Origin of the sequence: Streptomyces sp. NPDC094147, assembly GCF_044764265.1 — a bacterium.
In the GTDB taxonomy this organism is placed as follows: domain Bacteria; phylum Actinomycetota; class Actinomycetes; order Streptomycetales; family Streptomycetaceae; genus Streptomyces.
Window position 1 is genome coordinate 1 of record NZ_JBIWHT010000024.1, and the last position, 100,547, is coordinate 100,547.

The following is a 100,547-nucleotide window of genomic DNA, read 5'->3' on the forward strand; positions in this document are numbered from 1 at the left end:
CGAATCCGGCCTCGTCCTCGAAGACGATGTGGGCCCCGAGCGCCGCCGCGGTGCTTCCACCTGCGGCCACACGTCCTTCTTCCACAACTGCACTGCATCCTCGTCCCGCTCGAGTGCCCGCCTGGCCGGACACTGCCAGGACCAGCCGTGCCGGTGCAGCAAACGCCAGGTCCCCGCGACGGAACAGGAGACACGGAACCGTCTGCCGATCACGGCCCGGACCCGCTCCAAAGTCCACCGCTGGTCCTCCCAGCCGTGCGCGGCCGGCCCGCGGGCCAACTCGCTCTCGAGCAGCTCGAACTGCACATCAGACAGCTTGGGCAGTTTCGCCGGACCAGAAGACTTCAGGCCCGCCATCCCGCCCTCACGCCAGGCCCGCCGCCACCGCTCCACCGACCGCTCGCTGACCCGAAGGTCTTTGGCGATCACAGCGGTTCTCTCACCCTGGGCAAACCGTTTCCCGGCGCACAGCCGGATCTCCTCACGGACAGCCTGCCGCTCAGCGGTCAGACCCCCACCCTGCGCATACCGCATATCAACGGCATACCGCAGGGATCACCCACCGTCACCCCCGACACCAACCCGAAAACCTCAGTAGTGCTGGAAGAGTACTTCCGGATTGTTCGGCGAGGGGCCGTCCAGCAGCGGACTGTGGATCCCCTTCAGCGTCTGGTCGAAGAACGCCGTCACGTATTCGCGGGTGATCACCAACCCGCGTTCCGGGGAGAGGGGCCCCGTCGGGAACCCGGCCTGCTCCTGAAGCACGTCCAGGTCGGAGAAGCTGAAGTGGTCGGCGCCGGCGACCGTCAGCCACTTCTTGTAGCCGCCGAGGGCGGCCCAGGCCCGCCCCACGATGCCGTCGCCGCTGCCGGGCGTGTGGCCGTCGCTACCCAGCATGAGGAAGGGCCGGTTGATCTGGCCGGGCATCGGGACCGGGTGGAAGGTGCCGTCCATGTTCACTCCGGCCCGTACCCGCGGGTCGGCGATCATCGTGGCGGCCGCCGCCGCTCCGCCGAGGGAGTGTCCGGCCATGCCGATCTCGTGCTTGTCGATGAGGTGTGCCAGGCGCCACGCGGTGTTGCCGTGCGTCAACTGGTCGATCACGAAGGACACGTCCCGCCCGCGGCTGACAGCTTCGGCGTCGAAGTCGATCGTTTCCGGGTGGTCGCAGATCGCGCACGGCGGCGTCTGGCCGTTCGCCAGCGTCTCGCCGCTGTCCTCATAGGTGTGGCCGACGAGCGCGACGACGTAGCCGTGACTGGCCAGGTCGGTCGCGAGCGAGGTGAGCATCATGCGCGGGTTCTCGGACGCGGCTGAGAGGACCACCAGCGGATGCTTGCCGCGTTGCGGCCGCGCGCCGTCGAAGGCGTGAGTGGTGACGCTGGAAAGGGTCTGCGGGGTGACGCCGGTGCTCGCCGGCAACTTCCGGCGCTCGGTGATTCCGGCTGCCTCGGCGACGGTCATGTAAGGGGCCGGGGTCCCGGTCCCGGGGACGGCGGGGTAGACCAACGTGACGGTCAGTTGGCGGGGGCCGGACGACGGCACCCACGGGTCGAGGCGGCTCGTGTCGGTGAGGTGGATGATCTCCTCGCCGGCGGCGTAGGGGCCGGTCGGCGCGGGGAGCGTGCCGTGGAAGGTCCGCGTGGGCGCGGTGGCCGCGGCCGGTGCGGTGTCGAACGCGTGCGTGGCCACCGGTGTGGCCGACGGTGTGGTCGTGGCGGCGAACCCGGTGCCGGTTCCGGTGACGAGGGCGGCGAGCGCCAGCGCCGCGACAGCGCTGATACGGCGATTGCGTTTCATGGGATCGACGCTAGGTTCCGCAGCTCCGTATCGAATCAGCCCATAGATGGGTGTCGTTCGTAGCCCCCGCGAGGTACCGGAGTCATCCGCCGGGACTATGTCGTGCGGCGCGGGGTTCCCTTCGCCGGCATCGTCGAGCGCCACCTTCGTCTTGGCCTACGACGAACACGACGCCAAGCCCTACCGCTGGACCTACGACGGCAGCCCACTCAAAGCCGCATGAACCCCCGAAGGACCAACGCGGCGCTGCACTAGGCCGCGTATCGAGTCGTGATCGATCTGTGGGACTTCCCGCAGTGCATGACGTGTTCTGGTTAGGTCGTCTTCCGTGACGCGGGAGCAACTGACGGATGCGGACTGGGAGTTCGTCGAGCCGTACCTGCCGATGGCCACATTCCACTCACCAGGGGATCGACAATCCCCTGGCACGATCGTGTCCCCAGTGCCTCCGAGGCCGCTCCAGCGGGATGCCATGGGCCACCCTCAGCCGCCTCGGGCGCCCCAGTCGCCCACCTCCCCGCGTGCACAACCAGTGCACATCCACGCGGGAACTCCCCGGAAAACGCAGGTCGACGAGGGAAGCCCGGCGGAACGCATCGTGGCCCTGACCAGGGCAAAATCCCTGGTCAGAGCCACAAAGACAGACGAGTCGGGCTGTACGCCGGGGACAGTGCGGTCCCTGCAGGCTCGGCCTGTCACATCCAGGCACGTAGGCTGCGTTCGCCGACGATCACCCAATGCGGCCGACGTACGTTACATCCGGCCTCGCGTCCGGGGCCGGCGGTCAGTTGACCTCACGGTCCAGACCGGACCAGTACGGCTCACGCAGCTTGAACTTCTGGATCTTGCCGGTGGCGGTGCGCGGGATGGCGTCGCGGAACTCGACACTTGTCGGCGCCTTGTAGCCGGCCATCCGCTCCTTGCAGTGCGCGATGATGTCCGCCTCCTGGGCCGTCGCCCCTTCGGCCAGGACCACCAGGGCTTTGATCGTCTCGCCCCACTTCTCGTCGGGCACGCCGATCACGGCGACCTCGGCGACCGCCGGGTGGCTGAAGATCGTGTCCTCGACCTCGATCGACGACACGTTCTCCCCGCCGGTGATGATCACGTCCTTCTTCCGGTCGGAGATCGTCAGATACCCGTCCGCCGCGTCGATGGTGCCGCCGTCACCGGTGTGGAACCAGCCGTCCTCCAATACCGCCGCCGTCTCCTCCGGCTTGTCCCAATACCCCTCCAGCACGACGTTCGAGCGGGCGAGGACCTCACCGGAGGCAGCCACCTCCAACTTGACGCCGAGCGCCGGGAGTCCGGCCCGCGACAGCCTGCGGGCCCGCTCCTCGGCCGGCAGGCCCGCATCGGCGGGCCGGGTCCGGTTGAAGGTGAGGAGGGGGGAGGTCTCGGTGAGGCCGTAGATCTGGGTGAACTCCCAGCCCAGCTCCTCTCCCATCCGCTGGATCGTCCTGGTCGGCGGCGGCGCCCCCGCGCAGACCACCCGGACGCGGTCGCGGCCCGGGATCTCGCCCTCCCAACTCGCCGCCGCGTCAAGGACCGCGTTCCACACCGCGGGCGCCCCGCACATCAGCGTCACCCCGTGCTCGTCGACCCGGCGCAGGATCTCCGCGCCGTCGACCTTGCGCAGCACCACCTGCTTGACCCCGAGTCCGGCCATCACGTACGGCATGCCCCAGCCGTTGCAGTGGAACATCGGCAACGTGTGCATGTACACATCGCGCTCCCACACCCGGGTGTGCAGCCCGAAGGTCAGGCCGTTGACCCAGATATTGCGGTGCGTCAGCTGGACGCCCTTGGGGCGGGCGGTGGTCCCCGAGGTGTAGTTGATCGTCGCGGTGGCATCCTCGTCCGGCCTGGACCACGGGCGCGGCTCGACCCCGAACCGCATCAGCTCCGTCTCGGTCTGCTCACCCAGTACGAACCGGTGGCGCGCCTTCACGCCCGACAGCGCGTCGTCCAGCTCCGGGTCCACGAGCAGCACCGAGGCCCCGCTCTGCCGCACCAGGTACGCGACCTCCTCGGGCTTGAGGCGGAAGTTGACCGGCACACAGATCCGGCCGCTCATCGGCACCGCGAACAGCAGCTCCAGCATCCGCGTCGAGTTGTGGCTGACCACCGCCACCCGCTCGCCCTCGCCCACCCCCAGCGCGTCAAACCCCGCCTGCCACGCCCGGACCCGCTCACCCAGTCGCCCGTACGTCAACTCAGGTACCGGCGGGCCGGGTTGGTCCGGCTCGTCGACCACCCCCGGACTGGAGGAAAACCCCAGCTCCGCCCGGTCAAGGAAGTCCGCGATGGTCATCGGAATCCGCATGCACTCACTCCCGCATCCGCAACAAGGACCTGACATCCCGAGCACTACCCGGTAAGGGCCCACAGTCGTGCGTAAACGATCAGCTGTCCAGCCGCAATCGAAAACGAATGGCAGTTGATTTTGGCGTCTTCAAGACGTCGTCGGCGCGCCCGATGTACGTGATCAGCCCTCGGCGTCGCGCGAGCCGATGTCGCCGGTGCGGTAGTAGCCGCCGGCCATCGACTCGGCGGTGCGCTCGGGGTCGCCGTGGTAGCCGGTCATCAGGCCCACCGGGTCGGCCGACAAGGTCGAGGGTGATCTCGCCCTCCGCGCCACCGGCTTGCCGGCCAGCGGGTCGAGCAGCTCCACGCGGAAGCCGGGGCAGGGTCGCCCCATCGAGCCCGCCTTGAGCAACTGGCCTGGTGTGTTGGCGACTTGGACGGCGGTCTCGGTCTGCCCGAAGCCGTCCCGGATGACCACGCCCCCACTCGCGGCGCACGGTCTCGATGACCTCGGGGTTGAGCGGCTCGCCCGCCGCGACCACTTCGCGCGGCGGGGTGCGCAGCGCGCCGAGGTCCGCCTGGATGAGCATCCGCCACACCGTCGGCGGTGCGCAGAAGCTGGTGACATGCGCCGCGTCCATCTCGGCCATCAGGCGGGCCGCGTCGAAGCGTGTGTAGGTGAAGATGAAGACGGTGGCCTCGGCGTTCCACGGCGCGAACAGGTTCGACCAGGCGTGCTTGGCCCAGCCCGGCGAGGAGGTGTTGAGGTGGACGTCGCCGGGCCTGAGGCCGATCCAGTACATCGTCGACAAGTGCCCCACGGGGTACGACACATGGGTGTGCTCGACCAGCTTGGGGGCGGGCCGTGGTGCCGGAGGTGAAGTACAGCATCAGCGGGTCGTCGGCGCGGGTGATGCCGTCCGGCTCGAAGGGCCCGGCGGCGGTGTGCGAGTCCTCGTAGGCGAGCCAGCCCTCGGCGCGTGCCCCGACCGCGATCCGGGTGTAGTCGCCCGGCATCTCGGCGAACTTCGGCGCGTCCGCGGTTCGCACGATCACGTGCCGCACCCGGCCGCGCGCCACGCGGTCGCGCAGGTCGGCGGGGCCGAGCAGCGGGGTGGCGGGGATGACGACGGCGCGCAGCTTCATCGCTCAGCGGCACGGCCACCGCCGCACTGCGCGGCCCGGTCAGCTCCGCGGGCAGCGGGCTCGGCGGCAAGTCGGTGGCGCTTGCCCGGCCCTGCGCGGTCACCAACTACCGGGAGTCGCGGCACATTTCACACGAGTACGACGCGGCGGTCACCGCCGAGGGCCTGCGCTCGGTGGTCGCGGTGCCGGTGGTCGTGCGCAGGCGGGTACGCGGGGTGCTGTACGCGGCGCTGCGCGAGGCCCTGCCGATCGGCGACCGGCTGTTCGGTGCGGCGGTCGAGGCGGCGCGCGATGTCGAACAGGCCCTGGCCGTACGGGACGAGGCCGAGCGGCTGCTCACCGCGGCCGGTGAGCGGGCCGCGGACACCGGCTCCGGTGCCTGGGAGGAGGTCAGGCAGACGCACGGGGAACTGCGCGCGCCGGCCCCGCGGGTCGCCGATCCGGAGCTGCGCGCGGCGCTGCTCGGCGTGTGCGGCCGCCTGGCCGGGGCGGCCGGGCCGCGCGCCGGGCGGGCGGTGGCGCTGACCCCGCGCGACCTGGACGTCCTCGCGTGTGTGGCGTCCGGCACGACGAACGCGGCCGCCGGGGAACGCCTCGGCCTGCCCCCCGAGACGGTGAAGGGCGATCTCCGCTCGGCCATGCGGAAGCTGGGTGCGCACACCCGCCTCGAAGCGGTCGTGGCGGCCCGCCGGGCGGGGCTGCTGCCGTGAGCTTCAGGCCTTGGCGAGTTGGCGGAGGGCGTCGTGCGCGGCCGGGTCGTCGGGCAGGTAGGCCAGGAAGTGGTGGCCGGGCTCGTCGACCGCCGCGAGCTTGACGGAGCGCAGCCGCAGATCGCCCGCGACCGGATGCCGGAAGCGCTTGACGGCCGGGCGGAAGGCCGCCGTCTCCCGCTGCTCCAGCCAGCGCGCGGCACACGGGTCCGCGCTGATCTCCTCGATGATCTCGGCATACCGGGGATCGTCCGGGTGGTGGGCGGCCCGCGCCCTGAACTGCCCGAGCAGGGAACGGGCTTCGGGCTCCCAGTCGGCGAGCAGCGTGCGGCACGGCGGCCAGCGGAACACCAGCCAGAGCATGTTGCGCCGCTTGGCCGGGAGCCGTGCGAGATCGGTGAGGAGCGCGGCGTACGAGGCGTTCCAGGCGAGCAGGTCCCAGTGCGGGTCGATGACCATCGCCGGATGCGGCAGCATCGCGTCGACCAGGGAGCGCAGGTTGGGCGAGACCCAGCTCGCCGGTGCGGTGCGCGGCGGAGCGTCCTCCGCGAAGGACAGCACGTGCGCGGTCTCGGCCGGATCGAGGCGCAGCGCCCGCGCCACCGCCCGCAGCACCTGCTCCGAGGTACGCACCCGCCCCTGCTCAAGCCACGCGTACCAGGAGGTGCTGATCCCGGCGGACTCGGCGACCTCCGCGCGGCGCAGGCCGGGGGTGCGGCGGCGGGGCGCGGCGGGCAGCCCAAGGTCGGCCGGGGCGAGGCGCTCGCGGCGCGAGCGCAGGAACGCGCCGAGTTCCGCGCGGGGCTGTGGTGAGTGCGTCACGGTGTGAGTGATGGTAATCGGCTGACCGGACACGGACCTCAATCCCCCTGCTGAGCTGGGCACATGACCACTTCACCGATGGACACCCGCCACCGTGCGCGGCTGCTCGGCGCCGCCGGGTTCGTCAGCAACTTCGACCGCTTCTCGATCGCGCCGATGCTGGTGCTGATCGGCTCCGCCTTCGGTGTGCCGCTCGGCACGGCCGCGCTCGCCGCGAGCGCGTACACCCTCTGCTACGGGCTGGCCCAGCCGGTCTGGGGCGTGGCGAGCGACCGGTTCGGCCGGGTGCGGGTAATGCGCTGGTCGCTCGCGGCGGCGGCCGCCGGAGCGCTCGCCTCGGCGCTGGCGCCGGGGGCCGCGGCCCTGATCGGAGCGCGCGCGGTCACCGGGGCCTGTTTCGCGGCCGCCATCGCGGGCTCGCTGACGTACGTGGGTGACACGGTGGCGCCGTCCGGGCGGCAGCGGGCACTGGGCGGCCTGATGACGGCGTTCGCGCTCGGGACGGCACTGGCCACCGTGGTCGCCGGGGCGCTGGCCCACTGGGTGAGCTGGCGCCTCGTGTTCGCCCTGCCGGGCCTGCTCGCCGGATATCTGGCGCTCGCCCTGCGCCGACTGCCCGAGCCGGTGCGCGCACCCCGCGAGGGCGGCGCGCTGCGCACCGTGCTGCGCTCGCGCTGGCAGTGGTACGTGATGGGGGTGGCGCTCCTCGAAGGGGGCGTGCTGCTCGGCTGTTTCACCTATCTGCCGCCCGCCCTCGAATCGCTCGGCGCGGCACCGGCGACCGCGGGCGCGGTGGCGGCGCTGTACGGGATCGCGGCGATGGGCGGGGCCCAGCTGGTGCGGCGCCTCGCCGGCCGCCTCGGCCCGGTCGCGCTGATCGTGGCGGGCGGGATCCAGCTGACCCTGGCGTACGCCGTGGCCGCGCTGCACCCGTCCCTGGCGACGCTGATGCTGACCGCGCTGCTGCTGGGCGGCGGCTGGGCGTTCCTGCACTCCACGGTGCAGGCGTGGGCGACCCTGCTGGTCCCGGGCGCCCGCGCCACGGGGATCGCCTTCTTCGGGGTCGCCCTGTACCTGGGCAGCGCACTGGGCACGGGACTTGGCGCCCAGGCGGCCCAACTGGGCGCATTCCAGGGCCTGTTCGGGGCCGCTGCCGTACTCTCCGTACCGCTGACCGCACTCGCGGCGTACGGTCGCGGCCGCTACGGGGCGGACGGCCCGCCCCGCCGGGAGGGCTCCCGGCGGACGGCGGACCCGCGCCCGTCCGACCCCCGTACGGACGGGGCCCCGCGGCGGGGGTGAGGCGGCGGGTGTCCGGGGGGGGCTTGCACCCCGGGTGTCCGGTGGCTCGCGCCACCGGCCCCAACTCACCGGCACACAGGGCTACTTGTCGGCAGTCAGCACACCCGCCGCACCCCAGCTGTCCTTCGGGACCTCGTGGATCCACACCTGCACGCTCTCGGCCGGAATCTTGTACGCGTCGACGAACGCGTCCGTCACCCGCTTGACCAGCTCGCGCTTGAGCTCGACATCGCGGGGACCCTGCTGAATGGTGACGACGGGCATGACCGACTCCTCTGCCAGCGGCGGCTTCCCGGCCTTTCCGGGTCGCTCACCGGCGTGACCTCAGTCCATCGGATCCGTACCGCCCGACCAAGAGGCAGACCTCGACCGCAGCGATCAGCTTTCGTGATCGTCGCTGGTCAGAGCCGTTGAACACGCTCTCAGGAGCAGATCGGCCGTGTCCGTCGGGCGTTCGGCGTCCACCGCGAGGCCGGTCGGCAGGGCGAGGCTGGGGGCGCGGAACGGGCGGAAGGCGACCCGGGGGCTGTGCAAGACGCGGGCGTGGGCCGCGTACACCACGGTCCACAGCGGGCCGAGTCCGATCGTGGCCAGGGTGTCCTGGAGGGAGCCGCTGACCGGGCCCGGTACGGGCTCGAAGCCCGCCGCGTGGCAGGCGCCGACGACCAGGTCCACGAGAGCGGGGTTGTTGCGGCGGGCGGTGATGCACAGCGGCAGGCCCGCCAGGTCGGGCAGGGCTATCTCGTCCTGGCGGGCCAGCGGATGCGTGGCGGGGACGGCCGCGACCAGGGGTTCTTCCCACAGCGGCACGATGCGCAGGCCCGGCGCGGGCTGCCGGGAGCGGACGAAGGCGGCGTCGAGCCGGCCGTCGGCGACCCGCGCCAGGCGGTCGCTGGTGGACGCGGAGACCAGCTCGACCGCGGTGTCCGGGGCGAGCCGGGCGAACGCGGCGAGCACCCGGTCGAGGTGGTCGCCGAGTCCGGTGCTGGTACCGAGCCGCAGCGTGGCGCGTTCCCGGACCGCGGTCCGGGCCCGTTCGGCGGCGGCCAGCACCGTGCGCGCCTCCGGCAGCAGCCGCTCCCCCGCCGCGGTGAGCCGCACGTGCCGCGGCGAGCGGTCGAAGAGGTCGGCCCCCAACTCCCGCTCCAGGCGCCGCACTTGCTGGCTGACCGCCGACTGGACGATGTGCAGCCGCTCGGCGGCCCGCCCGAAGTGCAGTTCTTCGGCGACGGTGACGAAGTAGCTGAGCTGCCGCAGTTCCATGCGGCGACTGTATCCAGGGGCCACTCGCGAGCGGCCTGGCCGTGGTCCTGGGCGCGCGGGGGACGGGTGGGGTTGAATGTCGGCCATGGTGTCGACCGACCGCTTTCTCGCCTTCGCGGCGATGTCCCTGCTGGTGATCGTGATCCCCGGGCCGAGCGTGCTGTTCGTGATCGGCCGCGCCCTCGCGCACGGCCGCAGGACCGCGCTCGCGACCGTCCTCGGCAATGTCGTGGGCTCGTACGGGCTGGTGTGCGCGGTGGCGCTCGGCATCGGTGCGCTGGTGGAGCGTTCGGCGGCCGTGTTCATGGTGGTGAAACTGGCGGGCGCCGCGTATCTCGTCCTGCTCGGGGTGCAGGCGTACCGGCACCGCAAGGACATGCGGCTGGGGGTGGCCGCCATCGGCGAGACTGCGGCCGCGGTCCGGCCGGCCCACGGCGACCTGCGGACCGTCGCGGACGGCATCCTGGTGGGCGTCACCAACCCCAAGGGCATCGTCTTCTTCGCGGCGGTGCTGCCGCAGTTCGTGGACCACTCGGCCGGGCACCTGCCCGCCCAGATGCTGCTGCTCGGCCTGGCCCCCATCACCATCGGCCTGGTCACGGACACCCTGTGGGGCCTGGGCGCCTCGGCGGCCCGCGGCTGGTTCGCGCGCTCCGAGCGGCGCCTGTCGATGATCGGCGGCGCGGGCGGCTTCGCGATGATCGGTCTCGGCGTGACGGTCGCGGCGACGGGCCGGGCGGACTAGGCGGGCGGATGGATCACTGCGGGTGCCGCCACCCGGTGGGGTGAACGCGGCGCACGGGCCGCCGCCACCCGCCCGGCCGGCCCCTCCGCGCCGACCTGCGCCAAGCGCGCGTCAAAATCGCGCGCGCCGGGGTCAACGCCGCGTCATGGTGTGACGCCACGCCCCCGGTGCGGGCATAGCTTCGGAAGGTACGGCCGCATCACGCGCACGGCATCAGAACTCCCGCACCGGAGGACACCATGCTCAGCCTCACCATCGAGGACGCCGACCCCGAAGAACGCCGCCCGGCAGGGCCGCTGTACGTGCCGGTTCGGCTCGGCTCTGCCGGAGGACACCAACTGCGCTTCCTGCGCGACGAGTTCGGCGTGCGCACCGCCGTCGGATTCACCAGCCCGGACCGGCTGAACGCCGTCCTGGGCGGCGACCAGTCCTGGATCCGGCTCGCCGAGCCCGCCCTGAGGGCGCTCTCGGCCCCGCTCGGGGTGACCCGTGTGACGGTCGACCCGCTGCTCTCGCCACCGCCCGCGCCCCGGCGGCACGGCCACGCCGTATCCGGATGCGCCCGCCGGGACCACGCCCTGAGCCACTAGTCGGCCCACCGGCTGCCCTAGCCCGCGAACTCCCCGAACCGCACGTCGTACGAGGTGGCCGACGTCATGTCGGCGAGCAGTCGCGCGCCCTCCTCGGCCACCTCGGCGCGCCGCGCCCTGCCGAGCTCGCCGAACGGCTGGACGGTGAGGACGGCGGCCCCGCCCTTCGGCTCCTCGATGCGCCAGATTCCGGCGAGGAAGCCGTCGAGGAGCAGCGTGCGGTGGGCCTGGTTGCCGTTCGAGTTGCGGCCGCGGTACTCGGCCGGGATCACCCGGGCGCGGTCGGCGTGCGACAGCAGCAGGTTGTCGAACTCGGGGAGGAAGCGCGGCGGCGCCGGAACGCTCTCGTCCGGCCTGGCCGCGTCCGGCAGATCGAAGAGCTCGACGCCGTTCTCGTCCTGGAAGACGGCGAGTTGGGACCGCAGGCGTTCGAAGGCCGCGCCGAGCCGGGTGAGCCCGGACCAGGTCTGCATGTCCTTGACGGAGGCCGGGCCGAAGGCGGCCAGGTAACGCAGTACGGTCTCGTCGGGTGCGGGCGCGGGCCCGGGTGTGCGGCCGAGCCAGTGCTCGACGGTGGTGAGCGCGACCTGCCCGCTGCGGCCCCACAGTCCGCGCGGGGTGACCTGCACCAGGGGGAGCACACAGCGGGCGGCCACGGACAGCGCGAACGGATCGGCGTCCGGCCACTCCTTGAGGAGCACCTCGCGGAGCTCCTTCATGGTGTACGGCCGCTCCTCGACGAGCGTGCGCGCGATGGTACCCAGCCGGTCCAGGTCGACACCGGCGAGCCCCGCGCGGAAGTTGTTCAGCTCCCGGTCCCGTGCGGCCTGCACCAGCGGGCGCAGGGTGAGGGCGTCGTCCGCCGTGTGCGTGTGGATGGTGGACCGCATGGTGACGATCCGCACCACGTCACGCGCCTCCATCAGCTTGGAGAGCGCCTCCGGCCGGAACCCGGCGAGGCGCGACCAGAGCGCGAAGTACGGCGGCTTCACGTTCTGCGCCTGGAGCCCGAGCAGATGCGCGACGGCTTCCCTGGGCGAGAGCGAGTCACTGCGCCGCAGCAGGAGCTGCCGGTCGAGCGTGGCGCGATTCAGGGCACGGGCCGAGAGCACGGGGTGAGCGTGCCTGGGGCGCCGCGGGCTGGTCGTGGTACCGGTCTTCGAGGGCATGGGGTGCACGCTACCGAGCGCCCCCCGGGACCGCGTGATCAGTGTTCGCCCTTACGCACCCCGGCCCGGCCAACGCCCCGCCCCCATGTGCCCGCGGAATCAGGCGAGTTGAGTGCTGGGGTGACCGGTCACGGTGTCGCCGGCCACCCCGTGGGGGTCAGGCGGCTCGGCGGATCCGGGCGGCCTTGCGGGCCTCGGCGAGCTCGCGGGATTCGCCCGCGCGGCGCGAGGTGCCGGTGCGGCCGGACTGGCCTCGGGCGGTGCCGCGGCCGCGGAAGGGGGCCTGGCCGCGCTGGGGGCGGTCCGCCGGCGGCGCGGACGGGCCGATGGGGATGCCGGAGGGGGCCTTGGCGCCGGTGATGCGGCTCAGTTCCGCCTCGCCGGAGCGGACCTGGGTGATGGTCGGAGTGATCCCGGCGGCCATCATCAGGCGGCTCATCTCGCGGCGCTGGTTGGGCAGGACCAGGGTGACGACACTGCCGGACTCACCCGCGCGGGCGGTGCGGCCGCCGCGGTGCAGGTAGTCCTTGTGGTCGGTCGGCGGGTCGACGTTCACCACGAGGTCGAGGTTGTCGACGTGGATGCCGCGCGCCGCGACGTTCGTGGCCACCAGGACCGAGACGGCGCCGGTCTTGAACTGGGCGAGGGTGCGGGTGCGCTGCGGCTGGGACTTCCCGCCGTGCAGCGCGGCGGCCCGCACACCGCTCTGGAGCAGGTGCTTGGTGAGCTGGTCGACGGCGTGCTTGGTGTCCAGGAACATGATCACCCGGCCGTCGCGGGCCGCGATCTCGGTGGTCGTGGCGTACTTGTCGGCGCTCTGCACGTGCAGTACGTGGTGTTCCATCGTGGTGACCGCACCGGCCGAGGGGTCGACGGAGTGGACCACCGGGTCGTGCAGGTAGCGCCGGACCAGGAGGTCCACATTGCGGTCGAGCGTGGCCGAGAACAGCATCCGCTGGCCGTCCGGGCGCACCTGGTCGAGCAGCTCGGTGACCTGCGGCATGAAGCCCATGTCGGCCATCTGGTCGGCCTCGTCGAGGACGGTGATGGCGACCCGGTCCAGGCGGCAGTCGCGGCGCTCGATCAGGTCCTTGAGGCGGCCCGGCGTGGCGACGACGACCTCGGCGCCGGAGCGCAGCGCGCCGGCCTGGCGGCCGATCGACATGCCGCCGACGACGGTGGCCATCCGCAGCTTCAGTGCGCGGGCGTACGGGGTGAGGGCGTCGGTGACCTGCTGGGCCAGCTCGCGGGTGGGCACCAGGATCAGGGCGAGCGGCTGCTTGGAGTCGGCGCGTCGTCCCGCGGTGCGGGCCAGCAGGGCGAGGCCGAAGGCGAGGGTCTTGCCGGAGCCGGTGCGGCCGCGGCCCAGGACGTCGCGGCCCGCGAGGGAGTTCGGCAGGGTGGCCGCCTGGATGGGGAACGGCTCGTTCATGCCGAGGCCCGCGAGCAGGTCGAGCACCTCGGTGGGCAGGTCGAGCTCGCCGAAGCCCGCGACCGGGGGCAGCGCGGGGGTGATGGTGACGGGCAGGGCGAACTCGCCCTGCGGTGCGGCGGGCCTGCGGGCGCCGCCGGAGCGGCCGGAGCCCTGCGGGCGGAAACGGGCCCCGCGGTCGGCGCCGGTGGAGCCGCCCTTGCGGGAGCCGGAGTAGCGGTCGTTCGTGCGAGCTGAACGGTTCAAGGAGAACCTTCCTCGATATGGCACGTATCGAGGGACTCCCGGCGAAATTGTGCGGCCGGGACATCGCAAGAACGAGCCGAAAACAGAAGTCGAATTCTGATCCGGCCGCACTGGGGCGCGGAAATTCCCCGCCCAGTGTCGGAATGCCGGGCAGCCGCCGCCGCGGAGGGCGGACGGGCCGGATCAGGACAGCGGGCTGAGCCGCGCCGGGCCGGGGCCTGGGCGGTTCGTCCGCTGGGTGGCGGGACGCGGGGCGGTGCCCGGTGTCCCGCGGGCCGTGAAAGGACGCCGTCGCGGTGGGACGGCGGGCCCGGTGAAACAGCAACGAGCTGGGGCCCGCACCGCAAGGTGCGAGCCCCAGCCGCGTTCAGAAAACGCCTCAGCGTCAGGCAGGCGTGATGTTCTCGGCCTGCGGGCCCTTCTGGCCCTGCGTGACGTCGAAGTTCACCTTCTGGCCTTCCTGAAGCTCACGGAAGCCAGAGGAGGCGATGTTCGAGTAGTGGGCGAAGACGTCCGGGCCGCCACCCTCCTGCTCGATGAAGCCGAAGCCCTTTTCCGCGTTGAACCACTTCACGGTGCCAGTAGCCATGTCATATCTCCTTCGGGGCAATGCCCGGGGGTCCGCACTGTGCTGACCCCGTTGTTACTGTGATGATTGCCCCGTCCGGAAAAAGCACCGGAAATACAAAAGCGCCCGACGGCATAAAACCGTCAAGGCACTTGAAGTCTTTGGGAACCACAACTGCAACTGGGGCCAACCGTAGCACGGATCTGCCGGGTTGGCACGGCAAATACTACTATTTCGCCCGCCTCGCCAAAAAGCCTTGCCGTACGGTGCGTAAATTTCTGTGGTCGCGGTGACAAATATTTCCTCCGACGCTGCCCGGCGGGCCCGCAACAGGGCGTCGAGGCCGACCAGTTGGACGGCCTCGCGCTTGATCCTCGGCGGGCTCAGACCTTCGGGAAGCTGAACACGTACCCCTGCTGCCCGAGCCACGGAAGCAGTTCCTTCAGGGCCGCGACCGTCTGGGCGCGGTCGCCGCCGCCGTCGTGGAAGAGCACGATCGGGCCGTTCTTGAGTTCCTGCTTCACCGTCTGCACGATCTGCGCGGTGCCGGGCTGCTTCCAGTCCTTGGTGTCGACGTTCCAGCCGAGCGGCCGCATCCCGTGGGTGGCGGCGATGTGGCGGTTGTCGGGGGTGAAGGCGCCGCCGGGGGCGCGGAAGTACTGGACCTTGGCGCCGCCCGCCGCGTCCTCGATCATCTTCTGGGCGTCGAGCACCTGCGCGCTCTGGTAGGGCACGGGCTTCTTGTTCATCTGCTCGTCGTGGCTGACCGTGTGGTCGCAGAGCCGGTGGCCGTCCGCGACGACCTGCTTGACCAGGCCGGGGTTGGCCTGGGCCTGCGGGCCGATCATGCAGAAGGTGGCCTTGACGCCGTACTGCTTCAGGACGGCGAGGATCTTCGGCGTCCAGACCGGGCTCGGCCCGTCGTCGATGGTGATCGAGACGGACTTGCCGCCGCTCTCCGTGGCGTGGTCTATCGACTCGGCTATCGCGCCGGCGGGGGGCACGGCGGGCCCGGTGGAATCGGCGGAGCCGTCCGTTCCGTCCGGTGCGCTGTCGTCGCCGCTCACGCCGTGGGATCCCGCCGGCTTGTCGTCGGACTCGCCCGGGGCCTTGGAGGAGTGGGCGAGGGCCGGGCCGGGGCCCTCGGAGGAGGTGTCGTGGCCGAGGAACACGACGGCTGCCACGCCGCCGGTCAGTACAGCGGCCGTAGCTGCGGCCATCACGATGCGGCGTGTGTGGGCAGTCAGACGCGCCATGGTTTTCCCCATCCCCTCGGTACATGCCGGTACGGCAGCGGAGCTTCACCGGTCCGCCACGATCGCACGATCGCGCTCGAATCCCGAAATGTGAACTCTCCGGCCGGGTATGGACGGAAAATACCCGATTCCGGGCAACTCCATTGATGTGCAAGGAGGTTGACGCGACCTCAGTGGTGTGAGGGGTTCGGTTCGGCTGCCGCGCGCCGGGACTTTGGTCCCTAACGCGCAGGCAAAGACCCCGCCAAGGGGGTTCCCGGTTCCCGCTCCGAGCAGGCGATTCGCCACAGGACCATGGACCCGGGCCGGAACGGGACGGGACGAGACGCTCGTCACTCCGGCGCGGGAAGCCCCCGCTCCCCCGTCCCGGCCGGTCAGAACTCGTCGACGGTGTGCGGGAGTTCCGGGGTGCGCAGCGCCGCGTCGAGGGCCGCCGCCGCGCCCGGGGTGTGCTCGGTGACCAGACCCGCGAGAACCAGGCGGCGGGCCTCGGTGCCGCCGAGGTAGCAGGCGGCCAGCTCGCGCACGTCGAGGCCGAGGTCGGGCGCGGCCGCCGTCGGCTCGTACGTGCACCCGTGCGCGGAGACCGTCAGGCGGAAGCGGCCCGCGTTGGCCGGGATGCGGTCGTCGCGGACCTCCAGGACGAGGGAGGCCTCGGCCGCCCAGGAGCGTGCGGTGAGCGCGGCGCGTACGTCCACGAGGCGGATCCACAGCGCCGGGAACTCGGCCACGGCCTTCACCTGGTCGCGGTCGGCGGCGAAGAGCAGCAGCGGGTCGTCCGGCGCGATGCCCCAGGCGCGGACGGTGCCGGTGAGGTCGATGCCCGCGAGGTAGTTCCACAGCGCGGCCTCGCCCGCCGGGGTGTCGGCCTCCAGCTCGGCGACCTGGACGGTGCCGGGCTTGGCCGGGTCGTCCTCGCGGCGGGTGCGGTAGACGGCGTACCCGGCGAGCGGTTCGTCGACGGCGCCGAGGCCGACGATGCGGGGCGGGCCGAGTTCCTCGTCGTCCTCGTCGGTCTCGGGCAGCCACTCGCCGCGCCAGCGTCCGGTGTCGCGCGCGATCCGGCCGGCCCGGCGGGTGCGGGTCGCCTCGTAGTAGGGGCCGAGTTCGGCGGGCGCGTCGTCGGGGTCGATCAGGCGCAGGGGGCGCCGGTCCGGGTCGATGCGCAGGGCGAGCGGACGGGTCGAGTTGATCTCGACGGAGGTGCCGTGGGTGCCCGCGCCGAAACCGAAGCGGCCGTAGATGGCGGCCTCGGAGGCCCAGAGCGCGACGATGGGCCGGGCGTGCTCGGCGCAGCGCCGGAACAGTTCGGCGATCATGCCGGAGAGCACGCCGCGGCGGCGGTGGGTGGGGGCGACGGACACGAACGTCAGCCCCGGGCAAGGGAGTTCACCGCCCGGAATGGACAGCGTGAAGCGGTGGGCGACGAGAAAACCGACGAGCGCGTCGCCGTCGTACGCTCCGACCCGGTCGCAGCGCAGCACCATCGCGCGGTGGTACTCGCGCTTCTCCCTCTCGTCCGGCCGGTCGTGGAAGACGAGCCACCAGAGCTCCAGGGCGCGGTCGACGTCGGACTCGGGCACGTCACGGAACTGGAGCTCGCTCATGCGGCGACCCTAACCCGGCCGAAACGGGAGTTCACTCGGATATCGGCCGGATCGGGGAGCCTTGGGGCCTCACCCGCCCGGCTGCTCCACGGCTCCGGCCGCCGCTGGTTGCACGGCTCGGGGCCGTGCCGGCTCCGGGGTGCCGGCCGCCCGGCCCGCCACCGGGACCGTGACCGTGCCCGCCGCCAGGAACAGGGCGCCGAGCGCCACCCAGCCCGCCACGCCTCCCCCGGTGACCAGGACCGCGACAAGCAGCGGGCCGCCCGCCCTGGCGAGGTCCGCCCCGAGGCCCCAAGCGCCCAGGTACTCACCCTGCCGCTCCGGCGCGGCAAGTCCGTACGAGATCCCCCAGCCGCTGGCCGAGGAGAGCAGCTCACCCGCCGTGAGCAGGGCGACCCCCACGGCGAGGACGGCGATCGCGGCGACCGGCGTCAGGGCCGCGGTCGTCGCGGTCACGGCGCACGCGGCGAGCAGCGCCAGGCCCGCCCGGCGGCCGGCCACCGCGGCCCCCGCGACGGTGTCGCTGCCGCGGGCCGCGCGTACCTGGAGCAGGATCGCCAGCGCGGTGTTGAGCAGCATGAGTCCGGCGATCGACCAGCGCGGCGCCTCGGTGCGCTGCGAAATCCACAGCGGCAACCCGATGTTGAGGACATCGGCGTTGACGTAGAGAAGCCCGGAGAGTGCGGCCAGGAACAGGAACCGGCCGTTACGCAGCACGCCGCGCCGGCCCGGACCGGGCGCGCCGCCGACCCGTTTCCCTTCCGGCATCCGAAGCAGCACGCCCGCGACCACCATGTACGAGAGGCAGTTGCCGAGGACGAGGCCGTTGTACCCGGCGCGCGAGTCGACAGCGAGCGCCGCGCCGGCACCCAGACTGCCCAGCGAGAAGCCGATATTGAGCATGACCCGGCTGTACGCGCTGACCGCGACCAGGGCCGTGGCGTCGGCGAGCTGGGCGAGGTAGGCGTTCTTGACCGGCCTGGCGGCGCTTTCGGCCAGGGAGATCACGCAGACGACGGCGAGGAAGCCCGCGAAGGAGCCGACGAACAGATAGCCCGCGAAGGCCACGGCACGGACCAGGACGGTCGCCAGGTAGACGCGGCGGTGGCCGAGCCGGTCGCCGAGCCGTCCGGCCGGGACGGCCACGGCCGGGCCGAGCAGCGCGGCCACCGTGAGCCCGAGGCCGACCTGGGCCGCGCCGAGGCCGACGACGCGGGTGAAGAAGATGATGGCGCCGGTGTGGAAGAGGCCGTTGCCGATCCAGTCGACCAGCGTGGTGACGGCGTAGGCGCGCAGCGGACCGCGGGGCGGCAGCAGTGCTGCCGCCCCGGTGGAAGTGGAGGACATGCCCCCTACTCAACGGCCTTGGGCGAAGGATCGACAGGGATTTAGGCTCAGCCTCAATGCTCAGCTACCGACTCGGCGTCGACGATCTCGCCGATATGCGTTTCGCCTGCTCACCGCTACTGGAAACGGCCACCAGTCTGTGGGCCCTCAAACGACCCGACAAATACGCGCTGCACCTTCCGTGGGTACGGCGGACCCGGGAGGCCCTGAGGTCTCCGGGTGTCCCGGACACCGGTCTGCTCCGCGAACTGGCGGTGGGCGGCAGCGGCTGGATCCCCGACTTCATCACCCCGCGCCCGGATTCTCCGCTGCCGGATGTCGCCGACGAGCTGCGCAGGGTGCGGGCCACTCCCCCGGCCAAGGCGCTCGCCGATGTGCGGGCCGCCTACGCGAGCCGTCCGCTGCCGCCGCGACTCGCTCAACTGGCCGACGATCCCCGGCAGTTGAGGGATGCGATCGCGGATGTGGTGGAGGCGTACTGGGAGTTGGCGATCGCCCCGCACTGGTCGCGGATGCGGGCGGTGCTCGAAGCGGACATGGTGCACCGGGCGCGGCTGCTCGCCCGGGACGGGGCCGCCGCGCTGCTCACTTCGCTGGATCCGAGCGCGACGTGGCGGGACGGCCGGCTGACCCTGTTCGTCCACCGGGATCTGCACCTGGCCGCGACGGTCGACGGGCGCGGGTTCTGGCTGGTGCCGACGTTGTTCGCGCAGCATGCGATCAGTCCGTTGGGGCCCGAGGAGGCGCCGGTGATCTCGTATCCGGCGCGGGGTACCGGCACGCTCTGGGAGACTCGGCCGCCGAGGCCCGCGGGGGCGCTGGCCTCGCTGGTGGGGCGCCCGAAGGCTGCGCTGCTGCTGTCCCTGGCGGGCCCGGCGTCGACGACCGAGCTGGCCCGCCGGCTCGGCGTCACGGCGAGCGCGGTCTCGCACCACCTGTCGGTGCTGCACCAGACCGGTCTGGTCAGCCGCGCCCGCGCGGGACGGGTGGTGCTGTACGCCCGCACGGAGCTGGGCGAGCAACTCGCGCGCGACTGACCGGGCGCGTACGCCCTAAGGGGTGTCCGGCCCCCTAGGCCACCGACCCGATGCGGCCCACCGGCGTGTCCGAGGCGTCGTGGTGGATCGGGGTGTGGGCGCCGGTCAGGGAGACTCCGCTGCCGCCGCGGCGGTTGGCGACGATCTCCGCGGCGATCGACAGGGCGGTCTCCTCGGGGGTACGGGCGCCGAGGTCGAGGCCGATCGGGGAGCGCAGGCGGGCCAGTTCGAGCTCGGTGACGCCGACCTCGCGCAGCCGCTTGTTGCGGTCCAGGTGGGTGCGGCGGGAGCCCATCGCGCCGATGTAGGCGACCGGCAGTTTCAGCGCGGTCTCCAGGAGCGGTATGTCGAACTTGGCGTCGTGGGTGAGGACGCACAGGACCGTACGGGAGTCGGTCTGCGTGCGCTCCAGGTACTTGTGCGGCCACTCCACGACGATCTCGTCCGCCTCGGGGAAGCGGGTCCTCGTCGCGAAGACGGGCCGGGCGTCGCAGACGGTGACGTGGTAGTTCAGGAACTTGCCGACCCTGACCAGGGCGGCGGCGAAGTCGATGGCGCCGAAGACGATCATCCGGGGGGCCGGGACGCTCGATTCGACCAGGACGGTCAGCGGCTCGCCGCACAGCCGGCCGTCGGCGCCGAGGGAGATCGTGCCGGTGCGGCCCGCGTCGAGCATGGCGGTGGCCTCGTCGGCGACCGCGCGGTCCAGCTCGGGGTGTCCGCCGAGCGCGCCCTCGTACCGGCCGTCGGGGTGGACGAGCAGGGCGCGGCCCATCAGTTCGGCGGGGCCGTCGGTGATCCGGGCGACGGCGGCGGCCGCGCCGTGTGAGGCGGCGGCCAGGGCGGCGGCGAACACCTCGCGGGCGGGCGAGTCTGCGGCGACCGGGGTGACGAGTATGTCGATGACGCCGCCGCAGGTCAGACCGACCGCGAAGGCGTCCTCGTCGCTGTAGCCGAAGCGCTCCAGGACGGTTTCGCCGTCTTCGAGCGCCTGCTGGCACAGATCGTAGACAGCGCCCTCCACACATCCGCCGGAGACCGAGCCGATGGCCGTGCCGTCGCTGTCGACGGCGAGCGCGGCACCCGGCTGCCGGGGCGCGCTGCCGCCGACCGCCACCACGGTGGCCACGGCGAACTCGCGTCCCTGCTCGACCCACCGGTTGAGCTCTTCGGCGATGTCCAGCATGTTCGGTCTCCTTACGGATGTGTGGAGGGCGTCGGCGGCACGGCCGCTACTTGACGCCGAGCCAGCTCTCGATGGGATGAAGGGCGAAGTAGATCGTGAAGACCGCGGTCAGGGCCCACATGAACCCGCCGATCTCGCGCCACTTGCCCTGGGCCGCCTTGATGACGGTGTAGGCGACGACGCCCGCGCCGACACCGGCGGTGATGTTGTACGTGAACGGCATCAGCGCCACGGTGAGGAACACCGGGATGGACACCGAGCGGTCGCTCCAGTCGACGTGCTTGGCGGCGCTCATCATCATCGAGCCGATGACGACCAGGGCGGCGGATGCGACCTGGGCCGGGACCAGCTGGGTGACCGGGGTGAAGAAGAGGCAGGCCGCGAAGAAGAGGCCGGTGACGACCGAGGAGAGGCCGGTACGGGCGCCTTCACCGGCGCCGGAGGCGGACTCGATGAACACGGTCTGGCCGGAGGCGCCCGCGACGCCGCCGATCGCGCCGCCCGCACCGTCGATGAACAGCGCCTTGGACAGGCCCGGCATGCGGCCCTGGTCGTCGGCGAGCTTGGCCTCCTGGCCGACGCCGATGATGGTGGCCATGGCGTCGAAGAAGCCGGCCAGCACAAGGGTGAAGACGATCATGCCGACGCTGATGGCGCCGATGGAGCCCCAGCCGCCGAACTCGACGTGGCCGAAGAGGCCGAAGTCGGGCGTGGAGACCGCGCTGCCGCTGAGGCCGGGGGCGGTGCCGCCCCAGTCCGCGTCGGTCAGGCCCGCGGCCTTGGTGACCACGAAGGCCAGGACGCTGCCGGAGACGATGCCGATCAGGATCGCGCCGGGGACCTTGCGGGCCTGCAGGGCGAAGATCAGCAGCAGGGTGACCGCGAAGAAGAAGACGGGCCAGCCGACGAGCTGGCCGGTGGCGCCGAGGGTGACCGGCGGTCCGTGGTCCGGGCCCCGGCCGACGAATCCGGCCTTCACCAGGCCGAGCAGGGCGACGAACATGCCGATGCCCATGGTGATGGCGTGCTTGAGCGCCAGCGGGATGGCGTTCATGATCATCTCGCGCAGGCCGGTGACGACAAGCAGCATGATCACGACGCCGTACATGACACACATGCCCATGGCCTGCGGCCAGGTCATGTTGGGGACCACCTGGGTGGTCAGGGCCGCGGAGACGTTGAGTCCGGCGGCGAGTGCGAGCGGAACCTTGCCGATGAAGCCCATCAGCAGCGTGCTGACCGCGGCCGCGAGTGCGGTGGCGGTCACCAGGCCCGCGTGGCCCAGCGTGTGCTTGTCGACGTCGGGCGTCGACAGGATCAGGGGGTTGAGCAGGAGGATGTAACACATCGCCATGAAGGTGGTGATGCCGCCGCGCACTTCCTGCGCGAGCGTGGACCCTCGATCGGATATGTGAAAGTACCGGTCGAGCCAAGACCTGCCGGCGGCGGGACGAGAGCCGGAGCCCGCGTCCTCGGCGGTGGTCTTGGGCTCCACAGACTGCTGGGTCATGGTGCCTACTCCCAAGGTTCACAGGGGCACCCGCATAAGACTCGATCAGTCAGACAAGCTGCGGGATTTGGGATGGTGCGTGGGCTGCACGACCCGGGGGACGGCCCGAGACGAACGGTGTCTGCTTGCTGCGGGGGTACCGGCATCGGTACCGCAGTGCAGATTGCTACGGGTGTTGCTGGTGTTGCTCAGGTAGGACATGTGGTGCTGGTACTGCTGTGAAGCGGGTCCGCGAGCGGTGCGGCTGCTTGTTTGCTCCGGGCGGTGCGGGCGGTCGGAAGTGTGACGTTCCTGGGAGGCACACACCGCCCGGAGGGCTTGGGGATCAGGCTCCGGTGCCCGTGAGGTGCTCGGGGCGGACCGGGGTCCTGTTCAGCTCCAGACCCGTCGCGTTCCGGATCGCCGCGAGGACGGCCGGAGTCGAGGAGAGGGTCGGGGCCTCGCCGATGCCGCGCAGGCCGTACGGCGCGTGCTCATCGGCCAGTTCGAGCACGTCGACGGGGATCGTCGGCGTGTCGAGGATGGTGGGGATCAGGTAGTCCGTGAAGGAGGGGTTGCGCACCTTCGCGGTCTTCGGGTCCACGATGATCTCCTCCATGACCGCCACGCCCAGGCCCTGGGTGGTGCCACCCTGGATCTGGCCGACGACGGACAGCGGGTTGAGCGCCTTGCCGACGTCCTGGGCGACCGACAGCTCGACGACCTTGACGAGGCCGAGCTCGGTGTCCACCTCGACCACCGCGCGGTGCGCGGCGAACGAGTACTGGACGTGGCCGTTGCCCTGGCCGGTGTGCAGGTCGAAGGCCTCGGTGGCCCGGTGGCGCCACTCCAGCTCCAGCTCCACGACCTCGTCCTCCAGGACGTCGACCAGATCCGCGAGGATCTCGCCGCCGTCGGTGACGACCTTGCCGCCCTCCAGGAGGAGTTCGGCGGTGGCCCAGGCCGGGTGGTACGAGCCGAACTTGCGCCGGCCGATCGCCAGGACGGCCTCGCGGACGTTCTCGCAGGTGTGCTTGACCGCACCGCCGGTGACGTACGTCTGACGGGAGGCGGACGTCGAACCGGCCGAGCCGACCTGGGTGTCGGCCGGGTGGATGGTCACCTGCGTGACGCCGAGCTCGGTGCGGGCGATCTGCGCGTGGACGGTGACACCGCCCTGGCCGACCTCCGCCATCGCGGTGTGCACGGTCGCGACCGGCTCACCGTTGATGACCTCCATGCGCACCTTGGCGGTGGAGTAGTCGTCGAAGCCCTCGGAGAAGCCGACGTTCTTGATGCCGACCGCGTAGCCGACACCCCGTACGACACCCTCGCCGTGCGTGGTGTTGGACAGACCGCCGGGCAGCGCGCGCACATCGGCCTGCTCGCCGGCGGTCAGCCACTGCTGCTCGGGCGGCAGCGGGCGCGCCTTGATGCGGCGGAGCAGCTCGGCGACCGGGGCGGGCGAGTCGACCGGCTGGCCGGTCGGCATGATCGTGCCCTGCTCCATGGCGTTCATCTGGCGGAACTCGACCGGGTCGATGCCCAGCTTCGCGGCCAGCTTGTCCATCTGGGCCTCGTAGGCGAAGCACGCCTGCACCGCGCCGAAGCCGCGCATGGCGCCGCAGGGCGGGTTGTTGGTGTAGAGCGCGATCGCCTCGATGTCGACGTCGTCGATGACGTACGGGCCGACGCTGAGGGACGAGGCGTTGCCGACGACCGCCGGGGAGGCCGACGCGTAGGCGCCGCCGTCCAGGACGATCTTGCACTTCATGTGCGTGAGCTTGCCGTCCTTGGTGGCGCCGTGCTCGTAGTAGAGCTTCGCCGGGTGCCGGTGGACGTGCCCGAAGAAGGACTCGAACCGGTTGTAGACGATCTTGACCGGCTTGCCGGTGCGCAGCGCGAGGAGGCAGGCGTGGATCTGCATCGAGATGTCCTCGCGACCGCCGAAGGCACCGCCGACGCCGGATAGCGTCATGCGCACCTTCTCCTCGGGCAGGCCGAGGACGGGGGCGATCTGCTTGAGGTCCGAGTGCAGCCACTGGGTGGCGACGTACAGCTCGACGCCGCCGTCCTCGGAGGGCACGGCGAGGCCGGACTCGGGGCCGAGGAAGGCTTGGTCCTGCATGCCGAAGGTGTACTCGCCCTTGACGATGACGTCGGCCTTCTTGGCGGCCTCGTCGGCGTTGCCGCGGACGATCGGCTGGCGGTGCACGATGTTCGGGTGCGGGACGTGGCCGATGTGGTGGTCGTCGCGGCCCTCGTGGACCAGGACCGCGTCGGGGGCGGTCGCGGACGCCTCGTCCGTGATGACCGGCAGCTCGACGTACTCGATCTTGATCTTGGCGGCGGCGCGGCGCGCGGTCTCCGGGTGGTCGGCGGCCACGAGCGCCACCGGCTCGCCGTGGTGGCGGACCTTGCCGTGGGCGAGAACCGGGGTGTCCTGGATCTCCAGGCCGTAGTTCTTCACCTCGGTGGGCAGGTCGTCGTAGGTCAGCACGGCGTAGACGCCGGGCATCGCGACGGCCTCGGAGATGTCGATCGACTTGATCTCGGCGTGCGCGACGGTGGACCGGAGCGTCTGGCCCCAGAGCATGTCCTCGTGCCACATGTCCGAGGAGTACGCGAACTCGCCGGTGACCTTGAGGGTGCCGTCCGGGCGCAGCGTCGACTCGCCGATGCCGCCCTTGGTCTTGGAACCCTGGGTGATGTTGGTGGGAGTACCAGTGGTGGCCATGATCGTCAGACCGCCTCTTCCTGACGGGCGGCCGCGAGGCGGACCGCGTCGAGGATCTTCTCGTAACCGGTGCAGCGGCAGAGGTTGCCGGAGAGCGCCTCACGGATGTCCTGGTCGGACGGCTCGGCGTTCCGCTCCAGGAGCTCGTCGGCGGCGACCAGGAGGCCGGGGGTGCAGAAACCGCACTGCACGGCGCCGGCGTCGATGAAGGCCTGCTGGATCGGCGAGAGGGCCAGCGGGTCGCTGCCCGCCCCTCCAGTCTGGCTGTCGGCGGGCTTGGCCTGCCAGCGCTGGGCGGCGTCGATGGACGTACCGCAGGCTCCGGAGGCGCAGCCGCCGCCGGGGTGGCTGTCCTCGCGGTGCTTGGCGTAGTCGGCCAGGCCCTCGACGGTGACGACCTCGCGGCCCTCGACCTGACCGGCCGCGACCAGGCAGGAACACACCGGAACGCCGTCCAGGCGGACCGTGCAGGAACCGCACTCGCCCTGCTCGCAGGCGTTCTTCGAACCCGGAAGACCCATGCGCTCACGCAGCACGTAGAGAAGGCTCTCGCCCTCCCAGACGTCGTCGGCTTCCTGCTTGCGGCCATTGACCGTGAAATTCACGCGCATGGTTATGCAGCTCCTTCAAGGGTGTTGCCGGTGCCGCGGTACTGCTCCCAGGTCCAGCCGAGCGTGCGGCGGGCCATGATGCCGACTGCGTGCCGGCGGTACTTCGCGGTGCCTCGTACGTCGTCGATCGGGTTGCAGGCGCCGGAGGCGAGCTCCGCGAACTGCTTGGCGATCGAGGGGGTGATGATCTTGCCGCTCTCCCAGAACCCGCCCTCTTCTAGCGCGGCGTTCAGGAATTCCTCGGCGGCCTTGGCCCGAACGGGGGTCGGAGCGGCGGAGCCGATGCCGGTCCGGACCGTACGGGTCTCGGGGTGCAGGGCGATGCCGAAGGCGCAGACCGCGATGACCATGGCGTTGCGGGTGCCGACCTTGGAGTACTGCTGGGGGCCGTCCGCCTTCTTGATGTGCACGGACTTGATCAGCTCGTCGGGCTGCATCGCGTTGCGCTTGACGCCCGTGTAGAACGCGTCGATCGGGATGAGCCGGACGCCGCGTGCCTGCGACTCGACCTCGACCTCGCAGTCGGCCGCGAGCAGCGCCGGGTGCGCGTCGCCGGCCGGGGAGGCGGTGCCGAGGTTGCCGCCGACGCCACCGCGGTTGCGGATCTGCGGGGAGGCGACGGTGTGCGAGGCCAGCGCGAGGCCGGGGAGCTCTGCGCGCAGGTTCTCCATGATCTGGGTGTACGGGACGGAGGCGCCCAGAATGACGTTCTCCTCGCCGACCTCCCACTCGCTGAGCAGCCCGATGCGATTCAGGTCCAGGAGGTACTCGGGCCGGCGGTGGTCGAAGTTGATCTCGACCATCACATCGGTGCCACCCGCAATGGGCACAGCGGTGGGGTGCGCTGCCTTGGCGGCGAGCGCCTCCTCCCAGCTGGCGGGGCGAAGGAAGTCCATGAGTGGCTCTCTTCTTCTCAAATTCGGGGTCGTTCGCGCGGGTCCCGGGGACGGCAGGCCCTCGACATCTCGGTCGTTCACGTGCTGTTAACGCGTTGTGAAATCAGTACACAAGCCGGGCTGCCGCGGGTGCAGTCACTGAAACCATGAAGGAGTTGGCTGGTCTCCGCTCACGTCTTGTAGATTCGTATGAAAGGCGGTGCTCCGTTACCTCACCGCTTTCCAACGGCAACATCAAGACAGATCGGCGGCGACACGCGATGCGGCTGCGCGCACTTCTGGAGACCGAGGCGCTGGGGCTGCGGCTGCTCGGCGGCGAGGACGAGCTGGACCGCACGGTACGTGGGGTGATGACCACGGATCTGCGGGATCCCAGCCGCTATCTCGCGGGCGGCGAGCTCGTCCTGACCGGCCTCGCCTGGCGGCGGGACGCCGAAGATTCCGAGCCATTCGTACGCATCCTCGCGGGTGCCGGCGTGGCGGGCCTGGCGGCCGGCGAGGCCGAGCTCGGCGCGATCCCGGACGATCTCGTGATGGCTTGTTCTCGTCACCGCCTCCCGCTGTTCGCGGTGAACGAGTCGGTCGCGTTCGCAACCATCACCGAGCACGTGGTGCGCCAGGTCTCGGGCGAACGTGCGGGCGACCTCGCCGCGGTGGTGGACCGCCACCGCAGGCTCATGACCTCCGGCCCGGCGGGGGGCGGCCCCGAGGTGGTCCTCGACCTGCTCGGCTCCGACTTGGACCTCCGGGCCTGGGTGCTCTCCCCCACCGGCCGCCAGATCGCGGGCGCGGGCGACGCGCTGGCCCCGGAGACCGGCGCCGCGCTGGCCGCCGAGCACCTGGGCGCGACCCGCACCGGACGCCGGGGCCCGCACCGGGCCACCGTCGACGGCGTGACCTACTCGCTGTTCCCGATCCGCAACAACGGACGCGGCGCGGCGCCCGCCGCCCGCGACGTGCGCGAGACGGTGCTTTCGGACTGGCTGCTCGCCGTGGAGGCGGACGCTAGCGACTGGCCCGCGGCCCGGCTCGACCTCCTCCAGGGCGTCACCCAGCTGATCGCGGTGGAGCGCGACCGGCGCGACGCGGCCCGCGCGGTGCGCCGCAGACTCGCCCAGGAGGTCCTGGAGCTGGTGCAGACCGGCGCCGCGCCCGCCGAGATCGCGGCCCGCCTCAGGGTCGCGGCCCCGGTGCTGCTGCCCGGCCTCGGCTCGGCGCCGCACTGGCAGGTCGTGGTGGCCCGGGTGGACTGGGAGCGCGACGGCGGCGCGGAGATCGCGGCCGGACCGGTCGCCCAGTCGCTCCTGGAGGAGATCCTGGTCGACCCCGCGGTGATCGGCTCGGAGTCCTCGGACCGGATCGCGGTGGCCCACGCGGGCGACGAGGCGATCGCCCTGGTGCCGCTGCCCTCGGTCGCCGCCGAGAGCCCGGAGGGCGGGCTGCACGCCGACGCGCTGCTGACGGCCGTGCGCGCACCGCTCTCGGCGGGCCTCGCCGACGACGGCCGGCTGACACTGGGGGTCAGCGCCGCGGTGCACTCCGCCGAGGGGCTGCGCGGCGCCCTGGAGGAGGCCCGGCACGCCCGCCGGGTCGCCGCCGCCCGCCCCGGCCGGGTGTGCGCGGCCGGCCACCACGAGCTGGCCTCGCACGTACTGCTGCTGCCCTTCGTGCCGGACGACGTGCGCCGCGCCTTCACGGCCCGCCTCCTCGACCCGCTGCGCGACTACGACCGCCGGCACCGGGCCGAGCTCATCCCGACCCTGGAGGCCTTCCTGGACTGCGACGGATCGTGGACGCGGTGCGCCACCCGGCTGCACCTCCACGTCAACACGCTGCGCTACCGGGTGGGCAGGATCGAGCAGTTGACGGCCCGTGACCTGTCCCGGCTTGAGGACAAGCTGGACTTCTTCCTGGCGCTTCGTATGAGCTGACAGTCGATTCGAGTCGGGCTCGGACGATTGTGAACTGATTCACGCACCCCCCTTGGCCCGGCGTGCCATTCCGTGCTGAGATGCGGAATCGACTCAACAGCTCAATGGCGCGCTCGGGGAGGGCAACGTGGCGCATACCGCCATGTCTGGTTCCGGAACGACTGCAGATGACGGGGATCCGCTCCAGACCGCGGTATGGCGGCTGCGCTCGCGCGGCTGCTGGACGGACGCCGCCGCCCTGCTCGAACCGCACGCGGCGGCACCGGCCGGCGCGCTCCAGCGCACCGCCCTGCTGACCGAGCGCTGTGTGTACACGGAGTCCGGCTGGGCGGAGGCCGACGAGGCGCTGCGCGCCGCCGAGGCGGTCGCCCAGAGCGACGAGGAGCGCGGCGCCGCCGCCTGCGAGCGGGGCTATCTCGCTTACGCCGCAACGCTGTTCGGGGTACGGGACCGGGCGGACGAGGCACGCTCGGCGCTCGGCCGGGCCGCCGCGCTGACCGCCCCCACCGGGCGCGAGAGGGCGCTGCTCGACTTCCGGCGCGGGCTGCTCGCCGAGAACGTGGCCGACGCTCCCCAGGCGGCCCGCGCCGCCTACCAGCGCGCCCACGAGGGTGCCGCCGAGCACGGCGACACGCTGCTGCTCTCCTTCACCTGGCGCCACCTGGCCGGACTCGCCCTGCGCGACGGCGAGTTGGCTCAGGCACGGCACGGCTTCTCGGAGTCCCTGCGCATCCGCGAGGAGCTCGGCTACCTCATCGGTACGGCCCCGGCCCTGGCCGCGCTGGCCGACAGCGAGGAGGAGCCGGTCGCGACGCGCCTGCGCACGGAGGCGGCCCGCCTCGTCCGCCTCCTCAAGGTCCCGACATGGCTGGCGGCCCGTTTGGAGGCGGCGCCGCCCGCGGCAGCGATGTGACGATGCCTCAGATCCACGAACAGGCCTCTCCCGCAAGGGAGTTGGCCTGACCGCTCGGGGATCGGCGGCAGACGCTCAGAGTGCGGATCCCGTGAAGTGTTCCCGTACCAGTGACTGGACGACCGGGAGGTCGCGGGCGCACAGCGCGTCGAGCAGGGCCAGGTGTTCCGCCGCGTCGGCGATCAGGTCGGCGCGGCGGGCGACCGGCGCCGCGGTCAGCGGCCACTGCGAGCGCCGGTGCAGATCGTCGGCGACCTGGACGAGCTGCTCGTTGCCCGACAGGGCGAGGACCGCCCGGTGGAAGGCCCGGTCGCACTCGGCGTAGCCGGCCCGGTCGCCGGTCGCGGCGGCCACGGTGGTGGCCTCGGCGAGCGGGCGCAGTTCGGCCCAGCGGCCCACCGGCACGGTACGGGCCAGCCGCAGCATCACCGGAACCTCGATCATGGCCCGCACCTCGGCGAGCTCCGCCAGCTCGCGCGGGCTGCGTGCGGTGACCCTGAAGCCCCGGTTGGGTACGACCTCGACGGCGCCCTCGATGCTGAGCTGCTGCATCGCCTCGCGCACGGGCGTCGCGGAGACCCCGAACCGCTCGGCGAGCACCGGCGCCGAATACACCTCGCCGGGCACCAGTTCGCCGTCGACCAGGGCGGTGCGCAGCGCGGCCAGGACCTGACCGCGCACCGAGTGGCGGTGGACGGTGCGGGGCGGCGGCGGCTCGCTGTGGGTGTGCTCGCCGCGGGCGTCGCCGACGGGGGCGGCGCCCCTGGCCTGTTCCGGCACGCGGGACGCCCCGGACTCAGGCACCAACGCCTCGCACGCTCTGCCCTGCTCCACCCCTGCCTCCTACGGCTCCGTCCGCCCCACACAGACCATAGGCGGACAAAGCGCGAGTTCAAACATCGCCGATGTCCGCTAAGGTAAGCCTTACCTGCCAACGATCGTGATTCGGTGGTCCCGCATGACCGTCTCCGCCTTGCTGCCCAGCCCCGCGCCGAGCCCCGTCCAGGGCTCCTACGCCCGTCTCGCCGAGGTGTTCCCCGCGCTGCGGATCACGGAGCTGGCACCGGCGGAGCAGACGCCCATGGGTGCGGGCTGGGTCGGCGCGGCGGAGCTCGCGGCGGGCGGCACGGCCCTCGACGCCTTTCTGGCCTGGGACGACGCGCAGGTCCTGCGGGACTACGGCCACCAGGCGCGCCCCGACGTCATCGCCTCCTTCGGCTTCCACCGCTACGCCTGGCCCGCCTGTCTTCTCGTGACGGCGCCCTGGTTCCTGCGGCGGCGGGTGCCGCGGGTACCGGTCGCCGACGTGGCGTTCCAGCGGGCGCGCGGCCACATGACCGTACGGGTACGGGAGTTCGCGTGCCTGCCGGACGATCCGGCGGCCGGACTGCCCGGCGCCCGCGTCGTACCGGACGAGGAGGCGCTGCGCGGCGAGGTGCGGGCCGCGGTGGCCGAGCACCTCGGGCCGGTCCTGGACGGTTTCGGGCCGCGGATGCGGCGCGGCAAGCGGGCACTGTGGGGCATGGCGACGGACGAGATCGTCGAGGGGCTCTGGTACGTCGGCGCTCTGCTCGGCGAGGAGCCGCGCGCGATGGCCGAACTCGACGCGCTGCTGCCCGGCACCGCGAAGCCCTATGTGGGCAGGCCCGGTTTCCGCGAGCTGACCGGGCCCGACGGGCGGCCGCTGCCGACCCGGGACCGGGCGAGCTGCTGCCTCTTCTACACCGTGCGCCCCGAGGACACCTGCGTCACCTGTCCGCGGACCTGCGACGCCGACCGCGTGATGAAGCTCAGCACCGCGTCCTGAAATCCATGCCACCCGTCCAGGTGAGCGCCAGTCGAACCCAACTCGCGCGCCGGGCACGGCAGTTCGAGCGAATGCCCCCTATTTGACTGCCCTCGGCCGCTGTTGGCCCTCTCTTGCCCCGAAACCCCCTGCCGTCCCGTACGGCAGGAGCAGTATGGCGGCCGATACGCCCTAAGCGATTCAAGGGACTGACACGGCATGCGACTGACCGACATATCGCTGGACTGGCTGCTTCCGGGCGGCGTGATGATCGTGGGGGTCGTCGTGGCTTTGGTGGTGCTCGCGCGCGGCAAGCGCGCCGGTGACAATGCCTCTGGCGACGACTCCTGGGAACGCAGTGAGGAGCGCCGCAGAAGGAAAGAGGCGGTGTACGGCACCGCCTCCTACGTGCTCCTGTTCTGCTGTGCGGCCGTGGCCGCCGCGCTCTCCTTCCACGGCCTGGTCGGCTTCGGCCGGCAGAACCTCAATCTGACGGACGGCTGGGAGTACCTGGTCCCGTTCGGCCTCGACGGCGCGGCCATGTTCTGCTCCGTACTCGCGGTGCGCGAGGCCAGCCACGGTGACGCGGCGCTCGGCTCGCGCCTGCTCGTGTGGACCTTCGCGGGCGCGGCGGCCTGGTTCAACTGGGTGCACGCCCCGCGCGGCGCGGACCACGCGGGCGCCCCGCAGTTCTTCGCCGGGATGTCGCTCTCGGCGGCGGTGCTCTTCGACCGCGCACTGAAGCAGACCCGCCGCGCGGCCCTGCGCGAACAGGGCCTGGTGCCCAGGCCGCTGCCGCAGATCCGGATCGTACGGTGGCTGCGGGCCCCCAGGGAGACGTTCGGCGCCTGGTCGCTGATGCTCCTGGAGGGGGTGCGCACGCTGGACGAAGCGGTCGACGAGGTGCGTGAGGACCGGCGGGCCAAAGAGGCGAACAAGCTCCGCAGGCGCGACCAGGAGAAGCTGGACCGGGCCCACTTCAAGGCGCTCAGCCGGCAGAACCGCGCCTGGGGGCGCGGCAGGACCGGCGGCCGCCAGGTCGACGTCCAGGGAATCGGCCCCGGCACTGGCTCCGCGCAGCCCAAGGCTGTCGCGGAGCCGGCCATAGCCGAGCCAGGACAGCTGCCCGTGCGAAACCGGCCCTCCCTCCTGGCCGTCACCGCTGAGGCCTCGGCGGCCAGGACCGTGGACCTCACCGCCGAGGACGACACCCAGGCGTTGCCCAGGCTCGACTCCCTGGAGCGCAAGCTGAAGGACCTTGAGCAGCAGTTCGGATAGCGCCGTGTGCGTGCCGCCGCGTGTTCAGGGGCCGGGGGGGACACCCCCTAGGGCGTCGTTCCCTTCCCCAGCTCGAACCAGACGACCTTCCCCATGCCGTGCTCGTGCACGCCCCAGGCGTCGGCGAGTGCCTGGACGAGCAGCAGCCCCCTGCCGTGCGTACCGTCGTCGGCGGACGGTGCGTGCGGTGTGGGCAGCGCGGCCACGAAGTCCCGCACCTCCACGCGCAGCCCGGCTTCCCCGACGGTGGCCGTCACCACCGCTCCGTGATCGGTGTGGACGAGCGCATTGGTCACCAGTTCACTGGTGAGCAGCTCCGCCACGTCCAACGCCCCCGAATGCCGCGACGGCCCGAGAAGTTCCCGTAGCTCGCGACGGATTTCGTGTACCGCGCTCAGATCCGCGTGCCCCACTCTCCTGCGCAGCAGACGCTGGTCCGTCTGCGGCGCATCAGGTGTCCGGACGGGCCCGCTCCCCGCGGGGCCGAGTCCTGCCTGATGCCCTGTCATAACCCCCACCTGCACGTTGTGACGACCTTCCTCGCTCGAACATGCACACGGGATGCATGCCCCGACCCGGCGCCGTCACGCATGGTGATTCCTCAAGGACCGAAAGGGAAACCCTTGGGGGAGAGCTGAGGAGTCGCGATGCATGACGACCGATCACTGGTGGAGGGCCGTCTGGAGCGGGCCCTGCGGCAGTTCGTCCGCCCGGCGCGGTACGCCGCCCGGGTGCCGCTCACCCTGGCCGCGTGGCACGCACCGGGCGAGCCGGTGCCCGTCGCCGAGGCGTTGACTGCGGCATACGAGCCGTTCGCGGCCGGTACGGAGTGGGGCCGTCCATGGTCGACCAGCTGGTTCCGGATCGAAGGGCGGGTGCCCGAGGCGTGGGCGGGACGCAGGGTCGAGGCGGTCATCGACCCCGGTTTCACCGGAGCGGGTCCGGGCTTCCAGGCGGAGGGCCTGGTGTACGACGCCTCCGGGATCCCGCTGAAGGGCATCCACCCCCGCAACCGGCATATTCCGGTGGCGGCGCCCGCGGTGGGCGGCGAGGAGGTCGCGCTGCTCCTTGAGGCGGCCGCGAATCCTGAGGTGCTGCACGACTTCGAACCGACCCCCCTCGGGGACGTACTGACCGCGGGGCATCAGCCGATGTACCGATTCGCGGCTGCCGATCTCGCCGTACTCGACCACGAGGTGTGGCATCTGGTGCTGGACGTCGAGGTGTTGTCGGAGCTCATGCACGAGCTGCCCGCCGACCGGGCGCGGCGGCACGAGATCCTGCGCGCCCTCGAACGCATGCTGGACGCCCTCGACCTGCACGATGTGGCGGGCACCGCGGTGGCGGCGCGCGCCGAGCTGGCCGGTGTCCTGTCCCGTCCGGCGGCGCCCAGCGCCCACCGGGTCTCGGCGGCGGGCCACGCCCACATCGACTCGGCGTGGCTGTGGCCGCTGCGCGAGACGGTCCGCAAGGCCGCGCGCACCTTCGCCAATGTGACGGCGCTCGCCGCCGACTACCCCGAGCTGGTCTTCGCCTGCTCCCAGGCCCAGCAGTACGCCTGGGTGCGCGACCACCAGCCGCACATCTGGCGCCGCATCAAAAAGGCGGTACAGGACGGCAATTGGGCTCCGGTCGGCTCGATGTGGGTGGAGTCGGACGCCAACATGCCGGGCGGTGAGGCGCTGGCCCGGCAGATCGTGCACGGCAAGCGCTTCTTCCTGGCGGAGCTCGGCGTGGAGACCGAGGAGATCTGGCTGCCCGACTCCTTCGGCTACACCGCCGCGTTCCCGCAGCTCGCGAAGCTGGCCGGGGTGAAGTGGTTCCTCAGCCAGAAGCTCTCCTGGAACCAGACGAACCGGATGCCGCACCACACGTTCTGGTGGGAGGGCATCGACGGCACCCGCGTCTTCACCCACTTCCCGCCCGTGGACACCTACAACTCCCAGCTCCACGGCGCCGAACTCGCCCACGCGGAACGGAACTTCAGCGAGAAGGGCCTCGCCACCTCCTCGCTCGTCCCGTTCGGCTGGGGCGACGGCGGGGGCGGGCCGACCAGGGAGATGCTGGAGAAGGCGCGCCGGCTGCGCGATCTGGAGGGCTCGCCGCGGGTCACCGTCGAGAAGCCGTCGGCGTTCTTCGCGGCCGCGGAGGCCGAGTACGGGGCACAGGCGCCGGTGTGGTCGGGCGAGCTGTATCTGGAGCTGCACCGGGCGACCTACACCACCCAGGCGAAGACCAAGCAGGGCAACCGGCGCAGTGAACACCTGCTGCGCGAGGCCGAGTTGTGGGTGACGGCCGCGGCGCTGCACTCCCCCGCGTACAGCGTCCCGTACGACGATCTCGACCGATTGTGGAAGACGGTGCTACTGCATCAGTTCCATGACATCCTGCCCGGTTCGTCCATCGCCTGGGTGCACCGCGAGGCACGGGAGACGTATGCCCGGGTGCGCGAGGAGCTGGAACGGATCATCGCGGGCGCCGTCTCGGCCCTGGGGAGAGCGCGGACGGTGGTGCTCAACTCGTCGCCCTACGCGCGCTGCGAGGTGGTCGAGGCGGCGGCACAGGACGCTCCGGACGGCCAGCCGCTGCCCGGGGGCCGAGCCCTCCTCGCCGTCCACGCCAAGCCGCTCGCGGCGACGGCGGTCACGGCGACGACTCCCCCGACTCCACCAGTGACGACCCGTCAGGACGGCTCAAATATCCTCCTGGACAACGGAGTTGTACGAGTGGTCATCGATCGCGAGGGGCTTCTCGCCTCGGTGCGCGATCTCGCCGCCGACCGTGAGGTCCTCGCCCCCGGCAGCCGGGGCAACCTCCTCCAGCTGCACCCCGACCACCCCAATCAGTGGGACGCCTGGGACATCGACCGGCACTACCGGCGCCGGCACACCGATCTCACCGGTGCGGACGCGGTCGAGCTCGTCGAGCGGGGCCCGCTGCGGGCGGCCGTGCGGGTGGTGCGGAGCTTCGGCACGTCGCGGATCGTGCAGGAGATCCGGATGACGTCCGGCAGCGCGCGCATCGACATCGTCACCGAGGTCGACTGGCGCGAGTCCGAGAAGGTGCTCAAGGCGGCCTTTCCGCTCGACGTGCACGCCGAACGGTCCACCGCCGAGATCCAGTTCGGCCACGTGCACCGCGCCACCCACGTCAACACGGGGTGGGACGCGGCCCGGTTCGAGATCTGCGCGCACCGCTGGCTGCGGGTCGCCGAGCCGTCGTACGGCGTGGCCGTCCTGAACGACTCGACGTACGGACACGATGTCACCCGGGTGCCGCACGCCGCCGGGCTCGGCACCACCGTGCGGTTGACGCTGCTCAGGGCGCCGCACAGTCCGGACCCGGCGACCGATGTCGACCGGCACCGCTTCACCTACGCACTGCTGCCGGGGGCGGAGGTGACCGATGCCGTCGCGGCGGGTCTGGCGCTGAACCTGCCGCTGCGCATCGCACCCGCCGCCGAGGTCGCCCCGCTGGTCACGGTGGATTCGCCGGCGGTGACGATCGAGGCGGTGAAGCTCGCCGAGGACCGAGGCGGCGATGTGGTGGTACGTCTCTACGAGTCGGGCGGCGGACGCGTCCGGGCGAATCTGCGGCCCGGATTCCCGTGTACACGGGCGCAGTTCACCGATCTGCTGGAACGTCCGCTGGACGAAGCCCCGCTCTCGGTGGGCGGAATCGCCCTGGAACTGCGCCCGTTCCAGATCGTGACGCTGCGGCTGAGCAGGGACTAAGGGCGAGGCACATTGCGGAGGTTGGAGCGGGCCATCTGGAGCATGCGGCCCACTCCGCCGTCCAGGACGATCTTGCTGGCGGACAGGGCGAAGCCGGACACCATCTCGGCGCTGATCTTCGGCGGGATGGAGAGCGCGTTGGGGTCGGTGACCACGTCGACCAGGGCCGGACCCTTGTGCTTGAAGGCGTCCTTCAGGGCGCCCGCGAGCTGCTTGGGCTTCTCGACGCGCACTCCGTACGCCCCGGCCGCGCGGGCGATCGCCGCGAAGTCGGGGTTGCGGTTGGTCGTACCGTACGAGGGCAGCCCGGCGACCAGCATCTCCAACTCGACCATCCCCAGCGAGGAGTTGTTGAAGAGCACGATCTTCACGGGCAGCTCGTACTGGACCAGGGTGAGGAAGTCACCCATCAGCATGGCGAATCCGCCGTCGCCGGACATCGAGACCACCTGGCGCCCGCGGTCGATGAACTGGGCGCCGATGGCCTGCGGCAGGGCGTTGGCCATCGAGCCGTGGCTGAACGAACCGATGATCCGGCGCTTCCCGTTGGGCGAGATGTAGCGGGCCGCCCAGACGTTGCACATACCGGTGTCGACGGTGAACACGGCGTCGTCGTCAGCGAGTTCGTCCAGGACGGAGGCGACGTACTCGGGGTGGATCGGGACGTGCTTCTCCACCTTGCGGGTGTACGCCTTGACGACGCCCTCCAGCGCGTCCGCGTGCTTCTTCAGCATCTTGTCCAGGAACCGGCGGTCCGTCTTGGCCTGGACGCGCGGCGTCAGACACCGCAGGGTCTCCTTCACATCCCCCCACACCGCGAGGTCCAGCTTCGAGCGGCGGCCGAGGTGTTCGGGGCGTACGTCGACCTGGACGATCTTCACGTCGTCGGGCAGGAAGGCGTTGTAGGGGAAGTCGGTGCCGAGCAGGATCAGCAGATCGCACTCGTGGGTCGCCTCGTAGGCGGCGCCGTACCCGAGCAGTCCGCTCATGCCGACGTCGTACGGGTTGTCGTACTGGATCCACTCCTTGCCGCGCAGCGCGTGCCCGACCGGCGACTTGATCCGCTCGGCGAACTCCATCACCTCGGCGTGCGCCCCGGCGGTGCCGCTGCCGCAGAACAGGGTGACCCGGTCCGCCTCGTCGATGAGCGCGGCGAGTTTGCCGATCTCGCTGTCGCCGGGGCGCACCGAGGGCAGGGACGTCACCAGGGCGTGGTCGACCGCCTTGTCGGGGGCCGGTTCGGAGGCGATGTCGCCGGGCAGCGACAGGACGCTGACACCGCCCCGGCCGATCGCGTGCTGGATCGCGGTCTGGAGCACGCGGGGCATCTGCCGGGGGTTGGAGATCAGCTCGCTGTAGTGGGAGCACTCGCGGAACAGCTGGTCGGGGTGGGTCTCCTGGAAGTATCCGAGGCCGATCTCGGAGGACGGGATGTGGGAGGCGAGGGCGAGGACGGGGGCCATCGAGCGGTGGGCGTCGTACAGGCCGTTGATGAGGTGGAGGTTGCCCGGCCCGCACGAGCCGGCGCACGCGGCCAGCTTCCCGGTGAGCTGGGCCTCGGCACCGGCCGCGAAGGCCGCGACCTCCTCGTGCCGGACCTGGATCCAGTCGATGGCGGAGTTGCGGCGGATGGCGTCGACTACGGGGTTGAGACTGTCGCCGACGACTCCGTACAGCCGCTTGACGCCCGCGCGGGTGAGGATGTCCACGAACTGCTCTGCAACATTCTGCTTGGCCATGGGTCCATCAACCCATGGCCCCTGCGGTTACGCCTCCCAGACTGCGACAGCCGTACGGTCGTCGGCGTAGCCCTTCACCCTGAGCTGTACGTCGGCGAGGAATCCGGCGAGGCCCGGCGGCTCGGGGCGGGCCCAGCGTTCGGCCAGCTCCTTGGCGAGGGCGGGCTCGCCGAGCAGGGGTTCGGCGAGCCCGCCGCTGCACAGCAGGAGGGTGTCGCCGGGGCGGGCCACCGAGGCCCGGAAGCGGAACGGTTCGCCTGGGGGCGGGGGCGGGTCGATGTAGGGGCGTACGGGCTCGACGGTGCCCAGGTCCATGGTCAGGCGGTCGCCCTGCGCGGTCTCGGCGGGCGCCGAGCCGAAGCCGACCACCGGCTCCCCGGCGACGGTCCCGGGCTCGGGCACGGCGGGCTCTATGTCCTGCCAGACGCCGCCGCGCAGCCGGAACAATCCGCCGTGGCCGACGCCGAAGAACACCCGGGTGCGGCAGGCGGGGTCGGCGGAGAGCAGCAGGCAGCGCAGGCTCGCGGTGTACTCCTCGGGCTGCGCGCCGAGCTCGGCCGCGCGGGCCCGCAGCATTCCGTAGCTGCGGTCGGTGAGCCGGTGCAGCCCCGACTTGAGGTCGCCCCGCCGGCCCGCCCTGATGTCCTCGCCGAGCCGGAGGTGGCTGCGGCCTATGGCCCCGCCGATCCAGCGGCAGGCGTCGGCGGCGGCGAGGTGCGCGGCGTCGGTGGCCCGCGCCCCGCTGGCCACGGCCACCAGGACCAGGGCGTCCTCGCCGTGGCCGAACCGTGCGGTGAGCAGCGCGTCGCGGCGCGGCTCGCCCCGGTAGCGGGCGGAGTCGCCCCGCGAGGAGGCGGCTCGCAGCACGTATGCGCCGTAGCGGGCGCCGTCGAGGACGGTGTCGGCGACCAGCTCTGCGAGGGCGGTGGGGTGGGCGGTGGGCAGTGCGGTGGGTTCGGCGTCGTAGGTGGGGGGGCCGTCACCCACATGACCCGTGCGGGGCCGGGTCGGCGGGGTGAAGTCGGCGGGGTTCTCCGGTTCGGCGGGGTCGGGCGGGGCGGTGACCGGGGCTCCCGCCAAGGGGGGTGAATCCTGTCCCCCGGCCCAGCCCGGCGGCAGGTCCGGTGGGGCTGGGGCCGCTGGGACCGATTCCCACCAGGCGGTGGGACCGCGCGGCGGGACGCCCTCCCCTGCGCCCGAACTCACCGTGTGCGACGCCGAGTTGAAGCGGTCGTCGAGGCTGTCGCCCGAAGCGTCGGGCCCAGCATCCGGTGCCGACTCGTCATACAGCCGGCTCCACCAGTCGCCGTCGGAAGGCGGCCTCTCCCCCTGCTGGCTCATGCCCTTATTGTCCACCTCCCGGGGCGTACGAAAACGGGGCATCGGGAAAAATCGGCCGACGGACCGGCTGCGTGGCCAACGCACCGCGTACGCGTTCACCACGGTCCGGGTGACCGAATTGCCGCTGGCGTCGGCCAGTTCGGCCCTGAGGGTCACGTTCTTCGAACCGGCGCCCGCGTGCCGTCCACCTGCCGCCCTGCCACGCGGTCCTCGCCTCGGTCCAGGTCGTACCGCCGTCGTAGGAGTACGACAGGATGTCGCCGTCGCATCCGGCGGCCCAGGCGAGGTCGACGCCGTTGACGGCCATCGTGCCGGACAGAACGGTCCGAGCCGACCTGGCCGCCGCGGTGTCGTACACCAAATGCCCTATTCCCGGAGGCTGTTGGTGCTGCGGTGGGTCGACATTGGCAGAGGGGCGGGAGATACGGGGATGATGTTGTGAGGCGGGTTTGCGCCGGGGCGGATTCCCGCCGTCGCGCGGGTGAGAAAGGCGGTCCGGGGTGCTGGGAGCGATAGGGCTCGACGAGACGCAGGAGTCGGCGTACCGCGCCCTGGTCGCGGTCGGCGCGGCCGAGGTGACGGACCTCGCGCACCGGCTCGCGCTGCCCGAGAGCGAGACCGAGCGCGCGCTGCGGCGCCTGGAGCGGCAGGGCCTGGCCGCCCAGTCGTCGGCCCGCACGGGGCGGTGGGTCGCGGCCCCGCCGGGGGTCGCGCTGGGCGCGCTGCTCACCCAGCAGCGCCACGAGCTGGAGCAGGCCGAGCTGGCGGCGGCGCTGCTCGCCGAGGAGTACCGGGCCGAGGCCGCCGCGCCGGCCGTGCACGATCTGGTCGAGGTGGTGACCGGCGCGAGCGCGGTCTCGCACCGTTTCCACCAGTTGCAGCTGGGCGCGGCCGACGAGGTGTGCGCCCTGGTCACCGGCAGGCCGGTCGCGGTGGCCGGGATGGACCACGAGTCCGAGGAGCGGGCCTCGATCCGCGGGGTGCGCTACCGGGTGGTGATCGAGCGCGAGGTGCTCTCGCTGCCCGCCGGAATCGTCGAACTGACCGCCGCGCTCAGCCGGGACGAGCAGGTGCGGACGGTGGACCGGGTGCCGACCAAACTCGTCGTCGCCGACCGCAGCCTCGCGATGGTGCCGCTGACCGGCCGGGACGCCGAACCGGCCGCGCTGGTCGTGCACGCGAGCGGGCTGCTCGAATCACTGATGGGCCTGTTCGAGGCGGTGTGGAAGGACGCGCTGCCGCTGCGGCTCGGCGGCGGGGGGCGGGGCATTGTCGAGGAGGGCGCGGGCCCGGACGCGACGGACCTGGAGATCCTGTCGCTGCTGCTCGCCGGGATGACGGACGCCAGCGTCGCCAAGCAGCTCGAACTGGGTCTGCGGACCGTGCAGCGCCGGGTCAAGGGCCTGATGGAGCTCACGGGCGTCGCGACCCGGCTCCAGCTCGGCTGGCACGCGTACGAGCGCGGCTGGGTGGCCCGCTGAGCGCTCGTTAGCCGGCCGGGGGTCAGTCGCGCAGTTCCCCGCGCCCCCTTGAGGGCGCGTTCCGAGCCGCACCTGCCCGGAACTGCGGGAACGGGCCGCTTACTGCACCCTTGACTGATGGGCGTGTGGCAGCTGCTCGGGGTCGCCGCGGTGATGCTGATGGGCCTGTGCGGGGTGCTGGTCCCCGGCGTCCCGGGACCGGCGATCGTGTGGGCCGCCGTCGCGTGGTGGGCGCTGGACGACACCACGGGCCTCGCCTGGGCCGTGCTGGCCGGAGCCACCGGCGTACTCCTGCTGAGCCAGGCCCTCAAGGCGCTGCTGCCGCCGCGCCGCTTCAAGGGGACCGGGGTGCCCAGAAGGTCTGTGCTGACGGCCGGGGTCGCCGCGGTCGCCGGGTTCTTCCTGCTGCCGGTGGCGGGCGGGATCGCGGGGTTCGTCGGCGGCCTCTACGGCGCGGAGCGGCTGCGGCTCGGCAGCCACGGGGACGGCTGGGCCTCGGCCCGCACGGTGCTGCGCGCGGGCGGCTACTCGGTGATGGTGGAGCTCTTCGCCTGCCTCCTGGTGGTGGGGGCCTGGGTGGGCGCGGTGATCTGGGGCTGAGCCCCGCGCGCCCCTCGGTCCGCATCCCGGTGACGGCGCGGTGGCAGGCGTGTGAGGCTGGCACCATGACCGAATTCAGCGAGGCCGAGCGCACCTACCTCAAGAGCCAGCGGCTCGGCCGGCTGGCCACCGTGGACGCGAAGGGCCAGCCGCAGGCCAACCCCGTCGGGTTCTTCCCGCAGGACGACGGGACGATCCTCATCGGCGGCTACGCGCTCGGCACCACGAAGAAGTGGCGCAACCTCCAGGGCAACCCGAAGGCCGCCCTGGTGGTCGACGACGTGGTGAGCGTGCAGCCGTGGAAGGTGCGCGGCGTCGAGATCCGCGGAACGGCCGAACTCCTCACCGGGCCCCACGAGTTGGGCCCGCACTTCAGCGAGGAGCTCATCCGCATCCACCCGCACAAGATCCACAGCTGGGGGCTTGAGTAGCCCTACGCCATCTTCAGCTCCGGCTTGTACAGGTCCAGCCAGATCGCCAGGTCCAGCGTGCGCTCCAGGCCGCGGCGCGAGGCCTGGTGGATCTGCGGGGCGCTCACTTCGGCGGCCCGGCGCAGGCCGTCGCGGTCGATGATGTCGAAGACCGGGTGGGAGGGCTTGGCGAGGAGATCCTTGGCGTGGCCCTGGAGGGCGACCGCGTACTTCGGGTCCTGTGTGGACGGGTAGGGGCTCTTCACGCGGTCGTACACGGACTGCGGGATGACGTCCCTGGCCGCCTCCCGCAGCAGGCTCTTCTCGCGGCCGTCGAAGGACTTCACCGACCAGGGCGCGTTGTAGACGTACTCGACGAGCCGGTGGTCGCAGAACGGCACCCGCACTTCGAGTCCGACGGCCATGCTCGCGCGGTCCTTGCGGTCGAGCAGGACGCGGACGAAGCGGGTCAGGTGGAGGTGGCAGATCTTGCGCATCCGGTACTCGAAGTCGCTCTCGCCGTCGAGGCGTTGGATGCCGGTGACGGCGGTGTCGTAGGAGTCCTTGATGTAGGCGGGGAGGTTCAGCGCGGCCGCCAGGTCGGGGCGCATCAGTCCGGAGTCGTCGCCGAACTGCTCGGCGAACCGGACCAGCCAGGGGAAGGTGTCGGCGTTGCGCGCCTCCTCGTCGAAGAACTGCTTGTAGCCGCCGAAGACCTCGTCCGCGGACTCCCCGGACAGCGCGACCGTGGAGTGTTCGCGGATCGCCTTGAACAGCAGGTACAGCGAGGTGTCCATGTCGCCGAAGCCCATGGGGATGTCCCGGGCCCGGATGACCTTGGCCCGCACCTCGGGGTCCGCGAGCGACTGCGCGTCCAGGACGATGTCCTGGTGGAGGGTGCCGGAGCCGCGGGCCACGTCGTGGACGTACGGGGTGTCGGGGGTGGCGCGGAGTTCGTCGGCCACGAAGTTGTCGGTCTGGCCGACGAAGTCCACGGCGAAGCTGCGGACCTGTTCGCCGACGGCGCCGAGCTGTCGGGCGGCGAGCGCGGTGAGGGTCGAGGAGTCGAGGCCGCCGGAGAGCAGCATGCAGCGCGGTACGTCGGCGACGAGCTGGCGCCGGACGATGTCGTCGAGCAGTTCGCGGACGTGGGCGACGCTGGTGTCGCGGTCGTCGGGGTGGGGGCGGGTTTCGAGGGCCCAGTAGGTGTGGGTGCGCAGGCCGCCCCGGTCGAGGGTGACGACGGTGCCGGGCTCGACCTCCTTCATGCCGTCCCACACCGCGTGTCCGGGCGTCTTGACGAAGGTGAACAGTTCGCGCAGGCCGTCGAGCGAGACCGAGCGGCGGGCCAGCGGGTTGGCGAGGATCGCCTTGGGTTCGGAGCCGAACAGGACGCCGTCGGCGGTCTCGTAGTAGTAGAAGGGCTTGATGCCCATCCGGTCGCGGATCATGACGAGGCGCTGGCTGCGCTCGTCCCAGATCGCGAAGGCGTACATGCCGTTGAGGCGTTCGGCGACGGCTTCGCCCCATTCGAGGTAGCCGTGCAGGACGACCTCGGTGTCGGAGTCGGTGGTGAAACGGTGGCCCCGGGCGGCCAGTTCGGCCCGGAGCTCGGTGAAGTTGTAGGCCTCGCCCGAGTAGACGAGGGCGACGGTCTTGCCGCCGGCCTCGACGGTCATGGGCTGGCGGCCGCCCGGAAGGTCGATGATCGCGAGCCTGCGGTGGCCGAGGGCGGCCGGCCCGTTCGCCCAGACACCCCGGTCGTCGGGGCCCCGGCAGTCCATCGTCTCGGTCATCGCATCCAGGGTGTCCCGCTCGGCGCGCAGTTCACGGTCGAAGGAGATCCAGCCGGTGATGCCACACATGGTTCCTCCTGCTTCGCCTCTCCGGCCGGCGGGGGGACGAGCCGCCGGCCGAATCGGATGTATCGAGCATCTATATTTCGATCGTGTGACTCCGGGGGCGGTCCGTCAACACGGGCGTAACGCGGGTGACCTGAAAGCACCGCCTAGTCGGCCGGAACGTATGCCGTTGGGACACCCCCTAGGGACTGACCGCGAGGACGATGTACGCGGCGAACAGCGAGAGGTGCACGCCGCCCTGCATCAGGGTGGCGCGGCCCGGCACGACCGTGAGGATGCCGACCGCGACGGTCAGCGCGAGCAGCACCATGTGGCTCGCGCCGAGGCCGAGCACCAGCGGCCCGGACAGCCAGATGGACGCGAGGGCGACCGCGGGAATGGTCAGGCCGATGCTGGCCATGGCGGAGCCGAGCGCCAGGTTGAGGCTGGTCTGCACGCGGTCGCGGCGGGCGGCCCGTACCGCGGCGATGGTCTCGGGCAGCAGCACCAGCAGCGCAATCACCACGCCCACGACCGAGGCGGGCAGGCCGGCCGCGGCCACCCCGCTCTCGATGGTCGGCGAGACCCCCTTGGCGAGGCCCACCACCGCGACGAGCGCCACCCCGAGCAGGGCGACGCTGGTCCAGGCGGTGCGCGCGGAGGGCGGGTTGGCGTGCGCGTCGTCCCGCATCACCTCGCCCTGCTGGGTCACCGGCAGGAAGTAGTCGCGGTGGCGCACGGTCTGGGTGGCGACGAAGAGCCCGTACAGGAAGACCGAGGCGATCGCGGCGAAGATCAGCTGCGCGGGCGAGAACTCGGGGCCGGGCTTGCTGGTGGTGAAGGTGGGCAGGGCGAGGCTGAGGCCCGCGAGCGTGGTGACCGTGCCGAAGGCGGTGACGGTGCCCTCGGCGTTGAAGACGGCGAGTCTGCGGCGCAGGGCGCCGACCAGGAGGCACACCCCGACGATGCCATTGCAGGTGATCATCACGGCGGCGAAGACGGTGTCGCGGGCGAGCGAGGCGTTCTTGTCGCCGCCGTCCGACATCAGGGTGACGATCAGAGCGACCTCGATGACCGTCACGGCGACCGCGAGCACCAGGGAGCCGAACGGTTCGCCCACCCGGTGCGCGACCACTTCCGCGTGGTGCACCGCGGCGAGCACGGCCCCGGCCAGGAAGCAGGCGACCAGCGCGACGAGCCCGCCGGGCAGCGAACGCCCCCAGGTCAGCGCGAGCAGCACCACGGCGAGCAGGGGCACCACCGCCGACCAGCGGTCCAGGGGCAGGCGCGCGAGACTGATCATGCCTTCGACGTTCCCAGAACCGGCCCGCCCCCGCCCGTCGGACTACTTCTCCGTGGCAGCCGCTACGACCTGGTGCCGGTGGGCGTACGAGCGCCAGGGCCGCCAGGCGTCCTCCCCCGCCGCTCCCCGTCCCACGTCGGGGTCGCCGAGCGCGCGCGTCCGGATCACCGCGACGGTCTCCTCGTCCATTCCGGGCAGCGTACGCAGCGTCCGTGCGGCCTCGTCGCGGTCGGCGCCGGCGTCGAGGCGCAGGGTGCCGTCGGCGAGCGCGGTCGCGAGGGCGGCGAGTCCGGGGTCGGGGTGGGCGGCGAGCAGCGCGGGTTCCGGGAACAGATGGGTGAGCCTGCCGCAGGGCAGGTCGAGCCGCTTCCCGTACGTCTCGACCACCGCGGCCGCGCGTTCCCTTCCGGCCAGCGCCCGCACCGCGCACTCGTCGGGATCCGCGGCGCCCGGCGAGCGCAGCCCCGGGGTGCGTCCGACCAGCGGGGCGAGCCCCGGGTCGGCGCCGAGCCGCTCGTCGACGGCGTACGGGTCGGCGTCCAGGTCGAAGAGGCGCCGCAGCCGCTGTACCGCGGTGGTGAGGTCGCGCAGATCGGTGAGGTGGATCCGGGCGTCCAGCCAGCCCTGGCGGGGTGCGGTGTGCGCGGGGGCCGCCTCGTCCACGGCCACGACGCCGGTGCCGTGGGGCAGCCGCAGGGTGCGGCGGTAGGTGCGGGCGCCCGGCTCGCCGACGACCTCCTCGACGTGCTCGACCGCCTCACCCGCCAGGAGGTCGAACGTCTCCTTCGTGGCGTACGCGCCCCGGTAGGCGAGCCGGAGCGGAACGCCGGCCGCCGCCGCGACGCCGGGCTTGGTGGCCCGGGTGCCCGCCTCCGCGCGCAGGGCGCTGGGGGTGCGGGCGTAGATCTGCCGGATGGTGTCGTTGAACTGCCGGACGCTGGCGAACCCGGAGGCGAAGGCGATCTCGGTGACCGGGAGCGCAGTGGTCTGGAGCAGCACCCGGGCCGAGTGGGCGCGCTGGGCCCTGGCCAGGGCGACCGGGCCCGCGCCCACCTCGGCGGTGAGCTGGCGCTGCACCTGCCGGGTGCTGTAGCCGAGCCGGGTCGCGAGCCCCGGTACGCCCTCCCGGTCCACCACACCGTCCCCGATCATGCGCATGGCCCGGCCCACGACGTCGGCCCGCGCGTTCCACTCGGCGGAACCGGGCACGGCGTCCGGGCGGCAGCGCCGGCAGGCCCGGAAGCCGTGGCCCTGGGCGGCGGCCGCGCTGGGGAAGAACCGGACGTTCTTGCGCCGCGGGGTGACGGCGGGGCAGCTGGGCCGGCAGTAGATGCCGGTCGTCGCCACGGCGAAGAAGAACTCCCCGTCGAACCGGGCGTCCCTGCTGCTGACCGCCTCGTACTGAGCGTCCTGATCCATCACGCAATCCAGTGTGCGACCCCGCCGCACCACCGGCTGGCGCTTTTCGGACGCGAAGCTGAACGCCGAACGCCGAGCCCGGCGAAAATCCATCCCCTTGGGGGAGATCGAGGAGCGGGGGTCCGTTTCCGGGTCCCGCTCGCACTCGGCCTGACAGCGCGGTCCCCCTGACACGCCAAGTCCGCCTCCCCGCCGCCCTGTTGACGGGACGACGCGCGCGGGGGCTTGGTGGTGCGGGTCAGCCGTCCACGACGTTTGTCGGCGCCCATGGAAACACCAACTCGCCGTGATTCAAAGGGAATTGGTCCGCCGAGGCACGGTCCTTGTTCGCCTCTCGCTCCGGCTCGGCACAGTGGCCACCACGGGCGGTCGGCTCGGGGCACCCGGGGGTCGAGCAAGGGGGGCAGGGCCAACGGGGCATGGGGTACCTCCGAACAGGGGTTGGGGATCGTTTCGCTCGCCCCGTTCGGATGAAGGAAGACACAGTTGGGTGTTCAGGGCTGACGCGTTCTCAGCAGGCGAGATGAGTCGTTCACGCATGCAGGCGCCAGGCTTGGCAGGTTGTACCTGCTGGAGACGGTGAACGCGACCCCTGACTTGTGCCGGCCATGGAAGAAGTCTCCGTGACCGGTTGAGCCTCAGGAACCCCGTATGGCAGCTCCGATGAGCGCTGCGGGAGATATCGGATTAGCCTCCGAATTGAGCGCTAAGTGGATCTTTTAATGGTGCGCTCCACTCGACCCAAGGAGGAGAAATGCGCAAGCTTCACAAGGCCGCTGTTGCGGCCGCCATCCTCGGTAGCATGTGCTTCATAGGCACCGGCACCGCCGCCGCGCAAGGCGCGGACGTGCGTGGCGGCTGCAGGTCCCACGACCTGAACGTCGACATTCTCGGCCAGGTCGGGCTGCTCAATGGCCTGTTGGGCAATGCGCTCAACGGCGAGGGCGATCCAGGCGCACAGTTCGACGGCGTCGGTTCGGAATGCGGACACGGCGGCCGTCACTGAGCAACAGGGAATCGCGTAACGCAATTCACCGAAATGGGTCTCGGCGCCGGGCTGGTGGCCCGGCGCCGAGACCTGCCTCCGCCGGTGGGCTTTCCCGCGTGTGGGGCGAGGCCCCATGAGGTTCCGTCGGGCATGGCCCACCGGCGCGGCTCGTTGGCCAACTCCATGAAGTGGGCGTGCAGTTCCTGAAGTTCGGATTCATGGGGCCCGACACCCAGTGAATCCCAGGGTGTTGGATCTACTGGGGCGGAGCCCCCCGTCACCCCGGGATCAGCGCGATCCCCCTCGCTTCAGAGCCGCGTTCGCCCGTCCCTCCGCTCCCTTCGCCTTCCAGTCCCGCCGGATCTCCGCCCGAAGCCGCGCATCCGTCTTGGCCACGATGCGCTGGTTCTCCCGCATCAGCTTCCGGTAGCTCTCCAGGCGCCGCTCCGGGAGCGAGCCGTCCTCGATCGCGCCGAGCACCGCGCACCCCGGCTCCGCCTCGTGCGCGCAGTCGTGGAAGCGGCAGTCCGCGGCCAGTTCCTCGATCTCGGCGAAGACCTGGCCTACGCCGGACTCCGCGTCGTAGAGGCCGACCCCGCGCAGGCCGGGCGTGTCGATGAGGACGCCACCGCCGTCCAGCACCAGGAGGTTGCGGGTGGTCGTGGTGTGGCGGCCCTTGCCGTCGACTTCGCGGGCGGCCTGGACCGCCATCACCTCCTCGCCGAGCAGCGCGTTGGCGAGCGTGGACTTGCCGGCGCCGGACTGCCCGAGCAGCACGCTCGTACCGCCCGCGACGACCGCCGCGAGGATGTCGACACCCCCGCCCGTCGCCGAGCTGACCGGCAGCACCTGCACGCCGGGCGCGCTGGTTTCCACGTCCTGGACGAGGTAGGACAGACCGGTCGGGTCGGGGACCAGGTCCGCCTTGGTGAGGACGACGAGCGGCTGGGCGCCCGACTCCCAGGCCAGGGCCAGGAAGCGTTCGATGCGGCCGAGGTCGAGCTCGACGGCGAGCGACACCGCGATGATCGCGTGGTCGACGTTGGCCGCGAGGATCTGCCCCTCGGACCGGTTGGAGGAGGTGCTGCGCACGAACGCGGTCCTGCGCGGCAGATACGTACGGACGAAGCGGGGGTCGCCGCCCGGTTCGACGGCGGCCCAGTCACCGGTGCAGATGACCCGCATCGGGTCGTGCGGGGTGACGAACGCGGTGTCGGCGCGGAGCGTGCCGTCGGCGGTCACCACGTCGCACTGGCCGCGGTCGACCCGTACCACCCGGCCGGGCACCAGGCCCTGTTCGGCGTACGGGGCGAACTCCGCGGCCCAGCCGTCGTCCCAGCCGTATGCGGCGAGCGGGCGCGACGGAGCGGAGGTGTTGAACGGAGGGAGGAACGAGGAAGACAAGGGGAACCCTTCACAAGGGTGGCCCCGGCGCCACGCGCACCGGCGTGGAGGAAGAGGTCGGTCAGCCGGAGGCCACGGGGATGCGATTGATGAACTTCTGGATGCGGGCAGCGCCCATCGCAGTGACAGTCATCGGTCACACCTCCCCTTGGCGGTTCCTCGTTCGGCACCCGGCGGCACTTCGCGGCCGGTGAGCGACGCCCACCCTAGGGGTCCCGCCCACGGCCGTGCCACCCAGTTATTTCCTTTATTTGCGCATCAGTGCAAGAAACGGCAGACTGCACGAGTCGCTGGAAACCGCATCACCGAAGGGGGCAGCCATGGACGCCGATCCTCCCAGTCCGCGCCGCCCCGCCGGCAGCCTCTGACACTCCCGTCACCTCACGCCCCTCGACTCGGGGCCGGTGCGGCGGTGCTGCCGCGGTGCGACCGGATTCTCCGGGCCCCGGCCCGCCCTCCCTCTCTTTCGTTTCTCACCACGTCAGGCTCCGCCGCGCCGGGGTGCGCGGTCGCGCCCCGGGGGCTGTTGTGCTCACAGTGTGGTCGGAGGTCTTCTTGTGATGTCGTTCAGGACGAGCGGTCCCGCGCCGCGGATCCCCTCCCGGTTCGCGGGCCGCCTGGCCCGGCTGAGCTGGGTCGACGCGGTGGTGGCCGCGGCCGTGCTCGTGCTCTTCTACGTCGTGCTCCAGGTCGGGCACGGCACCACGGTCCGGTTCTCCACCGATCAGTCGATCAAGGTGGACACCGATCCCACCCAGCTGCCGTACGACGCCGCGCGCTCGCTGCTGCGCATGTTCATCGCGCTGGCCGCCTCGATCGTCTTCACCTTCGTGTACGCGCTGGCCGCCGCCAAGAGCCGGCGCCTGGAACGCATCCTGATCCCGGCGCTCGACATCCTCCAGTCGGTGCCGGTCCTCGGCTTCCTCACGGTCGCCGTCACCGGGTTCATCGCCCTGTTCCCCGGGTCCATGCTGGGCCTCGAATGCGCCTCGATCTTCGCGATCTTCACCTCGCAGGCGTGGAACATGACGTTCGGCTTCTACTACTCGCTCACCTCGCTGCCGCGCGAACTGGACGAGCTGTCACGGTCGTTCAGGTTCAGCCGGTGGATGCGGTTCTGGAAGGTCGAGCTGCCGTCCGGGATGATCAGCCTGGTCTGGAACGGCATGCTGAGCTTCGGCGGCGGCTGGTTCTTCCTGGTCGCCTCCGAGGCGATCAGCGTCAAGAACAAGGACTACGCGCTGCCCGGCGTCGGCTCGTACGCGGGCGCCGCCATCACCGACGGCAACCTCGGCAAGGTCGGCTGGGCCATCCTCACCATGGCCGTCATGGTCATCGGTGTGAACTTCTTCTTCTGGCGGCCGCTGACCGCCTGGGCCGAGAAGTTCAAGAACGAGCAGTCCGAGGCGAGCGAGATCCAGCGCTCGGTGGTCCTGGACTTCCTGCGCCGCTCCAACTGGCCGCAGCTGCTCGGCAAGGTGTTCCGCCCGGCGGGACGCGCCCTGAGCCGCGCCGGACGCGTCTTCGGCACCGACGACCGGCCGCTCAGCGTCGACCCGGCCCGCAAGCGCACCGGCGACATCACCTTCACCGCGGTCGCGGGCGCCGTCATCCTGTGGGGCCTGTACGACCTCGGCCGCTACCTCCACGACGAGACCGGCCTCGGTGTCTTCGGCGAACCCCTCCTCCTCGGCCTCGCCACCCTCGCCCGGGTCCTCGTCCTGGTGGCCGCGGCCACCGTGATCTGGGTGCCGATCGGCGTGAAGATCGGCTTCTCGCCGCGGCTGACCCGGATCGCCCAGCCGGTCGTGCAGGTACTCGCGAGCTTCCCCGCCAACTTCCTCTTCCCGCTGGCCGTCTGGTTCTTCCTCAAGACCGGCCTGTCCATCAACATCGGCGGCATCCTGCTGATGGCGCTCGGCGCCCAGTGGTACATCCTCTTCAACACCATCGCGGGCGCCATGTCGATCCCCAGCGACCTGCGCGAAGCCATGGACGACCTGGGCGTACGCGGCTGGCAGCGCTGGAAGCGGCTGATCCTGCCCGGCATCTTCCCCTCGTACGTCACCGGCGGCATCACCGCGTCGGGCGGTGCCTGGAACGCCTCGATCGTCGCGGAAGTGGTCACCTTCGGCGGCACCACGCTGACCGCCACCGGCCTCGGCGCCTACATCGCGAAGGCCACCGCGGCGGGCGACTTCCCGCATCTGATCGCGGGCGTGGCGGTGATGAGCCTGTACGTCGTCGGCCTCAACCGCCTGCTGTGGCGTCGCCTGTACCGGCTCGCCGACACCCGCTTCGCCCTCTGACACCCCTGAGCTTTCTCTGGAGCCCCCTCATGGTTCTGAACACACTTCGCACCCTGCGCAAGGCACGGCACACGGTTGCCCAGAACGCGCCCCGCCCCGCCGACGGCGAGATCCTGCTCGAAACGGTCGGCCTGACCAAGGCGTACGCGGGCGCCGACGGCGAGCTGCCCGTGCTCGGCGGCATCGACCTCCAGGTGCGGGCCGGGGAGGTCGTCGCGCTGCTCGGCAAGTCCGGCTCGGGCAAGTCGACGCTGCTGCGCTGCCTGGCCGGTCTCGTACCGCCGAGCTCCGGCACCGTGTCCTACCGGGGCGCCCCGCTGACCGGCGCCAACCCGGGCACCGCCATGGTGTTCCAGACCTTCGCGCTGCTGCCCTGGCTCACCGTGCAGCAGAACGTCGAGCTGGGCCTGGAGGCGCGGGGCGTACCCGCCGACGAGCGGGCCGGGGCGGCCGGTCAGGCCATCGACCTGATCGGTCTCGACGGCTTCGAGTCGGCGTACCCCAAGGAGCTCTCCGGCGGCATGCGCCAGCGCGTCGGGTTCGCGCGGGCGCTGGTCGTCGAGCCGGACGTGCTGATGATGGACGAGCCGTTCTCCGCGCTCGACGTGCTGACCGCGGAGAACCTGCGCGGCGAGCTGATGGAGCTGTGGGAGTCAGGCCAGTTCCCCACCCGGGCGATCGTCCTGGTGACCCACAACATCGAGGAGGCGGTGCTGATGGCCGACCGGATCGTGGTGCTCGGCTCACGCCCGTACGGCACGATCCGCGAGACCTTCGAGGTCGGTCTCGACCGGCCCCGGGACCGCAACTCGCCCGCCTTCGAGGAGCTCATCGACCGGGTCTACCGCACGATGACGGGCCGCACGAAGGAGACCCGGATCCCTGGCCGCGCCGAGGGCGTAGAACTCGACCGGCGCACCCCCGCGAACACTCCGCTGCCCGGCGCCAGCGTCGACGGTCTCTCCGGTCTGGCCGAGATGATCGCCCACCAGGGCGGCCGCTGCGACCTGCCCGACCTCGCCGACGACCTCGGTCTGGAGATCGACGACGTACTGCCGCTGGTCGACGCGCTGGAACTGCTCGGCTTCGCGGCCGTCAGCGGCGACGACCTGGTGCTGACCGACCGGGGCGCCACGTTCGCCGGCGCCGACGTCCAGCGCTCCAAGCAGATCTTCGCGGAGGCGGGCATGGACGCCCCGCTGGTCCGGCTGATCACCACCAGCCTCCGCCAGAGCCCCGACGGCACCCTGCGCGCGGGCTTCTTCCGCGACGTCCTGGCCCACCACTACACGAGCGAACAGGTCACCCGCCAGCTGGAGACAGCCACGGACTGGGGCCGCTACGCGGAGCTGTACGGGTACGACGCGGAGCCGGAGGAGTACCGCTTGGACGAGAGCGCGCCGGTGCAGTGACCCACCCGGCCCAGGGGCGCTGCCCCCGGACCCCCGCTCCTCACACGCCGGAGGGGCTGGAATTCGGCTGGCCCGTTACGGGGCGAAGAGCCGGCGCCCGGCGCGTCGCACGGGCCGGAGCCGCGGCCTCGGCGGGGTCGGCCGCGCCCGCGCCCTCCGGTGACACCGCGAGCGCCACCACCGACGCCTCCTCCAGGAGACCCCGGACACCCGGCCCGGAAGCCCGGTAGAAGATCCGCGTGCCCTCCCGCCGGGAGGTGACGAGCCCGGCCGAGCGCAGCTTGGACAGGTGCTGGGACGTCGCGGCGACATGCGCGCCGATGAGCTCCGCGAGCGCGGTCACCGGCAGCTCCGCCCCGCTGAGCGCCCACAGCAGGCGGTACCGCGAAGGATCCGCCACCGCCTTCAGTACGGTGACGGCCCGGTCGGCCCGCTCCGCGTCCCAGCTCTCCATTTGCGCTCCCACGCAAATATCGTAACGGAGCCCGGTCGGGCCGGCTCGGGCAAGCTCCGCCCCACCGCACGGCCAACCGCTCCCCTCCGGGCAGCCAAACCTTGTCAAAGCCCGCCGTCTTCTCGTAACCGGAATCCCGCCGCATCCGGTTGTGCCGGGCATGAGTCTGCTGCGCAAGATCCGTGGGACCGGGCGGGTGGCGGAGGAAGCCCCGCCCCGCCCGAGTCCCGGCGACTTCCCCGCGCTCGCCGGATCGGCGCAGGTCCGCTGCGTGGACGCCGGATCGTGCAACGGCTGCGAGATCGAGATCGCCGCGGCCTTCGGGCCGGTGTACGACGCCGAGCGGTACGGCGCCCGCATCGTCGCCTCGCCCCGGCACGCCGATGTCGCCCTGGTGACGGGTCCGGTGACGCGGAACATGAAAGTGCCGCTGCGCCGCGCCGTGGCCGCGATGGCCGAGCCCGGGGTCGTCGTGGCGGTCGGCGACTGCGCGCTCAACTGCGGTGAGTTCGCCGGGGGTTACGGAGTCGAGGGCGCCGTCGCCGATGTGGTGGACGTCGACCTCACGGTGCCCGGCTGCCCGCCCCGCCCGGAGCAGATCGTGGCGGCCCTGCGCACGGTGACGGGCCGGTGAGCGCGGCGAGCGGCGCCGCGACCGCCGCGGTGGGCGCCGCCGGACTCACCGCGGGAGTGGCGGCGCTCGGCGGCGGGCGGTGGACCGCCGAGGCGCCCTGGCTGCTGCCGCTCGGCGGCGTGCGCCTGGAAGTGGACGCGCTCTCCGGCCTGTTCATGGCCGTCGCGGGCGCGGTGGTGCTCGCGGTCGCGGTGTACGCGGCGGGCCACGGGGGCGCCTCGCGGACCGCCCGCTGGGTCCTGCCGGGGTTCAGTGCCGTACTGGTGCTGGTCCCGGCCGCCGGTTCCGTCTCGACGTTCCTGCTCCTGTGGGAGCTGATGGCGGTCGGCTCGCTGGTCCTGGTGCTCGGCGAGCACCGCCGGCGGCGCGCGGTGCGCGATGCCGGGGTCTGGTACGCGGTGCTGACCCAGCTCGGTTTCGTCCTGCTGCTCGCCGGGCTCGCGCTGTTCGCCGCGCTGGCCGGCGGCGAGACCTTCCCCCAACTGCGGGGCGCCGCAGCGTCGTTGGGCCCCCTCTGGCGTGGCACGGTCTTCGGGCTGCTCGCCGCCGCGTTCGCCTCGAAGGCCGGGATCGCCCCGCTGCACGCCTGGCTGCCCCGCGCCTACACCGAATCGCCGGGCCCGGTGTCGGCGCTGATGAGCGCGACGATGGTCAACCTCGGGGTGTACGGGATCATCCGTTTCGGGCTCGACATCCTCGGCGGGGGCTCGCCCTGGTGGTGGCTGGTGCTGATGGGGGCGGGCGCGGTGTCCGCCGGGTACGGCATCCTCCAGGCCGCGATGGCCTGCGACCTCAAGCGGCTGCTCGCCTACTCCTCCACCGAGAACATGGGCCTGGTGCTCATCGGGGTCGGCGCGAGCGGCCTGTTCGCCGCCGACGGCGACCGGCGACTGGCCGGGCTCGCCCTCGCCGCCGCGCTGCTCCATCTCGTCAACCACGCCGCGTTCAAGGGCCTGTTGTTCTGCGCGGCCGGTTCGGTCGTCCGCGCGACCGGCGTACGCGATCTGGACCTGCTGGGCGGACTGCGCGCCCGGATGCCGTTGACGGCCGGGTTCTTCGCGCTCGGCGCGCTCGGCGCGGTGGCGCTGCCGCCGGGCAACGGCTTCGCCGGGGAGTGGCTGCTGCTCCAGTCGCTGATCCACGGGCTCGCGGTGCCCGGCGTGGCGACGGCGGTGGTGCTGCCGCTCGCGGTCGCGGTGATCGCGCTGAGTGCGGGGCTCTCGGCGGCCGTCTTCGTGAAGGCGCTCGGCGTCGGCTTCTTCGCCAAGCCGCGCGGCGAGGCGGCGGCCGGCGCGCACGAGAGCCCGCCCGCGATGCTCGCCGGCATGGGCCTGCTCGCCGTCGCCTGCACCGGACTCGCCCTGTTTCCCGGGGTGTTGGGCCCCGCTCTCGACCGGGTCGTGGGGGTCGCGGGCGCCGAGCCGCCGGTCGGCGGCGCCGGGGTGCGGCTGCGGACCGTCTCGGGCGCGCTCGCCCCGCTGTGGATCGCGGTGGCGCTGGCCCTCGCCGTACTGGGCACGGCGGCCCTCGTACGCCTGGTGGCGCGGCGGCCCCGGCGCACCGGGGCCAAGCTGTGGGACTGCGGGGGCGGTGCGCCGACGCCGCGCATGACGTACACCGCGACGTCGTTCGCGGAGCCGCTGCAACGCGTCTTCCACCAGCTGCTCGCGCCCGAGCAGCACGTCAGCGTCACGCCGGTACGGGAATTCGCCTATCTGGAGGAACGGGTGCGGTTCCGGCACCGGGTGCCCGACCGGATCGAGCACCGGCTCTACCGGCCGGTGCTCGCGGGCCTGTCCGCCGTCGGACAGTACGCGCGGCGCTTCGCCACCGGGTCGATCCACCTCTATCTCGGCTACGGGTTCTTCGGTCTGGTCTCGCTGCTCCTTGTCCTGGCGGTGGGGTGGTGAGCGTGATCGGGGCGGCCGCGGTGGCCGTGCAGGTGGCGGCCGTGGCGGCCGGCGCGCCGCTGCTCACCGGGGTGATGCGGCAGGTGCGGGCGAGGCTGGAGGGGCGGGCCGGGGCCGGGGCCGGCCAGCCCTGGCGGGATCTGCGCAAGCTGCTGCGCAAGGAGGCGGTGACCTCGCTCGGCACGGGTCCGGCGTTCCGCGCGGCTCCCGTCCTGCTCGTCGCGACGACGGCGGTGGTCGCGGCGCTGGTGCCGCTGGCGTCGACCGCCATGGTGGTGAGCGGGAGTTCGGACCTGATCGTGGTGGTGGCGCTGCTCGCGCTCGGCACGGTGGCGCTCGCCCTCGCCGGGCTCGACAGCGGGACCGCGTTCGGCGGGATGGGCGCCTCCCGCGAGATGACGATCGCCGCGCTCGTCGAGCCGACCATCCTGGTCTCGGTGTTCGCCCTGTCGCTCCCGGCCGGTTCGACCAACCTTCCGGCGATCGTGTCGGGAGCGCTCCGGGACCCGGACCGGCTGGTCTCCCCCGCCGGTCTGCTCGCGACGGCGGCGCTCGCGGTGGCGGTGCTCGCCGAGACGGGCCGCCTCCCGGTCGACAACCCCTCGACCCACCTCGAACTGACCATGGTGCACGAGGCGATGGTCCTGGAGTACGCGGGCCCGGATCTGGCATTGGTCGAACTCGGCGCCCAGATGCGGCTCACCGTCCTGCTCGGCCTGCTCGTCTCGCTGTTCGCCCCCTGGGGCATCGCGACGACGGCCTCGGCGGGCGCGCTCGCCGTCGGCCTCGCGGTGTGCGCGGGCAAGGTGGCGCTGCTGGGGGCGGCGCTCGCGGCGGCGGAGGTGTTCTGGGCGAAGCTGCGACTGTTCCGGGTGCCCGAACTCCTCGCCGGTTCCTTCCTGTTGTCACTGCTCGCGGTGACGGCTTCGTACTTTCTGAGCGGGGCGTGAGCGGTGCTGAGCGACGGGCTGTTCACCAAGCTGCTCGACCTGGCCTGCGGGGCGTTCCTGCTCGCGGCCGTGGTGATGCTGTGGCGGCGCGAACTCGCCGCGGAGGTACGGGTGTTGGCGCTGCAAGGGGTGGCCCTCACGGGGGTCGCGGCGCTCATCGGGCTGCACGAGACGCGCTGGGACCTGGTCGCGGTGGCCGTCGGCATCGGGCTGCTGCGGGCCGGGGCGCTGCCCGTCCTGCTGCGCCGGGCGCTCGCGGGCAGCGGCGACCCCGAGGAGACGCATCCCCAGGTCGACGGGTGGGCCAACGGGGCGGGCTCGCTCCTGACGGCCGCCGCGCTGACGCTGCTCGCGTACGTGGTGGCCAGGCCGCTGGTCGCACTGCACCCCAACCCGGTCACCCGGGCCCTGCCGGTGGGCCTCGCGGTGGTCCTGATCGGCTTCTTCGTCCTTGCCACCCGGCGGCACGCGGCGGCCCAGGTCATCGGGTTCCTGCTGCTCGACAACGGGATCACGGCGATCGCGTTCCTCGCGGCGTCCGGGGTGCCGCTGATCGTCGAACTCGGGGTGTCCTTCGATCTGTTGCTGGCGGTGCTGGTGCTGCACATTCTGACTGCGCGGATGCGGGATGTCTTTGGGTCGGCGGCGCATACCGACGACTTGCAGGAGCTGCACGACTGAGGATTTCCCCACCCCGCCCCTTCCCGAACCGGGGCTCCGCCCCAGACCCCGCTCCTCAAACTCCCCCAAGGCCTGAAGGGCCAGGGAGGGACCCCCATGAGGGGCTGGAGGTTGCCACTCACGAGGTGCCCATGTTCACCACACTGCTTCTCATCGCCCCCGTTGCCACTCCGCTCGGCGTCAGCGCCGGGCATGCTCTGCGTGCCCGGAATGCCGATATGCACGTGCGTATCCCGGCTGCCCGGCGGGCCCCGGTGGCCGTGCGCGTGGGTGTTGGGCCGGGCGGGGCCGAGATCGACCTACCAAAGGCCGCGCCGCAACCCGTGGCCACACCGGCCCCCCGCCCCCGCGGCTGGCTCGGGCTGGTTTCGCCTGCGGCGATGCTCGGGTGCGGGGGTGCGCTCGCGGCTCAAGTCCCTTACCGGGGGCCCGTGTCGGCGTTCGGGGAGGTGTTGCGGGCGGATGCGCTGACCGTGTGGATGCTGCTCGTGGTGGGGGCCGTCGCGGCGGTCGCCGTGGCCGCCGGGCCCTCGTACCTCGCCGGGGAGCGGGCGGCGGGGCGGGCCGCCGACCGGACCGTGCACCGCTACCACCTCCTGGTGCACGCCTTCCTCGCCGCGATGTGCCTGGCCGTGCTCGCCGGGAACCTGGGCGTGCTGTGGGTGGCGGTGGAGGCGACCACCGTCGTGACCGCCTTCCTCGTCGGCCACCGCCGCACCCGCACCTCCGTCGAGGCCGCCTGGAAGTACGTCGTGATCTGCTCGGCGGGGATCGCGCTCGCCTTCCTCGGCACGGTGCTCATCTACTACGCCGCCCGCCGCGCCGGGATCCCGGAGGCGGGCGCGCTCGACTGGCGGGTGCTCGTCGCCCATGCGGGCAGCCTCGACCCCGACGTCACCCGGCTCGGCATCGCCCTGGTCGTCCTCGGCTACGGCGCCAAGTCCGGACTCCTACCCCTGCACGCCTGGCTGCCGGACGCGCACAGCCAGGCGCCGTCGCCGGTGTCGGCGCTGATGTCGGGGGTGCTGCTCGCCGTCTCGTTCTGCGCGGTGCTGCGGTACAAGGTGATCGGGGACCTGGTGCTCGGCCCCGGTTTCGCGCGCGGTCTGCTCGCCGCGATCGCGCTGCTCACTCTCGCCCTCGCGGCCGGGCTGCTGCTCGCCCAGCGCGACTACAAACGCATGCTGGCCTATTCGAGCATGGAGCACATGGGGCTCATCGCGCTCGGCGCCTCGTTCGGCGGGCCGCTCGCCCTGTCGGCGGTGCTGCTGCACATCGCCGGACACGGCCTCGCCAAGACCGTGGCGTTCTGTGCGTCGGGCCAGCTGCTCCAGCTGCGGGGCACCTCGCGGATCGGCCGGATCCGGGGTCTGATCGCGCTCTCGCCCGGTCTGGGCACGGCGCTCGCGGTGGCCGTCGTGGCGCTGCTCGGGCTGCCGCCCTTCGCCCTGTTCGCCTCCGAACTCGGCCTGGTGCGCGCCGGGTTCACCGCCCACATGGGGTGGCCCGTGGCCGTCGCCCTGCTCCTGGCTCTGGTCGCCTACGCGGCGCTGGCCGCCCGGACCGCCAAGATGGTACTCGGCCCGGCCCCGGCGGACCTCGCCGCGCCGGTGCGGATCGGCCCGGCCCGCGGGCTGCCGCTCGGCGCCGGGCTGCTGTGCTGTGCCGCGCTCGGCCTGACCGTACAACCGCTGCTGCCGCTGCTCACCGCGGCCGCCGAGATCGCCGGAAGGGCCACCCGATGAACCGTACGACCCAGGAGATCGGCGTCCACGAACTCCCGTCGCAGGTGGGGAAGTTGCTCGATTCGGGGCAGCGGCTCGCGCTGGTGGCGGCGCATCACGACGAGGGCGCCGTGCGCGTGGTGTACCTGTTCGTCTCCGGGCCGCCCGACACCCGTACCGAGCTGTCCGTACGCCTGGATCCGGACCGCCCCTCGGTGCCCTCGCTCGCCCGGCTCTCCTTCCCCGCCGGGCGGTTCGAGCGCGAGATGCGCGATCTGCACGGTGTCGTACCGCGCGACCACCCGCTCCCGCACCGTCTGGTGCGCCACTTCCACTGGCCGCGCGGCTGGTATCCGATGCGGCCCGACGCCGGGGCGGCGCCCCCGTTCGGGGCACAGGAGGGGCCCTATCCGTTCCTCGCGGTCGAGGGGGACGGGGTGTACGAGATTCCGGTGGGGCCCGTGCACGCGGGCCTCATCGAGCCGGGGCACTTCCGCTTCTCGGTGGTCGGCGAGACCATCATCCGGCTCAAGGCGCGGCTGTGGTTCGTGCACAAGGGCATCGAGAAGCTCTTCGAGGGGCGCACCCCGGACGCCGGCCTGCGGCTCGCCGAACGCGTCAGCGGGGACACGGCGGTCGGGCACGGGCTCGCCTACTGCCTCGCGGTCGAGGAGGCGTACGGCGCCGAGGTGCCCCAGGAGGCGGGTCCGGCCCGCGCCCTGCTGCTTGAGCTGGAGCGGCTGCACAACCACGTCACCGATCTCGGCGCGCTCTGCAACGACGTGGGCCACTCCGTCCTCAACTCCCATGCGCAGCGCGTCCGCGAGCAGTTGCTCCGGCTCGCGCAGACCACGACCGGGCACCGGCTGCTGCGCGGCGGGGTCGTCCCGGGCGGCGCCCGCCTCGCCGCGGTGCCGGACCCGGCGGTGTTCGCCCAAGTCGCCGCGGACGTAAGGGAGATCACCGAGCTCGCGCTCGGCCACGCGACGGTGCGGGACCGGTTCACCGGCACCGCCGCGCTCGGCGCGGACGCGGCGCGCGATCTGGGCTGCCTGGGCTATGTGGCGCGGGCCAGCGGGCTCGACGCGGACGCGCGGTTCGGCCACCCCTTCACCGCCGAGGGCCGCCCTCAGGCGCCCGTCACGCAGTCGTCCGGCGATGTGCTGGCCCGCTTCCTGGTGCGGGCGCGGGAGGCGCAGGCCTCGCTCGAACTGGCGGGGCGGCTGGCGGCGGGGCTGCGGCCGGGCGATCTGACCGTGCCGCTGCCGCGCCGCCCGGCGGGCAGGTCGGGAACGGGGATCGTGGAGGGCTGGCGCGGGGCGATCACCACGCGCGTCGAGGTCACACCGGACGGCACGCTGTCCCGGGTGAAGCCGGTGGACCCGTCGTTCTTCAACTGGCCCGCGCTGCCGGTCGCGCTCGCGGAGACGATCGTCCCGGACTTCCCGCTGGCCAACAAGAGCTTCAACCTGTCGTACGCGGGCAACGACCTGTGACCGCGCGTCCGATTCGTACAAGACCCGGGCGGCCCGCGGCCTACGGTGGGGCCATGACTCCACGACTCGACGCCATCGGCCTGGTAGTGGCCGACATGGCCGCATCGCTCGCCTTCTACCGCCGCCTCGGCCTGGACGTTCCGGCCGACGCGGACACCCGGCCGCATGTGGAGTGCACGCTCCCCGGCGGCACCCGGGTGCTGTGGGACACCGAGGACACCCTGCGCTCCTTCGACCCCGGCTGGACGCGCCCCGAGGGCGGCGGCCGTACGGGATTCGCCTTCCTCTGCGCGTCGCCCGCCGAGGTCGACGCCACGTACGAGGAGCTGGAGGCGGCCGGATACCGGGGCCGCCTCAAGCCGTGGGACGCGTTCTGGGGCCAGCGCTACGCCACCGTGCTCGACCCGGACGGCGTGGAGGTGTCGCTCTTCGCGGCGCTCGCGTAGTCCGTCAGCGTCATCCCGGCGAGCGACCGCATCTCCCGGGCAGAGATGCGCCTGATCGGTGCAGCCGGCGGCGAGCGCGGCCTCCGCGTACGGCATGCCCCGCCATACGAGACCGAGGGCGCGCTGGAGCCGCAGGACCCGGGCGGGCGTCAGACGGCGGGCCCGTCGCCGGGGGCGAAGCGGATCCCGGCGTAGCGGGTGCCGGGGGCCGGGCCGGGAACGTGGGCGCGGGTGTCGGGCCCGGCCACCGGGAGCCGTCCCTCGCACCAGAGCAGATCCATGCAGCCGTCCGGCAGGACGGGCCGTACCCCGCCGGACCCGGTCTCGGTGCGCGTCCAGACCACCGCGCCGGGCTGGCGGGAGGGCCGCTCTCGGTACCTGCCGTCGAGGGTGGTCCGGGGCCGGGCGCACTGATCAGTCGCGGTCGTGCGGGGACTTCTCCTCGGGCTTCTTCGGGGTGTGCAGCCGGGACTTCACGTCGTCCGGGGGCAGGAACTTCGACCAGCGCTCGGGGAACTCCGACGGCATCCCCGGATCGTTCGCGTCGTCGGGGTCCTCGGGGTCGTCGTCGGCGTCGAAGGGCATCGGCCGGGCCGACTGGGCGCGGGCGACGAGCTGGGCGGCCTGCTCGGTGCGCACGCGGTCGCTGGCCGCGCGGGCGGCGGCCGTGGCGACGGACGGCCAGACCCGGTCGATGGCGGCGTTGACGGCCGCCCCGACCAGCACCGCGAACGCGGAGATGCCGATCCACAGGAGCACCGCGATGGGGGCGGCGAGCGAGCCGTAGATGGTGGGGCCCTCGACCGTGTTGGTCAGGTAGATCCGCAGCAGGAACGAGCCCAGCACCCAGATCGCGAGCGCCACCAGGGCGCCGGGCACATCCTCGATCCACGGTGAGCGGACCGGCACCGAGACGTGGAAGAGGGTGGTCAGGAAGGCGATGGACAGCAGGATCATCGTCGGCCAGTACAGGAAGCTGATCACGTCGGTGCCCCAGGGGATCAGCTCCACCACCCGGTTCGGGCCGACCACCGCGAGCGGCAGCACGACCGCGCCGATCAGCAGCGCGACGATGTACAGGAGCAGCGAGAGCATCCGGGTCTTCACGATGCCGCGGTGCCCGTCGAGCCCGTACATCACGGTGATGGTGTCGATGAAGACGTTCACCGCGCGCGAGCCCGACCACAGGGCGATCGCGAAGCCGATCGAGACGATGTCGGGGCGCTTGCCCTTGGTGACGTCCTCCAGGAGCGGCTGGGCGAACTCGTGCACGCCCCGGTCGGAGAGGACCGTGCCGGCCGCGTTGAGGATGTTCTGCTCGATGCTGGCGACGGTGTGGGTGCTGGTCCAGCCGTCCACGTAGCCGAGCAGCGCGATCACACTGAGCAGCAGCGGGGGCAGCGAGAGCAGCGTGAAGAACGCGGCCTCCGCGGCAAGGCCCAGGATCCGGTACTCGACGCACGAGTTGACGGTGTCCTTGAGGAGCAGCCAGCCCAATTTCCGCTTGGAGACGTTGCGGTAGAGGACGCGGGCCCGATGAAGGCGGCCGGATGTCCGCTCGGGTGTTTCATTTGCTGGCTGCACGTCCTTACCGTATCGGCATGGCAGCCACCACCCACACAGTGACCAACCAGGCTCCGCCCCTGGTGGGGTACGACGTCTTCACCGCCGACCGGGCCCTCGCGGAGGCCGTCGAGCGGCACACAGCGCCGGAACTTCTCGGCGGCGTACGCGAGGAACTCGCGGCCCTCGGACGCACCGCCGGATCGGCCCAGGCCCAGGAGTGGGGTGCCCAGGCCAACGAGAATCCGCCGAAACTGCGCACCCACGACAGGTACGGCAACAGGATCGACGAGGTCGACTTCCACCCGAGCTGGCACCGGCTGCTCGGGCACGCCGTCGCGGCCGGGCTCACCGACGCCTGGGGCCGGCCCGCCGGGCATGTGCGGCGCGCGGCCGGGTTCCTGGTGTGGACCCAGGCGGAGGGCGGGCACGGATGTCCGGTTTCGATGACGCACGCGGCCGTGCCCGCGCTGCGCACCGACCCGGCGCTCGCCGCCGAGTGGGAGCCGAGGCTCACCTCGCACGTGTACGAGGAGGGGCTGCGGCCGGCCGCGCACAAGAGCGGGGTGCTCTTCGGGATGGGCATGACGGAGAAGCAGGGCGGCAGCGACGTACGGGCGAACACGACGTCCGCCGCCCCGCTCGCCGCCGACGGCGAGTACGTGCTGACCGGGCACAAGTGGTTCTGTTCGGCGCCGATGAGCGACGGGTTCCTGGTGCTGGCGCAGGCTCCGGGCGGGCTCACGTGCTTCCTGGTGCCGCGGGTCCTGGGCGACGGGACGCGCAACGCGTTCGCGATCCAGCGGCTCAAGGACAAGCTGGGCAACAAGTCGAACGCGTCGAGCGAGGTCGAGTTCGACGGGACGTGGGCGCGCCGGGTCGGCGAGGAGGGGCGCGGGGTGCGCACCATCATCGAGATGGTGGCGGCGACCCGGCTCGACTGTGTGATCGGCTCGGCGGCCATCATGCGCCAGTCCGTGGCGCAGGCGGTCCACCACGCCTCGTACCGCAGTGCCTTCGGCGGGCTGCTCGTCGAGAAGCCGCTGATGCGGAACGTGCTGGCCGATCTGGCCCTGGAGTCGGAGGCCGCGACGACGCTGGCGCTGCGCCTTGCGGCGGCCTACGACGCGGACACCGAGGAGGAGCGGGCGTTCTTGCGGCTCGCGGTGCCGGCCGCCAAGTACTGGGTCACCAAGCGGTGTACGCCGGTGGCGGGCGAGGCGCTCGAATGCCTCGGCGGCAACGGGTACGTCGAGGAGTCCGGGATGCCGCGGCTGCTGCGGGAGGCTCCGCTGAACTCGATCTGGGAGGGCTCGGGCAACGTACAGGCCCTCGATGTGCTGCGGGCGCTCCAGCGCGAGCCGCAGGCGCTCAACGCCTTCCTCCAGGAGGTAGGCAAGGCGCGCGGCGCGGACCACCGCCTGGACGGGGCGATCAAGGACCTGCTGACCGAACTCGCCGATCTGGACGGCATCGAGGCGCGGGCGCGGCGCCTGGTGGAGCGCATGGCGCTGGTGCTCCAGGGCTCGCTGCTCGTGCGCTGGGCGCCGCCCGAGGTCGCGGACGCGTTCTGCGCCTCACGGCTCGGCGGGGACTGGGGAGCGGCCTTCGGCACGCTGCCGCACTCGCTGGATCTGGCGACGGTGGTGGAGCGGGCCCGCGCCGAGGTGTGAGCCAGGGGGTGTCCGGTGGGTCAGGGTCGGACAGGGCGCGGCGGCTGGTGCGGTGCATCGCAAGGCGCCGGAGCGGCCTGATAGCGGAGCTATCGGGGCGTTTCGGCAACGCGGCGAGGCGCCGTGCCAGCCGCCGCGACCCCGGCCATGACCCACCGGACACCCCCTACAGACGTGGAGCGGCTGAAAAACGGTGCTTCGGAAGGTCCGTCGGGGGTGGTGCTGCGCCGACACGGCACCACCCCCGCGCTCTCATGCGTCCGCGGAAGGAGCATGACGACCGGACATCCGGTGCTCCATCACCTTCGTACACACGCACGGCCGTTCGCGAGAGTTGCAAAGGGTTGCAGACTTGTGCGGCATATTGTCGCGCCCGAACCGGCGGGCGGGCACGATGAATTCAGGACACTCGGGCCCGCTCCCTCCGGGGGCGCCGCTGCCGAGTCGGGAGGACCCTGTGCACACCGTCATGCTCGATGCCACCCGGCTGGCCGCGATGGGTGCCGCGGAGAGCACCCGGCTCCTGAAGGGCATGCGCGCGGCCGCGCTGGAGGGAAGGCGGTCAAGGATCCTGCCGCGTACGGAGATCGAGGAGTCCTGGCGGCGGATGCTGAGCCGCGGCCTCGACCCCGACCGGGGCCGGCACGCCGGGCTGCTGCCGCTCGGCGAGGTCGAACGGCGCAGACACCAGTCGCCGTTGACGGAGGTCCTGCCGGTCCTCAGGGACGCCCTGGTGGCGGTGGCGGACGCGGCCCAGCACATCATGGTGGTCTCGGACGCCGAGGGGCGGCTGCTGTGGCGCGAGGGCCACGCCTCGGTCCTGAAGGGGGCCGACGCGCTCGGCTTCGAGGTGGGCGCCGACTGGAGCGAGACGGTGGTCGGCACCAACGGCGTGGGCACCCCTCTGGTCACCGGCCGTCCGATGCAGGTGTTCTCCGCCGAGCACTTCGTCGCCACCCACCACGCCTGGACCTGCGCGGGCGCGCCCGTCGTCGACCCGCGGGACGGGCAGCTGCTCGGCGTGGTCGACATCAGCGGGCCGCTCAGCACCATGCACCCGGCCACGCTGTCCTTCGTGACCTCGGTGGCCCGGCTCGCCGAGGCCGAGCTGCGCAACCGGCATTCGGCCGCGCTCGACCGGCTGCGTTCGGTGGCCGCCCCGGTGCTCAGCCGGATCGGCGGCCGTGCGCTGGCCGTCGACCCCAACGGCTGGGTGGCCGCGGTCACCGGCATGCCGCCGATGGACCGGCTCGCGCCGGCGAAGTCGTTCCGGAGCGGCCGCGTCTGGCTTCCCCCGCTCGGCATGTGCTCGGTGGAGCCGCTGCCCGGCGGGCTGCTCGTCCAGGTCTCGGACGAGGGCGCCGCGGCCGGCGGCACCACGGCCCGGCGGGTCGTCCTGGACCTCAGCCGGTCCCGGCGCTGCTCGGTGACGGTGTCGGGCGAGGCGGGCAGCTGGACGCAGGAGCTCAGCCCCCGCCACGCGGAACTGCTCTTCGTCCTGGCGCTGAACCGGGAGGGCCGCAGCGCCGCGCAGCTGGCCCAGGACATCTTCGAGGACCCGACGCGCACGGTGACCGTACGGGCCGAGATGTCCCGGCTGCGCCGCCACCTCGCGGAGGTGCTCGCCCACCGCCCCTACCGCTTCACCGAGGACGTCCGGGTGGAGGTGGTACGGCCGGACCGCCCGGCGGACCTGCTCCCCCGCTCCTCGTCCCCGGCGGTCCGACAGGCCCGGGGCCGCCACCCCTGACCTGCGTTGGTCGCCGCCGAGGCGCCGTGATTCCCTGGCGCCCATGAGTACCACCGTGACCACCTGGTCCCTTGAGCAGACCTCGCCCGACGATCTCCGCCCGGCCGCCGAGCCGTCCGGCGACATCACGATCGTGCGCTCCGAGGTCCCCTCGCCGGAGTTCAGCCGCTTCCTCTATACGGCGGTCGGCGGCGACATCAAGTGGATCGACCGGCTTGGCATGACGTACGCCGAGTGGGAGCGGGCGCTGGCGAAGCCCGGCACGGAGACCTGGGTCGCCTACGACCGGGGTACGCCCGCCGGCTATGTCGAGCTGGAGGCGCAGCCCGGGGGCTCGGTCGAGATCGTCTACTTCGGCCTGATTCCCGCCTTCCGCGGCCGGCGGATCGGCGGCCACCTCCTGTCGTACGGGATCCGGCGGGCCTGGGACCTGGCCGAACGCTGGCCCGGACTGCCCGCCACCGAGCGGGTGTGGCTGCACACCTGCTCGCTGGACGGGGAGCACGCCATGGACAACTATCTGCGCCGCGGCTTCAAGCTCTTCGAGACCGAGGAGGAGCAGGCCGAGGAGGTCCCGGCACCGGGCCCGTGGCCGGGGGCGTTCTGAGCCTGCGAGCAGTGACCCGGGACACACTGTCCCACCATGCGGGACATGTATGTCCACATTTTGGATAGTGGTGGACTGGGCCGAAAGTCCCGTGACACGCTTCCGTCATGTCTGGAACTGGAATTGCCTTGGTGAGTCGGCGGCACGTCGACCTCGGCCGCATGTCCAGCGCCATCTGTCCGGCACGCTGACGCTCCCAGCGACGCCGCGATCCCTTTCCCTTTTCCCTGACTGCGCACCGCCGCGCCCTGAGCGCGAGTGTGCAGGTCAGAGCCGCCCTCCTGCAGTCCCGAAGGACGTACGCCATGGCCGCCACCCCAGAGAACCCTGCCGCCGCCACGCCCCGCCGCAAGCCGGGGCGCCACCGCGGTGAAGGCCAGTGGGCCGTTGGCCATTTCACGCCCCTCAACGGGAACGAGCAGTTCAAGAAGGACGACGACGGTCTCAATGTGCGGACACGCATTGAGACGATCTACTCCCAGCGCGGATTCGACTCGATCGACCCCAACGACCTGCGCGGCCGGATGCGCTGGTGGGGTCTGTACACCCAGCGCAGGCAGGGCATCGACGGCGGCAAGACCGCGATCCTGGAGCCGGAGGAGCTGGACGACGAGTACTTCATGCTCCGGGTCCGCATCGACGGCGGGCGCCTGACCACCGAGCAGCTCAGGGTGGTCGGCGAGATCTCGCAGGAGTTCGCGCGCGGCACCGCCGACATCACCGACCGGCAGAACATCCAGTACCACTGGATCCGCATCGAGGACGTCCCGGAGATCTGGAACCGCCTCGAAGCGGTCGGCCTGTCCACGACCGAGGCCTGCGGCGACACGCCCCGCGTCATCCTCGGCTCGCCCGTCGCGGGCATCGCCGAGGACGAGATCATCGACGGCACCCCGGCCATCGACGAGATCCAGCGGCGGTTCATCGGCAACCCCGACTTCTCCAACCTGCCCCGCAAGTTCAAGTCCGCCGTCTCCGGCTCGCCGCAGCTCGACGTCGCGCACGAGATCAACGACATCGCCTTCGTCGGCGTCAACCACCCCGAGCACGGCCCCGGCTTCGACCTGTGGGTCGGCGGCGGCCTCTCCACCAACCCCAAGCTGGGCGTGCGCCTCGGCGCCTGGGTACCGCTCGATGAGGTGCCGGACGTGTACGGCGGCGTCATCGGCATCTTCCGCGACTACGGCTACCGGCGGCTGCGCACCCGCGCCCGGCTGAAGTTCCTGGTCGCGGACTGGGGCCCGGAGAAGTTCCGCCAGGTACTCCAGGACGAGTACCTCAAGCGCGAGCTCGTCGACGGGCCCGCGCCCGAGCAGCCCAAGGGCGTCTGGCGCGACCACCTCGGTGTGCACCGGCAGAACGACGGCCGCTTCTACGTCGGCTTCGCGCCCCGGGTGGGCCGCGTGGACGGCACGACGCTGAGCAAGATCGCCGAGCTCGCCGAGACGCACGGCTCGGGCCGGCTGCGCACCACCGCCGAGCAGAAGATGATCGTGCTCGACGTCGAGGAGGCGCAGGTCGCATCGCTCGTCTCCGGTCTTGAGGCGCTCGACCTCAAGGTCAACGCCTCGCCGTTCAGGCGCGGCACGATGGCCTGCACCGGCATCGAGTTCTGCAAGCTGGCCATCGTCGAGACCAAGGCGCGCGGCGCCGCGCTCATCGACGAACTGGAGCGCCGCATCCCGGAGTTCGACGAGCCGATCACCATCAACATCAACGGCTGCCCCAACGCCTGCGCCCGCATCCAGGTCGCGGACATCGGACTCAAGGGCCAGCTGGTGCTCGACGCGGACGGCAACCAGGTCGAGGGCTTCCAGGTGCACCTGGGCGGTGCGCTCGGCCTGGAGGCCGGGTTCGGCCGCAAGGTCCGCGGCCTGAAGGTCACCTCGGCCGAGCTGCCCGACTACATCGAGCGGGTGCTCGGGCGCTTCCAGGCGGAGCGCGCCGCGGGCGAGCGGTTCGCCACCTGGGCGTCCCGCGCCTCCGAGGAGGCGCTGTCATGAGCGAGCGCGCGGCCCCCTTCTACTGCCCGTACTGCGGGGACGAGGACCTGCGTCCGAATGAGACCGGACACGGCGCCTGGGAATGCGCGGCGTGCAACCGGGCCTTCCAGTTGAAGTTCCTCGGGCTGCTCGCCCGGGGAGTTCAGGGCAACAGCGGTGGAGGGGAAGAGATATGACGGTCACTCAGACCTCCGGGGACCTCAAGGCGCTCGCCGAGCAGGCGGGCCGCGACCTGGAAGAGGCATCGCCCCTGGAGATCCTCCAGTGGGCCGCCGACACCTTCGGCAAGCGGTTCTGCGTCACCTCCTCCATGGAGGACGCGGTCGTCGCGCACCTCGCCTCGCGCGCGATGCCCGGCGTGGACGTGGTGTTCCTCGACACCGGCTACCACTTCCCCGAGACCATCGGCACCCGGGATGCGGTCGCCGAGGTGATGGACGTCAACGTCATCACCCTGACGCCGCGTCGGACCGTGGCCGAGCAGGACGCCGAGTACGGCCCGAAGCTGCACGACCGCGACCCCGACCTGTGCTGCGCGCTGCGCAAGGTCAAGCCCCTTGAGCAGGGCCTGAGTCCGTACGCCGCCTGGGCGACCGGGCTGCGCCGCGACGAGTCCCCGACGCGGGCGAACACGCCGGTGGTCGGCTGGGACGAGAAGCGGCAGAAGGTCAAGGTGTCGCCGATCGCCCGCTGGACGCAGGACGACGTCGACGCCTACATCGCCGAGCACGGCGTCATCACCAACCTGCTCCTCATGGACGGCTACCCCTCGATCGGCTGCGCCCCCTGCACCCGCCGGGTCGCCGAGGGCGAGGACGCGCGGGCCGGACGCTGGGCCGGACGCAACAAGACCGAGTGCGGACTGCACGGATGACGGACCGTCAGAACAACCAGGAGACTTCGATGAGCGTGACGGAGGCGGGAGCCACCATCTGGCTGACCGGTCTGCCGAGCGCCGGCAAGACCACCATCGCGTACGAACTCGCGGGCCGGCTGCGCGCGGACGGGCACCGGGTGGAGGTGCTCGACGGCGACGAGATCCGCGAGTTCCTCTCGGCGGGCCTCGGCTTCAGCCGCGAGGACCGGCACACCAACGTCCAGCGGATCGGCTTCGTCGCCGAACTGCTGGCCGCCAACGGCGTGAAGGCCCTGGTCCCGGTGATCGCCCCGTACGCCGACAGCCGCGAGGCCGTGCGGGGGCGCCACCGGGCCGAGGGCACCGCCTATCTGGAGGTGCATGTCGCGACGCCGGTGGAGGTCTGCTCGGTACGCGATGTGAAGGGTCTGTACGCCAAGCAGGCGGCGGGCGAGATCAGCGGTCTGACCGGGGTCGACGACCCGTACGAGGCGCCCGAGGCGCCGGATCTGCGGATCGAGTCGCACCAGCAGACCGTTCAGGAGTCCGCGGCCGCGCTGCGTGCGCTGCTCACCGAGAAGGGCCTGGCATGACGACGGCGACCGTGAACGAGGGCACCGACACCCCTTATGCGCTCAGCCACCTGGACGCTCTGGAGTCCGAGGCGGTGCACATCTTCCGTGAGGTGGCGGGGGAGTTCGAGCGGCCGGTGATCCTGTTCTCCGGCGGCAAGGACTCCATCGTCATGCTGCATCTGGCGCTGAAGGCCTTCGCCCCGGCCGCCGTCCCCTTCTCGCTGCTGCACGTCGACACCGGGCACAACTTCCCCGAGGTCCTCGCCTACCGCGACCGCGTGGTGGCCGAGCACGGGCTGCGGCTGCACGTCGCCTCGGTGCAGGAGTACATCGACGCCGGGAAGCTGCGCGAGCGGCCCGACGGGGTGCGCAACCCGCTCCAGACGGTGCCGCTGACCGAGGCGATCCAGCAGCACCGCTTCGACGCGGTGTTCGGCGGCGGGCGGCGCGACGAGGAGAAGGCCCGCGCCAAGGAGCGGGTGTTCTCGCTGCGGGACGAGTTCTCGCAGTGGGACCCGCGCCGCCAGCGCCCCGAGCTGTGGCAGCTCTACAACGGCCGGCACGCCCCCGGCGAGCACGTCCGCGTGTTCCCGCTGTCCAACTGGACCGAGCTGGACGTGTGGCAGTACATCGCCCGCGAGGACATCGACCTGCCGCAGATCTACTTCGCCCACGAGCGCGAGGTGTTCAAGCGGTCCGGCATGTGGCTGACCGCGGGCGAGTGGGGCGGCCCGAAGGCCGAGGAGAGCGTCGAGACCCGCCTGGTGCGCTACCGCACCGTCGGCGACATGTCCTGCACCGGCGCCGTCGACTCCGAGGCGACGACGCTGGACGCCGTCATCACCGAGATCGCCGCGTCCCGGCTGACCGAGCGGGGCGCCACCCGCGCCGACGACAAGATGTCCGAGGCCGCGATGGAAGACCGCAAGCGCGAGGGGTACTTCTAACATGAGCACAACCGCTGAGAACGCTGCGCAGTTGGCCGATCTGTCGGCGACCACGCTCCTTCGCTTCGCGACCGCCGGGTCCGTCGACGACGGCAAGTCCACCCTGGTGGGCCGGCTCCTGCACGACTCCAAGTCGGTCCTCACCGACCAGTTGGAGGCCGTCGAGGCCGCCTCGCTCAAGCGCGGCCAGGAGGCGCCCGACCTGGCGCTGCTGACCGACGGCCTGCGGGCCGAGCGCGAGCAGGGCATCACCATCGACGTGGCCTACCGCTACTTCGCGACCCCGCGGCGCCGGTTCATCCTGGCCGACACCCCCGGGCATGTGCAGTACACCCGCAACATGGTGACCGGCGCCTCCACCGCCGACCTCGCCGTGGTCCTGGTCGACGCCCGCAACGGCGTCATCGAGCAGACCCGCCGGCACGCCGCGGTCGCCGCCCTGCTGCGCGTCCCGCACGTGGTGCTCGCCGTGAACAAGATGGACCTGGTGGCGTACGAGGAGAAGGTCTTCGCGGCGATCGCCGAGGAATTCACCGCGTACGCCAGCGAGTTGGGCGTCCCGGAGATCACGGCGATCCCGATCTCCGCGCTGGCCGGCGACAACGTCGTGGAGCCCAGCGCCAACATGGACTGGTACGGCGGCCCCACCGTCCTGGAGCACCTGGAGACGGTCCCGGTCAGCCACGACCTCACCGGCTGCCACGCCCGGCTGCCCGTGCAGTACGTGATCCGGCCGCAGACCGCCGAGTATCCCGACTACCGCGGCTACGCCGGCCAGATCGCGGCCGGTACGTTCCGCGTCGGCGAGCCCGTGACCGTGCTCCCCTCGGGGCGTACCAGCAAGGTCTCGGGGATCGACCTGCTCGGCGAGTCCGTGGACATCGCCTGGACGCCGCAGTCCGTCACCCTCCTCCTGGAGGACGACATCGACATCTCGCGCGGCGACCTGATCGTGCCGAGCGGGGACGCGCCCGCCACCACCCAGGACGTCGAGGCGACCGTCTGCCACGTGGCCGACCAGCCGCTGACGGTGGGTCAGCGGGTGCTGCTCAAGCACACCACCCGCACGGTCAAGGCGATCGTCAAGGAGATCCCGTCCCGGCTGACCCTGGACGACCTCTCCCAGCACCCGGACCCGGGCCAGCTGGTCGCCAACGACATCGGCCGGGTGAAGGTGCGCACCGCCGAGCCGCTCGCGCTCGACTCGTACGCCGACTCCCGCCGCACCGGGTCCTTCCTGCTGATCGACCCGGCCGACGGCACCACCCTCGCGGCGGGCATGGCGGGCGAGTCCTTCGCCACCCACAAGGTCCTCAACACCGTCGCGGACGAAGAGGGCTGGGACTTCTGATGAACCAGGACGTCTACTCGACCTTCGCGAAAGAGGGCGGCCGTGTCGGCAGCGGCGCCCTCGGCAGCGGCCAGGGCGGAGTCGCCCGATGTGCGCGATGACGTACGCGCACCGCTCGCGCGCCAGAAAGCCCCACCAGCACCCCCCGCACCGTCGAAGACCCGCCGACTTCCCGGCCGCGTCCCGGAGTTGAGACTCCACCGGACGTAAGCACCGGGCCTCCGAGAGGAATCCCTCCCGTGCCTGCCAGCTCCAGTTTGCGGCGCAGCCTCGTCGCCGCCGCCACCCTCCCCCTTCTGTTCGGGGCGCTCGCCGCCTGCGGCTACGGCTCCCAGGCGAACAAGGACGACGCCGGGAAGGCCGCGCCCGCCGCGGACGGCGCGAAGAAGCTCTCCGCCGACACCGTGAAGATCGGCTACTTCCCCAATCTGACCCACGCCACCGCGCTGGTCGGGGTGCAGGAGGGCCTGTTCCAGAAGGAGCTGGGCGGGACCGCCGTCAAGACGGCCACCTTCAACGCGGGGCCCTCCGAGATCGAGGCCCTCAACGCGGGCTCGATCGACATCGGCTGGATCGGGCCCTCGCCGGCGATCAACGGCTACACCAAGTCCAAGGGCCAGAGCCTGCGCATCATCGGCGGCTCGGCGTCCGGCGGGGTGAAGCTGGTGGTCAACCCGGACAAGATCAAGTCCGTGGACGAGCTCAAGGGCAAGAACATCGCGACCCCGCAGCTCGGCAACACCCAGGACGTGGCGTTCCTCAACTGGCTCTCCGACAAGGGCTGGAAGGTCGACGCGCAGAGCGGCAAGGGCGACGTCAACGTGGTCCGCACCGACAACAAGATCACCCCGGACGCCTTCAAGTCCGGGTCCGTCGACGGCGCCTGGGTGCCCGAGCCGACCGCGTCCAAGCTGGTCTCCGAGGGCGGCAAGGTGCTCCTGGACGAGTCCGACCTGTGGCCGGACCACCAGTTCGTGATCACCAACATCATCGTGTCGCAGAAGTTCCTCAAGGCGCACCCCGATGTCGTGGAGGCGGTCCTGCGCGGCTCGGTGAAGACCAACGAGTGGATCGCGACCCACCCCGACCAGGCGAAGGCCTCGGCGAACGCCGCGCTCAAGACGCTCTCCGGCAAGGAGCTGCCGGCGAACATCATCGACCCGGCCTGGAAGTCCATCCAGACCCTGGACGACCCGCTGGCCGCCTCCCTCCAGGCGCAGGCCGACCACGCGGTCAAGGCCGGACTCCTGAAGAAGCCCGACCTGTCGGGCATCTACGACCTGGACCCGCTGAACAAGGTCCTCAAGTCCCTCGGCCGACCCGAGGTCGGCGACGCCGGTCTCGGCGTCAACTAGGGGGGTGTCCGGTGGATCATGGCCGGGGTCGCGGCGCCTGGCACGGCACCTCGCCGCGTTGCCGAAACGCCCCGATAGCTCCTCCCCCAAGGCCTCAAGGGCCAGGGGGGACCCCCATTCGAAACGCTCCGGCGCCTTGCGATGCACCGCACCAGCCACCGCGCCCTGTCCGACCCTGACCCACCGGACACCCCCTAGCCCCCGTCCCAAGCCGGTTCAGCAGGATTCCCAGGAGGTGACGACCATGGCCACTGCCCTCGCCAAGGCCACGGACCGCACGGCGGCCGAGCACGAGTACGCCGCCCGGATCGGGCATGTCTCGAAGTCCTTCGGCGGTCGCGGCGGACCGCAGCTCGTCCTGGACGACATCACCCTCGATGTCGCGCCGGGCGAGTTCGTCACCCTCCTGGGCGCCTCCGGCTGCGGGAAGTCGACGCTCCTGAACCTGGTGGCGGGCCTGGACGCGCCGACCGCGGGCACCATCGAGACGCCCGGCGGGCGGCCCGCCCTGATGTTCCAGGAGCACGCCCTGTTCCCGTGGCTGACCGCGGGCAAGAACATCGAACTCGCGCTGCGGCTGCGCGGCGTCCCCAAGAACGAGCGGCGCACCCGGGCCGAGGAGCTCCTCGAACTGGTCCGCCTGCACGGCGCGTACGGCAAGCGGGTGCACGAACTGTCCGGCGGCATGCGCCAGCGGGTCGCCATGGCGCGGGCCATCGCCCAGGACTCCCAGCTCCTGCTGATGGACGAGCCGTTCGCGGCCCTCGACGCGATCACCCGCGACGTGCTGCACGACGAGCTGACCCGCATCTGGCGCGAGACGAACCTGTCGGTGCTGTTCGTGACGCACAACGTGCGCGAGGCGGTCCGGCTCGCGCAGCGCGTGGTGCTGCTCTCCTCGCGGCCGGGCCGGGTGGCCCACGAGTGGACCGTGGACATCGACCACCCGCGCCGCATCGAGGACGCCGAAGTGGCGGAGCTCTCCGTCGAGATCACTGAACAACTGCGTGGGGAGATCCGCCGACATGGCCAGCACTGAGACGACTCCGGTCAAGGAACCCCACGATCTGGGCAGCCTCGAAGCGGGCCTGGACGCGCTCGAAACCGTCCAGGCCCACCGCACCCCGGTGCGCGAGGTGCTCGTCAAGAAGGTCCTGCCGCCGCTGACCGCGGTCGCGCTCGTCCTGGTGGTCTGGCAGGTCCTGGTCTCGGCGAAGGTCACCGACACCTACAAGCTGCCCGCCCCGTCCGCGGTGTGGTCGAGCCTGACCGACATGTGGCTCCAGGGCACCCTGTTCGGCATCGTGTGGACCAGCGTGTCGCGCGGTCTGCTCGGCTTCCTGCTGGCCCTGGCCATCGGCACGCCGCTCGGTCTGCTCGTCGCCCGGGTCAGGTTCGTGCGGGCCGCGATCGGCCCGATCCTGTCCGGCCTCCAGTCGCTGCCGTCGGTGGCCTGGGTCCCCCCGGCCGTGCTGTGGCTCGGCCTGAATGACTCGATGATGTACGCGGTGATCCTGCTCGGCGCGGTCCCCTCGATCGCCAACGGCCTGGTCTCCGGCGTCGACCAGGTGCCGCCGCTGTATCTGCGGGCGGGCCGCACGCTGGGCGCGACCGGGGTGCGGGGCGCCTGGCACATCCTGATGCCGGCCGCGCTGCCCGGCTATCTGGCGGGCCTGAAGCAGGGCTGGGCGTTCTCCTGGCGTTCGCTGATGGCCGCCGAGATCATCGCCTCCTCGCCCGATCTCGGCCTCGGGCTCGGCCAGTTGCTGGAGAACGGCCGCAACAACACCGACATGCCCGGCATCTTCCTCGCGATCATCCTGATCCTGGTCGTGGGCATCGCCATCGACCTGCTGATCTTCAGCCCGCTGGAGCGCCGCGTGCTGCGCGGCCGCGGGCTGCTCGTGAGGGGCTGAGCCGCCGTGCACCGCCCCGTCCTGCTCGTCATAGCCCACGGCAGCCGCGACCCGCGGCACGCGGCGACCGTCCACGCCCTGGTGCGCCGGGTGCGGTCGCTGCGGCCCGGGGTGCGCGTGGAGACGGGCTTCCTGGACTTCAACGCGCCGTCCGTCCCGCAGGTCCTGGACCGCCTCGCCCTGGAAGGCGTACGGGACGTGGTGGCGCTCCCCCTCCTCCTGACCCGCGCCTTCCACGCGAAGGCCGACATCCCGGCCGTGCTGAGGCAGGCCCCGGCGCGGCTGAACATCACGCTCGCCGATGTCCTCGGACCTTCGCCACTGCTCCTCGACACCTTGGAGCGGCGGCTGTACGAGGCGGGCCTCGGGCCCGCCGACAAGCGCTCGACCGGGGTCGTCCTGGCCTCGGCGGGCTCCACAGACCCGGAGGCGATCGCAGTGATCGCTGAAATCGCGCGGGAGCTGCGGCACACCGGTTGGTGCGCCGTGCGGCCTGCGTTCGCCTCCGCGGCCCTGCCCCGTACCGAAGACGCGGTACGTGAGCTTCGGGCCCTGGGTGTACGGCGGGTCGCCGTCGCCCCGTACGTCATCGCCCCCGGCTTCCTGCCGGACCGGATCGCCCGGGGCGCGACGGAGGCCGACGTCCTGGCCGAAGTCCTGGGCGCGGCACCGGAGTTGGCCCGCCTGCTCCTGCTCCGGTACGACGAGGCGAGGGCCCCGCGCGCCCTCCCGGCGCTCAGCGCCTAGGGGGTGTCCGGTGGATCGTGGCCGGGGTCGCGGTCGTGGTGGCCCACACCGTGATCGCAGGCCCCACCCCCGCTGCCGTGACGGCCGCGACCGTGAACGTGTAGGACTTCCCCGGCACCAGACCGCCCACCACCCGGAACATTCCCTTCCCGGTCGGCTGGGTGACCAGGGCGTCCCGGCCGGTGGCCTCGACGACCCGGCCGTCCGAGACGGTGATCCGGTAGCCGATGACCTCGGCATCGCCCATGGCCGCGGGCGGCGTCCACGCGACCGTGACCGCCCGCGCCCCGGCCCGCGCCTTGCCCCCGGTCGGCGCGCCGGGCAGCACGACGGCCGCGGTGGGCACGAGAGCCGCCGAGGCGAGCGACGGGGCGCTCTCGCCGTACGCGTTGCGTGCGGTGACGGTCACCCTGAACGGCCCCTCGGTGGCCCGGAGTTGACCGATGCGTAGATACGCCAGCCGCGTGAAGTCGGCCGCCGTGATGCTCGCCGTCCCGGCCTCGGTGCCGTCGGGGCGCAGGGCGTGCGCGGTGTATCCGGTCAGCGGTGAACCGTCGTCCACGTAGCTCGGGTTGAAGGTCACGTACAGCCCGTCCGCGCCCGCCGTGCTGGTGCCCACCCGCGCCGGGGCCTCGGGGACCGAGACGGCCGCGGTCCTGCGGTCGAGGATGCCCCGGTAGGCGGGCTCGATGCCGGCGTTGGCCAGGATGTCGGCGGGCACGTCGGCGGGGGCCGCCATGATGTGGTTGCCCGTGGTCACCAGGCCCTTGTTGTCACCGTCGGCGGTGCCCTCCTCCCACCAGTTGTCCTTGACGAGCGTGGGGTCGCTGTTGCCGAGCCGGTCGCGGTAGTCGGTGTGGCGGCTGGCGACGTTGGCGTACGCGGCGCGGCCGCCGTGCCGCGTGCGTCGAGCAGCTTCTCGGCGGAGGCCGCCTCGATGTCGGCGCGCTGGGGGTCCTCGCCGTGGCGCGGCAGGTAGTACACGGTGTGCGCGGAGCGGTCGAAGTACCACTCGCCGGGCTGGTCGAGGAGCTCGAAGGCGTTCTCGACGTAGGACGCCTTGCCGTTGTCGGTGAGTTTGCCGGGGCCGACCATGCTCACCGTGCGGCCGGGCCGGTCGGGGAACTCGACGCGCTTGTTGGAATTGTCCCAGCACGGCTGGGCCATCGTGATCGCGGTGCCCTGGGCGGCGGCGATCCGGCAGCGGGGTTCGGTCCACTGGCCCAGGCCGTTGCGCTCGATGTTCCAGAACGCCTCGCCGCCGGTGTAGACGAACTCGGCGTCGGAGGGGTGGCGCCAGTGCGCGATGGTGTCGGAGCTCGCGGTGTAGCCGGTGGGCGTGACCGTGAGGCCGACCGGAACCTCGCCCCTGGCACGCTGCCCCCGCACGCCGTCCACGTACAACTGCCGTGTGTCGCTGAGGCCTTGAGGTGCGGGGGCCGACCAGAGCCCTGGGCGTCCGGGCACCGGCCGCCAGCCCTCGACCTTGCGGCCGCCGCTGATGACCGTGGCCCCGGAGCCCGCGCCCTGCCAGATGATCCGGTGGCCGCGCTGACCGGAGTCGCGGGCGTCGAGGGTGAGCGGCCCCTCCATCCGGTAGGTGCCGGCCGCGAGGTGGACCGTGAGGTCGCCGTCCGCGTGCGCGGCCCTGGTGCGCGCCAGGTCGCGGGCGCGCGGCAGGCTGCTCACGGGCTGCCCGGCCGTACCGTCGGCGGAGTCCTGGCCGCCCGGGGACACATACACATCGGCGGAGGCCCCGTGCGGCGAGTGCGCCGTGGCCGCCGGTACGAGACCGGGCGTCCCCAGGGCCAGGGCGGCGGCGAGCGCGGCGGTCAGGGCGGCTCTTCGGGGCGCCGTCCGTGGCGCGCTCCGGGATGCGGGCATGTTCCCTCCCATGGGGCTCACGGGATCGGCCTCATGAGCCACTGGAAAGGTAGGAGCATTGACGTACCACGGTCAACACATCCGGATGGATCCGCCCGTTCGACCTACCAACTCCCCTCAGTCATCGGATCACTTGAGGGCGGTACGGGACTGTGCCGGGGCCGTCACGCGGTCCAGTGCGGGTCACGGCCCGAGACGGCCAGGGCCCGCTCCACCGTGGTGGCGGTGGCCGGCGGCTCCACGGGGTCGGCGAAGCCCTGGTACTGGCGGTAGAGCTCCGCGTTCCCCTCGACCACCCGCAGCACGAAGGCGGCGGACTCCTCGGAGATCCGCAGCTCCTGCCCGGTGGCGCGCGCCACGTCCCAGCCGTGCATCACCAGTTCCTCGACGAGCATCGAGGCGATCTCCACGGCGGGCAGCGCGGAGCCGCCCAGATCGATCTCGCCCTCCCACACGGCCGGGTCGGCCCAGGCGGCCACGGCCCGGTCGAGCCGGTCGGCGTAGCGCCGCGCCCAGTCGGGGTCGGCGGTGAAGTCGCGCGCGGTGAGCTCGTCCGGGAGCGGCTTGCGCAGGGCGCGGTGCTCCAGGCCGTGCGAGGTGTAGAGCACCCAGTGGTTGACCAGGCCACGCACGTCCCACTCCGCACAGGGAGTGGGTCCGGTGAGCTGTCCGGGGGTGATGCCGCGCGCGATGCGGGCGGCCTCTGCTGCGCATTCGGTCATGGCGCGGAGTTCGTTCTTCATGGGACCAGCGTCCCGCCGCAGCCCTCCCCCGGTATTGAAAAAACGCGACAGCATCCCTTTCCGCGGGCCCTCAGTCGAAGCGGAGGGAGCCCGTCCGGGTCCGCTTGAGTTCGAAGAAGTCGGGGTACGCGGCGATGGTGCGCACGCTGTCGAAGAGCCGGGCCGCCTCCTCGCCGCGCGGGATGGAGCCGAGCACGGGGCCGAAGTAGACGGCGCCGTCGATGTGCATGGTCGGGGTGCCGACGTATCCGCCCTGGGCCGGGTCCATGCCCGCGTCATGGCTGCGGCGCACGGCTTGGTCGTACGCGCTGTCGTGCGCGGCTTCGGCGAGCGAGGCGGGCAGCCGGAGCTCCGTGAGGGACTGCGCGATCACCTCGTCGAAGTCCTCGTTCTTGTCCTCGTGGATGCGCCTGCCCAGTGAGGTGTACAGGTCGCGCAGCACGATGTCGCCGTGCGCCTCGGCCGCCGCGACGGCCACCCGGACGGGACCGATCGACCTGTCGACCAATTCCCGGTACCAGTCGGGCAGTTCATTGCCGATGTTGTGGAGGTAGAGACTCATCGGCCGGAACCGGAGGTCGATGTCGCGGTGCTGCTCGACCTCCAGCATCCAGCGGGAGGTGATCCAGGCGAAGGGGCAGGCGGGGTCGAAGTAGAAGTCGACGGTGGTGCGCTGCGCGGGGACGGTCGTCGTGTGCGTCATACGTAGACCGTAGCCCGGCAATGGCCCTCCCCCATGGGCCACTCGGCGCCATGGACTCTGGGCCACTTCAGAGCCGGCCCGTGCTCACCCCGCGAGGACACCGGCCGGGTACTGGAGGGCGTTCCGCGGTTGGATACGGTCCTGCCATGATCTCTGAGACTTTCGCGCTCGGCGGGGAACGGCCCGTGCGGCGGCTGGGCTTCGGCACCGCGCAGCTCACCGGCCCCGGCTACTGGGGTCCGCGCGGCGAACGGGCGGACGCGGTGGCCGTGCTGCGGCGGGCGGTCGAGCGGGGTGTCACGCTGATCGACACCGCCGACAACTACGGTCCGGAGCTGGCCGAGGAACTCGTCGCCGAGGCCCTCCATCCCTACCCCGCCGGCCTCGTCGTCGCGACCAAGGGCGGTGTCGTACGGACCGGCGACAACGCCTGGCACATCGCGGGGCGGCCCGAGCAGTTGCGGGCGATGTGCGAGGCGAGCCTGCGCCGGCTCCGGGTGGAGACCATCGACCTGTACCAGCTGCACCGGCTCGACCCGGAGGTGCCGATGGCCGAACAGCTCGGCGCCCTCGACGAGTTGAGGCGGGCGGGCAAGATCCGGCACATCGGTCTGGACACCGTCTCCGCGGACCAGCTGGAGCGGGCACTCTCGCTGACCGGCATCGCCTCGGTGCAGAACCGCTTCAACCTCCTGGACCGGGGATCGGAGGCGGTGCTGAAGCTGTGCGAGGCGCGCGGCCTGGCGTTTCTGCCCTGGTTCCCGCTCGCCAACGGCGCCCTCACGGGCGATGCGGCCGCCGCTCTCGACGGGGTCGCCGGGCGGCACGGTGCGAGCAGGGGGCAGATCGCCCTGGCCTGGCTGCTGCACCGGTCCCCCGCCCTGTGCCCGACGCCCGGAACCGCGTCGCCCGCGCATCTGGACGAGAACCTCGACGCGGCCCGGATCCACCTGTCGGCAGGCGAGCTGAGCGAGCTGGAGGCCCTTCAGCCGTCCTGAGCGGGCTCGCCGGCCGGTTCCGCAGTGAACGGTGTCCCCTGGTGGAAGTAGAGCAGCCAGCCCTCCTCCGTGTGCCGCCACAGGGAACTGCGGTGCGCAAGGCGTCCGTTGTTGTCGGTGTCGAAGGTGAGGTGGACGAGGTCGGGGGCGAGCTGCACCGCCGCCATCCGGCAGGCGGTGATCGGCCGTACGGAGCGGGCGTCCTCGGCGGTCAGCGCCGCGATGACGCCCGCCCGGTCCCAGCGTCGCCCGGACCGGCCGAACTCGACGTAGTCGGGATGCAGGAACGAGCCCAACAGCTCGGCGGACGAGCGGACTTCGGGGTCGAGGAGGCGCAACTCGCCCTCGATGGCCGCCTCGACGGCGGACCGGTCGCTCTCAGGCACCGGCCGCCTCCGTCAGCCGCACCAGCGCCTTGACCGTGTTCCAGTTGCGGCTGGTCGCGTCGATCCCCTTGTTCAGGGCGGGCCGGGACAGGGCGGCGCCGAGCTGCGACTTGCCGAGGCCCTCGGGCGCGTACAGATACAGCACCTGGTCGCCGAGCCGGAACTCCTCGGGGAGGTAGTCGGCCGGGTCGATCGAGGCGAAGCGCTCGGCGGTGACTGGTGGGCCCGAGAAGAAGGTGGCGTGCAGCTGTTTGCCCTCCAGCTCGTCGGCCGGGAAGGGACAGGCGTCGATGACCGCCCGCAGATAGGGGCCGCTGCGCACCATGCAGGCGACCTGGAAGCCGAAGTGCTCCTCGATGGCGGCCTCCAGCTCCGCCGCGAGCGCGTCCGGGTCGTCGGACGTGCTGCTGAAGACGGCGTTGCCACTGTTGAGATACGTCTTCACATCGCCGTGGCCCAGCTCGCCCAGGATTTCTCGCAGCTCGGGCATGGGAACTTTCTTGTTGCCGCCCACATTGATGCCGCGCAGCAGAGCTGCGTACGTCGTCGTCATGCGCACACCCTAAGACGGCCCCCGCGCCCCGTGGGGGACAGGCACGGGGGCCGTCGTTCAGCGCTGCCGGCGGATGTCTACTCGACTATCTTCAGCAGCTTGTTCGGGGTTCCCGGGCTCGCGTTGGAGATCTTGTCGGGCGTGGCCCCCTTGACGAGGGCGTCCGACACCTGCGCCGGGGTGGCGTCCTTGTGCCCGGCCAGATAGATGGCCGCGGCACCGACGACGTGCGGGGTCGCCATGGACGTACCGGAAATGGTGTTGGTGGCGGTGTCGCTGGTGTTCCAGTCGGAGGTGATGTCCGAGCCGGGGGCGTACAGGTCCACCACCGAACCGAAGTTGGAGAAGCTGGACTGCTGGTCGTCCTTGGTGGAGGAGGCGACCGTGATGGCCTCCTTGACGCGGGCCGGCGAGCTGTTGCCCGCGTCCGCGGACTCGTTTCCGGCCGCCACGCCGAAGGTGACGCCGGAGGCGATCGCCTTCTGGACGGCCTCGTCCAGCGCCGGGTCGGCGGTGCCGCCCAGGCTCATGTTGGCGACGGACGGGCCCTGGTGGTTCTTGGTGACCCAGTCGATGCCCGCGACGACCTGCTCGGTGGAGCCGGAGCCGTTGTTGTCGAGGACCCGCACGGCGACGATCTTCGCCTTCTTGGCCACTCCGTGGGCGGTGCCGGCGATGGTGCCCGCGACGTGCGTGCCGTGGCCGTTGCCGTCGTCGGCCTTGTCGTTGTTGTCGACCGCGTTGAAGCCGTAGGAGGCGCGGCCGCCGAAGTCCTGGTGGGAGATGCGGACACCGGTGTCGATCACATACGCGGTGACGCCTTCCCCGGCGCTGTCCGGGTAGGTGTACTTGCCGTCGCCCGCGGTCTCGGTCTGGTCGATCCGGTCGAGGCCCCAGGACGGCGGGTTCGACTGGGTCGCGCTGATGTGGAACTTCTTGTTCTGTACGACCTTGCCGACGGCCGGGTCGGCGGCGAGGCGCTTGGCCTCGGTCTGTGAGAGCCCGCTCGCGGAGAAGCCGTTGACGGTGGAGGAGTAGTCCCGCTGGAGCTTGCCGCCGTACTCCTCGGCGAGCTTGCGCTTGGCGTCGACGGAGGCCGACTTGTCGAGCAGGACGATGTAGCTTCCGTCGACCGCGCCCTGGGCGTTCAGTCCGTAGACCGGGCCTTCGGCGGGGGCCGCTCCGGCGAGCGGGGAGTTCAGTACGGCCACTCCGGCCGCCGCGACGACGGCGGTTACGGCTGCGGTGAGCTTGATCCGGCTCGCACGCTTGTGAGTTGCCATGAAGAGGGGTCTCCTCGTCACTATATGTGGGGGGTTGGCCTACCGGAAGGAAACTTTCCGGGGCTGATGCGAAACCTTTGCCGATTGACGCGCGCAGATCAAGGCCTTCATGCAGCTGTGACTTAACCAACAAGGTTTCGCAATAGGAAACCGGCCGCCACGGGGCAACTCGGGCTACATGGCGGGCCGGTGGACACTCTATGTAAACCCGACGTGCGTTCCTTGCGCTCCAACTCCCCTTGCCTGTAAGGAGCTTCAGTGTGCGGCCGATCGCGGTCTCAGCACCGAATGCGGGCGAACGCCGGATCCCCGTCCTTGGCCAGGCGCTTCTCCAGCATCAGGACGACCTGTGCGAATGCGAGACTTGTCCGGTACGCAGCGATCACCGGGAGACAACGATGGACGAGGCACGGGCCCGCGAACTGCTGGCCGCGACAGCTCTGGCCGGCCCCGGGCTACCGGCCGGACCCGCGGACGCCGAGCTGCTGGCCCTGGGCGAGAACGCGGTCTTCGCGCTCCCCGGCGCCGGACACACCCCGGCGGACGGCTTGGTCGTCAAGGTCGGCCGCGATGCCAGGCACCACCCGGAGCTGCTGGAGCGCGCCGAGCGCGAAGTGGCCGTCGCGGCCTGGCTCGCCGAGGCCGGGGTGCCGGCGGTGCGCGCCGCCGAGCCGAAACCGAGGCTGGTGGACGGGCACCCGGTGACGGTGTGGCACCGGCTGCCCGCCGCCGTGCGCCCGGCCGGGCCGGCCGACCTGGCCGAACTGCTGCGGCACGTCCACGCCTTGCCGGCGCCCGGATTCGAGCTGCCCCGCCGCGAACTCCTCGCCGGTGTCGAGCGCTGGCTACAGCTGGCCGGTGACGCGATCGACCCGGCCGATGCCGCATATCTGCGGGCCCGCCGCGACGGCTTCGCAGCCGCGGCCGCGGCACTCACTCCTCATCTGCCGCCGGGTCCCATCCATGGCGACGCCCTCCCCCGCAATGTGCACATCGGCCCCGAAGGGCCGGTCCTGGTCGATCTGGAGACCTTCTCCTTCGACTTCCGCGAACACGACCTGGTCGTCATGGCCCTGTCCCGCGACCGGTACGGTCTGCCCGCCGAGCAGTACGACGCGTTCGTCACCGGCTACGGCTGGGACGTCCGCGCCTGGGACGGCTGCGCGGTGCTGCGCGGCGCCCGCGAGACGGCCAGCTGCGCCTGGGTCGCCCAGCACGCCCCGACCAACCCGAAGGCGCTAGAAGAGTTCCGCCGCCGCGTGGCCTCCCTGCGGGACGGCGACCCCGAGGTGCGCTGGTACCCCTTCTGACCACGAGGCGGACCGGGCCTCAGCGGTCGGCCGGGGCCAGTTCGCGCAGTGGCCAGGAGCCGTCGATCACGGCGTCGGCGGTGCCCTTCTTCCGCAGGAACTGCTGGAAGTCGGCGGCCCACTCGGCATACCACTGGATCTGGCGGTCGTGCAGCTCCGCCGGGCCGAGGCGCGCCACCCGCGGGTGGCGCTCGGCTATCGCCACCGCCACCCGGGCCGCGGCCAGCGCGTCGGCCCCCGCGTCGTGCGCCGCCTCCAGGAGCACTCCGTACTCGACGCACACCGCTTCGAGCGTGCGCTTGCCGCTGCGGTAGCGGTCGACGGAGCGGTCGATCGTATACGGATCGATCACGGGCCCGGTCGCCGCGCCGTCCAGCCGGTCGCTGAGCGAGGGCAGTTCGTACCGCCGCAGTTCGGCGGCGAGCAGCGTCAGGTCGAAGGCCGCGTTGTAGGCGACCACGGGCACACCCCGGCGCCAGCAGCCGGTGAGGCTCTCGGCGATCTCGTCGGCCACCTCGGGCGCGGGCCGGCCTTCCGCCGCGGCCCGTTCATTGCTGATGCCGTGGACCGCGGAGGCCTGGGCCGGGATCCGTATCCCCGGATCCGCCAGCCAGTCGCGCCGCTCCACCACATCGGCGCCCCGCACGGTGACGATCGCGGCCGACACGATGCGCGCTTCGAGCGGCTCGGTGCCGGTCGTCTCCAGATCGAAGCCGACCAGCGGCTCCAGGTGCCAGCTCATGCTGCTGCCCCTCCTTCGTGGTGCTTTCCCCCAGTTGACGACCACCTTCGCACGCGGCACTGACAATCGGCCGGGCGGCGGGAATCCATCGGGGGAAGCCCCGCCCAGATCAGGACACTGGGCGCGAATCCACCCAAACCGACTCGAATTCCTCGCGGTAGGTCTCGAACAGCCCGTGCTCCACGTCCTGGCCGGGCCGCACCACGCCCCTGCGGCCGCCCCCGCGCAGCACAAGCACCGGCGCCTCCATGCCCCGGGCCCGGCGCAGATACGACTGGACGACCGCGACACCGTCCGCGCCGTCGCCGTCCACCAGGTAGGCGGTGAAGCGCGGAGTCTCGTCGAAGACCTGGATCTCGAAGGCCCCCGGATCGCGCAGCTGGGCCCGCACCCGCCGCATGTGCAGGATGTTCATCTCCACCGAGCGGCTCAACTCGCCCTTCTTCAGGCCGAGTTCCCGCTCACGGCGCTTGACCGCGCTGCTCGCCGGATTGAGGAAGAGCAGCCGGATCCGGCAGCCGGACTCGGCGAGCCGCACCAGACGCCGACCCGAGTAGTTCTGCACCAGGAGGTTGAGACCGATGCCTATGGCGTCGAGGCGGCGGGCGCCGCCGAACAGGTCCTCGGCGGGCAGCTGGCGCTGGAGCCGCACCCGGTCGGAGTGGACGGAGACGACATCGGCGTACCGGTCGCCGACCAGGTCCTCCACCGCGTCGATGGGCAGCCGGTGCGCGGCCGGGGCGCCGCTGCCGCCGCCGAGGACGTCCAGGAGCCGCGCCGAGGCCCGCTCGGCCTGGGCGAGCACCGCCTCGTTCAGCGCCCGGTTGCGGGAGACGACGTTGCGCGCCACCTCCAGCTCGTCCAGGGCGAGTTCGACATCGCGCCGGTCGTCGACGTACGGCTCGAAGCAGGGCCAGTGCTGCACCATCAGCTCCCGCAGCTGCGGGAGGGTGAGGAAGCTGAGCACATTGTCGTCGGCCGGGTCGAGCAGATAGCCCTTGCGGCGCGAGACCTCGCGCACCGCGACGGCCCGCTGCACCCACTCCTGACCGGCCGGCCCGGCCGCGGCGACCACCCAGTCGTCGCCGTGGACCGGCTCGTAGATCGGACGGAGCACGGCGGCCACCACGGCGCGCAGCCGCTGCTCCACCAGGTTCAGCCAGATGTAGGCGCGGCCGGCCCGCTGGGCGCGGGTACGCACCTCGCTCCAGGCGTCCGCGCCCCAGTCCAGCTCCGCCCCGATCTCCATCGGGCGCGCGAGGGAGACCGCTCCGGGCGGGATGTCGCCGGCCTCCCCCTCATGACCCGTGTCACCAGGGGGCAGCTCAAGACCTCCCGAGCTCACCCACGCACCGCCTTCCGCCCCCGGCAAACCCTGACGAGTCCTACGCGCCCCGCACGCCCTTCAACGATCAAGGAAGGGTACTCCGGGAGCAGGAGGCGATGCAGCCGGATGGCGAGTCGAGTTTGCCAACTGGCTTGAGGATACGGGCTGTTCCACCGGGCACTATCTGTCGGAGTGAGCGGATTCATAGCCCTTGGCCGCTCCGGGCGGCCCCGGGTCACCCGTTGGCGCACACGCACGTCCTGGGTGACGGTCCTCTTTTCGGGGAGGATCTGGCCCAAGAGCCCCTCAGTACCCCGAGCGGAAGTGGAAGAGTCTTGCCCATGCAGGTGTGGCCGGGACAGGCTTACCCACTCGGCGCCACGTACGACGGCGCCGGGACCAATTTCGCGGTCTTCTCCGAGGCCGCCCGTCGGATCGAGTTGTGTCTGCTGCACGACGACGGCTCGGAGACGGCCGTCGAACTGCGCGAGTCCGACGCCTTCGTACGCCATGCCTATCTGCCCGGCGTCCTGCCGGGCCAGCGGTACGGCTTCAGGGTGCACGGACCGTACGAGCCGCAGAAGGGGCATCGCTGCAACTCGGCGAAGCTGCTGCTCGACCCGTACGCGCGCGCCATGAGCGGCCAGGTGGAGTGGAACGAGGCGGTCTACGGCTACCACTTCGGGCGCCCCGACAGCCGCAACGACCTGGATTCGGCGCCGCACACCATGACCTCGGTGGTGGTCAACCCCTTCTTCGACTGGGGCGACGACCGGCTGCCGCGCACCGACTACCACCACACGGTGTTCTACGAGGCCCATGTCAAGGGTCTGACGATGCTGCATCCGGAACTTCCCCCGGAGCAGCGCGGGACCTATGCGGCACTCGCGCATCCGGCCGTCATCGAGCACCTGACGCAACTGGGCGTCACCGCACTGGAGTTGATGCCGGTGCACCAGTTCGTCCACGACCACCGGCTCGCGGACTCCGGCCTGTCCAACTACTGGGGCTACAACACGATCGGCTTCTTCGCCCCGCACAACGCCTATGCGTCGTGGGGCGACCGCGGCCAGCAGGTGCTGGAGTTCAAACAGGCGGTGCGGGCGCTGCACGAGGCGGGCATCGAGGTGATCCTCGACGTCGTCTACAACCACACGGCGGAGGGCAGCCACCTCGGGCCGACCCTCTCCTTCCGCGGCCTGGACAACACGCAGTACTACCGGCTCGCCGACGACCTCCGTTACTACGAGGACACCACCGGCACCGGCAACAGCCTCCTGATGCGCTCCCCGCACGTGCTCCAGCTGATCATGGACTCGCTGCGCTACTGGGTGACCGAGATGCACGTGGACGGCTTCCGCTTCGACCTCGCGGCGACACTGGCCCGCCAGTTCCACGACGTGGACCGGCTGTCGTCCTTCTTCGACCTGGTCCAGCAGGATCCGGTGGTCAGCCAGGTGAAGCTGATCGCCGAGCCCTGGGACGTGGGCGAGGGCGGCTACCAGGTGGGCAACTTCCCGCCGCTGTGGACGGAGTGGAACGGCAAGTACCGTGACACGGTACGGGAGTTGTGGCGCGGCGAGCCCCGCACGCTCGCCGAGTTCGCCGGCCGGCTCACCGGTTCGTCCGACCTGTACCAGGACGACGGGCGCCGGCCGCTCGCCTCCATCAACTTCCACACCTGCCACGACGGCTTCACCCTGAACGACCTCGTCTCGTACAACGACAAGCACAACGAGGCCAACGGCGAGGGCAACCGGGACGGCGAGAGCCACAACCGGTCCTGGAACTGCGGGACGGAGGGCCCCAGCGACGACCCCGAGGTGCGTGAGCTCCGCGCCCGTCAGATGCGGAACTTCATCGCCACCCTGATGCTGTCGCAGGGCGTGCCGATGCTCAGTCACGGCGACGAGTTCGCCCGCTCCCAGGGCGGCAACAACAACGCGTACTGCCAGGACAACGAGCTGTCCTGGGTGCACTGGCCGGACCCCGGCGACGATCCGCAGGGCACTCTGCTCGCCTTCACCCGGGCCATGGTGTGGCTGCGCCGGGACCATCCGGTCTTCCGCCGCCGGCGCTTCTTCCACGGCCGTCCGGTGCAGGGCACCCACGACGAGCTCTCGGACATCGCCTGGTTCACCCCTGAGGGTGGAGAAATGGCCGACCGGGATTGGCAGTCGGCGAGCGCCAAGGCGCTGTCGGTCTTCCTCAACGGCAACGCGATCTCCGAACCGGGCCCGCGCGGCGAGCGGATCGGCGACGACTCGTTCCTGCTGATGTTCAACGCCAGTGCGGAGGCCATCGACTTCGTGGTGCCGGTCAACCACGGCCGGCAGTGGCAGGTGGTGGTGGACACCGCGCGGCCGGAGGGCGTGCCGCCGGGCCAGGGCCCGAAGGCGGCGGCCGGCGAGCGGCTCACGCTGATCGGCCGGAGCCTGACCGTGCTGCGCCGGCCCGCCTGAGCGCGGGGGCGGGCACCCTTGGCGGGCCCGGCGGGATCCGGCCATCAGGCGAAGCCAACGCGCCCGACCGGGGCATCCGCCTCGGCCGAAGGCACAGAAGCCGCCCAACGGGGTACCTACGTTCGCATGACCCCGCCCACCGCGACCTACCGGCTCCAGCTCCAGCCCGCGTTCCCGTTCGCCGCCGCCGAGCAGGCGGTGCCGTACCTGGCCGGGCTCGGCGTCTCGCACCTCCATCTGTCGCCGGTCCTGGAGGCCGTGCCCGGCTCGACGCACGGGTACGACGTCACCGATCACTCGAAGGTGCGCGCGGAGCTGGGCGGCGAGTCCGGGCTGCGCGGACTCGCGGCGCGGGCCGAGGAGTTCGGTCTCGGCCTGATCCTCGACATCGTGCCGAACCACATGTCGGCGTCCGCGCGCCACAACCGGCAGCTGCGGGACGTGCTGCGCGCGGGGCCCGCCTCGCCGTACGCCCCGTGGTTCGACATCGACTGGGCGGCGGGCGACGGGCGGCTGCTGCTGCCGGTGCTCGCCGGACCGCTGGGCGCGGAGCTGGAGCGCCTGGCGGTGGAGGGGGACGTACTGCGCTACGGCGAGGAGCGCTTCCCCCTGCGGGAGGGCACGGCTGGGCTGCCGCTGCCCGAGCTGCTCGATGCGCAGTGGTACCGGCTCGGCTGGTGGCGGCTGGCCAGGACCGAGCTCAACTACCGCCGCTTCTTCACCATTTCGGAGCTGATCGGGCTCCGGGTGGAGGACGAGGAGGTCTTCGCGGCGACGCACGCCAAGATCCTCGAACTGGTCCGGGACGGTGTGGTGGACGGGCTGCGGGTCGACCATCCGGACGGCCTCGCGGACCCGGAGGCGTATCTGCGCCGTCTGAAGGAAGCGACGGGCGGCCGCTGGACGGTCGTCGAGAAGATCCTCACCGGCGACGAGCGGCTGCCCGCCCGGTGGCCGGTCGCGGGGACGACCGGATATGACGCGCTGCGGCACATCGACGGCCTGTTCACCGATCCGGCGGGGGTCGGTCAACTCACCGCCCATTACCGGGAGTTCACCGGGGCGGACGAGGACCTGGGCGGCGGCTGGCAGCCGACGGTGCGCCGGGCCGCGTACCGGGTGCTCGACCATGAGCTGGCGGCCGAGACCGGGCATCTGGTGCGGCTCGCCCGGCGGATCTGCGCGACGGGCGGTCCCGGGTTGCGCGACCACGCGCCCTGGGCGCTGCGGCTCGCCCTGCGGGAGTTGCTGGTCCGGGTCCCGGTCTACCGCCCCTACCGGCTCGGTGCGGAGCAGGCGCTGCCCGGCTCGGCCGTCCTGGAGGCGAAGGCCGCCTTCGCGGTCGCCGAGGAGTCGGCGGCGGTGGACGTGGTGCGGGATCTGGCGCTCGGCCGTCTCGGCGACGGGCCCGAGCGGGCCGCGTTCCGTGCGCGCTTCGCGCAGACGTCGTCGGCACTGCGCGCCAAGTCCGTCGAGGACACGGCCTTCTACCGCCATGCCCCGCTGCTCTCGGTCAACGAGGTGGGCGGGGATCCGGGGCGGCCTTCGGTGGCACCCGGCGAATTCCACGCGTTCTGCGCCCGCCTCGCCCGTGACTGGCCGGCCACCGGGACCGTCCTGTCCACGCACGACACCAAGCGCAGCGCACAGGTGCGGGCCCGCATCGCGGTGCTGTCCGAGTGCCCGCGGCGGTGGGCGGCGCTGCTCGACCGGGTCGCGGGGGCGCGGGCGCCCGATCGGCAACTGGCCTGGATGGCGTGGCAGACGTCGGTCGGACTCGGCGGTCTGCCGGAACCGGAGCGGCTCACTGCGGCGCTGCTCAAAGCGGTGCGCGAGGCCGGCCTCCGCACCGCGTGGACCGAGCAGGACCCGGCGTACGAGCAGGCGGTGGCCGATTTCGTGGCGGCGGGACCGGGCGGCGAACCGGCCTCGGCGGTGCGCGAGTTCGCCGAGGAGACCCGGGCGGCCGTGCGGGCCAACAGCCTGGGGGCGGCGCTGCTGCATCTGACCATGCCGGGGGTGCCCGACCTCTACCAGGGGACGGAGGAGGAGTACACCGCGCTCGTGGACCCGGACAACCGGCGCCTCGTCCGGTTCGGCAGCGCCGCCCCGGCCGACCCCGGTGAGAAGCTCCGGGTGACCTCGGCGGCCCTGCGGCTGCGCCGTGAACTCCCGTACGCGTTCGGCGAGTCGGGGACCTATGAGGCGCTGACCGCGCAGGGGCCCCGGGCCGTTCACTGCGTGGCGTTCTGCCGGTCGGGCACGGCGGTCACGGCGGTGACCCGGCTGTCCCTGCGGCTGGCGGAGGCGGGCGGCTGGGCCGGGACGGAACTGCCTCTCCCGGACGGCCGGTGGGCCGATGTCCTGACCCCCGGACGGGAGTTCACCGGCACGGCGCCCCTGGACGAACTCCTCTCCGGACTCCCGGTGGCGCTGCTCAGGAAGGTCGTACGAGAAGGCGGTGAGGGGCCCGGGTGAGCAGTCCGCACTCGACCGCCTCGAAGGCGTCGGCGGGGCGCAGTCCCGGCATGGCTGTGAGCAGGGCGTTGACCGCGCAATCCGCCTGGAGTTCGGCGACTCGGGCGGCGGGGCAGTCGGCGGGCCCGAAGGCGAGCCCGCCGGGGTTGGTGCGGTGCAGGTCGAAGGCGTCGGGGTGGGCGAACCGGTCGGGGTCCCGGCTCGCGGCCCCGACCAGCAGCGCGACGGCGGCCCCCGCCGGGACGGTGCCGCCGGATATCGGAAGGTCGCGGACGGCCCGGCGCAGCACCACGTGGACGGGCGGATTGCGCCGCAGCGATTCGTCCCAGGCCTGCCCGATCAGTGCCGGAACCGCCTTCACCAGCTCCAACTGCTCAGGATTCTCAAGGAGGTTGGCCATCAGTGAGGCCAGGGCCCGACCGGTGAGCGCGGCCTGGTCGGCGCAGCGCGCGGCGAGCAGGGCGACTCCGGTGCCGCCCCGGCACCGGCCCGCGTCCGTGACACAGGAAGCCGCCGCCCGGCTGCGGTCCGGGCCGCCGTAGGGACGGCCCATCACGGCTTCGTAGGAGAGTCCGGTCGCGGCGGCGATCGTGCCGGTCGGGAGCCACCGGCAGAACTCCTCGACCAGGTCGACCTCCTGGCGTCCCGCGAGGCGGCGGGCGAGCACATACGCCGTGCGGGCGCACACCTCCCGCAGCAGGTCGAAGGCGCTCTCGGGCGCGGAGTACTCCTGGGCGCAGTGCACCGTTCCCGGGCCGCAGCACGTGCCTCGTCGGGGGCCGACGAGGGCGGGGCCGCCCAGCGCGGGGACGACATCGGCGTACCGGCTGACCAGCCAGGCCCCGAGCCTGTCGTCCCACAGCAGGGGGTGTGCTTCGCGCAGCGTCCGGTAGAAGGCGTACGGGTCGCGGCGGGCGGCGGGCCCGAGCAGTGAATGCGCCTGCGGCGCGGGGGCGCCGTCCGGGGCCGGTCCCGCCTCGGACGGCTCGACGGTGGTCATGGCGCGCCTCCCCGGTCGGCGCCCGGCGGGGCGCGTTCGTGGCGGGTCTTCGACGGCCCCGATGACCGCCGCCGGGCCCGATGGCTGCTCTCAGCGGACCACCTCCGCCGCGCGATCGCGATCGGCGTTCGGCCGAACGGGTGAGAGCCCGCTGCTGCCGTACGGCGCTGACCTGCGCAGCAGCTCGGCGAAGGCGGCCGCTGCGCCGGTCAGCTCGACCCGCGAGAACACCGTCAGGGCGCGCCGCCACTCCGGGTCGACCGAGAGCAGCACGCAGTCCTCGCCGATTCCGCCGCGTACGGCATGGGTCGGTACGGCCACGACGCCGACCCCGGCCGCGGCCATCCGCACGGCCGTCGAGGTGTGCTCGGTGCGCACGGCGGTCCGGGGCGTGAAGCCGGCCCGCTCGCAGACCAGGTCGAGGAAGGGGCGCCCTTCGACGACGGGCTCCATCGCGCACCGCACCCAGGTGTGATCCGCGAGCTCTTCGAGCCGGACCGAGGAGCGGCCCGCCAGCGGATCGTCGAAGGCGACGACGAGCCCGATCTCCTCCTCGCCGACGGGCACGACGGGGCCCTCCCAATGCGGCGGGGGCGGGCCGACGGCGAGGTCGGCGGCGCCTCGTTCGACCGACTCCTCCAGCGCCTCGGTGGTGGCGTACTCGTGGAGCAGCAGCTTCACGCCGGGGTGGCTGCGCCGCCAGCGGGCGAACACCTCGGGCAGCACCCCGACGGCCACCGCGTGCACGGCGGCGATGTGCAGCTCGCCGCCCTCGGCACCGGCCGCCGCGCGGGCCGCGCGCTGGGCCTGACGGGCGCTGCGTACCGCGAGTTGGCCGTGCGGCAGGAAGGCGCGGCCCATGGAGGTGAGCCGCACTCCGCGCGACAGCCGCTCCAGGAGCTCGCCGCCGACGGTCTTTTCCAGCGCTTTGATCTGGTGCGAGAGCGCGGGCTGCGTGACGTGCAGCAGCTCTGCGGCCCGGGTGAACGACGTCGCCTCGACCACCGTGACGAAGTACTCCATCTGCCGCAGGCTCACGCCGCGCCCCCTGCTCCCCTTGGTCTCAAGCCCCGCTCCTGCCATAAGCATTGTGCATGGCCCCGAGAAGAACATTGCCTTGGACTCATGGCAGCGGCCGGGCGGAGGCTTGCCCCATGACTGAACCCATGGCTGAACCCGTTGCTGGACCCGTTGCTGATCCCTCCCCTGAGAGCCGTGTGGCGGATGTGATCGTGATCGGCGGCGGCACCGGCGGATACTCCACCGCCCTGCGGGCCGCCGCCCTCGGCCTGAAGGTCGTTCTGGCCGAGCGCGACAAGGTCGGCGGTACCTGCCTGCACCGCGGCTGCATCCCCAGCAAGGCGATGCTGCACGCCGCCGAGCTGGTGGACGGAATCGCCGAGGCCCGCGAGCGGTGGGGCATCAAGGCGAGCCTGGATTCGATCGACTGGCAGGCGCTGGTGGCCACCCGCGACGACATCGTCTCCCGCAACCACAAGGGCGTCGAGGGCCATCTGTCCCACGCGAACGTCGAAGTGCTGTGCGGCAGCGCCCGGTTGACCGGTCCCAGGTCCGTACGGATCGAGGGGTACGGGAACTTTTCGGCGCGGCGCGGCATTGTGCTCGCCACCGGCTCGCGGCCTCGAATGCTGCCCGGACTCGAAGCGGACGGCCGGCGCGTGGTCACCAGCGACGACGCGCTGTTCGCCCCCGGCCTTCCGCGGTCGGTGCTGGTCCTGGGCGGCGGCGCGATCGGTGTCGAGTACGCCTCGTTCCACCGGTCGATGGGCGCCGAGGTCACCCTGGTCGAGGCCGCCGACCGTCTGGTGCCGCTCGAAGACGCCGATGTCAGCCGCCACTTGACCCGGGGGCTGAAGAAGCGCGGCATCGATGTGCAGACCGGCGCCCGCCTCCTGGACGCGACGGTACTGAACGACGGCGTGCGCGCCTCGGTGCGCACCTCCCGCGGCGAGACGCGCACCGTCGACGCCGAGCGGCTCCTGGTCGCGGTGGGCCGCGCCCCGGTCACCGACGGCCTCGGCCTGGCCGCGGCCGGGCTCGCCACCGACGAGCGGGGCTTCGTCGCCCCGGCCGACTGGTCCCGGCTCGAAACCGCCGTTCCCGGCGTCCATGTGGTGGGCGATCTGCTGCCGCCGCCCTCGCTCGGTCTGGCCCACGCCTCGTTCGCGGAAGGCCTGTTGGTGGCCGAGACGCTGGCCGGGATGGCCTCCCTGCCCGTCGACTACGCGGCGGTGCCCCGGGTCACGTACTCCTCTCCGCAGACCGCGTCGGTGGGGCTGACCGAGGCCGATGCCCGCAACCGCGGGCACGATGTCGTCGTCAACACGATGCCGCTGACGGCCGTCGCCAAGGGAATGGTGCACGGCCAGGGCGGGGTGGTGAAGGTGGTCGCCGAGCGCGCGGGGCAGGTGCTCGGGGTCCATCTCGTCGGCCCGAACGTCTCCGAGATGATCGCCGAGAGCCAGCTGATCGTCGGCTGGGACGCCGAGCCCTCCGACGTGGCCCATCACATCCACCCCCATCCCACCCTCTCGGAAGCCGTCGGCGAAGCCTTCCTCACGCTCGCCGGACGCGGACTGCACCAGCAGTGAGCGCCTCAAGTCCCGTAATCCGTACGGAACGTATGTGGCGGTCGACGACTCCGGCGAGCAGGATGCGCGTACCCAGGCGCGGCAGGTCGGCGGGACGGGCGGGCCGTACACGGGGCTGATCGTTCATACCCGCCATGATGCGGCACCCCACTGACAATGCCCCGGGCAGCGGCATCCGGCGGCCGTCGGAGCGGGGCCGGAACGGGTCGGTGGGCGGGCCCGTCTCAGCCGGTGGCGAGCCGGAAGGCCATCCGGCCGAAGCTCACCTGGTCGCCGTCGGCCACGAACACGGCTCCGGTCACACGGCGCCCGTTGACACAGGTCCCGTTGGTGGAGCCGAGGTCGCGCAGCAGCCATTTGCCGGACTGGAAGGCGAGTTCGGCGTGGACGCGGGAGACCGTCTCGTGGCTCAGCCGGAGCCCGTTGGCCGGGTCGCGGCCGATCCTCAGCGGATACGGGCCCGGCACCGGGAAGAGGAGTTTGGGCAGCCGCTCCGACTGCCAGGCCCTGCGCAGCGAGACCGAGAACCCGGACACCTTGCCGACCGCGCCGAACACGGCCTTCGACCAGCGGTTGCGGCGCTCCAAGTCGGCGGTCAGCGCGACCAGTTCGTCCGCCCTGCGGGCAGCGAGCGCCAGCTCCATGCGGCGCAGGAAGGTGTCGTGCGACAGCCTGCCCTCGGCGGCGCCCTCCCGCAGCACCTCCAGCACCCGGTCGCGCTCCGCGTCGGAGAGCCGGGCGGGCGCCGCGGCGGTGTGGAATTCGAAGGAGGACGTCACAGCGTCGATTGTCCGTCCATGAGGCCGAAAGTGTCCAGCAGACCGGCGCCCTCCCAAGGAGGCGCACCTCCGCCTCCGACCCCTCGTTGACCTGCGACGCAGACACATCGAGCCGTACCCGTCGCGACCGCGTTCGCCCATGCGGGCCACGTCGCCTTCGAGCGCGCGATCAACATGGTCCGGAAGTAGACCCGAATTACGGGCATCTCCCCCTCCTCTGCCGCACCATGGTCGCAACCGGCAACGACAGGGGGACACGCAGTGCTGTTCGAAGTGTGGGCGCCGTACGCCGACCGGGCCGCCCTTCTTCTGGAAGGCGCCACCCATTCCATGAGCCACCACCCCGTACGAACGGGCTGGTGGCTGGCCGAGGCCGAAGCGCATCCCGGCGACCGCTACGGATACGTCCTGGACGACGGGCCGGCGCTGCCCGACCCGCGGTCGCGGCGCCAGCCCGACGGACCCGACGGCCTCAGCGCCGTCGTCGTCCACGAAACCTTCCACTGGCAGCATCCGTGGGCGGGCCGCCCCCTGCCGCGCGCCGTCCTGTACGAGCTGCACATCGGCACGTTCACAACCGAGGGCACTCTGGACGCGGCCGCCCAACACATCCCGCATCTGGCCGAGTTGGGGATCACCCACATCGAGCTCATGCCGGTGTGCCCGTTCCCGGGACGGCACGGCTGGGGGTACGAGGGCGTCTCGCTCTGGGCGGTGCACGAGCCGTACGGCGGCCCCGAGGCGCTGAAGCGGTTTGTCGACTCAGCGCACGCCCATGGTCTCGGCGTGGTGCTGGACGTCGTGCACAACCACTTGGGCCCGTCCGGCAACCATCTGCCGTCGTTCGGCCCCTACTTCACGGACACCCATCACACGCCCTGGGGCGCGGCCGTCAACCTGGACGCTGCCGGCTCCAACGAGGTCCGCGAGTACCTCCTGGAGAGCGCGCTGGCCTGGCTGCGCGACTACCGCCTCGACGGACTGCGCCTGGACGCGGTGCACACGCTTGCCGACAGCCGTGCGTACACCTTCCTCGAAGAGCTTTCCACCGCCGTGGACGTGCTGGCCGCCGAGACCGGCCGGCCGCTCTTCCTGATCGCCGAGTCCGACGCCTGCGATCCGCGCACGACCACCCCGCGCGGCGAGGGCGGCCTGGGCCTGCACGCGCAGTGGAACGACGACTTCCACCACGCCCTGCACGCCGCGCTCACCGGCGAATCCCAGGGCTACTACGCCGACTTCGCCCGCGCCCCGCTGTCCGCGCTCGCCAAGACCCTGACCCGCGTGTTCTTCCACGACGGTACGTATTCGAGCTTCCGCGGCCGTACGCACGGGCGCCCGGTCGACCGCGGCCACACCCCCGCACACCGCTTCCTGGGGTACGCGCAGACCCACGACCAGATCGGCAACCGGGCCCAGGGCGACCGCCTCTCCGCCACCCTGTCGCCGGGCCTGCTGGCCTGCGCGGCGACCCTGACGCTGACGAGTCCGTACCCGCCGATGCTCTTCATGGGCGAGGAGTGGGGCGCCCGCACGCCCTGGCAGTTCTTCACCGACCACACCGACCCCGAGCTCGCCCGAGCCGTACGGGACGGCAGGAGGCGGGAGTTCGCGGCGCACGGCTGGGCCGCCGAGGACATCCCGGACCCGCAGGACCCGGCGACCCGGCAGCGCTCGTGCCTGGACTGGACGGAGCCCGCGGCGGCACAGCACGCGAGGCTGCTCGCCTGGTACCGCGAGCTGATCGCACTGCGCCGGGACCGGCCCGACCTCACCGACCCCGACCTCGCGGCCGTCAAGGTGGCGTACGACGAGGAGGCGCGCTGGCTGACCTACCGGCGGGGCGACCTGCGGGTCGCGGTCAACCTCGCCAAGGAGCCGGTCAGGATCAGGCTCGGGGACGGCAAACGGGTCCTCGCGGCCTGGGAGCCGGTCGGGGCGCCGGGCGCGGACGGGCTGCTGCTGATGCCTCCGGAGTCGTGCGCGGTCCTCGGCCCCTGAGGACCGCGCCACGCAACACCCGTACTACTGACGACGGTTACTCGACGATCGCCATGGCGTGGTCGGTGTTGTTCAAACGCCGGCCACCGTCATCCGTAACGGTGACGATGTCCTCGATGCGGACACCGAACCGGCCGGGCAGATAGATGCCCGGCTCGACGGAGAAGCACATGCCGGGCACCAGCGGACGCTCCTCGCCCTCGATCATGTACGGCGGCTCGTGGGTGGTCACGCCGATGCCGTGGCCGGTGCGGTGGATGAAGTACTCGCCGTATCCGGCGTCTTCGATGACCGCGCGCGCCGCACGGTCGATGTCCTGGCAGGCGACCCCGGGCTTGACCGCCTCGAATCCCGCCTGCTGGGCGGCGCGCACCACGTCGTGAACGCGCTGCTCGGCGGCGCTGGGCTCGCCGACGTGCACGGTGCGGGTGGTGTCGGAGCCGTAGCCGTGCTTGAGGCCGCCGAAGTCGAGGACGACCATGTCGCCGTGCCCGATCGTGCGGTCGCCCGCCTCGTGGTGCGGGTTGGCGCCGTTGGGCCCGGAGCCGACGACGGTGAAGTCGACCTGCGAATGGCCGTACTTCAAAAGGAGGGCCGCGAGATCGGCGGCGACCTCTGTCTCCTTCCGGCCCGCGAAACGTACCTTCACGATCTCTCCGTACGCCTCGTCCGCCGCCGCACCCGCTGCCTCCAGACGGGTCAGTTCGTGCTCGTCCTTGACGGCCCGCAGCATCGGCAGGGCCTCGGTCAGCGACACATAGGAAGTGCCGGGCAGTTCCTTCTGGAATCCGAGGAGATGCATCGCCCAGGCGTTGTCGCTGACGCCGAAACTGCCGTCGACGTCGAGCAGCGGAGCCGTCACCGCGTACGGGTCCTTGCCGTCGGTCCAGTCCCGCAGGGTCAGCGCGGCGGCCCCGGCGGCGTGCGCCGCGTCGGGCGCCTCCAGGGTGGGCACGACGAGGACCGGGTCCTGGCCGGCCGCGAGCACCAGGACGGTGAGCCGCTCGGTGATCGCGGTCGGCTGGTAACCGGTGAGGTATACGAGGTCGGGTCCGGGCGCGACGAGCACGCCGGCCAGTCCGGCGTCGGCGGCGGACTCGGCGGCGCGGGCCATCCGGGCCCGGTAGTCGTCGGCGGTGAAGGGCGCGGGAGCAGGCATCGTGGGCATGGCCTCATCCTGCCCGTACGCCCGTTTGCGCGCGAGTGCGGGTGCGCCCGGGGGAAGGTGGCGGGGAAGGCGCGCGTCACGGTCCGTCTGTCTCGTCGCCCACCAGCCGTTCGAGCAGCTCGCCGAAATCATCCCCGACGACGATGCGCAGCCCCTCGCCGTCCCGGTCACTGAGCTGGGTGAGCGTGCCGCCGCGCCACCAGTAGACGTACGGGCTGATCGAACCGGGGGTGTCCTCGAAGCCGGAGGCGGCGAAGGACGCCATGGCGTTGAGCGCGAGCACCATGCCGGAGTCACGGATGACGTGGAAGGCGAGCTGATGGCGGAAAGGCATCGCCACGAGCGCGCCCTCCGGAGGCAGTTCACGGCCGGTCACCTGACGGACGACGGCCTCCAGGGCGAGCACCCTGCTCGCCGTGTAGAAGGAGTCGCCGACGACGAGGTCGAAGCGCATCCCGTCGTCGCCCTTCACCGTCTCGTGGCCCTCGACAGGCAGCTCGCGCAGATTGCGCAGGGCCTGTTCACGCAGGTCGGGGACCTTGCCAAGGGGTTCGAGGGCCTCGTCCGTCAGCATCATGACGCTCTCGGGGAGGTCGAGGGCGAGGATCTCGTACAGCCCCGGGGCGACGCTGCGCGCATACCCGAAGCTCTGCGGATCGAGGCCGTCGCGGCTGATCACCCGAGGGTAGAGCTGGGCACGGATCTGATCGGGCGACAGGGTTTCAAGTGCGGAAGGCCCGTCCATGGTGCGCAGCACCATCCCGACGTGCTTACGGATCAATTCCGGCCACGTACGCGGTCCGCGCGGATCGTTGTGGCAGACGGCGGCGAGGTTGCTCAGGCCGAACTGGCGGCCGGCGCTGTCCTTCACCAGGTCCGCGTAGACGGTGACCTCCAGACCCAGCTCGGCGAACGCCTCCCTGACCTGAGCACGGAACCGGGTGCCCTCGCCGTCCGAGAAGAAGCCGAACTCGGGGTCCCGCGGAACGTCGCTCGCGTCCCGCTTCGGCCCTCGCCGGAATATCCCCACGTCTGCTGCCTTCCCGTCGCACCTCGCCGGAGCTGCGAGCCTACCCAGTGAGCGCCCCGGTGACGACAAGATCCGCCCGCTCCCGGCCGACCGCCACGAGACGCGCGTTGACCTCGTCGGACTCCCGGACCCACCGCTCGGCGTACGGGCGGGACTTCCCGTGGAGCACGTGCCGCTCAACCAGCCCGCGCACCCGCCGCGTGTCGTCGGCGTCCAGGTACCAGATCTCGTCAACGAGGTCCCTGACCTGCGCCCAGGCCCCTTCCTCATGGAGCAGGTAATTGCCCTCGGTCACGACGAGCGGTACTTCCGGCGCGACGGGAATGCTCCCGGCCAGCGCCTCCTCCAACGACCGGTCGAATTCCGGCGCGTATACGACCGTGCCGGGCTCGGGCGAGCGCAGCCGGGCGAGCAGCGCGACATATCCGGCGGCGTCGAAGGTGTCCGGCGCCCCTTTGCGTTCGGTACGTCCCAGGCGGCGCAACTCCGCGTTGGCGAGATGGAACCCGTCCATGGGCACGAGCACGGCCTGCCCGTCGAGCCGCTGCACCAACTCCCCTGCCAGCGTGGACTTTCCGGCACCGGGCGGCCCCGCGATCCCGAGGATGCGGCGGCGACCGGGCACTATGAGGCGGCGGGCACGAGCGGCGAGCCGGGACAGGTCTGGATCCATGGCCGCGATTGTTCCACCAGCCTTCGGGGTCGCTTCGGACGCTTCGGACCCATCGGATCCTTCAGCGTCGAGTGGTACGTATAACCTTGACCGCATGCCGCACATCGCACTGATCACTCTCGTCGTGCGCGACTACGACGAGGCCATCGACTTCTACACCCGCGCCCTCGGTTTCGAACTGGCTGAGGACACCGACCGCGGGGACGGTTCGCGCTGGGTGGTGGTACGCCCGCCCGGCTCGGTGGACGGGGCGGTCTCGCTGCTCCTGGCCCGCGCCAAGGACGAGGCCCAACTGGCGAGCGTGGGCGCGCAGACCGGCGGCCGGGTCGGATTCTTCCTGCACACCGAGGACTTCGCGCGCGACCACTCCCGGATGCTGGCGGCCGGAGTCCGCTTCCTGGAGGAACCGCGACACGAGCCGTACGGTTCGGTCGCGGTGTTCGAGGACCTGTACGGAAATCGCTGGGATCTGCTTGAGCCGGCGTGAGCGGATTTCGGGCCCGAGGGCCCACCACCCCTTAAACGCGGAAAAGCCCCGCACCGTGATCCCGAAGGATCCTGGTGCGGGGCTTTCCCCAAAAATTGTTCGGCGGCGTCCTACTCTCCCACAGGGTCCCCCCTG

Annotated in this window: 85 protein-coding genes and 3 pseudogenes; 44 read left to right on the plus strand and 44 right to left on the minus strand. The window is 71.9% G+C overall.

The window, feature by feature from the left end; genetic code table 11:
- The 4 genes and pseudogenes from ACIQ8J_RS27465 to ACIQ8J_RS27480 form a co-directional block, all read right to left on the minus strand.
- A partial coding sequence (locus ACIQ8J_RS27465) for a winged helix-turn-helix domain-containing protein (RefSeq protein WP_403607955.1) occupies positions 1-534 on the minus strand: 534 nt, incomplete at its 3' end.
- A gap of 57 nt (positions 535-591) precedes the next feature.
- A complete protein-coding gene (locus ACIQ8J_RS27470) occupies positions 592-1,800 on the minus strand; it encodes an alpha/beta hydrolase family protein (protein ID WP_403276888.1) in 1,209 nt (402 codons plus the stop codon).
- A gap of 784 nt (positions 1,801-2,584) precedes the next feature.
- Positions 2,585-4,126: an AMP-binding protein gene (locus ACIQ8J_RS27475; RefSeq protein WP_403276890.1), complete on the minus strand. Its 1,542-nt coding sequence runs from the start codon at positions 4,124-4,126 to the stop codon at positions 2,585-2,587.
- A 79-nt stretch (positions 4,127-4,205) separates the two neighbouring features.
- Positions 4,206-5,256: pseudogene (locus ACIQ8J_RS27480) on the minus strand (AMP-binding protein); the annotation flags it as partial.
- 5 nt (positions 5,257-5,261) lie between these two features.
- On the opposite strand from ACIQ8J_RS27480, the pseudogene ACIQ8J_RS27485 reads away from it, so the two are divergent.
- Positions 5,262-5,963, plus strand: a pseudogene (locus ACIQ8J_RS27485) (response regulator transcription factor); the annotation flags it as partial.
- Between the two features lie 3 nt (positions 5,964-5,966).
- Here the strand turns inward: ACIQ8J_RS27485 and ACIQ8J_RS27490 are convergent.
- The gene (locus ACIQ8J_RS27490) at positions 5,967-6,785 is read right to left on the minus strand and encodes a helix-turn-helix domain-containing protein (RefSeq protein ID WP_403276891.1); all 819 of its coding nucleotides are present in this window, start codon (positions 6,783-6,785) and stop codon (positions 5,967-5,969) included.
- 63 nt (positions 6,786-6,848) lie between these two features.
- Here ACIQ8J_RS27490 and ACIQ8J_RS27495 point away from each other — a divergent pair, with 63 nt between their 5' ends.
- Complete coding sequence (locus ACIQ8J_RS27495) at positions 6,849-8,087, plus strand: MFS transporter (protein WP_403276893.1); 1,239 nt, start codon at positions 6,849-6,851, stop codon at positions 8,085-8,087.
- A gap of 81 nt (positions 8,088-8,168) precedes the next feature.
- Here ACIQ8J_RS27495 and dmpI read toward each other — a convergent pair whose 3' ends face one another.
- The gene (gene dmpI / locus ACIQ8J_RS27500) at positions 8,169-8,351 is read right to left on the minus strand and encodes a 4-oxalocrotonate tautomerase DmpI (RefSeq protein ID WP_403276894.1); all 183 of its coding nucleotides are present in this window, start codon (positions 8,349-8,351) and stop codon (positions 8,169-8,171) included.
- A gap of 114 nt (positions 8,352-8,465) precedes the next feature.
- Complete coding sequence (locus ACIQ8J_RS27505; protein WP_403276895.1) at positions 8,466-9,350, minus strand: LysR substrate-binding domain-containing protein; 885 nt, start codon at positions 9,348-9,350, stop codon at positions 8,466-8,468.
- Between the two features lie 85 nt (positions 9,351-9,435).
- Between ACIQ8J_RS27505 and ACIQ8J_RS27510 the strand changes: the two genes are divergently transcribed.
- Both ACIQ8J_RS27510 and ACIQ8J_RS27515 read left to right on the plus strand, forming a co-directional pair.
- On the plus strand, positions 9,436-10,095 hold the full coding sequence (locus tag ACIQ8J_RS27510; protein ID WP_403276896.1) for a LysE family translocator: 660 nt from the start codon (positions 9,436-9,438) through the stop codon (positions 10,093-10,095).
- A 239-nt stretch (positions 10,096-10,334) separates the two neighbouring features.
- Positions 10,335-10,685 carry an SAV_915 family protein gene (locus ACIQ8J_RS27515; RefSeq protein ID WP_403276898.1) on the plus strand — a complete coding sequence of 117 codons (351 nt, stop codon included), beginning with the start codon at positions 10,335-10,337 and terminating at the stop codon, positions 10,683-10,685.
- Positions 10,686-10,702: 17 nt separating this feature from the next.
- Here the strand turns inward: ACIQ8J_RS27515 and ACIQ8J_RS27520 are convergent, their stop codons facing one another.
- From ACIQ8J_RS27520 to ACIQ8J_RS27545, 6 genes are all read right to left on the minus strand, one after another.
- Positions 10,703-11,854, minus strand: coding sequence for a winged helix DNA-binding domain-containing protein (locus tag ACIQ8J_RS27520; RefSeq protein ID WP_403276900.1), 1,152 nt, complete (start codon positions 11,852-11,854; stop codon positions 10,703-10,705).
- 157 nt (positions 11,855-12,011) lie between these two features.
- Positions 12,012-13,532, minus strand: coding sequence for a DEAD/DEAH box helicase (locus ACIQ8J_RS27525; RefSeq protein ID WP_403276903.1), 1,521 nt, complete (start codon positions 13,530-13,532; stop codon positions 12,012-12,014).
- A gap of 385 nt (positions 13,533-13,917) precedes the next feature.
- Positions 13,918-14,121: a cold-shock protein gene (locus ACIQ8J_RS27530; protein ID WP_053726075.1), complete on the minus strand. Its 204-nt coding sequence runs from the start codon at positions 14,119-14,121 to the stop codon at positions 13,918-13,920.
- A gap of 362 nt (positions 14,122-14,483) precedes the next feature.
- Entirely contained in the window at positions 14,484-15,356 is an 873-nt protein-coding gene (locus ACIQ8J_RS27535; protein WP_403276907.1) for a polysaccharide deacetylase family protein, read from the minus strand.
- A 374-nt stretch (positions 15,357-15,730) separates the two neighbouring features.
- A complete protein-coding gene (locus tag ACIQ8J_RS27540; RefSeq protein WP_403276909.1) occupies positions 15,731-16,963 on the minus strand; it encodes a GNAT family N-acetyltransferase in 1,233 nt (410 codons plus the stop codon).
- 69 nt (positions 16,964-17,032) lie between these two features.
- Positions 17,033-18,310, minus strand: a complete 1,278-nt coding sequence (locus ACIQ8J_RS27545; RefSeq protein ID WP_403276910.1) for an MFS transporter — start codon at positions 18,308-18,310, stop codon at positions 17,033-17,035.
- 56 nt (positions 18,311-18,366) lie between these two features.
- Between ACIQ8J_RS27545 and ACIQ8J_RS27550 the strand changes: the two genes are divergently transcribed.
- Positions 18,367-19,347 carry a DUF5937 family protein gene (locus ACIQ8J_RS27550; RefSeq protein ID WP_403276912.1) on the plus strand — a complete coding sequence of 327 codons (981 nt, stop codon included), beginning with the start codon at positions 18,367-18,369 and terminating at the stop codon, positions 19,345-19,347.
- A gap of 34 nt (positions 19,348-19,381) precedes the next feature.
- Here ACIQ8J_RS27550 and ACIQ8J_RS27555 read toward each other — a convergent pair whose 3' ends face one another.
- From ACIQ8J_RS27555 to ACIQ8J_RS27575, 5 genes are all read right to left on the minus strand, one after another.
- Positions 19,382-20,533, minus strand: coding sequence for an XdhC family protein (locus ACIQ8J_RS27555; protein ID WP_403276914.1), 1,152 nt, complete (start codon positions 20,531-20,533; stop codon positions 19,382-19,384).
- A gap of 46 nt (positions 20,534-20,579) precedes the next feature.
- The gene (locus ACIQ8J_RS27560; protein ID WP_403276915.1) at positions 20,580-22,043 is read right to left on the minus strand and encodes an NCS2 family permease; all 1,464 of its coding nucleotides are present in this window, start codon (positions 22,041-22,043) and stop codon (positions 20,580-20,582) included.
- A gap of 325 nt (positions 22,044-22,368) precedes the next feature.
- Complete coding sequence (locus ACIQ8J_RS27565; RefSeq protein ID WP_403276917.1) at positions 22,369-24,759, minus strand: xanthine dehydrogenase family protein molybdopterin-binding subunit; 2,391 nt, start codon at positions 24,757-24,759, stop codon at positions 22,369-22,371.
- Positions 24,760-24,764: 5 nt separating this feature from the next.
- The gene (locus ACIQ8J_RS27570) at positions 24,765-25,370 is read right to left on the minus strand and encodes a (2Fe-2S)-binding protein (protein WP_403276918.1); all 606 of its coding nucleotides are present in this window, start codon (positions 25,368-25,370) and stop codon (positions 24,765-24,767) included.
- A 2-nt stretch (positions 25,371-25,372) separates the two neighbouring features.
- Positions 25,373-26,266 (minus strand): FAD binding domain-containing protein, encoded by an 894-nt coding sequence (locus tag ACIQ8J_RS27575; RefSeq protein WP_403276920.1) that lies wholly within the window; start codon positions 26,264-26,266, stop codon positions 25,373-25,375.
- Between the two features lie 260 nt (positions 26,267-26,526).
- Here ACIQ8J_RS27575 and ACIQ8J_RS27580 point away from each other — a divergent pair, with 260 nt between their 5' ends.
- A complete protein-coding gene (locus tag ACIQ8J_RS27580) occupies positions 26,527-28,197 on the plus strand; it encodes a PucR family transcriptional regulator (RefSeq protein ID WP_403276921.1) in 1,671 nt (556 codons plus the stop codon).
- Positions 28,198-28,324: 127 nt separating this feature from the next.
- On the plus strand, positions 28,325-29,110 hold the full coding sequence (locus ACIQ8J_RS27585; RefSeq protein WP_403276922.1) for a hypothetical protein: 786 nt from the start codon (positions 28,325-28,327) through the stop codon (positions 29,108-29,110).
- A 75-nt stretch (positions 29,111-29,185) separates the two neighbouring features.
- Here the strand turns inward: ACIQ8J_RS27585 and ACIQ8J_RS27590 are convergent, their stop codons facing one another.
- Entirely contained in the window at positions 29,186-29,944 is a 759-nt protein-coding gene (locus tag ACIQ8J_RS27590) for a GntR family transcriptional regulator (protein WP_403276923.1), read from the minus strand.
- 124 nt (positions 29,945-30,068) lie between these two features.
- Between ACIQ8J_RS27590 and ACIQ8J_RS27595 the strand changes: the two genes are divergently transcribed.
- Positions 30,069-30,917 carry a (2Fe-2S)-binding protein gene (locus ACIQ8J_RS27595; protein ID WP_403276924.1) on the plus strand — a complete coding sequence of 283 codons (849 nt, stop codon included), beginning with the start codon at positions 30,069-30,071 and terminating at the stop codon, positions 30,915-30,917.
- Between the two features lie 198 nt (positions 30,918-31,115).
- Positions 31,116-32,174, plus strand: a complete 1,059-nt coding sequence (locus ACIQ8J_RS27600; protein WP_403276926.1) for a DUF2637 domain-containing protein — start codon at positions 31,116-31,118, stop codon at positions 32,172-32,174.
- 47 nt (positions 32,175-32,221) lie between these two features.
- Here the strand turns inward: ACIQ8J_RS27600 and ACIQ8J_RS27605 are convergent, their stop codons facing one another.
- Positions 32,222-32,683 (minus strand): ATP-binding protein, encoded by a 462-nt coding sequence (locus tag ACIQ8J_RS27605; protein ID WP_403276927.1) that lies wholly within the window; start codon positions 32,681-32,683, stop codon positions 32,222-32,224.
- Positions 32,684-32,821: 138 nt separating this feature from the next.
- On the opposite strand from ACIQ8J_RS27605, the gene ACIQ8J_RS27610 reads away from it, so the two are divergent.
- Positions 32,822-35,908, plus strand: a complete 3,087-nt coding sequence (locus ACIQ8J_RS27610; RefSeq protein ID WP_403276929.1) for an alpha-mannosidase — start codon at positions 32,822-32,824, stop codon at positions 35,906-35,908.
- Here the strand turns inward: ACIQ8J_RS27610 and ACIQ8J_RS27615 are convergent.
- Positions 35,905-37,647, minus strand: coding sequence for a pyruvate dehydrogenase (locus ACIQ8J_RS27615; protein ID WP_403276930.1), 1,743 nt, complete (start codon positions 37,645-37,647; stop codon positions 35,905-35,907). The two genes, ACIQ8J_RS27610 and ACIQ8J_RS27615, sit on opposite strands and share 4 nt — an antisense overlap.
- A 27-nt stretch (positions 37,648-37,674) precedes the next feature.
- Positions 37,675-38,988, minus strand: a complete 1,314-nt coding sequence (locus tag ACIQ8J_RS27620) for a protein phosphatase 2C domain-containing protein (RefSeq protein ID WP_403276931.1) — start codon at positions 38,986-38,988, stop codon at positions 37,675-37,677.
- 500 nt (positions 38,989-39,488) lie between these two features.
- On the opposite strand from ACIQ8J_RS27620, the gene ACIQ8J_RS27625 reads away from it, so the two are divergent.
- The 3 genes from ACIQ8J_RS27625 (at position 39,489) to ACIQ8J_RS27635 (ending at position 41,500) form a co-directional block, all read left to right on the plus strand.
- Entirely contained in the window at positions 39,489-40,469 is a 981-nt protein-coding gene (locus ACIQ8J_RS27625) for a helix-turn-helix domain-containing protein (RefSeq protein ID WP_403276933.1), read from the plus strand.
- 117 nt (positions 40,470-40,586) lie between these two features.
- Complete coding sequence (locus ACIQ8J_RS27630) at positions 40,587-41,069, plus strand: DUF456 domain-containing protein (RefSeq protein ID WP_403276935.1); 483 nt, start codon at positions 40,587-40,589, stop codon at positions 41,067-41,069.
- Between the two features lie 65 nt (positions 41,070-41,134).
- Entirely contained in the window at positions 41,135-41,500 is a 366-nt protein-coding gene (locus tag ACIQ8J_RS27635) for a PPOX class F420-dependent oxidoreductase (RefSeq protein ID WP_403276936.1), read from the plus strand.
- 2 nt (positions 41,501-41,502) lie between these two features.
- Here the strand turns inward: ACIQ8J_RS27635 and asnB are convergent, their stop codons facing one another.
- The 3 genes from asnB to ACIQ8J_RS27650 form a co-directional block, all read right to left on the minus strand.
- A complete protein-coding gene (gene asnB / locus ACIQ8J_RS27640; RefSeq protein WP_403276938.1) occupies positions 41,503-43,344 on the minus strand; it encodes an asparagine synthase (glutamine-hydrolyzing) in 1,842 nt (613 codons plus the stop codon).
- A gap of 178 nt (positions 43,345-43,522) precedes the next feature.
- Positions 43,523-44,623: a calcium:proton antiporter gene (locus ACIQ8J_RS27645; protein WP_403276940.1), complete on the minus strand. Its 1,101-nt coding sequence runs from the start codon at positions 44,621-44,623 to the stop codon at positions 43,523-43,525.
- 42 nt (positions 44,624-44,665) lie between these two features.
- Positions 44,666-46,042, minus strand: coding sequence for a bifunctional transcriptional activator/DNA repair enzyme AdaA (locus ACIQ8J_RS27650; protein WP_403276942.1), 1,377 nt, complete (start codon positions 46,040-46,042; stop codon positions 44,666-44,668).
- Positions 46,043-46,796: 754 nt separating this feature from the next.
- Here ACIQ8J_RS27650 and ACIQ8J_RS27655 point away from each other — a divergent pair.
- Complete coding sequence (locus ACIQ8J_RS27655; protein WP_403276943.1) at positions 46,797-47,048, plus strand: hypothetical protein; 252 nt, start codon at positions 46,797-46,799, stop codon at positions 47,046-47,048.
- A 270-nt stretch (positions 47,049-47,318) separates the two neighbouring features.
- Here the strand turns inward: ACIQ8J_RS27655 and rsgA are convergent, their stop codons facing one another.
- Positions 47,319-48,434: a ribosome small subunit-dependent GTPase A gene (gene rsgA, locus ACIQ8J_RS27660; RefSeq protein ID WP_403276627.1), complete on the minus strand. Its 1,116-nt coding sequence runs from the start codon at positions 48,432-48,434 to the stop codon at positions 47,319-47,321.
- Between the two features lie 560 nt (positions 48,435-48,994).
- Here rsgA and ACIQ8J_RS27665 point away from each other — a divergent pair.
- Together ACIQ8J_RS27665 and ACIQ8J_RS27670 are read left to right on the plus strand one after the other, a co-directional pair.
- Entirely contained in the window at positions 48,995-50,743 is a 1,749-nt protein-coding gene (locus ACIQ8J_RS27665; protein WP_403276626.1) for an ABC transporter permease, read from the plus strand.
- Between the two features lie 29 nt (positions 50,744-50,772).
- Complete coding sequence (locus ACIQ8J_RS27670) at positions 50,773-52,155, plus strand: nitrate/sulfonate/bicarbonate ABC transporter ATP-binding protein (RefSeq protein WP_403276624.1); 1,383 nt, start codon at positions 50,773-50,775, stop codon at positions 52,153-52,155.
- A 40-nt stretch (positions 52,156-52,195) separates the two neighbouring features.
- On the opposite strand, the gene ACIQ8J_RS27675 is transcribed toward ACIQ8J_RS27670, so the two are convergent.
- Positions 52,196-52,621 carry an ArsR/SmtB family transcription factor gene (locus ACIQ8J_RS27675; RefSeq protein ID WP_403276622.1) on the minus strand — a complete coding sequence of 142 codons (426 nt, stop codon included), beginning with the start codon at positions 52,619-52,621 and terminating at the stop codon, positions 52,196-52,198.
- A gap of 148 nt (positions 52,622-52,769) precedes the next feature.
- Between ACIQ8J_RS27675 and ACIQ8J_RS27680 the strand changes: the two genes are divergently transcribed.
- From ACIQ8J_RS27680 to ACIQ8J_RS27710, 7 genes are all read left to right on the plus strand, one after another.
- Positions 52,770-53,243 (plus strand): NADH-quinone oxidoreductase subunit B family protein, encoded by a 474-nt coding sequence (locus ACIQ8J_RS27680; protein ID WP_403276620.1) that lies wholly within the window; start codon positions 52,770-52,772, stop codon positions 53,241-53,243.
- Positions 53,240-55,153, plus strand: coding sequence for a proton-conducting transporter membrane subunit (locus ACIQ8J_RS27685; protein WP_403276618.1), 1,914 nt, complete (start codon positions 53,240-53,242; stop codon positions 55,151-55,153). The genes ACIQ8J_RS27680 and ACIQ8J_RS27685 overlap by 4 nt, the downstream gene beginning before the upstream one ends.
- Positions 55,150-56,103, plus strand: a complete 954-nt coding sequence (locus ACIQ8J_RS27690; RefSeq protein ID WP_403276616.1) for a respiratory chain complex I subunit 1 family protein — start codon at positions 55,150-55,152, stop codon at positions 56,101-56,103. Before ACIQ8J_RS27685 ends, ACIQ8J_RS27690 begins: the two co-directional genes overlap by 4 nt.
- 3 nt (positions 56,104-56,106) lie before the next feature.
- Positions 56,107-56,784 (plus strand): hypothetical protein, encoded by a 678-nt coding sequence (locus ACIQ8J_RS27695; RefSeq protein ID WP_403276613.1) that lies wholly within the window; start codon positions 56,107-56,109, stop codon positions 56,782-56,784.
- A gap of 431 nt (positions 56,785-57,215) precedes the next feature.
- The gene (locus ACIQ8J_RS27700; protein WP_403276611.1) at positions 57,216-58,529 is read left to right on the plus strand and encodes a proton-conducting transporter membrane subunit; all 1,314 of its coding nucleotides are present in this window, start codon (positions 57,216-57,218) and stop codon (positions 58,527-58,529) included.
- A complete protein-coding gene (locus tag ACIQ8J_RS27705) occupies positions 58,526-60,004 on the plus strand; it encodes an NADH-quinone oxidoreductase subunit C (RefSeq protein ID WP_403276609.1) in 1,479 nt (492 codons plus the stop codon). Before ACIQ8J_RS27700 ends, ACIQ8J_RS27705 begins: the two co-directional genes overlap by 4 nt.
- A gap of 53 nt (positions 60,005-60,057) precedes the next feature.
- Positions 60,058-60,450, plus strand: a complete 393-nt coding sequence (locus ACIQ8J_RS27710; protein WP_403276608.1) for a VOC family protein — start codon at positions 60,058-60,060, stop codon at positions 60,448-60,450.
- Between the two features lie 152 nt (positions 60,451-60,602).
- Here ACIQ8J_RS27710 and ACIQ8J_RS27715 read toward each other — a convergent pair.
- Together ACIQ8J_RS27715 and ACIQ8J_RS27720 are read right to left on the minus strand one after the other, a co-directional pair.
- A pseudogene (locus ACIQ8J_RS27715) lies at positions 60,603-60,794 on the minus strand (AraC family transcriptional regulator); the annotation flags it as partial.
- 70 nt (positions 60,795-60,864) lie between these two features.
- Entirely contained in the window at positions 60,865-62,034 is a 1,170-nt protein-coding gene (locus tag ACIQ8J_RS27720; protein ID WP_403276606.1) for a YihY/virulence factor BrkB family protein, read from the minus strand.
- Positions 62,035-62,051: 17 nt separating this feature from the next.
- Here ACIQ8J_RS27720 and ACIQ8J_RS27725 point away from each other — a divergent pair, with 17 nt between their 5' ends.
- The 14 genes from ACIQ8J_RS27725 (at position 62,052) to ACIQ8J_RS27790 (ending at position 75,793) form a co-directional block, all read left to right on the plus strand.
- Complete coding sequence (locus ACIQ8J_RS27725) at positions 62,052-63,686, plus strand: acyl-CoA dehydrogenase family protein (RefSeq protein WP_403276605.1); 1,635 nt, start codon at positions 62,052-62,054, stop codon at positions 63,684-63,686.
- Between the two features lie 469 nt (positions 63,687-64,155).
- Positions 64,156-65,436, plus strand: a complete 1,281-nt coding sequence (locus tag ACIQ8J_RS27730; protein WP_403276629.1) for a GAF domain-containing protein — start codon at positions 64,156-64,158, stop codon at positions 65,434-65,436.
- 43 nt (positions 65,437-65,479) lie between these two features.
- The gene (locus ACIQ8J_RS27735) at positions 65,480-66,043 is read left to right on the plus strand and encodes a GNAT family N-acetyltransferase (protein ID WP_403276603.1); all 564 of its coding nucleotides are present in this window, start codon (positions 65,480-65,482) and stop codon (positions 66,041-66,043) included.
- 107 nt (positions 66,044-66,150) lie between these two features.
- The gene (locus ACIQ8J_RS27740; protein ID WP_310591794.1) at positions 66,151-66,234 is read left to right on the plus strand and encodes a putative leader peptide; all 84 of its coding nucleotides are present in this window, start codon (positions 66,151-66,153) and stop codon (positions 66,232-66,234) included.
- A gap of 114 nt (positions 66,235-66,348) precedes the next feature.
- Complete coding sequence (locus tag ACIQ8J_RS27745) at positions 66,349-68,046, plus strand: nitrite/sulfite reductase (RefSeq protein ID WP_403276600.1); 1,698 nt, start codon at positions 66,349-66,351, stop codon at positions 68,044-68,046.
- Positions 68,043-68,222, plus strand: coding sequence for a hypothetical protein (locus ACIQ8J_RS27750; protein WP_403276598.1), 180 nt, complete (start codon positions 68,043-68,045; stop codon positions 68,220-68,222). The genes ACIQ8J_RS27745 and ACIQ8J_RS27750 overlap by 4 nt, the downstream gene beginning before the upstream one ends.
- Entirely contained in the window at positions 68,219-68,920 is a 702-nt protein-coding gene (locus tag ACIQ8J_RS27755) for a phosphoadenylyl-sulfate reductase (RefSeq protein WP_403276596.1), read from the plus strand. The genes ACIQ8J_RS27750 and ACIQ8J_RS27755 overlap by 4 nt, the downstream gene beginning before the upstream one ends.
- Positions 68,921-68,949: 29 nt before the next feature.
- Positions 68,950-69,495: an adenylyl-sulfate kinase gene (gene cysC, locus ACIQ8J_RS27760; protein ID WP_403276595.1), complete on the plus strand. Its 546-nt coding sequence runs from the start codon at positions 68,950-68,952 to the stop codon at positions 69,493-69,495.
- Entirely contained in the window at positions 69,492-70,424 is a 933-nt protein-coding gene (cysD, locus tag ACIQ8J_RS27765; protein WP_403276593.1) for a sulfate adenylyltransferase subunit CysD, read from the plus strand. Before cysC ends, cysD begins: the two co-directional genes overlap by 4 nt.
- 1 nt (position 70,425) lies before the next feature.
- A complete protein-coding gene (locus ACIQ8J_RS27770) occupies positions 70,426-71,775 on the plus strand; it encodes a sulfate adenylyltransferase subunit 1 (RefSeq protein ID WP_403276592.1) in 1,350 nt (449 codons plus the stop codon).
- A gap of 239 nt (positions 71,776-72,014) precedes the next feature.
- A complete protein-coding gene (locus ACIQ8J_RS27775) occupies positions 72,015-73,130 on the plus strand; it encodes an aliphatic sulfonate ABC transporter substrate-binding protein (protein ID WP_403276590.1) in 1,116 nt (371 codons plus the stop codon).
- Positions 73,131-73,374: 244 nt separating this feature from the next.
- A complete protein-coding gene (locus ACIQ8J_RS27780; protein ID WP_403276589.1) occupies positions 73,375-74,169 on the plus strand; it encodes an ABC transporter ATP-binding protein in 795 nt (264 codons plus the stop codon).
- Positions 74,156-75,046, plus strand: a complete 891-nt coding sequence (locus ACIQ8J_RS27785; protein ID WP_403276588.1) for an ABC transporter permease — start codon at positions 74,156-74,158, stop codon at positions 75,044-75,046. The genes ACIQ8J_RS27780 and ACIQ8J_RS27785 overlap by 14 nt, the downstream gene beginning before the upstream one ends.
- Positions 75,047-75,052: 6 nt before the next feature.
- A complete protein-coding gene (locus tag ACIQ8J_RS27790) occupies positions 75,053-75,793 on the plus strand; it encodes a sirohydrochlorin chelatase (RefSeq protein ID WP_403276587.1) in 741 nt (246 codons plus the stop codon).
- On the opposite strand, the gene ACIQ8J_RS27795 is transcribed toward ACIQ8J_RS27790, so the two are convergent.
- The 4 genes from ACIQ8J_RS27795 to ACIQ8J_RS27810 form a co-directional block, all read right to left on the minus strand.
- Entirely contained in the window at positions 75,783-76,553 is a 771-nt protein-coding gene (locus tag ACIQ8J_RS27795; protein ID WP_403276585.1) for a fibronectin type III domain-containing protein, read from the minus strand. The two genes, ACIQ8J_RS27790 and ACIQ8J_RS27795, sit on opposite strands and share 11 nt — an antisense overlap.
- Positions 76,550-77,677 carry a hypothetical protein gene (locus ACIQ8J_RS27800; RefSeq protein WP_403276584.1) on the minus strand — a complete coding sequence of 376 codons (1,128 nt, stop codon included), beginning with the start codon at positions 77,675-77,677 and terminating at the stop codon, positions 76,550-76,552. Before ACIQ8J_RS27800 ends, ACIQ8J_RS27795 begins: the two co-directional genes overlap by 4 nt.
- 164 nt (positions 77,678-77,841) lie before the next feature.
- Positions 77,842-78,420, minus strand: coding sequence for a TIGR03086 family metal-binding protein (locus ACIQ8J_RS27805; protein WP_403276583.1), 579 nt, complete (start codon positions 78,418-78,420; stop codon positions 77,842-77,844).
- 70 nt (positions 78,421-78,490) lie between these two features.
- Positions 78,491-79,123 carry a DsbA family protein gene (locus ACIQ8J_RS27810; RefSeq protein ID WP_403276581.1) on the minus strand — a complete coding sequence of 211 codons (633 nt, stop codon included), beginning with the start codon at positions 79,121-79,123 and terminating at the stop codon, positions 78,491-78,493.
- 146 nt (positions 79,124-79,269) lie between these two features.
- Here ACIQ8J_RS27810 and ACIQ8J_RS27815 point away from each other — a divergent pair, with 146 nt between their 5' ends.
- Positions 79,270-80,121: an aldo/keto reductase gene (locus tag ACIQ8J_RS27815; RefSeq protein ID WP_403276580.1), complete on the plus strand. Its 852-nt coding sequence runs from the start codon at positions 79,270-79,272 to the stop codon at positions 80,119-80,121.
- Here the strand turns inward: ACIQ8J_RS27815 and ACIQ8J_RS27820 are convergent.
- From ACIQ8J_RS27820 to ACIQ8J_RS27830, 3 genes are all read right to left on the minus strand, one after another.
- On the minus strand, positions 80,109-80,507 hold the full coding sequence (locus tag ACIQ8J_RS27820) for a DUF4440 domain-containing protein (RefSeq protein ID WP_403276578.1): 399 nt from the start codon (positions 80,505-80,507) through the stop codon (positions 80,109-80,111). The two genes, ACIQ8J_RS27815 and ACIQ8J_RS27820, sit on opposite strands and share 13 nt — an antisense overlap.
- The gene (locus ACIQ8J_RS27825) at positions 80,500-81,060 is read right to left on the minus strand and encodes a DUF1697 domain-containing protein (protein ID WP_403276577.1); all 561 of its coding nucleotides are present in this window, start codon (positions 81,058-81,060) and stop codon (positions 80,500-80,502) included. Before ACIQ8J_RS27825 ends, ACIQ8J_RS27820 begins: the two co-directional genes overlap by 8 nt.
- Before the next feature lie 77 nt (positions 81,061-81,137).
- On the minus strand, positions 81,138-82,343 hold the full coding sequence (locus tag ACIQ8J_RS27830; protein WP_403276575.1) for a S8 family serine peptidase: 1,206 nt from the start codon (positions 82,341-82,343) through the stop codon (positions 81,138-81,140).
- Positions 82,344-82,741: 398 nt separating this feature from the next.
- Between ACIQ8J_RS27830 and ACIQ8J_RS27835 the strand changes: the two genes are divergently transcribed.
- Complete coding sequence (locus tag ACIQ8J_RS27835; RefSeq protein ID WP_403276574.1) at positions 82,742-83,653, plus strand: phosphotransferase enzyme family protein; 912 nt, start codon at positions 82,742-82,744, stop codon at positions 83,651-83,653.
- A gap of 19 nt (positions 83,654-83,672) precedes the next feature.
- Here the strand turns inward: ACIQ8J_RS27835 and ACIQ8J_RS27840 are convergent, their stop codons facing one another.
- Together ACIQ8J_RS27840 and ACIQ8J_RS27845 are read right to left on the minus strand one after the other, a co-directional pair.
- Positions 83,673-84,395, minus strand: a complete 723-nt coding sequence (locus tag ACIQ8J_RS27840; RefSeq protein ID WP_403276573.1) for a 3'-5' exonuclease — start codon at positions 84,393-84,395, stop codon at positions 83,673-83,675.
- A gap of 109 nt (positions 84,396-84,504) precedes the next feature.
- Entirely contained in the window at positions 84,505-85,740 is a 1,236-nt protein-coding gene (locus tag ACIQ8J_RS27845; protein WP_403276572.1) for an SAV2148 family HEPN domain-containing protein, read from the minus strand.
- Between the two features lie 323 nt (positions 85,741-86,063).
- On the opposite strand from ACIQ8J_RS27845, the gene glgX reads away from it, so the two are divergent.
- Together glgX and treY are read left to right on the plus strand one after the other, a co-directional pair.
- On the plus strand, positions 86,064-88,184 hold the full coding sequence (glgX, locus tag ACIQ8J_RS27850) for a glycogen debranching protein GlgX (protein WP_403276570.1): 2,121 nt from the start codon (positions 86,064-86,066) through the stop codon (positions 88,182-88,184).
- Between the two features lie 126 nt (positions 88,185-88,310).
- Complete coding sequence (gene treY / locus ACIQ8J_RS27855) at positions 88,311-90,662, plus strand: malto-oligosyltrehalose synthase (RefSeq protein ID WP_403276569.1); 2,352 nt, start codon at positions 88,311-88,313, stop codon at positions 90,660-90,662.
- On the opposite strand, the gene ACIQ8J_RS27860 is transcribed toward treY, so the two are convergent.
- Entirely contained in the window at positions 90,622-91,662 is a 1,041-nt protein-coding gene (locus tag ACIQ8J_RS27860; protein ID WP_403276568.1) for a cytochrome P450, read from the minus strand. The genes treY and ACIQ8J_RS27860 overlap by 41 nt on opposite strands.
- A gap of 90 nt (positions 91,663-91,752) precedes the next feature.
- Positions 91,753-92,700, minus strand: a complete 948-nt coding sequence (locus ACIQ8J_RS27865; protein ID WP_403276567.1) for a LysR substrate-binding domain-containing protein — start codon at positions 92,698-92,700, stop codon at positions 91,753-91,755.
- 128 nt (positions 92,701-92,828) lie between these two features.
- Here ACIQ8J_RS27865 and lpdA point away from each other — a divergent pair, with 128 nt between their 5' ends.
- Positions 92,829-94,274 (plus strand): dihydrolipoyl dehydrogenase, encoded by a 1,446-nt coding sequence (gene lpdA / locus ACIQ8J_RS27870; RefSeq protein WP_403276565.1) that lies wholly within the window; start codon positions 92,829-92,831, stop codon positions 94,272-94,274.
- 224 nt (positions 94,275-94,498) lie between these two features.
- Here lpdA and ACIQ8J_RS27875 read toward each other — a convergent pair whose 3' ends face one another.
- Positions 94,499-95,053, minus strand: coding sequence for an FHA domain-containing protein (locus ACIQ8J_RS27875; RefSeq protein ID WP_403276564.1), 555 nt, complete (start codon positions 95,051-95,053; stop codon positions 94,499-94,501).
- Between the two features lie 261 nt (positions 95,054-95,314).
- Here ACIQ8J_RS27875 and treZ point away from each other — a divergent pair, with 261 nt between their 5' ends.
- Positions 95,315-97,054 (plus strand): malto-oligosyltrehalose trehalohydrolase, encoded by a 1,740-nt coding sequence (treZ, locus tag ACIQ8J_RS27880; RefSeq protein ID WP_403276563.1) that lies wholly within the window; start codon positions 95,315-95,317, stop codon positions 97,052-97,054.
- A gap of 37 nt (positions 97,055-97,091) precedes the next feature.
- Here the strand turns inward: treZ and ACIQ8J_RS27885 are convergent, their stop codons facing one another.
- The 3 genes from ACIQ8J_RS27885 to ACIQ8J_RS27895 all read right to left on the minus strand — a co-directional run bounded on the left by ACIQ8J_RS27885 (position 97,092) and on the right by ACIQ8J_RS27895 (position 99,925).
- Positions 97,092-98,222 (minus strand): M24 family metallopeptidase, encoded by a 1,131-nt coding sequence (locus ACIQ8J_RS27885; RefSeq protein WP_403276562.1) that lies wholly within the window; start codon positions 98,220-98,222, stop codon positions 97,092-97,094.
- Positions 98,223-98,298: 76 nt separating this feature from the next.
- Positions 98,299-99,252, minus strand: coding sequence for a hypothetical protein (locus tag ACIQ8J_RS27890; protein WP_403276561.1), 954 nt, complete (start codon positions 99,250-99,252; stop codon positions 98,299-98,301).
- Between the two features lie 40 nt (positions 99,253-99,292).
- The gene (locus ACIQ8J_RS27895; protein WP_403276559.1) at positions 99,293-99,925 is read right to left on the minus strand and encodes a nucleoside/nucleotide kinase family protein; all 633 of its coding nucleotides are present in this window, start codon (positions 99,923-99,925) and stop codon (positions 99,293-99,295) included.
- A 94-nt stretch (positions 99,926-100,019) separates the two neighbouring features.
- Here ACIQ8J_RS27895 and ACIQ8J_RS27900 point away from each other — a divergent pair, with 94 nt between their 5' ends.
- Positions 100,020-100,412, plus strand: coding sequence for a VOC family protein (locus ACIQ8J_RS27900; RefSeq protein WP_403276557.1), 393 nt, complete (start codon positions 100,020-100,022; stop codon positions 100,410-100,412).
- The last annotated feature ends 135 nt before the right edge of the window (positions 100,413-100,547 follow it).

Coding starts and splice junctions, on each gene's coding strand:
- ACIQ8J_RS27470 (WP_403276888.1), bottom strand. CDS start 1,800: ATGAAACGCAATCGCCGTATCAGCGCTGTCGCGGCGCTGGCGCTCGCC.
- ACIQ8J_RS27475 (WP_403276890.1), bottom strand. CDS start 4,126: ATGCGGATTCCGATGACCATCGCGGACTTCCTTGACCGGGCGGAGCTG.
- ACIQ8J_RS27495 (WP_403276893.1), top strand. CDS start 6,849: ATGACCACTTCACCGATGGACACCCGCCACCGTGCGCGGCTGCTCGGC.
- dmpI (WP_403276894.1), bottom strand. CDS start 8,351: ATGCCCGTCGTCACCATTCAGCAGGGTCCCCGCGATGTCGAGCTCAAG.
- ACIQ8J_RS27505 (WP_403276895.1), bottom strand. CDS start 9,350: ATGGAACTGCGGCAGCTCAGCTACTTCGTCACCGTCGCCGAAGAACTG.
- ACIQ8J_RS27510 (WP_403276896.1), top strand. CDS start 9,436: ATGGTGTCGACCGACCGCTTTCTCGCCTTCGCGGCGATGTCCCTGCTG.
- ACIQ8J_RS27515 (WP_403276898.1), top strand. CDS start 10,335: ATGCTCAGCCTCACCATCGAGGACGCCGACCCCGAAGAACGCCGCCCG.
- ACIQ8J_RS27520 (WP_403276900.1), bottom strand. CDS start 11,854: ATGCCCTCGAAGACCGGTACCACGACCAGCCCGCGGCGCCCCAGGCAC.
- ACIQ8J_RS27530 (WP_053726075.1), bottom strand. CDS start 14,121: ATGGCTACTGGCACCGTGAAGTGGTTCAACGCGGAAAAGGGCTTCGGC.
- ACIQ8J_RS27535 (WP_403276907.1), bottom strand. CDS start 15,356: ATGGCGCGTCTGACTGCCCACACACGCCGCATCGTGATGGCCGCAGCT.
- ACIQ8J_RS27540 (WP_403276909.1), bottom strand. CDS start 16,963: ATGAGCGAGCTCCAGTTCCGTGACGTGCCCGAGTCCGACGTCGACCGC.
- ACIQ8J_RS27545 (WP_403276910.1), bottom strand. CDS start 18,310: ATGTCCTCCACTTCCACCGGGGCGGCAGCACTGCTGCCGCCCCGCGGT.
- ACIQ8J_RS27550 (WP_403276912.1), top strand. CDS start 18,367: ATGCTCAGCTACCGACTCGGCGTCGACGATCTCGCCGATATGCGTTTC.
- ACIQ8J_RS27555 (WP_403276914.1), bottom strand. CDS start 20,533: ATGCTGGACATCGCCGAAGAGCTCAACCGGTGGGTCGAGCAGGGACGC.
- ACIQ8J_RS27560 (WP_403276915.1), bottom strand. CDS start 22,043: ATGACCCAGCAGTCTGTGGAGCCCAAGACCACCGCCGAGGACGCGGGC.
- ACIQ8J_RS27565 (WP_403276917.1), bottom strand. CDS start 24,759: ATGGCCACCACTGGTACTCCCACCAACATCACCCAGGGTTCCAAGACC.
- ACIQ8J_RS27570 (WP_403276918.1), bottom strand. CDS start 25,370: ATGCGCGTGAATTTCACGGTCAATGGCCGCAAGCAGGAAGCCGACGAC.
- ACIQ8J_RS27575 (WP_403276920.1), bottom strand. CDS start 26,266: ATGGACTTCCTTCGCCCCGCCAGCTGGGAGGAGGCGCTCGCCGCCAAG.
- ACIQ8J_RS27580 (WP_403276921.1), top strand. CDS start 26,527: ATGCGGCTGCGCGCACTTCTGGAGACCGAGGCGCTGGGGCTGCGGCTG.
- ACIQ8J_RS27595 (WP_403276924.1), top strand. CDS start 30,069: ATGACCGTCTCCGCCTTGCTGCCCAGCCCCGCGCCGAGCCCCGTCCAG.
- ACIQ8J_RS27600 (WP_403276926.1), top strand. CDS start 31,116: ATGCGACTGACCGACATATCGCTGGACTGGCTGCTTCCGGGCGGCGTG.
- ACIQ8J_RS27605 (WP_403276927.1), bottom strand. CDS start 32,683: ATGACAGGGCATCAGGCAGGACTCGGCCCCGCGGGGAGCGGGCCCGTC.
- ACIQ8J_RS27610 (WP_403276929.1), top strand. CDS start 32,822: ATGCATGACGACCGATCACTGGTGGAGGGCCGTCTGGAGCGGGCCCTG.
- ACIQ8J_RS27615 (WP_403276930.1), bottom strand. CDS start 37,647: ATGGCCAAGCAGAATGTTGCAGAGCAGTTCGTGGACATCCTCACCCGC.
- ACIQ8J_RS27620 (WP_403276931.1), bottom strand. CDS start 38,988: ATGAGCCAGCAGGGGGAGAGGCCGCCTTCCGACGGCGACTGGTGGAGC.
- ACIQ8J_RS27630 (WP_403276935.1), top strand. CDS start 40,587: ATGGGCGTGTGGCAGCTGCTCGGGGTCGCCGCGGTGATGCTGATGGGC.
- ACIQ8J_RS27635 (WP_403276936.1), top strand. CDS start 41,135: ATGACCGAATTCAGCGAGGCCGAGCGCACCTACCTCAAGAGCCAGCGG.
- asnB (WP_403276938.1), bottom strand. CDS start 43,344: ATGTGTGGCATCACCGGCTGGATCTCCTTCGACCGTGAACTGCGCGCC.
- ACIQ8J_RS27645 (WP_403276940.1), bottom strand. CDS start 44,623: ATGATCAGTCTCGCGCGCCTGCCCCTGGACCGCTGGTCGGCGGTGGTG.
- ACIQ8J_RS27650 (WP_403276942.1), bottom strand. CDS start 46,042: ATGGATCAGGACGCTCAGTACGAGGCGGTCAGCAGCAGGGACGCCCGG.
- ACIQ8J_RS27655 (WP_403276943.1), top strand. CDS start 46,797: ATGCGCAAGCTTCACAAGGCCGCTGTTGCGGCCGCCATCCTCGGTAGC.
- ACIQ8J_RS27665 (WP_403276626.1), top strand. CDS start 48,995: ATGTCGTTCAGGACGAGCGGTCCCGCGCCGCGGATCCCCTCCCGGTTC.
- ACIQ8J_RS27670 (WP_403276624.1), top strand. CDS start 50,773: ATGGTTCTGAACACACTTCGCACCCTGCGCAAGGCACGGCACACGGTT.
- ACIQ8J_RS27680 (WP_403276620.1), top strand. CDS start 52,770: ATGAGTCTGCTGCGCAAGATCCGTGGGACCGGGCGGGTGGCGGAGGAA.
- ACIQ8J_RS27705 (WP_403276609.1), top strand. CDS start 58,526: ATGAACCGTACGACCCAGGAGATCGGCGTCCACGAACTCCCGTCGCAG.
- ACIQ8J_RS27710 (WP_403276608.1), top strand. CDS start 60,058: ATGACTCCACGACTCGACGCCATCGGCCTGGTAGTGGCCGACATGGCC.
- ACIQ8J_RS27725 (WP_403276605.1), top strand. CDS start 62,052: ATGGCAGCCACCACCCACACAGTGACCAACCAGGCTCCGCCCCTGGTG.
- ACIQ8J_RS27730 (WP_403276629.1), top strand. CDS start 64,156: ATGCTCGATGCCACCCGGCTGGCCGCGATGGGTGCCGCGGAGAGCACC.
- ACIQ8J_RS27735 (WP_403276603.1), top strand. CDS start 65,480: ATGAGTACCACCGTGACCACCTGGTCCCTTGAGCAGACCTCGCCCGAC.
- ACIQ8J_RS27740 (WP_310591794.1), top strand. CDS start 66,151: ATGTCTGGAACTGGAATTGCCTTGGTGAGTCGGCGGCACGTCGACCTC.
- ACIQ8J_RS27745 (WP_403276600.1), top strand. CDS start 66,349: ATGGCCGCCACCCCAGAGAACCCTGCCGCCGCCACGCCCCGCCGCAAG.
- ACIQ8J_RS27750 (WP_403276598.1), top strand. CDS start 68,043: ATGAGCGAGCGCGCGGCCCCCTTCTACTGCCCGTACTGCGGGGACGAG.
- ACIQ8J_RS27755 (WP_403276596.1), top strand. CDS start 68,219: ATGACGGTCACTCAGACCTCCGGGGACCTCAAGGCGCTCGCCGAGCAG.
- cysC (WP_403276595.1), top strand. CDS start 68,950: ATGAGCGTGACGGAGGCGGGAGCCACCATCTGGCTGACCGGTCTGCCG.
- cysD (WP_403276593.1), top strand. CDS start 69,492: ATGACGACGGCGACCGTGAACGAGGGCACCGACACCCCTTATGCGCTC.
- ACIQ8J_RS27770 (WP_403276592.1), top strand. CDS start 70,426: ATGAGCACAACCGCTGAGAACGCTGCGCAGTTGGCCGATCTGTCGGCG.
- ACIQ8J_RS27780 (WP_403276589.1), top strand. CDS start 73,375: ATGGCCACTGCCCTCGCCAAGGCCACGGACCGCACGGCGGCCGAGCAC.
- ACIQ8J_RS27785 (WP_403276588.1), top strand. CDS start 74,156: ATGGCCAGCACTGAGACGACTCCGGTCAAGGAACCCCACGATCTGGGC.
- ACIQ8J_RS27800 (WP_403276584.1), bottom strand. CDS start 77,677: ATGCCCGCATCCCGGAGCGCGCCACGGACGGCGCCCCGAAGAGCCGCC.
- ACIQ8J_RS27805 (WP_403276583.1), bottom strand. CDS start 78,420: ATGAAGAACGAACTCCGCGCCATGACCGAATGCGCAGCAGAGGCCGCC.
- ACIQ8J_RS27810 (WP_403276581.1), bottom strand. CDS start 79,123: ATGACGCACACGACGACCGTCCCCGCGCAGCGCACCACCGTCGACTTC.
- ACIQ8J_RS27815 (WP_403276580.1), top strand. CDS start 79,270: ATGATCTCTGAGACTTTCGCGCTCGGCGGGGAACGGCCCGTGCGGCGG.
- ACIQ8J_RS27825 (WP_403276577.1), bottom strand. CDS start 81,060: ATGACGACGACGTACGCAGCTCTGCTGCGCGGCATCAATGTGGGCGGC.
- ACIQ8J_RS27830 (WP_403276575.1), bottom strand. CDS start 82,343: ATGGCAACTCACAAGCGTGCGAGCCGGATCAAGCTCACCGCAGCCGTA.
- ACIQ8J_RS27835 (WP_403276574.1), top strand. CDS start 82,742: ATGGACGAGGCACGGGCCCGCGAACTGCTGGCCGCGACAGCTCTGGCC.
- ACIQ8J_RS27840 (WP_403276573.1), bottom strand. CDS start 84,395: ATGAGCTGGCACCTGGAGCCGCTGGTCGGCTTCGATCTGGAGACGACC.
- glgX (WP_403276570.1), top strand. CDS start 86,064: ATGCAGGTGTGGCCGGGACAGGCTTACCCACTCGGCGCCACGTACGAC.
- treY (WP_403276569.1), top strand. CDS start 88,311: ATGACCCCGCCCACCGCGACCTACCGGCTCCAGCTCCAGCCCGCGTTC.
- ACIQ8J_RS27860 (WP_403276568.1), bottom strand. CDS start 91,662: ATGACCACCGTCGAGCCGTCCGAGGCGGGACCGGCCCCGGACGGCGCC.
- lpdA (WP_403276565.1), top strand. CDS start 92,829: ATGGCTGAACCCGTTGCTGGACCCGTTGCTGATCCCTCCCCTGAGAGC.
- ACIQ8J_RS27885 (WP_403276562.1), bottom strand. CDS start 98,222: ATGCCCACGATGCCTGCTCCCGCGCCCTTCACCGCCGACGACTACCGG.
- ACIQ8J_RS27895 (WP_403276559.1), bottom strand. CDS start 99,925: ATGGATCCAGACCTGTCCCGGCTCGCCGCTCGTGCCCGCCGCCTCATA.
- ACIQ8J_RS27900 (WP_403276557.1), top strand. CDS start 100,020: ATGCCGCACATCGCACTGATCACTCTCGTCGTGCGCGACTACGACGAG.